Source organism: Streptomyces sp. T39, assembly GCF_008042045.1.
Lineage (GTDB): Bacteria > Actinomycetota > Actinomycetes > Streptomycetales > Streptomycetaceae > Streptomyces.
The window spans coordinates 1-82,415 of record NZ_RDBP01000019.1 but is presented as its reverse complement, the minus strand read 5'-3'; the positions used below and the strand labels follow the sequence as shown (position 1 = coordinate 82,415).

Annotated in this window: 60 protein-coding genes, 5 pseudogenes and 3 CRISPR repeat arrays; of the genes and pseudogenes, 33 read left to right on the top strand and 32 right to left on the bottom strand. The window is 69.0% G+C overall.

Translation table 11 applies throughout. The annotated features are described in order from the left end of the window. Nucleotides 1-255 (bottom strand): transposase (locus EAO77_RS19675; protein WP_147989603.1); only part of this gene is annotated, 255 nt, incomplete at its 3' end. A gap of 1,168 nt (nt 256-1,423) precedes the next feature. Next, nucleotides 1,424-2,554: a PQQ-binding-like beta-propeller repeat protein gene (locus EAO77_RS19670; protein WP_187283316.1), complete on the bottom strand. Its 1,131-nt coding sequence runs from the start codon at nt 2,552-2,554 to the stop codon at nt 1,424-1,426. A 31-nt stretch (nt 2,555-2,585) separates the two neighbouring features. Between EAO77_RS19670 and EAO77_RS19665 the strand changes: the two genes are divergently transcribed. After that, nucleotides 2,586-2,978, top strand: a complete 393-nt coding sequence (locus EAO77_RS19665; RefSeq protein ID WP_147989601.1) for an FG-GAP repeat domain-containing protein — start codon at nt 2,586-2,588, stop codon at nt 2,976-2,978. A gap of 107 nt (nt 2,979-3,085) precedes the next feature. Here EAO77_RS19665 and EAO77_RS19660 read toward each other — a convergent pair whose 3' ends face one another. The 10 genes and pseudogenes from EAO77_RS19660 to EAO77_RS19615 form a co-directional block, all read right to left on the bottom strand. Then, the gene (locus tag EAO77_RS19660; protein ID WP_147989600.1) at nt 3,086-3,487 is read right to left on the bottom strand and encodes a hypothetical protein; all 402 of its coding nucleotides are present in this window, start codon (nt 3,485-3,487) and stop codon (nt 3,086-3,088) included. A 496-nt stretch (nt 3,488-3,983) separates the two neighbouring features. After that, complete coding sequence (locus EAO77_RS19655) at nt 3,984-5,351, bottom strand: helix-turn-helix transcriptional regulator (protein ID WP_147989599.1); 1,368 nt, start codon at nt 5,349-5,351, stop codon at nt 3,984-3,986. Between the two features lie 1,216 nt (nt 5,352-6,567). Continuing rightward, entirely contained in the window at nt 6,568-9,558 is a 2,991-nt protein-coding gene (locus EAO77_RS41045; RefSeq protein ID WP_315986102.1) for an SAV_2336 N-terminal domain-related protein, read from the bottom strand. Between the two features lie 91 nt (nt 9,559-9,649). Next, on the bottom strand, nt 9,650-10,714 hold the full coding sequence (locus tag EAO77_RS19645; RefSeq protein ID WP_147989598.1) for an AAA family ATPase: 1,065 nt from the start codon (nt 10,712-10,714) through the stop codon (nt 9,650-9,652). Next, nucleotides 10,711-12,222, bottom strand: a complete 1,512-nt coding sequence (locus EAO77_RS19640) for a hypothetical protein (RefSeq protein ID WP_147989597.1) — start codon at nt 12,220-12,222, stop codon at nt 10,711-10,713. Before EAO77_RS19640 ends, EAO77_RS19645 begins: the two co-directional genes overlap by 4 nt. Nucleotides 12,223-12,225: 3 nt before the next feature. Beyond that, nucleotides 12,226-13,140 carry a trypsin-like peptidase domain-containing protein gene (locus EAO77_RS19635; RefSeq protein ID WP_147989596.1) on the bottom strand — a complete coding sequence of 305 codons (915 nt, stop codon included), beginning with the start codon at nt 13,138-13,140 and terminating at the stop codon, nt 12,226-12,228. A gap of 23 nt (nt 13,141-13,163) precedes the next feature. Then, nucleotides 13,164-13,556, bottom strand: coding sequence for a CU044_2847 family protein (locus tag EAO77_RS19630; RefSeq protein ID WP_147989595.1), 393 nt, complete (start codon nt 13,554-13,556; stop codon nt 13,164-13,166). Nucleotides 13,557-14,405: 849 nt separating this feature from the next. Further along, a complete protein-coding gene (locus tag EAO77_RS19625) occupies nt 14,406-14,786 on the bottom strand; it encodes a DUF6009 family protein (protein ID WP_147989594.1) in 381 nt (126 codons plus the stop codon). Nucleotides 14,787-14,919: 133 nt separating this feature from the next. Continuing rightward, nucleotides 14,920-15,851: pseudogene (locus tag EAO77_RS19620) on the bottom strand (phage/plasmid primase, P4 family). After that, the gene (locus EAO77_RS19615) at nt 15,848-16,888 is read right to left on the bottom strand and encodes a bifunctional DNA primase/polymerase (RefSeq protein ID WP_147989608.1); all 1,041 of its coding nucleotides are present in this window, start codon (nt 16,886-16,888) and stop codon (nt 15,848-15,850) included. Before EAO77_RS19615 ends, EAO77_RS19620 begins: the two are co-directional and overlap by 4 nt. Nucleotides 16,889-17,855: 967 nt before the next feature. Between EAO77_RS19615 and EAO77_RS19610 the strand changes: the two genes are divergently transcribed. Beyond that, nucleotides 17,856-18,968 carry a HEAT repeat domain-containing protein gene (locus EAO77_RS19610; protein WP_147989593.1) on the top strand — a complete coding sequence of 371 codons (1,113 nt, stop codon included), beginning with the start codon at nt 17,856-17,858 and terminating at the stop codon, nt 18,966-18,968. 55 nt (nt 18,969-19,023) lie between these two features. Here EAO77_RS19610 and EAO77_RS19605 read toward each other — a convergent pair whose 3' ends face one another. Further along, nucleotides 19,024-20,139, bottom strand: coding sequence for a hypothetical protein (locus EAO77_RS19605; RefSeq protein ID WP_147989592.1), 1,116 nt, complete (start codon nt 20,137-20,139; stop codon nt 19,024-19,026). A gap of 222 nt (nt 20,140-20,361) precedes the next feature. On the opposite strand from EAO77_RS19605, the gene EAO77_RS19600 reads away from it, so the two are divergent. Continuing rightward, the gene (locus tag EAO77_RS19600) at nt 20,362-21,858 is read left to right on the top strand and encodes a S1 RNA-binding domain-containing protein (protein WP_147989591.1); all 1,497 of its coding nucleotides are present in this window, start codon (nt 20,362-20,364) and stop codon (nt 21,856-21,858) included. 97 nt (nt 21,859-21,955) lie between these two features. On the opposite strand, the gene EAO77_RS19595 is transcribed toward EAO77_RS19600, so the two are convergent. From EAO77_RS19595 to EAO77_RS19570, 6 genes are all read right to left on the bottom strand, one after another. Continuing rightward, nucleotides 21,956-22,309, bottom strand: coding sequence for a DUF4352 domain-containing protein (locus tag EAO77_RS19595; protein ID WP_147989590.1), 354 nt, complete (start codon nt 22,307-22,309; stop codon nt 21,956-21,958). A gap of 696 nt (nt 22,310-23,005) precedes the next feature. Continuing rightward, the gene (locus EAO77_RS19590) at nt 23,006-23,218 is read right to left on the bottom strand and encodes a hypothetical protein (protein ID WP_147989589.1); all 213 of its coding nucleotides are present in this window, start codon (nt 23,216-23,218) and stop codon (nt 23,006-23,008) included. Between the two features lie 404 nt (nt 23,219-23,622). Further along, on the bottom strand, nt 23,623-24,477 hold the full coding sequence (locus EAO77_RS19585; RefSeq protein ID WP_187283315.1) for a WD40 repeat domain-containing protein: 855 nt from the start codon (nt 24,475-24,477) through the stop codon (nt 23,623-23,625). After that, nucleotides 24,449-25,750, bottom strand: a complete 1,302-nt coding sequence (locus EAO77_RS19580) for a serine/threonine-protein kinase (RefSeq protein ID WP_147989587.1) — start codon at nt 25,748-25,750, stop codon at nt 24,449-24,451. The genes EAO77_RS19585 and EAO77_RS19580 overlap by 29 nt, the downstream gene beginning before the upstream one ends. A 197-nt stretch (nt 25,751-25,947) precedes the next feature. Further along, complete coding sequence (locus EAO77_RS19575; RefSeq protein WP_261994037.1) at nt 25,948-26,625, bottom strand: DUF6461 domain-containing protein; 678 nt, start codon at nt 26,623-26,625, stop codon at nt 25,948-25,950. Nucleotides 26,626-26,663: 38 nt separating this feature from the next. Further along, nucleotides 26,664-26,975 carry a hypothetical protein gene (locus EAO77_RS19570; RefSeq protein WP_147989586.1) on the bottom strand — a complete coding sequence of 104 codons (312 nt, stop codon included), beginning with the start codon at nt 26,973-26,975 and terminating at the stop codon, nt 26,664-26,666. Between the two features lie 194 nt (nt 26,976-27,169). Here EAO77_RS19570 and EAO77_RS19565 point away from each other — a divergent pair, with 194 nt between their 5' ends. Both EAO77_RS19565 and EAO77_RS19560 read left to right on the top strand, forming a co-directional pair. Then, entirely contained in the window at nt 27,170-28,414 is a 1,245-nt protein-coding gene (locus EAO77_RS19565) for a ParA family protein (RefSeq protein ID WP_147989585.1), read from the top strand. After that, a complete protein-coding gene (locus tag EAO77_RS19560; protein ID WP_147989584.1) occupies nt 28,411-29,544 on the top strand; it encodes a ParB/RepB/Spo0J family partition protein in 1,134 nt (377 codons plus the stop codon). The genes EAO77_RS19565 and EAO77_RS19560 overlap by 4 nt, the downstream gene beginning before the upstream one ends. A gap of 86 nt (nt 29,545-29,630) precedes the next feature. Here EAO77_RS19560 and EAO77_RS40135 read toward each other — a convergent pair whose 3' ends face one another. Both EAO77_RS40135 and EAO77_RS40130 read right to left on the bottom strand, forming a co-directional pair. Further along, entirely contained in the window at nt 29,631-29,837 is a 207-nt protein-coding gene (locus EAO77_RS40135; RefSeq protein ID WP_261994036.1) for a hypothetical protein, read from the bottom strand. A gap of 335 nt (nt 29,838-30,172) precedes the next feature. Then, a complete protein-coding gene (locus EAO77_RS40130; protein WP_187283314.1) occupies nt 30,173-30,829 on the bottom strand; it encodes a hypothetical protein in 657 nt (218 codons plus the stop codon). Between the two features lie 226 nt (nt 30,830-31,055). Here EAO77_RS40130 and EAO77_RS19545 point away from each other — a divergent pair. After that, a pseudogene (locus tag EAO77_RS19545) lies at nt 31,056-31,477 on the top strand (hypothetical protein). 72 nt (nt 31,478-31,549) lie between these two features. Here the strand turns inward: EAO77_RS19545 and EAO77_RS19540 are convergent. After that, nucleotides 31,550-31,783 (bottom strand): annotated as a pseudogene (locus EAO77_RS19540) (fic family toxin-antitoxin system, toxin component); the annotation flags it as partial. Nucleotides 31,784-31,959: 176 nt separating this feature from the next. Here EAO77_RS19540 and EAO77_RS19535 point away from each other — a divergent pair. From EAO77_RS19535 to EAO77_RS19520, 4 genes and pseudogenes are all read left to right on the top strand, one after another. Then, nucleotides 31,960-32,205, top strand: a complete 246-nt coding sequence (locus EAO77_RS19535; protein ID WP_147989583.1) for a hypothetical protein — start codon at nt 31,960-31,962, stop codon at nt 32,203-32,205. Nucleotides 32,206-32,847: 642 nt separating this feature from the next. Further along, nucleotides 32,848-33,060, top strand: a complete 213-nt coding sequence (locus EAO77_RS41040; protein WP_315986101.1) for a hypothetical protein — start codon at nt 32,848-32,850, stop codon at nt 33,058-33,060. Beyond that, the gene (locus EAO77_RS19525) at nt 33,060-33,284 is read left to right on the top strand and encodes a helix-turn-helix domain-containing protein (RefSeq protein WP_147989582.1); all 225 of its coding nucleotides are present in this window, start codon (nt 33,060-33,062) and stop codon (nt 33,282-33,284) included. The genes EAO77_RS41040 and EAO77_RS19525 overlap by 1 nt, the downstream gene beginning before the upstream one ends. Beyond that, nucleotides 33,284-34,528: pseudogene (locus tag EAO77_RS19520) on the top strand (tyrosine-type recombinase/integrase). The gene EAO77_RS19525 and the pseudogene EAO77_RS19520 overlap by 1 nt, the downstream one beginning before the upstream one ends. A gap of 398 nt (nt 34,529-34,926) precedes the next feature. Here the strand turns inward: EAO77_RS19520 and EAO77_RS19510 are convergent. Beyond that, entirely contained in the window at nt 34,927-41,922 is a 6,996-nt protein-coding gene (locus tag EAO77_RS19510) for a polymorphic toxin-type HINT domain-containing protein (RefSeq protein ID WP_147989580.1), read from the bottom strand. A gap of 531 nt (nt 41,923-42,453) precedes the next feature. Between EAO77_RS19510 and EAO77_RS19505 the strand changes: the two genes are divergently transcribed. The 9 genes from EAO77_RS19505 (at nt 42,454) to EAO77_RS19465 (ending at nt 64,854) form a co-directional block, all read left to right on the top strand. After that, nucleotides 42,454-47,355: an FG-GAP-like repeat-containing protein gene (locus EAO77_RS19505; RefSeq protein WP_147989579.1), complete on the top strand. Its 4,902-nt coding sequence runs from the start codon at nt 42,454-42,456 to the stop codon at nt 47,353-47,355. A gap of 628 nt (nt 47,356-47,983) precedes the next feature. Next, a CRISPR array of direct repeats spans nt 47,984-51,123; the repeat unit is 29 nt; unit sequence CGGAACACCCCCGCGTCGGCGGGGAGGAC. A 456-nt stretch (nt 51,124-51,579) separates the two neighbouring features. Continuing rightward, a CRISPR array of direct repeats spans nt 51,580-51,975; the repeat unit is 29 nt. A 3,547-nt stretch (nt 51,976-55,522) separates the two neighbouring features. Next, entirely contained in the window at nt 55,523-58,246 is a 2,724-nt protein-coding gene (locus EAO77_RS19500; RefSeq protein ID WP_147989578.1) for a CRISPR-associated endonuclease Cas3'', read from the top strand. A 65-nt stretch (nt 58,247-58,311) separates the two neighbouring features. Continuing rightward, complete coding sequence (gene casA, locus EAO77_RS19495) at nt 58,312-59,916, top strand: type I-E CRISPR-associated protein Cse1/CasA (protein WP_147989577.1); 1,605 nt, start codon at nt 58,312-58,314, stop codon at nt 59,914-59,916. Between the two features lie 34 nt (nt 59,917-59,950). Then, nucleotides 59,951-60,616 carry a type I-E CRISPR-associated protein Cse2/CasB gene (gene casB, locus EAO77_RS19490; protein ID WP_147989576.1) on the top strand — a complete coding sequence of 222 codons (666 nt, stop codon included), beginning with the start codon at nt 59,951-59,953 and terminating at the stop codon, nt 60,614-60,616. 26 nt (nt 60,617-60,642) lie between these two features. Then, complete coding sequence (gene cas7e, locus EAO77_RS19485; RefSeq protein WP_147989575.1) at nt 60,643-61,818, top strand: type I-E CRISPR-associated protein Cas7/Cse4/CasC; 1,176 nt, start codon at nt 60,643-60,645, stop codon at nt 61,816-61,818. Then, nucleotides 61,815-62,639, top strand: a complete 825-nt coding sequence (cas5e, locus tag EAO77_RS19480) for a type I-E CRISPR-associated protein Cas5/CasD (protein ID WP_147989574.1) — start codon at nt 61,815-61,817, stop codon at nt 62,637-62,639. Before cas7e ends, cas5e begins: the two co-directional genes overlap by 4 nt. Next, nucleotides 62,636-63,301 carry a type I-E CRISPR-associated protein Cas6/Cse3/CasE gene (gene cas6e, locus EAO77_RS19475; protein WP_147989573.1) on the top strand — a complete coding sequence of 222 codons (666 nt, stop codon included), beginning with the start codon at nt 62,636-62,638 and terminating at the stop codon, nt 63,299-63,301. The genes cas5e and cas6e overlap by 4 nt, the downstream gene beginning before the upstream one ends. 182 nt (nt 63,302-63,483) lie before the next feature. Next, nucleotides 63,484-64,181: a CRISPR direct-repeat array (repeat unit 29 nt; unit sequence GTCCTCCCCGCCGACGCGGGGGTGCTCCG). Between the two features lie 164 nt (nt 64,182-64,345). Continuing rightward, nucleotides 64,346-64,582 (top strand): hypothetical protein, encoded by a 237-nt coding sequence (locus tag EAO77_RS19470; protein WP_147989572.1) that lies wholly within the window; start codon nt 64,346-64,348, stop codon nt 64,580-64,582. Beyond that, on the top strand, nt 64,582-64,854 hold the full coding sequence (locus tag EAO77_RS19465) for a hypothetical protein (protein ID WP_147989571.1): 273 nt from the start codon (nt 64,582-64,584) through the stop codon (nt 64,852-64,854). The genes EAO77_RS19470 and EAO77_RS19465 overlap by 1 nt, the downstream gene beginning before the upstream one ends. An 80-nt stretch (nt 64,855-64,934) precedes the next feature. On the opposite strand, the gene EAO77_RS19460 is transcribed toward EAO77_RS19465, so the two are convergent. The 3 genes from EAO77_RS19460 to EAO77_RS19450 form a co-directional block, all read right to left on the bottom strand. Further along, nucleotides 64,935-65,801: a hypothetical protein gene (locus tag EAO77_RS19460; RefSeq protein WP_147989570.1), complete on the bottom strand. Its 867-nt coding sequence runs from the start codon at nt 65,799-65,801 to the stop codon at nt 64,935-64,937. After that, nucleotides 65,798-66,613 (bottom strand): sigma-70 family RNA polymerase sigma factor, encoded by an 816-nt coding sequence (locus EAO77_RS19455; protein WP_261994034.1) that lies wholly within the window; start codon nt 66,611-66,613, stop codon nt 65,798-65,800. Before EAO77_RS19455 ends, EAO77_RS19460 begins: the two co-directional genes overlap by 4 nt. 74 nt (nt 66,614-66,687) lie before the next feature. Next, nucleotides 66,688-66,900, bottom strand: coding sequence for a hypothetical protein (locus EAO77_RS19450; RefSeq protein ID WP_147989568.1), 213 nt, complete (start codon nt 66,898-66,900; stop codon nt 66,688-66,690). A 726-nt stretch (nt 66,901-67,626) separates the two neighbouring features. On the opposite strand from EAO77_RS19450, the gene EAO77_RS19445 reads away from it, so the two are divergent. Beyond that, nucleotides 67,627-67,986 carry a hypothetical protein gene (locus EAO77_RS19445; RefSeq protein WP_147989567.1) on the top strand — a complete coding sequence of 120 codons (360 nt, stop codon included), beginning with the start codon at nt 67,627-67,629 and terminating at the stop codon, nt 67,984-67,986. Between the two features lie 49 nt (nt 67,987-68,035). Then, entirely contained in the window at nt 68,036-68,836 is an 801-nt protein-coding gene (locus EAO77_RS19440) for an inositol monophosphatase family protein (protein ID WP_147989566.1), read from the top strand. A 182-nt stretch (nt 68,837-69,018) separates the two neighbouring features. Here EAO77_RS19440 and EAO77_RS19435 read toward each other — a convergent pair whose 3' ends face one another. Continuing rightward, nucleotides 69,019-69,222: a hypothetical protein gene (locus EAO77_RS19435; RefSeq protein WP_147989565.1), complete on the bottom strand. Its 204-nt coding sequence runs from the start codon at nt 69,220-69,222 to the stop codon at nt 69,019-69,021. Nucleotides 69,223-69,495: 273 nt separating this feature from the next. Here EAO77_RS19435 and EAO77_RS19430 point away from each other — a divergent pair, with 273 nt between their 5' ends. From EAO77_RS19430 to EAO77_RS38695, 5 genes are all read left to right on the top strand, one after another. After that, a complete protein-coding gene (locus EAO77_RS19430) occupies nt 69,496-70,155 on the top strand; it encodes an HNH endonuclease family protein (RefSeq protein ID WP_147989564.1) in 660 nt (219 codons plus the stop codon). A gap of 321 nt (nt 70,156-70,476) precedes the next feature. Further along, complete coding sequence (locus tag EAO77_RS19425) at nt 70,477-70,719, top strand: hypothetical protein (protein ID WP_147989563.1); 243 nt, start codon at nt 70,477-70,479, stop codon at nt 70,717-70,719. Then, the gene (locus tag EAO77_RS19420; RefSeq protein WP_147989562.1) at nt 70,716-71,729 is read left to right on the top strand and encodes a hypothetical protein; all 1,014 of its coding nucleotides are present in this window, start codon (nt 70,716-70,718) and stop codon (nt 71,727-71,729) included. The genes EAO77_RS19425 and EAO77_RS19420 overlap by 4 nt, the downstream gene beginning before the upstream one ends. After that, entirely contained in the window at nt 71,726-72,076 is a 351-nt protein-coding gene (locus EAO77_RS19415) for a DUF6233 domain-containing protein (protein ID WP_261994033.1), read from the top strand. Before EAO77_RS19420 ends, EAO77_RS19415 begins: the two co-directional genes overlap by 4 nt. 364 nt (nt 72,077-72,440) lie before the next feature. Further along, nucleotides 72,441-72,617 carry a hypothetical protein gene (locus EAO77_RS38695; RefSeq protein WP_187283313.1) on the top strand — a complete coding sequence of 59 codons (177 nt, stop codon included), beginning with the start codon at nt 72,441-72,443 and terminating at the stop codon, nt 72,615-72,617. Between the two features lie 66 nt (nt 72,618-72,683). Here EAO77_RS38695 and EAO77_RS19410 read toward each other — a convergent pair whose 3' ends face one another. Further along, nucleotides 72,684-73,040 (bottom strand): hypothetical protein, encoded by a 357-nt coding sequence (locus tag EAO77_RS19410; RefSeq protein ID WP_147989561.1) that lies wholly within the window; start codon nt 73,038-73,040, stop codon nt 72,684-72,686. Between the two features lie 80 nt (nt 73,041-73,120). After that, nucleotides 73,121-73,375: pseudogene (locus EAO77_RS19405) on the bottom strand (transposase); the annotation flags it as partial. A 1,346-nt stretch (nt 73,376-74,721) separates the two neighbouring features. On the opposite strand from EAO77_RS19405, the gene EAO77_RS19390 reads away from it, so the two are divergent. From EAO77_RS19390 to EAO77_RS19375, 3 genes are all read left to right on the top strand, one after another. Continuing rightward, nucleotides 74,722-75,006: an EF-hand domain-containing protein gene (locus EAO77_RS19390; protein WP_187283312.1), complete on the top strand. Its 285-nt coding sequence runs from the start codon at nt 74,722-74,724 to the stop codon at nt 75,004-75,006. A 191-nt stretch (nt 75,007-75,197) separates the two neighbouring features. Then, complete coding sequence (locus tag EAO77_RS19380; RefSeq protein ID WP_147989558.1) at nt 75,198-76,064, top strand: DNA ligase; 867 nt, start codon at nt 75,198-75,200, stop codon at nt 76,062-76,064. Nucleotides 76,065-76,176: 112 nt separating this feature from the next. Then, nucleotides 76,177-76,839 carry an HNH endonuclease family protein gene (locus tag EAO77_RS19375; protein WP_147989557.1) on the top strand — a complete coding sequence of 221 codons (663 nt, stop codon included), beginning with the start codon at nt 76,177-76,179 and terminating at the stop codon, nt 76,837-76,839. A 324-nt stretch (nt 76,840-77,163) separates the two neighbouring features. Here the strand turns inward: EAO77_RS19375 and EAO77_RS19370 are convergent, their stop codons facing one another. Next, nucleotides 77,164-78,474, bottom strand: a complete 1,311-nt coding sequence (locus EAO77_RS19370) for a pentapeptide repeat-containing protein (RefSeq protein WP_147989556.1) — start codon at nt 78,472-78,474, stop codon at nt 77,164-77,166. Between the two features lie 194 nt (nt 78,475-78,668). Here EAO77_RS19370 and EAO77_RS19365 point away from each other — a divergent pair, with 194 nt between their 5' ends. Genes EAO77_RS19365 through EAO77_RS19355 form a run of 3 tightly spaced genes read left to right on the top strand, consistent with a single transcriptional unit; the run spans nt 78,669 to nt 80,262 of the window. Further along, nucleotides 78,669-78,908 carry a hypothetical protein gene (locus EAO77_RS19365; RefSeq protein ID WP_147989555.1) on the top strand — a complete coding sequence of 80 codons (240 nt, stop codon included), beginning with the start codon at nt 78,669-78,671 and terminating at the stop codon, nt 78,906-78,908. After that, entirely contained in the window at nt 78,905-79,909 is a 1,005-nt protein-coding gene (locus tag EAO77_RS19360) for a hypothetical protein (protein ID WP_147989554.1), read from the top strand. Before EAO77_RS19365 ends, EAO77_RS19360 begins: the two co-directional genes overlap by 4 nt. Then, entirely contained in the window at nt 79,906-80,262 is a 357-nt protein-coding gene (locus EAO77_RS19355; protein ID WP_261994032.1) for a DUF6233 domain-containing protein, read from the top strand. Before EAO77_RS19360 ends, EAO77_RS19355 begins: the two co-directional genes overlap by 4 nt. Nucleotides 80,263-80,312: 50 nt before the next feature. Here EAO77_RS19355 and EAO77_RS19350 read toward each other — a convergent pair whose 3' ends face one another. Further along, nucleotides 80,313-81,209 (bottom strand): pentapeptide repeat-containing protein, encoded by an 897-nt coding sequence (locus EAO77_RS19350; RefSeq protein WP_147989553.1) that lies wholly within the window; start codon nt 81,207-81,209, stop codon nt 80,313-80,315. Between EAO77_RS19350 and EAO77_RS19345 the strand changes: the two genes are divergently transcribed. Next, nucleotides 81,208-81,564 carry a hypothetical protein gene (locus EAO77_RS19345; RefSeq protein ID WP_147989552.1) on the top strand — a complete coding sequence of 119 codons (357 nt, stop codon included), beginning with the start codon at nt 81,208-81,210 and terminating at the stop codon, nt 81,562-81,564. The genes EAO77_RS19350 and EAO77_RS19345 overlap by 2 nt on opposite strands. On the opposite strand, the gene EAO77_RS19340 is transcribed toward EAO77_RS19345, so the two are convergent. Beyond that, a protein-coding gene (locus tag EAO77_RS19340) for an IS5 family transposase (RefSeq protein WP_147989551.1) occupies nt 81,554-82,374 on the bottom strand; the annotation gives its coding sequence in 2 pieces (ribosomal slippage) (nt 81,554-82,024 and nt 82,027-82,374; 819 coding nt in all). The genes EAO77_RS19345 and EAO77_RS19340 overlap by 11 nt on opposite strands. Nucleotides 82,375-82,415 lie beyond the last annotated feature (41 nt).

Here is an 82,415-nt window from a genome sequence, read left to right as displayed (position 1 = left end):
CCGGGCCCAGACCCGGTCCCGGCTCCACTGAGCGAAGCGTCGGTAGACCGTGGGCCAGGCGGGACCAAACACCGGCGGCAGCTGCCGCCAGGTGCAGCCCGACGTTGCCACGAAAATGATCGCGGCCAGGGCTTCACGGTCACCGGCCCGCCGTCGGCCACCGCCCTGTGGGCGCGTGACCACTGCGGGCGGCACCACCCGCCGGAACAGCACCCACAACTCGTCCGGCACAAGTCGCTCAACGAGATCCGTCATGCACGGCTCAACGAACGATCACGCCATAAGAAACGACGTCTAAGACCCGGCCGACCCGCCACAGACGCAGCTCGCGATCGTCCGGAGCTGACTGCTGACTTCGGTTTCGTCTCATGAGGAGGGAGACACGGCTTCACGATCAGCGGTTGCAGCAGGCGCGACTGCTCCAGGTGGCGTCCGAAACGACGGGGCCTGAGCCAACCTAGGCTGACGCGCACACCGCGGGGTGGAGCCGGGCGTCCCGGCCGCATGCCCGAACTTCGGTCCCTTCAGTCCCCGTCCGCCCGTCCGCCCTCACGTTCGCCAGGCCTCCGGGCAGGCGCTCAGCGGCCGTAGGTACTGCGGCAGAGCCGGGTGAGTTCGGCGGAGGTGACGCCGCTGGACTGTCGGCAGAGCTGGCGCATTGAGGGAGCACCGTGGGGCAGCTGCCGACGAGGCACTGCATGGTGTCGGCGGCGCTTCTCCGAGGGCGCGGCTTCCGGGCGGGGGGGCGCGGTGGCGCGGAGCCATCTGGCGGGGTGCCGGTTCGGCGGCGCGGCCGCGGCGGCTCCCGCCGACGGCCTTCGGCTTCCTCGGGGAAGCCTTCGGCCGCTGGGGGAGCGTGGTGGCGAGCGTGTGACGGCCGGGGGCCTGTGAGGGGGACGGCCACGAGGTAGGGGCGGAAGAAGAGGCAGACCCGGCGGGGTCAAGGCGGGTGGCGGATGGCGCCGTGGAGGCGGGCGCGTGGACGGCCGGTCCGCCTGTGGTGACACAGCCGGTCAGGGCGAGGCTCAGGACGAGAACGGCCGTGGGGGCAAGGCAGCGGGGAGGCATGTGGCTCACGGTGCACTGCGTGCGGCACGTGCTGGCTGTCGACGCGCCCTGCTCACCGTGACGAGGGCGGCCTTGATCGCTGAGGAGAATCTGTCCGGTGCCTGCTGCGGATCCGGGCTGACGGCGAGCCGCCTCGGCAGAACGGGGGATGCCCGCCGAGGCGGCACCACCAGCCTAGACAGCGCAGGCAGTCTGCGCCTGGGCATGCGCCCTCTATCTGCCTCCTCATCTCGCGGGGGCGGGCAGCGAGCAGGGGGCAACTCGTGGAGCCGGGGGCCCGCGCAATGGCGTGGGCCCTCCCCCGTGACGTCCCCGGTGCTCTACCTGCCGTCGTCGGCGGCCCCGAGGGCCAGGGTCATGGGCGCGTCGACCGGGTCAGGAAGTCGTTGCGGTGGAAGAAGAGGCGTCCGTCGGCGTAGATGACGGGGTCCTCGGTGTAGCTCCCGTACATGTCCTCCTCGGGCAGCGAGCGGAACGCCGAGTTGACCCGCTCGAACAGCAGACGCGCTGATCCGTCCTTCGCCGAGACCCGGTACACCTTCGTGCCGTGCAGGCCGTTCGGGCGGGTCATCACGGTCACGCCCTTGGCGTCCGCCGCCAGCGGGACCACCCCGACACTGCGGTGGTCGGTCTTCGGCGTGAACGCCCAGAGTCGCTTGCCCGTCCGCAGATCGAGGGCGTGCATCTCCCCCTTCGTGCCGACCGGGTTGTCGGTGGCGAGGTACAGGACGCCGTTCGCGGTCACCGCGCTGGCGCACGCACAGGCGGAATGCTGGCCGCAGCCGTGGATGTAGCGGTCGCTGTTGCCCTTCGTCGTGCGCAGCGTCCACTGCGCCTGGACGGAGCCGTCCGCGGCGATGGACCGCAGCGAATCCGGGTCGGAAGCGAAGTCCTGGAGGCCGGTGTCGACGGCCACGAGCAACGGATCGGAAGAGACGATCCACGCGCCCAGCCCCCGCGTCGTGTACCGCCACGTCGCCTCACCGGTCACCGCATCACGGACCCCGACCCGCTGCTCGGTCGGCAGCGGCGTGACGCCCACCCATCGCTCCGGACCGGCGCTGTGCGTGACCAGGCCCTCACCGGCGCTGCGGTGCTCCTCACCATCCCCGCCGGGTGCCGACCTGTCCCAGATCACCGTGCCCGTGGCGCGGTCAAAACCGTGGGAGCCACCGCCGTTGGCGGTGCTGGAGCGCATCCAGCCGACCGCCGCCGTCGTCTCGCTGATCGCCACGGTCAGCCCCAGGCCCAGGGATGCAGGCCCCTTGAGCGTGGTCTGCCAGGCCACCTTCCCGGCGGCCGCGTCAATCACGGCGAACTGCGAGGGCACCTTCAGCCCGGGCCTGGCGCCGTAGGAGACGGCGATCTGCCCGTCGCGTGTGGCCGTCGGCGAGGCACCGCACAGGTCACCGGGCAGCGGCACCGTCCACCTCACCGCACCCGACGCCGGGTCGTACCCCGTCACCCCGTCCCTCACCCCGGTCACATACGTCCCCTTCACGTACCACGCCCCAGGCGTGTTCTACCGGTACGAGGACGACGGCAGCGGCAAGCTCACGCCCCGGGTCAGGCTCGGTGGCGGCTGGCAGATCTTCAACTCCGTCGTCGGCGTCGGCGACATCACCGGCGACGGCAGGGGCGACCTCGTCGCCCGTGACACGGCAGGCGCCCTGTGGCGCTACGACGGAACCGGCAGCGGCACCTTCGCCGCCCGGGTGAAGCTCGGCACCGGCTGGCAGATCTTCAACACCCTCGTCGGTACCGGCGACATCACCGGCGACGGCACGTCCGACCTCGTCGCCCGTGACACCGCCGGCGTGCTGTGGCGCCACGCGGGCACCGGCCAGGGCAATTTCGCGGGCCGGGTGAAGATCGGCGGAGGCTGGCAGACGTACGCCTCCCTGTTCTGAGCCCCTCCCCCGCTCACGACACGGCCGCCCGGCAGGCATTCCCTGCCGGGCGGCCGTGCTTGCACTCGGTGCCTGCCGGGCGGCTCATCGACCGGACGCCGCGGAGATCAGATACGGCCGTGCTCCGGAACCTGCGTCTCGCACCGGTCGCACAGCACCAGATGGATCCGCCTGCTCTCCCGCTGCGAGCCCCCGTCACCGCATCGTTCGCAGACGGTCCCGCTGCGGTCGGCGAAGGCATCCGCGAGGGAGCCGAGGCGGGCGTACTCAGCACTCGTCCAGTTGCCACCCGGCTTCCACGGCCGCGGAAACGCCTGGAAAGCCAGTACCCCCCACTTCTGCTTCACGGCCAGGAGCTCGTACTCCGGGAACTCCGCCACAACCGCTCGATGGCACTCGGCCACCAGCGACCACCAGCCGGGCCCGACCTCGACGTCGCTCGAAGGATCTCGAAAATGCTGGCGCACCAAATCCAGCTCATTGCCCGAAGCCCGGGAAGTCCCGGCCATACCGCCCCCTCACACAGAAACACCTGCCGCCACGTTCATGACGTGCCGACGACATCCTCCCCCAGCGGCTGGTCCCGGCACGGCTCCGATCCACCATGATCATGCGGGGACCCACCCGCCAGGACGGCCTCCTCGCCCGCGGGTGGTGATCCTCGCCGCGAGCGCGCACGGAAACGAGGCTCCGGCACCGCCCTGCTATCGCTTTACCGGGTCTGCAGCCCCCGTGGCTCCCGCCACACGCTCTCTGCCCGGGTGCGCCACCGGACGCGACACCCGCCCGACACCGGCCGGCACCTTTTCGCCACGAGAAATTCTTTCGGTCGTATGTTCCCCGATGCGGCGGAGATGCGGCCTCCGCCACAGGCGACGGTCAAATACAAACGCATCATTGCGTTGTCCAGCAGACAGATCAGGGGGAATCAATGACGCGCGCCATGCACATCACGCCGTGCTGATCGCCGCACTTGCGGTGATCCCGCGCCTTGTGCGACATCCGCTATGTGGGGGCTTGGGTCGAGCCTGCTGGACGGGTGCTTGCTTGTCGTAGTGCCATGGTTACCGGGTCCAGTGGTGGGGGCCAGGGCTGGTCGGCGGGGTGGATGTCGTCATACGCGATGGCGGTGGGGCGTCCGGCGCCTGCGCTGATGGTCAGCCGGATCGTGGGGGACAGCCAGAGGTCCCATGGGCCGGCCCCGTTGGAGCGAAGGACGAGGCGTTCCAAGACGTGCGGGGGGACGGTGAAGCGTTCCTGGGTGGCGGGGATTCCGAACAGTGCCGGAGACCAGGTGCTCGCCTCGCCGCGGCGTGTGGTGCGCTGGCGGGGGCGGCGCAATCCGGGGTAGAGGGCGGCGTAGAACTCCTGATAGTTGGTGACGTGTCGGATGCCGGTCGGGGTGAGGTGGATGGCTTGGAGGTCTCCGAAGGTTCGCTGGGCGACCATGGACGGAGGGAGGTGTTGAAGGGTTTCGGGGCGGGCTACGAGAGGTGCGGGGACCCATGAGGCTCCTGCGCGGGGCTCCACTTCGTGGAGTGCGACCAGGACGTGCCATGTGTCGGATGGCTGGGCGCTGCGGTGGAACCCTTCGAGGAGTCCTGGGATTCGGGCTAGCTCTGCGTGGTAGACGGCTTCCCATCGCTCGGCTGCCTGTTCGGCCTTGAGTTGGCGGGTGGGTTCGGGGTCGAAGTCGGCGATGACGCGTTCGCGTTCGCGCCGGGCGGTAGTGAGGCGCAGTTCTGCGAGGACTTTGGTGAGGATGCGCCGTATGCGCTGGGCGGGCCGGCCGTAGAGGTGGGAGAGGCGTAGCACTCCTGGGTCATCGGGGCTTGGCCCTTTCCAGTGGCCGGGGCGGCTCACGTAGGTGGTGGCGAGCCGCTCGATGATGCTTTCGGTCTCCTGGCGGCGGGCGGCTACGGCGGGGATGTTGTCCATGGCGCTGTCGAGGAGGGAGGGGTGGATTCCGAGGGCTGCGACGACGTCGTCGAGGAAGCGTGGCCTGCGGGCTGGGACGATGCCCTGCTGTTCCAGTCTGCGGTAGGACTTTGGGGAGATGTGGAGTTCTGCACAGAGTTCTTGGGCGGTGCGTCCGCTGGCACGGCGCCAGTCCGCAAGGTTCCAGGTGTGCCAGTTGTCGCGCTTCATGAGGTCGATGGGGCGGATGCGCAGGTGCTTGGCGAGCAGGCGGATCCGTGCCGGGTCGGGCGTGCGGTGACCGTGCTCGTAGGCGAGGATCTGTGCTTTGGTCGCGCCGACGAGTTCTCCGAGCCGTGCGGCACTTAGCGGATGCGGGTGCCCGCCCTGGTCGGTGTGGGCTCTGCGGGCGTCGTGGAGCGCCGCCGGATCGAAGTCGGCCAGTCCACGGGCCATGTGCTGCCTCCTTGCGACACCTCAGGGGACCATTTTAGGGGCACTTCTTCTTAGGTCCAGAGGGGTACGACGCAGCGTCACAATCGTTCTGATCAGCGCTGTTATGCAATCGGGCGGCCATACGCCTGGATCGCGAAGGCTCAATACGGGAACTTGGACGTCATCGGCGCCACGGTGCAGCTACAACTTTTACGTGTGCGCGTCCAGTGCTAGAAGGTGGCCCCACCCCCTTGGTTCGCGAAAACCCTGAGCGGGGAATGGGGCCGGCTACGGGAGCTGACAGCTCCGCATACGGGCTTCCTGTGCCATCAGGGGGCCCGTTCGCCGTGTAGGGAGATTCTCGGTGTGCGGTGGCCTGTTCAGCGAGTGCCTTCGAGGTTAGCCGCTCGAGAACCTTCTTCGCGAGCTTGCGGTTCGTCGTCTGTCCCGCTCCCGTGGGCGGAGCGGGTAGCTGCCATGGCCATCACCTCCCTTCCGGGCCCGGCGAGCCCCCCTTTGGGGTTCTCCGGAGTCCGTGCGACAAGGCGACATCACAACTCTAGCGGGTGAGTCGATTCGGGCGGAGTGAAGGACTGCTCGACGCCGTTCGACTGAGGGGGTTCTGAGGGTGCAACAGAACTGGAGGATGCGACTCCGGCGCTTTGTTACCGATTGGTAGAACTTGGCGGTAGCCATAGAACTGCTGTCACACACATGTCACTTCAGCCGAAGGACCTTCACTGCCTAGACCTCTGTTCGGTAATAGAACGTCAGAAACCGTTGACAGCAACAGAAATGACCGCGTCTCGTCAAAGCCTGGATGAATGCGACGTGACGCATCCCACACTCTGAGATGCTCAAATCCGTGAACCGCCGCGCTGACGTGCAGGGCTTCTCCACGCCTTGCCTCCGATCCCCTGCCACGGCGACGCAAGAAGACACGGCCGCTGACCGCAGCGCCGACGTTGGGCGATCCTCCGCCTCCGCAGCACTCGCCCTGGCGGCGCGCCGGGCGCCCAACAGCGCACCGCACCCTCCGCAGCAGCCGCGGAACGCCCGTGCGGGCAACCCCCGGGGGCTGCCCCGCACGTACCATCCCCCCATCGTCCAGGGGCACGGAGGCGCCCAGGGCGCCAGTGCCGGATAGCGCCCCGCGGAAGCTGCCGGCGCGTCGAAGCGGCCCCTCCCGATACTGCTCGCGGCCCCGCACGGTCCGCGAGCAGTCGCAGCCCTCACGTCAGTCGTCCTCACGATTCAACCGGCGGCGCAGGCTTCTCGCGAGCGCTGCAGCGGAAGGCCAACGGTGGTCAAACGCCATGGCCACGGCGCCGAGTTCTTGCGCCCGGAAGACCTGGGCCCTGTGCTGCTCGAATCGACGCTGCGCTTCGTTGTACTGGGCCAGCCATTCTTCCTGCTGTGCTTCGTAGCCGGGCAGCCACTCGTTGGTGTCGGGGTCGAATCCTTCGGGGAAGATGTAGTTGCCCTCGTCGTCGTAGGACGCGGTCATCCCGTACAAGGTCGGATCGAACTCGACGTTCGCCGGGTCGCTGCCGAGGCTCGCGTTCGCCTGCTTGACGGAGAAGGCGAGGCGACGGCGGTCCACATCGGCGTGTAGCAGGCTCACGAAGATCTCTTCTCCGACCCGCACGATCTGCTCCGCGTCGTCCACGTGGTGCTCGGCCAGCTCGGAAATGTGGACGAGGCCCCCCATCCCATCGGGCAAGCGGACGAAGACCCCGAAGGGAACGATCTTGGTCACGATGGCCGGGAAGATCTCCCCCACGGAGTGCCTGCGGGCGAAGGCACGCCACGGGTTCTCCTCAGTCTCTTTGAGGGACAGGGTGACCCGCTCCCGTTCCCGGTCCACCTCCATGATCCGGACCGCGATTTCCTGGCCGAGTTCCACGACGTCCTCGGGCTGTTCGATGCGGGACCAGGACAGTTCGGAGATGTGGACGAGACCGTCCAGACCGCCGAGGTCGACGAATGCGCCGAAGGGGACGAGGGAGGAGACCGTGCCAGTGCGCACATCGCCCACGTGGAGGGTGCTGAGCAGGCGGGCGCGCGCTGCGCTCTCGGTTTCCTCGAGCACGGCGCGGCGGGACAGGACGATGTTTTTGCGGTCGGGGTCCAGTTCGATGATCTTGGCTTGCAGGGTCCGCCCGAGGTAGGCGCGGAAGTTGCGGACGCGCCGAGTCTCGACAAGAGATGCCGGCAGGAAGGCGCGGACGCCGATGTCGACGATGAGGCCGCCTTTGACCACCTCAGTCACAGTGCCGCTGACGGCGCGGTCCCGTTCATAGCGCTCACGCAGGGTTTGCCAGCGCCGATGCTCGACTGCCTGCCGATGCGAGACGAGGCGGCGGCCGGCAGGGTCCCGGCGCGTGAGGATCAGCACCTCGATGGTGTCGCCGACGGCAGGCTCTACTCTCGGTTGCGTCTCCGCACGGGACAGGACCGCTTCCTCATCACCCAGTCTGATCAGGAACGAATCCGTCCGGGCAGCAGCGACGGTGCCGTCGACGATGTCTCCCGGTCTGTACGGGGAGGGGCGCCGCGGCGCAAGTTCGGAGCCGYCGGACGACTGCTGGACTTGAGCCAGGACAGCTTGCTCCAGGCGCCGGGCGATGGAGCGGTGCTGTCCGCCGGCTCCGCTGAGAACGGCGACGGCAACTTCCGCGAACGGCAGGCTGCGCGGGTCGAGCGGTGACGATCCAGGGTGGTCGTCGTTGCTGACGAGCGAGGCGAGGGCACGGAAATCCAGCGTTCCGCCGAAGGTCGCCGCAACGCGACTGGAGACCTTGGCCAGAACATCCTCGAGGACCAGCAAGGACTCGCGCCGTGTCAGCTCCAAGAGAAGCTCTTCCCTCACGCCCGGGCGGAAGTCGTAGACCACGTCGTCCGGGGCCTGGCCAGAGTGCTGCTGACCCCGGCGTGCAATGAGACCTGAGATGAACAGGTGAGCAAGATCAGTGTGCTGCGACTGCGGGACGAGCTCGTGCTGGACGATGCGCATCACGGGCAGGCTCAGCGGCACGGCAGCCAGGTAGCAGGCGAGGCGGAACGCTGTGGGCGTGCTCCCCACGTGGAAGCGTGCGACGCGCTCTTCCGGGGTGGTTGCTTCTGCCCCGGTCTCTCCCTCTGAAAAGGGGCGGGGCGTGGCCCCGAGAGGTGTGGCGAGCATCGGCACCCAGTCGGTGCTGCGGCCTCCCAGGTGCTCGGCCCAGGGGGCAAGCCACGAGCCGTGCACTTCCATGACAGGCAGCCACCGGGTGCAGGGCATCTGCGTTTCGCTTGTGCCGGCGACCGATGGGGGTGGGGACGGCCTGTGGCGGGTGCGGAACTGCAGCACAGGTCTGGCGGGGTTGGTGATGCGGGCGTCGACACTCTGTGTCGGAACCGCTGTGCGGTGCCACAGCCGCCGTGGCAGCACATGCAGCACTGCGGCCGGGCGTCTCGATGTCTGGCGCGCGAGGAACGGCGGCAGGCTCGGTCCGTACCAAGCGGGCCCCACGGCGTCGGTGAGTACCAGGAGCAGGCGGGTGCCGGTCGTGTCCTTCAGGGGCCGGTGCCAGTGTGCGGAGGGCTGAGTGTCCGCCAGGCTGCTGGAAGGTTTGCGGCGGAAGCGGGTCAGGGTCGGTGTCTCGGAGTCCGTGTTCATCGCCCATTGACGGACGCCGTCGAAGGCCCCGTGGCGCTCGAGCAGTGTCCCGAGTTCGCGGGCGAGGTGGTGCCAGACAGCCATGGTGCTGCCGGTATCGATCACCAGGTCGACGCCGAAGCGGGGCTTGGTCGGGGGCCGCCACACGGGCAACAGGCAGGCTGCTTCGCCAGTTGCCTGGGCTGTTGCCTCTTCGTCGAGAACAGGTAACCCGGATGCGGGCACGAGCTGCCGCAGAGGTCGTAAGGCACGGTTGAGATACAGCGGGTCGGACAGGAAAGCGGGTCGGCTGACCTGCACTACATGCGCGGAGCCTTGCCCGAGGGAGGCATCCCGAGTGCCGTCGAAAGCATGCAGGCGCACCGTGGTGGGGTTCAAGGCACAGGGATCTGACGAGGTCGCACCGAGGTCCTCGCTGCCCGACCCCGGGCCGGTCCGACCGAGGCGTTCGTCCTGCCCGTGAGGATCCTCCTGTGTCGGGGCAGCAGGAGGCTTCAGTGGTGCGCTGCCTGTCGAGGGCGGGCCGCCGATGATGCCCGACACCCACAGAATGTCTGCGAGGTCCATGGGGTCCACGCCCGCATGCTGCCCGTCTGCGTCGTCCGTCTGCAGCAGCCCGGCGAGCGCCGCAAGCAAATGCTCGCGCGAGGAGGACGGGCTAGTCATGGCCGTCACTCAGCGAGCGCAGAAGCACGTCCTTGATGATCTTGCGGCCCGGGTCGTGGGGCCACAGTCCCCGCTCTGCCATGAGCAGCGCGTTCAGGAGCTGGTCGTTTGCCAAGACTGCCCCTTCCTCACGCTGGCGGCGCAGGAATTCGGCGATCAACTCGGTCCGTGCAGACTCGCTTTCAGTGTTCCCACCCAGGTGAGCAGCAACCATCGCCGCAAGCCGCTTCTCGTCCGGCGGCTGAACCTTGAGCCTGACACACCGGCGCAGGAAAGCGGTGGGAAACTCGCGCTCCCCGTTGCTGGTGAGGACGACTAGGGGGAACTGGGCGCAGCCGACCCTGCCGTCCTTGATCATCACCTTGCCGTCGTGATCGAAGGTCATCACCTGCCGTCTGCCGGGGCCCAGGCGGGAGAGTTCGGGGATCGTGTACTCCCCCTCTTCGAAGACGTTGAGCAGGTCATTGGGAAGATCGACATCGCATTTATCGATCTCGTCGATCAGAAGGACGCGAGGGCGACGCCACGGCAGCAGCGCTGTGCCGAGAGGGCCGAGCCTCAGGTACTTGCCGATCGCCAGATTGGCCGAGGGCCTTCTCGACCCCTTGAGACCTGCGTCATGCAGGCGGCCGATGGCGTCATAGACATACAAGCCGTCCCGCAAAGTGGATCGGCTGGTGATGGGCCAGCGCAGTACAGGCCCAAGTCCCAGTTCATGCGCCACGGCGTACGCAAGGGTGGACTTGCCCACACCGGGTTTGCCGGTAATGAGCAGCGGTCGGCGCAGATGGAGCGCCAGGTTGACCAGCTGGATGTCCTTCACATCTGCCTGGAAGGCTTCCGCCTGATGAGTGCGCCCCAGCCGACGGTTGGTGACCGCGGGAGTGTCAGCTGGAGGCGTCAGCAGCTCGCTGTCGTCGAATGATCCGAACGCTCGCCAGGCCGGCGTATCGGGGAGGTCCTCGATGCCGTCGTGCGGCGTGCGTGAGCCACGGTAAATCCACCAGTCCTCACCCGGTAACGCCGACTCCTCATTGCTGCCGTGCGGGCTGTTCATGTCACCATCCCGGTGAATCGAAGATCCTGCTTTCGGTCCACGCAGTCCGGGTCTTCCCAGAGCAGCGTGATGTGATTGCGCACGTCGCTGTCTTCAGCGCCACGCCCCTCCAGGCGGCATTGGTGGATGATGTCGGGAAGATCTGTCAGGCAGCTCGGCTCGTGCAGGCGCAGAGCCTGCAGGAGCGTCTCTGGCTCAGCAGCGGTGCGGACCCACATCACGGCGGGGATTCCGTCCGTGAACATCGCTGCGTTGACAGCGTCCTGCAGGAGAGGATCCAGCTCCTCGTAAGGCTGGCGCAGGCCGAGGCAGGCAAGGTCGGGCCTCTCCATGATCCAGGAGGAGAACTCGTGGTTCTTTCCCGGCGTCATCACCGGCCATCCGATGAGTTCGAGCACATCGCCGTCGATACCGCGCTGACTCAAGTGGCTCCAGCGCCCCTGCCAGGGCTGCCTGCTGATGAAGGTGTCGATGTACCGCTCCCGGGATCGAACGACAACCGGGTGGTGGTGGCCCAGGGCTTGGCCTGTCGGGCCAGTCGCCCACAGCTCGGCCGGGTGTCCCAGCAGCGGGGAGGGGAGCACGAACTCGACCCGAGTCGCAGGAGCGGGCACGGCATCGAGCTCGTCTGCCAGACCTTCCCACGCAGTCAGGGAGTTACTGCCGTGTGCGTTGAGTTCACTTGTCCGCAGGGACAAGGGCCGTGTGAGAGAGGAAACGCGTTTGAACACCCCGCCGGCCTGCGGCTGGCGATAGCACGTCGCATAGAGCCCGTAGCGCGCATCGGCGATATGTGGCGCGTCTTCGGGCTCGAGGCGGACCTGGATGATCAGCCGGTAGTCACCTGTGACCTGCGCCGCGCTCCCGTCCTCGAGCAGCTCCATCCGGTCAAGGAGTTCGCGGACGGACGCGCGGGAGTCGTAGTGGCGGCTGGTGGTGTCGCCAGCCAAGGACCGCAGGAAGCGTGCCAGCACGGCAGCCCCCTGGTCTCCCCACAGGTCTGCTATGCGCGCAAGGATCTCCGGCAGAGTCTCGTGCCCTTCCAGGGCGGTCAGCCCTTTGCCGGCATTGGCTGCATGGAGCCTGAGTTCGGCGGGCCGGGGCTGCGGGTTCAGGGCGCGCAGCACGCGAATCAGCGGCTCCATCTGCTGCACGGGCAACGGCTGATCGTCTACCACGGACCGGACTGCCACCTGCAGCCACGCGAATGCCCGATCGGTTCCGGCCATCACTTCCAGGGCAGCGCAGATCGCCTCAACGGCCCCGAGCGGGTCGCGCCATGCAGAGGCCGCGGTCAGCATGCTGCGGACGTGTCCCCTTGCCGAGGCCTCGTGCTGCACGGCGGCGTCGAAGTCACGACACCTCGGATCCCTCGACACCTGCTCGAGCAAATCCGTACGGAATTCCGGACGGCGCATGTCGGCGAAATCGATGAGGAAGTCGCACAGCAGCTTCTGGGCGTCCTGGCTCCACGGCTCGGCGTGCGCCGGCTCGCATACCTGCGTCATCGGCTACGCGCTTTCCCAGCCGCCGATAGCCCGGCCGATGACCTCGTGCAGCCGCTTCAGGGCCTGGTCGTAGGGATTCAGTTCTTCCATAGCGGTGTACAGGGCCCGGTACGCGCCACTCCTGTCATAGAAGCTCCCGATACGACTCACGATGCGCTGAAGGTGACCCCGACGGTCAGGGCGGTAGTCTGCGTCGAACGACTGCGGCAGCCTGAGGTGCTTGCCCATGATCTCGAGCAGGTCGAAGCGTGCTTCGGGTCCGGCCAAGACACCAAAGGCCAACAGCGCGTCCACAACCTCGGCCTGCGTCGGCTCCTGCCGGCGTACGGCAGCTGCCCTTGGCTGCACACCAAGGAACTGGGCCAGCGTCGTGACCGGGACGAACCACCCGCCCGCATCATCCTTGTAGTTGCGGCTGCCCTTGAGCACACCGCAGACCGCGCCGTCCTGGCCGAGGACCGCGGCACCGCTGTGCCCGGGCCGGACACCGTCGCCGAGAAACCGCCGAAACGGGCCCGAGACGCCCGCCACCCGCAGGAGCAGTGTCTCGGGCTGAACTTCGTCTATACCTAGGACGGACGAGGAGTAGCCCAAGCACGTTACCTCGCTGCCGATTGGTGCTTCGCTCTGCGCCAGAGGCAGCACCGGATAGTCCGACAGCGCTGGCACGTGCACGGTCGCGAGGTCGGGGAAGGGGTAGAACAGTCCTCCGTCGCTGTTCTTGGGCTCGGCACGCACGTCCCGGCTGTTTACCGGGTAGGTGCCGGAGGCATGGTGGATGACAAGATCCCTGAGCGTGCCGTCGCCGACGAGCACATGGGCGGCGGTAGTCACGGTGCCGGCACTCGTGAGAAAGCCACTGCCGCAGAACTCGTCCTCAGCGGTGATCCACACGGTGCACGCAAGCTGGTCTTCCATGGTGTCCGCTAGACCAGTACGGATCACGAAGACGCCGGAGGCTGATCACCCGACGGCTGAAGGTTCCAGGACAGGCGCACGGTCAAGGCCGCCTCACTGCCAGCCTCCGCAATGACTCCCAGGAGCTGTCCAGACTTCACTGCCAGTTTCAAACCGAACTCCACCTCGAACGAGTCCGGATTCCCGGCTTCCCCCTCGGTGATGGTCTTGGCAGCCCATCGACCCACACCCTGAACTGTGGTGCCCACCTGCTCCAGGCTCATCGTCACGGCAGAGCCAAGCTTCTCCACCGCCTTCTTCCGAAACGCGGCGTCCCCGAACTCTTCGCTCTGTTCGAACGGCACGCTGCCCACGACTTCCGCCGCAACCTTCGTACCGTCTCCGAGGTCGATCAACACCGTTTCAGCAGTAGCCATAGCTCCCCCAGTTCCCCCTCGATCTCACGGGTCGTCATCTTAGACAATGTCGAGCAAGCCCGTGGCAAAGAACACAAGTTCAGACGGAAGCTGACGATGCGGCCTGCCTCAGTCGCCCCTGAAGGCACCTCCTCTGGCACCGATCATGAACCCCACGCACAGCTGAGCATGGCCTCAGAGGACAACGCCACCGGCCACACGCTGTTCTCCGCTGTCGGTCAGACTCAGCTACGTCGCCGTGGCATACCTCGACCGCTCCATGCACAAATCGATGCGCCCATCATCGGCGTCGGCTTAGCCAGCGCTCTTGCGTCGACGAGCCACGCCGCCTTGTCCTGATGGGCGGGTGAACCAGATCCAAGAGGCGGTTCGCACGGGAGGTGACCGGCTGGCGGTTGCTCCCCCAGAGCACTCCAGCGCGCGCCTGCACCTGGGTACCCGTACGTTCACTAGTGGTGTGCCCGCTCAGACAGGACAGCGGGCCGGCAGCCCCGTGTCCCGATCGCACGTTGCGCGGGGCTGCCCCACCGTCATGCATCAGGTCCGGCGCCCCCGGGGGAAAGGGCGCCGGACCTTGTCAATCCACCTTCCCCCTGCCGACTGGCCGACACCTGGCATCTGCCTGCTGCCTGCTGCCGGCGCCGGGCGACCTCCCCTTGGTGCCGCCGCGGCTTTCAAGTGGTGACCGGGCGTTACGGGCGACCGTCATGTCGCAGACATGACGGTCGCCCCATACCAAGCTCTGACGTCCTGAACAGCGTCTGGGTCGGGCCATTCCAGGCCGCCCCGACTACGGCACGTCTCCCTCTCGGACACACGTTATGCGGGGCCGCTCGTGACCGGCCCGGTTCAGGACGGCACTATCTCGTTTCTACGTTTTCCCTGTGACCGTGGGGTCTTCTCCCCCACCCGCCGGGGCTCGATGGTCCGCGGGTCCACGGCCTCGCCCGGGGCGCCTTCTTTGTAGAGGCCGTCGGGTTCGTTGGGGCGGTCGTGCGGGAGGAGGAAGAAGGTGCGGCGCTGGAAAAGGCCGCTGTCGGGGTTGGCCTCGGCGTCCTTGTCGAGTTCGGCATAGCCGACCATGCGTCCGTCGCGGGCGTAGCGAGGCTTTCCGCCGCGGCGGGTGCTCTTGTCGAGTGCCTGGCGGACGTAGTCGAGTTCGTCGAGGTCTTCCAGCCACACCACGTTCGCTTCGTGTGCGAGCTGGCTTTCGTGCAGCAGCGAGCTCATGGACGCAGCTCCTTGTCGGTGATGTGGCGGTGCGGTTGCGCGGCCCGGCCGCCCGGGTCGGGCAGCACGGCTTGGAAGGTCTGGACACATCCATGGTAGGACGGCGGCCCGGTCCTGGGCAGAAGGCACTTGATCACGGGCGCCCACCCCCGGGGGCCTCGGAGCGGACGTCGTCCGGAAGGAGAGCGAGCGCCGGGTAGTACTTCTTGCCGCTGGACTTGAGCATCTCGGCCGGGGACGCGAGGCCGACCTCCTGGCGGATGCGGCCGGCGAAGGCGGCGGGAACGACGCGCTCGAAGGGGATGAGGCGGATGCGGCGCCAGAACGCATGCCCGCCGGTGCCGACTTCGGGCTGGTGGTTGCCGAGGAGCCACAGCTTGTGGGTCGGGGTGAAGCTGAAGTAGTCCTGCCGCATGCGGCGGGCCTTGATCTTGTCGCCGCCGGTGAGGAGCTTGACCCGGGCCTCGTCGAACTTGTCGTTGGGCTTGAGCTCGCTGCACACGAAGATGCGGCGGCCGTGGAGTTCGGTCAGTTCCGTCGAGTGCTCGGCGAAGTTGCCCTTGTCCATCAGGAAGCCGGGCGGCGCGGCGTCGGCGTAGTCGCCCATGACCTGGATCATGACGTCGAGCAGGACCGACTTGCCGTTGGCGCCCTTGCCCCAGAGGAAGGGCAGCACCTGGGCGCCGACGTCTCCGGTGATGGAGTACCCGAGCAGCAGGTGGAGGAAGTCGATCATCTCCTGGCCCTTGGCGTCGTCGCCGAAGGTGTCGTCCAGGAAGGCGTGCCAGCGCGGGGTGGGCCGACACGCTTCCAGCGGAACTGGTCCCATGAGTACCAGCCGAGGCCTTCGACGTGGCGGAACTGGTCGCTGTAGAGCTGGGCGAACAGTTTCGCGTTGCCGCGGTCGCTGAGCATGGGCGGCAGCAGCACGGGGGTGTCGACCGGGGCCGGTGTCTGGACCAGCTGCGGCGGTACCCGTGTGGGGGCGGGGGTGGCCGCCTCGATGTCCAGCATCTGCTGAGCGGCGGCAGCGGCGTCGAAGCGGCTGCTGTCGGCGCTACTCATGCGAGTCCTTGAGGGTGGAACGGGCGGCTGGCGCCTGCGGACAGGGCTGCTTCGATAATCGTCTCACTGCGGCGGGTCTGGTGGGGACGAGCATAGTGAGCGGCTTCTGCCAGCTGTTGGCGGGCTTCATCCTGGTTGAGGTGGCCTGCTCCGACGAGTCCGCCGGCAGTGTAGGCGGCCCGGTTGAGCTTCTCGGTGAAACCCGTGCCCTCGCTCAGGGCGGCGCATTCCCGGACACTGTCCACCAGCTGCTGCAACAGGCCCCCCACGGCCCCGGGCCGGGGTCTGCGAGTCCTGGGCGCCGGGCGAGGCGCAGGAAGCGGCGACGACCGTATGACGTGGCCCGTGCGGGTCAGTTCAGTGGCGAGCCAGGCCGGGAGAGGGGCGGGTGCCCGTACCGTGCCGACGGGCGTGTAGACGCCTGCGGGCGTCCGCGTGGTGGGCGCGACGATGTAGCCGCCGTGCGCCCGTACGTCCACCTGCCAGGCGAGGGCAGTGCGGGGACTGGAGCCTGCGGACGAGCGAAAGCGGGTCGCGGGCTCGGGGTTGACGTACCAGATGTGCAACCCGCCGGACGGGGTACGGACCCGCAAGGTCGACTCGTCCTCCGCAGGATTTTGCTGCCGTCGGTAGGCGGCCAGGAGTGCCAAGGTGTCAAAGCCCGAGGCGAGGCCCCCGAGATCGACCTGCTCGGGGATCCGGATGCCCGGCAGCAGGCGGTCCCGCTCCGGGACTTGGGCCGCGTGGGCGTCGACGTCCAGGACCACGAGGTGAGCCGGCCCGCAGGACACGCCGACGCCCGCGCGGGGTTCCCTGGCCCACCAGGCCTCGATCAGTGCGGCGTCGGTCGTCGCGCTGTGAAAGCCGTGGCACCACCGGCCCTGGGCGTGACAGGGGCACCGGGAAGGCTCGTGTGAACGTCCGCGGCAGCGCTCACAGTTGGCTGCCGGCGTCTTGCGTCCCGGTGCCAGTGGGTGGACCGGCCACTGACGGCCTGCCAGCCACCGCGCGACATCGGCAGGTCGCGGCGGCTGCACGACTCCCGGTGGAGCAGTGTCGACGTGGCGCTGCACTGTGGTCGGTCCGTTCCTCTGGTGCGTGCAGAATCGGTCCCTCCGTCAGACCCTGGCATTTTACCTGGTCAGCGCGGTCTGAGCCGACCTGGAGGGACTGAAGGGACTGACTTTCCCTTATAGGGGGCTGAGCCTAGCGCACGGGTTCCCGAGTCCGTGGGAGGCATGAGCACTTATTCGAAACTGAGTCCCTTCAGTCCCTCGGTCCCTCCCGGGCCCTGGCCTCCGCGCTCAAGGCATCAAGACGTCTGGCCCGCCGTGGTGCTGAGGGACCGAAGGCCTGCCAGGGGCGGGGGACTGAACGGTCCCTGTCTGGTCCCTCCCTCATTTCCGCAGGTCAGATCCCCTGTGACGGATCTCGGAGGGACTGAAGGGACCCAATTCCCTAGTTATCAGCGCACCACGATATGTATGACTAGAGGCATGCGTAGCTTTACGTACGCGCGCATACGCGCGCCCCCACGTAGCTGGATACTAGGACTTTGGGTCCCTTCAGTCCCTTCGGTCTCTGACAGATCGCTTTGACCTGCGCCTTCGTGAAGGGACTGAACGTAGGAGGGACCAAAGCACTTCAAACCCTCCTCGCGTACCCGCACTCCTCCGACCGTCCGAAGGTGTCTACGCGCGCAACGAAGAAGCTCCTGCACACGAAAGACGAACAGACGTCCGCATCCGCCCCGGCAGGCTTGCTTTTCCGTCTGTGCGGTCTGTCAGTACAGGTTGCGGTAGATGCTCCAGCCTTCGCCGCCGCAGCCGGGCGACTGCCCGGTCTGGATAGCAGCGCCCGGCGGCCAGGCTCCTGCACCCAGCCGGAGTGTGAGTGCCCCTGGGGGTGTGCCACTGGCAGGCAGCATGCTGTCCTCGTGACGACCCGAGAGGTGCATGCGCTAGCGGAGAGGAAACAGGGGCACGGCTGCCCGAGCCGCGTTCCTTGATCGAGGGCACCGACTGGGGCGAGCTGGAGCATGCCTACGGCCCGGCCGAGAACACGCCCCTGCGCCCGGTCCAGCTCCTGGACGAGGATCCGGAAGTCCAGTCATGGGCACTCACGATGCTGGGCATGTCCGTGCTGCACCAGGACTCCCTGTACAGCGCGACAGCCCCGGCCGCCCTGTACGTGGCAGGAGTCCTGGACGACACCCGGACTCTGACAGTCCACGAGAACAACTCGGTACTGGCCGACCACCCGTGGCCGCTCCGTGCCGCCTTGCTGGAGTGCCTCGGCCGAATCGCGGATTCGGCCGCCTATGGGGAGACGACCGACGAGGACGGGGGCGACGACCAAGTCGCCACCGACGCTGCCCGTACCGTCTGTGCACCGGGCCTCGACGTCGTCCTCCCCCACCTCCTTGCTCTGGAACCCGCTGTCCGCGAAGCAGCCCTCGGCGCCGTCGCCATGTTCCTCCAGTCTCCCGACCTGACCGGCCGAACCGGCACTGCGACCCGTCTCCTGAGCCGGCTCCTCGCCGAGAGCACCGACCGGCGTGAACGAGCCGCCATCGTCCTCACCATCGGCTTCTGGGGCCACCACACCACCTCTTCGCTCACCGACCCCGACCCCGCCGTGAGAGCGTGCGCCGCCCTGACACCGGCCCTCGCCGACAACCCCGACGCCACCCGGGTCATGCTCGATGCCCTAGGCGAACCCACCACCGTCGACTCCTGGTTCAGTGGACCCACCTCCATCGATCCGTGGGACGGAAGACCACTCCCGCACATCGAAGGCCGCCTCCGGCACGCTCTCCTGACCGCGGCGATCGACCGCGTCACCTCGTTCGAGGAACTCCTGCCGACTGCAACGGCCTTCGCACCGCTCTGCAGCAACCTCACTATCGCCGACGACTGGGGCCCCTTGCTCGCCGCTGCGTTCCCCAGGAAACACCACCCCGGCGCCGAGCTCACCCCGGCCCAGCACACGTACCTGAGCGCCCTCGTCGAACGCGACGTGTGCTGGCGCTGCACCCACCTCATCGCCTCATGGTTCGAGGACGTTGGCCTGCCCCCGGACCGGGAAGCCGTCAGGGCACTCCTGTCGGGCCCGTGACACCGGTGCCCCGTTGTCTCCTGAGCCAGGCCGCCGATACTCGAACCACTGCTGCTCATCCCTCGAACGTGGTCCAGGGGATCCCCAGCTGCCCCAACGGCTTCAGAACGCTGCGATGCACGGCACCTGCCCATACGGAAGTGTTCCCGTGCCACTGGTCCGTGGTCTCGGCGATCAGGCCGGGTGCCACGTGGAACCGTGTGGAGTCGTTCGGCCAGCGCCACGGCTCCCATGGGACGGGTGTAAGCGCCGTGGTCACCTTGTCCACGTGTTCGGCCGCCAGATCGGAGCGCTGGGCGACGTAGGGGGCATTCCTCATGGTCTCGAACAGGGCGAACTGGAGCAGGAAGCCGCTCATGGGCTGGTGCTCGCGGCGCGGCTCGTGGCCGTCCTGGTCGATCCACACCTCAGGGTCGCTGCGGGACGGATCGAACAGCCAGGTGAAGCCGCCCTGGCTCTCGTCCCCGAAAGCGATCAGGCCGTCGCGTGCGGCCCGCCACGAGGAGGGTGTCCGCAGTCGGTTCTGCACGCCGAGCAGCGCGGGCCGACGGCGGGCCAGCCGGCAGAACTCCGCCAGTGGCGGCGGAACGTTGCAGGCGCCCCTGGTCAGCTCGCCGAGGTCTTCGCCGGTTTCGGGTATCCAGCCCTCCACGAACTCCGTCAGCGCTTCGAGCGGGCTGGTGTGCACGCGCGCGAGCCACCCCAGATCAGCCAGCGCCTCGGGCTCAGCAGGCGGCCTGACCCTGTTGAGGAGATCCGAGGGCAGCTCCGGCTCGATGGTGAGGGCCGCGTGCGTCAGTGACCCGTCGGTGTACCGGGCCTGCCCTGCCCCCTGCCTGGCGACTCCCAGGTAGACACAGCCTTCGGGCAACCGGGTCAACAGATGGACGGGCCGCGGGTCCGGCCGCTGAGTCCAACTCGATCCAGGATCGCCCCAGGGATGCCCGAACAGGCGGAGGCCGACGTCGTCCACGAACGGGCCGTAAAGGTGCAACCGGCGGCTGCTCCACACGCCGCTCACGCCGAGGCCGTCGCGGGCATCCGCGATGATCACTGTCGCGGCATCGCCGAGCAGAACGACGGCACCGTCGGTCTCGCAACCGATGACGCCACCTCCCGCCAGGCGCGTCGCATCGGCCTCAGTGAGGAGGTCGCTCGGGCTCAAAGGCATGCACCGGACACTAACGTTGCCTGGCGAGCGCCCCGCGCTTGGCCTCGATCGGCTTCGGCTTGGAAGCTATCCCCAGTGGAGGCAGGGATGGTCCCTGGCTGGATACCGTCCACCAGGCCAATCTCCTCTGCCCCCAGGCCTCCGCCACGCCCGGCTCACCGCGCTACGACCGCAACCGCCACACCACTCCCCCACACCGCGGCCCTGCGCGAGGATGGCGTCATGCTCACCTCCGTCTACCGCGTCACCATGTACGACCCCGCCCACCGCGACGAACACGGCCGCTACAACGGTCCCCTGGCGCCGGTCACCGATCACGGCGAGCGTGAGGCGGCCTACCTGCAAGCGGTCGAGGCGTTCGCGGTGGACGCCGGCGTCGAGTGGTTGCACGTCCGGGAGCCGGCGGTCCCCTCGCTCGTCCACTTCGGCGCCGAACCGCTCGTCGAGGGCTTCGGGCTGGACGGGCTGATCCCCGGCGGTGTGCGCGGTTTCCACGACGGGGCGGTGGTCTCCCTGGCCACAGGGCTGGAGCTGGTGCGGGTCATGCTGCGGGAGCAGGGGGCCTGGTGCCGTCTGGAGATGGAGGGCGTCTTCGCGGTACATGTCGGCTGGGACCAGTACGTCTACGTCTCGACCGGCGCGCCCAGCGAGCGTGCACTGGCACGCACCCGCGAACTCGGGCTCTTTCCAGAGGCGGTGGACGCGTCGCCCCTGGTCATGGAGCTGAACGAAGGCGAGATCCAGCGGCCGGGTGACGACACGTTCTGGGCGGCGCTGGACTGGTCGGTCTCCTCGGGGTGCGCGGGTCTTCTGGAGGAGACGTATGCCGGCGGCGCCGTGCGGTGGCACAGTCTCCTCGACGCCGACCTCGGCGCCGTGCGCGCCGGTCTGGCGCCGCGGGCCCGGCTGGCGGTGTGGCCAGCCCTCTCCCCCGATGTCGGCGCAGTCGTCGCGGCCCTGCCCGACGATGGGCTGATCGAGGGCGTATGGCAGGACGCCGACGGCCGGATCCACAGCGCCGTCGTGGACGAGGAGAGCTTCGCCGAGCTGACCACCCGCCTGTCCGGTGCCATCGCCGCCTGCCTGCTGTCGATGGACGCCGATGAGCGGGTGCCGCTGTTCACCGCCGTCATGCCAGACGAGGACGGCGTCGTCCGCGCACGCTGGGGCACCGCCCCGACTCCCGACGACCGCGCCTGGGCCTTCCTCACGACGCTGCGACGCGGGCAGGTCGTGACGGGGACCGTGACCGGCATCGGGTCCTATGGCCTCACCTTCGTCGATGTCGAGGGCTTCGAGGCCTTCATCAACATCCCCGAGCTGTCGTGGCGCCGCTTCGAGCATCCCTCCGATGTCGTCTCCGTCGGCGAGCTGATCCGGGCGGAGGTCCTGGACGCCGACTTGATGCGCGGATGGCTGGTGCTGTCCCTCAAAGGCTTGCAGGACGACCCGATGTGGGAGCTGACCGGGCTCGTCGGCCGCACGGTCCGCGGCCGTGTCACCAAGCTCATCCCCTTCGGCATCTTCGTGCGCGTCGAGGACCGGCCCGACGGCTTCGAAGGGCTCGTGCACAACGATGAGTTGCTCGGTAGGCGGGCGGACGATCCCCAAGCTGGCATCGCGGTCGGCGACGAGATCCGTGTGAAGGTCCTCGCCGTGGACCCGCCCCGCCGCCGCATCACCCTCTCCGAGTGCCAGGCCGACGCGGTGGAGAGCTGACTCCGCGGCCCGACGGCCAGAGGGGGTCTTCATTACGCCGTAATGAAGCCGCGCTGCAGACCGTGCTGCCTGGGGATGCCGTGCTCCGCCGGCACGATCAGGAGACATTCCCCCGCACGTCCGCGCCGAACAGACCGTCGATGTATGTCACGTACTTCGGGGTGAAGCTGCCCTCGCCCGTGATGACGCCCGTGATGTTCTCGCCGGGCGCGAGATCCGTCGTGTCCATCTGGCTCTTGTCCTCGCCCAACTTCGCGGTGTGCCTCGACTCGTCGGTGTCGGTGATCGCGAAATAGAGCGGGTTGATGCTGATCTTCTCGTCACCGTTGTTGGTGACGGTGACCTGGACGCTGGTGAAGACACCGCCGTCGTGCAGGATGCCCGGCTTGAACGCCGTCTTGGTCGCCGCGATAGTGACACCGGTCTGCACCGCTGGCTCGGGCGGCTTCATGGCTTGGCATCCGCCGGCTTGCTGTCCGGCTTCGATTCGGCCTCGGGCGCCTCGGAGACGGCGGCGGGCTTTCCGGCCCTGTCACCCGAGTCGTCTCCCCCGCTGAACAGCACCCCCAGGAGAAGGATGAACCCGAATACCCCGCCAACGCAGATGCCGGTGGTAGCCCATCCGGAGAGGTCCTGCTTCGGCGGCCGCGGCGGCTGGTAGGGGGCAGGCCCCACGGGCCCGGGTACTGCTGAGCGGCACGGGGTAGCCGTTTCCGGGCGGAGGTGTCCGGCCCTGCGCAGGCTGCCCTGGGCCGTGTCCGAAGGGAGGCGGGGGCTGCTGAGGGTATGTCATGTGGTCTCTCAGGGGTCGGCCGCTGTCGGTGACGACACTCGGCTCGGGGTCCGGTTGATGGTGGGACACCCGATACGGCGCGATGGTTGCGTTACTGGCGGGTTCGCGGCCTCCGTGCAGGGGGACACCCCGTCCGAGCTGCCTCCCAAGCTTCATTACGCCGTAATGGCGCCGCCGCCGCGGACGGCAGAGAAGAGGTAAGCCGGCCCCGCGGTCCAGTGGAGCGCCCGTCGGTCCCGCCTGCCGAAGGCACTCCTCCAGGCGAAGCTGCTCGAGTTTCATTACGGCGTAATACGACGGCGTGCAGCCCGCCTCATTGCCGCAGTACCTCTGCACGGTGCCTGCCGGCGCCCGTCACCAGATGAGCACTCCCCCACCCCTAGCGCCCACGCGCCTCGCAGCCTCCTCGATGGTCGTCAAGCGGTCCTCGATCGCCGACCAGTGTTCCGCGACCCTCCGCACCGGTTCCGTCTCGGCGACGATCCTCTCCAGGTTCTCGCGGAACAGCGGGCACTCCCCCAGGAAGTCCGGGGCCTCGTCGACAAACTCATCAGCGCAGTGCACCACAGTGCCGACACTTCGGGTCCAAAGAGCTCCGCCCCTCCCCGACAGCAGCCAGCAGCGAACATCGTGTTCCTATCCCCACCGCCAGGCTCGTATTACGGCGTAATACGAGCCTGGCCAGCGCGCGGCCCAAGCCCGACCTATGGCTGGCCGGAGCGAGGCAGCGGGGCTTCCAGCACGGCCCCGACCCCCTAGGGCGGCAAGCCTCCACGGCTTCCTGGAGCAGTTCGGCGAAGATGCGCACGAGCTTCTCCCGCTTCGATACCGCCCAGGAGCGGCGGGGCGCCGAGGCGGATCTCATCACCCCCGACGACCTGGTGCTCACCGCGGTCGCCGACGGGCTCGGCTGCCGGCACCTTCACCGGCATCGCGGTGAGGCTTCTTGCGGACGACTGAGCCCCGGTTCGTCACGGCAGCTTCCAAAGCACGATGTGGTGGTAGTAGCCCACCGCGAGGCTGCGCCTATCGGGACTGAAATCGACGGAGGTCGGGGACGCCCCGGCGATGGCCCTGCCGAGCTGTGTCCCGCCTCCACCGCTCTCAGAGTTAAACGTCCGAAGGAGCTTGCCGGTGCGGGTGGACCATACGCCCGTCTCGCCGGACCGGTTTCCCCCCGCCAGGAGTGTCCCGTCCTGACTGAACGCCAGGGAGACGATGTCCTCGTCCGAGCTTAGGACCAGTTCGTCTGCCTTCCGGCGGCTGGCGGCCTCCCAGAGTCCGACCGTTCCGTCGCCGCCGACAGCCAGCAGCTTGCCGTCGGGGGTAGCCGCGACATCACGGGAAGCCAGGCCGGCGTAGGCACCGATCGTTGCCGTGATCGTGCCCCGTCCGACGTCCCAGAAGCGCAGGTTGCCGGAGGTCGTTACGGTGATCGCCGTGCGGCCGCGGTTGGTGAGCACGACCCCGTCGAGGTCACCCCATCCAGGGTCGGTGTGGTCCAGGGGCTGCCGGAGCGTGGCGATCCTGGCACGGGTGCGGACGTCCCACAGCGTGATCGTCCGATTCGAGGCCAGGGCGAGGGTCCCGCCGTCACCGCTGAATGCAAGCGAATACGACGAGATGGCGTTCTCCTGTTCCTTGAGGCCTCGGAGCTCGGCGGTTCTCGTGCGCCCCTGTACGTCCCACAGCATGATGGTCGCGTCCTCGTCGACGCTGGCGAGGAGTCTGCCGTCCGGGGAGAACGTCACGTCGCCGGTGGTGCCGTACTCACCGTCCACGAGCGGTGACGTGACTTCAAGGGTCGTGGCGTCGCAGAGGAGCACGGCACCTGTGCGGTCCCCGACGGCGAGCAGCCGACCGTTCCGGCTGAAGCGGACGGCGGTGAGATAGCTCGGAAACGTCGCCGAGAGGGTGTAGGCGGATGTCCGTTCGGGACCGGCTACCGGGGGACGCCGACACGGAGGGTTCCGGCGACGCGGAGGTCGGTGAAGGGGTCGGGTGCGACCCCTTCCGTGACGACGGCCCGGTGAGCTTGTCCACGACCAGCGCCGTCGCCAGGATCGCACTGGCACCACCGACCCCTCCGAGCAGCAGCGTCCGCCTGCCGGGAAGCCGGCGCCACGCGGGAGGCGGTTCGGGCGGCATCAGCAGAGTGCCGGTGACGGTCGCCTCGCCGTCCCCAATCCGGACGTCCCTAGCCCCGGGGAACCCCAGTACGCGGGCGATCTCCGTGTGCTGCGCGTCGATCAGCGCATGGACGTCGTCGGGCCACGGCCGCACGGACGGCGGGACGGGCCCCAGGAGATCCATGATCTCTCCGGGATCCGGCCGCGCTACCGGATCCTTGGCCAGACACCGCTCGACCAGTTCCCGCAGCAGTCCCGGCATGCCCGTCAGGTCGGGCTCGCCGTGCACCACGTTGTAGAGCGTCATCAGCGCCGAGTCCCCCGTGAACGGGTTGTGTCCCGTGCCAGCCCGGACCAGCACCGCCCCGAGGGAGAACACATCGCTCGCGGGTGTGAGCCGGCGCCCCTCAGCCTGCTCCGGCGACATGAAGGCGGGGGAGCCGACGACCAGACCGGTCCGGGTGATCTCCGTACCGTCACCGGAGTCGGCGGCGCGGGCGATGCCAAAGTCGATGACCCTGGGACCGTCGGCGGAGAGCAGGACGTTCGACGGTTTCAGATCCCGGTGGACCAGGCCCGCGCGATGGATCTCCGTGAGGGCCGCGACGAGTCCGGAGGCCAGCCGCAGGAGAGACGCGGTGGGCAGCGGGCCGGTCCGCTCCACGACCGTCCTCACCGTGGGCCCGGGGACGAACACCGATGCCAGCCAGGGCTGCGACGCCCCCGCGTCCGCACCGACCACGGCTGCCGTGTAGGCGCCCGAGACCCGGCGGGACGCCTCGACCTCACGACGAAAGCGCGCCCTGAACCCGCCGTCCTGCGTGAACTCCTCGTGGACCAGCTTGACCGCCACCAGCCGACCGTCCGGAGAGACGCCGAGGAGCACCCTCCCCATACCGCCCCGGCCCAGCTCCGCCACCAGCCGGAACTCACCGGCGACAAGCTGCTCCGGCTCCCTCAAAGGCTCCATCGGTCCCTCTCCGCGTCGTGACGTCAGGGCTGAAGACCTACCCCCGTGCGGAATGGTTCGATCGGCCGGGCCCTCGTGCCACACACGTGACATGCAGCCCCTCGGGAGCATTCCCCTTGCGTCCGTCACACCCGAAGCAGCGGACGTCCCGCGCGACCGCCTTCATTACGGCGTAATACGAGGGCCCTCCTGCCACGTCACCTGCACGTGGCGCTGCCGCAGACGAACGTGGTCTCCCGCAGGAGCTCCGCTGTGACGCGGACGCCTGTCAGATACCCGGCGAGTGCGAACGCCGCCGGGCCCGCCAGGGAGTCGGCGGTGTCGGAGGTTTCCGCCCAGAACTGGAAGCCGACGCCGTGCATGGGCTGCAGGAGTCCGTCCGGGGTCGTGCCCAACCGCTCGTCCGGAAACATCGGCTCGAACCACAGGCACTTCGTCGTGTCCTCGGCCCACACAAACGCGTCGAGGCCGTTGATGTTCACGAAGTGCGAGACCCATCGGGTGCCCGCGGGCGCCGGCAGGGCCCACTCCTCGCTGACCCCGAGGTATCCGTTGGGCTCGATGATCAGCGTCCAGCCGCCCACGGTCGTCATGGCGAGTAGCTGCCGGGAATCGTCTGCGGACAGAAGGTCGTACGCCGCCTCGTCCGCCTCGTCCGCGCCCGTCCGCGGGGGTTCCCGGCGGCCGTCGAGACGATGGAGGACGTCCGCGGGGGACAGCCCCCGGACCAGGGTGATGCAGTAGGCGTTAGCGAGTTCGGAGAAGTTGTGCTCGAACCACAGGTATTCGGCGGCGGTCGCCGTCATGCCCGTGATCATCTCCGACGGCACCGACAGTGGCGTCGGCGCCAGTTCCGCGAGCCCGAGCACCTTCATTACGGCGTAATAAGTGGTGCCGCCGTCGGCGGCGGGCTTCAGAACCCGGCCATGGACTTGTCGAAGAGGCCGCCCACGGCACCCTGCATGCTGCACCGGACCGAGTGTCCTGCCCTGCGGCGCAGCCCGAAGCCGAGGCAGAAGAACAAGGCGAAGATCCTTCCGAGAACCATCCCCGCGAGCGGGTTGTAGACGACGTACGCGGCGCAGGCGATGGCGCTCCAGACGAGGATCGGCAGGAGCGAGCCGCGCAGAACCGTCCACAACCCGATCTGCTCCGGGCCCGACGGCAGCGCGCGGTCGTGCCACACCGTGATGTGGTTCCTGGTCGAGCAATACTCAGCCTTCATGCAGCCATTCCATCATCAGGGCCCGGTTCCTGTGCAGGGCCTGGTGGGGGAGTGGGGGGCCGGCCGACTCGGGCCGCCGTCCATGACGTTATTACGGCGTAATGAAGAACGGCCCGTTTCCTGAAGGCGTGTCAGGACACACTTGGTAACGCGTCGATGCAGCTTTTGATGTTAGAGGTTAGTAAGGTGTCCTCATGACGTCGCCATCATCCGGGGACCGGGAAAAGGTTGTCTCCAAGCTGCCCGGCCCGCTTCAGCAAGAACTGAAGATCCGCACCGCCCAGCGGGGCATCGACATCCAGCACGCCGTCGAAGAAGGCATCAGCGCCTGGCGCGGCCTCGGAGCCAACCTCTCCGCCATCGACACCACCGGCGCCAAGTCCTTCTCCACCTGGCTGCCGTCCGGGCAGTGGGAGGGATTCCGGAGCGACTGCGCCGCCCGAGGCGTGTCCCTGGTGCAGGGACTCGCACAGTCCATCTCCCTGTGGCTGGAGACGAACCCGGCACCAGGAGTGCAGCGCCCCACGGTCGTGAAGCGGATGATCGTCTGCAACCAGAAGGGCGGCGTCGGCAAGACCGCCGTCACCGCGGGCGCGGGCCAGGCTCTCGCCGAGGACCCGGATCGTTTGCACGCGGTCGGGGTGTCCAAGCACTTCGCCAACGCGCGCGCCGGCGCTGACGACGCGACGGGGGAGGAGACCGCGCACGAGCAACTGCCCGGCCTCGGCCTGCGCGTGCTGCTCGTCGACTTCGACCCGCAGGGCCACCTTACCAAGCAGCTCGGCCACGAACTCCTTCCGCTGGACGGCGACAGCCTCACCAAGCACATGGCGGGAGACTCCAAGGGCAAGCTCAAGGACCTCGTCGTCTCCGTCGACGACGAGCGCTTCGGCGACCGGCTGCATCTTCTGCCGTCGTGCACCGACGCCTTCCTCCTGGACGTCAAGCTGTCCGGGGTACGAGCCCGTGAAGCCGCCCTCGAACGGGCTCTGATGCCGCTCGAAGAGGACTACGACGTCATCCTCATCGACTGCCCGCCAAGCCTCGGACTGAGCATGGACGCCGCCGTCTACTATGGCCGGCGCCGCGACGGCGAGGCCCCGGGGAACTCCGGTGTGCTGGTCGTCGTCCAGGCCGAGGACAGCTCGGCCGACGCCTACGGACTCCTCACCGCGCAGATCAGCGACCTCCGCGCGGACATGCACCTCGAACTCGACTACCTCGGCATCGTCGTCAACCACTACGACGCCCGCCGCGGCTTCATCGCCACCTCCTCCCTCGAGAGCTGGATGGCCATAAGGGATCCGCGCGTCGTCGGACTGATCGGGGACCTGAAGGAACAGAAGGAAGCCGTCCGGATGAAGCAGCCGCTGCTTGCCTACGCCCCGCGCTGCACCCAGGCGGTCGCCCTTCGCGCGCTGGCACGGGAGATCGTATGAGCAAGGCATCCAAGCTGGGGATGGGCGCTTCCTTCGCACAGACCCAGTCCGTCAGCGCCCGGCGTCAGGCCATCAACGCCGCGACGAACGCACCGACCGAGGGCACCCCGCCGCCGGTGACGCTCCCCGTCGCGCTCATCAGCCTGAACCCGAGCAACCCCCGTTCGGAACTGGGCGACCTGTCGCAGCTCGCGGGCAGCCTGCGCGACCACGGGCAGAAGCAGGCCATCAGCATCATGTCCCGCTTCTCCTACCTGGAGGCCAACCCCGGCCGGGAGGACCAGCTCGAAGCCGGCACGAAGTACGTCGCTATCGACGGCAACTCCCGCCTGGCGGCAGCCCGCGAGGCCGGGCTCGCCGACATCAAGGTCACCCTCAACGAGGACCTCGGCACCAATCCTGACGAGGTGCTGGAGTCGGCGCTCGTCGCCAACATCCACCGGCGCGACCTCGACCCGCTCGACGAGGCCCGCGCGCTGCAACAACTCCTCGCCGTGCACGGCACCCAGGAAGCGCTCGCCGCCCGGCTGCACCGCTCGCAGGGATGGGTCTCCCAGCGCCTCGCCCTCCTCGGCCTGACGCCGGAGCTCCAGGAGAAACTGGTCGCCGGGGAGGAGCCCGCCGAACTCCTGCGCCGGGTCGGGAACAAGAAGCCCGAGGAGCAGGAGGCGCACCTCGAACGCCTCAAGAGCGAGAAGCAGCGCAAGGCGGCCGTTCCGGCACCCGCGGCTCCCTCTGCCCAGGTGCCTACGACGAAGGCTGCGGTGGAGTCGAACGGCGGCGCGCCGGGGCCCGCGACGGGCGAGGGCGTTCATTACGGCGTAATGACGGAGCCGGCAGCGGGGGAGGGGAGCGGCGCAACACCGGTCGCGGTGGATGAGCCGGAGACGGTACAGGTCCCGGATCCCCGACCCGAGCTGGCGGCCAAGCCCCAGATCAAGATGCCGTGGAACGACGGGGGAGCGGCGATGGAGATCGCCTTCGACAAGCTGACGCGCAGCGGTCAGCGGCAGGCCGCGCTGGCCCGTTACGTCGAACTCGTCGGCGGCGCCGAGGCCTTCGCGGAAGACCTCGCCGCGGAGACCAGTGCCGAGTTCCGCCGCCGGTTGAGCGAGCTGCTGGGCAAGTAGTCCTTGAACGGCTCGGTGCCCGTCCCCCTTCCCGGGGTGCGGGCACCGAGCCGTTGGCCGCGCGGACCGTCGCCCGGGCGTCTTCGCTAGACCAAGGTCAGGAGGTGACCTGTGGGGCCGTAGTCGATCTTCCAGTCGGTGTAGATTCCGCAGAAGCCGTCCCGGGTGCACCGCAGGCCGACCGCCACCCAGCGGACCTCTCCGTCGGCGCCGAGCGAGAACGCGACCGCGGCCTCGAACTCCTCGCTCTCGCAGGGGCAGCAGGCCGCACCGGCTCGTCGTCCTCCCAGCACTCCTCGCTCCAATACTCCTCGCTGTCGGCGAGGAACGCCCGGCTCCCGCAGCTGATGCAGGCGCGTTCTGCTCCGGACGCGTTGACCATCACGGAGAACACCCGGCCGCCGCACTCGGCGCACACGCAGGCAGCGATCAGCACGTGACGGCTGTCGTCACCCCTGCGCAGAACAGTCGCGAACTCCGGGGGAACGTCTTCGCCGACCTGGTCATCAGTACGCATGGGGCGCATCGTGCCAGACGCCTCGGACAGTCGCCGGGACCAGGCCACAGGAGCCACAGGGCGCCCGGCAGCCCGGGGGAGAGGGACGACTCACGGGCTCAGAGCGGCCTTTCAGTGTGCGGCCGCGTGGTAGACGGCACGGCCGCCAGCCGAGTCCGCGGTGACCAGCACTCCCGCCTCGGCGAGGTCGCGGAGGATCTGCCGGGCGCGCTTGTCGGCCACCTGATGGCCGGCCGCCGCGAGCGCGGTCACGGCCCGCCGGGTGTCCCAGGTGCCGCCTGCGCCGTGCGCACGAACGGCCTGCTCCAGCGCCTCCTTCTGCGTCATCCGCTGCCGCGTCCACTCCTCGTGTTCGTTCTCGACACCGGTGAGCGCGGCGAAGAAGACGGGCACCAGGTCCTCGTCCATGGCGTATCCGGCGACTTTGCCGAAGCCGGGCCCCTGCGGGGTGATGGGCGGCTGGATGCTCTCCGGCCACAGCCCCTGCAGGGCGCCCCGCTGGAGGAGTCGCTTCAGCGCGGCCGAGTGACCGCGCAGACTGGTGGTCTCCTCGCCCCGCAGATCGTCCGAGGCGACGTACCCGTCACCGGCCACCGCGAGCGCGACGATCCGCCGCGCCCGGCTCGGCAGCGAGCGGTAGTACGCCTCGGCCCGCTCCCGAGTCCATGTCGCGTCCAACTCGACATGCGCGGCCTGCTCGGCGAGCAGCGCGAGCAGCTTCTCCTGGAACGCGGAGTCGGGTTGATCGACGGTGATGGTGATGCGCACAGGGGCCCCGTTACATAGGACGCGAATAAACCGTTCTTTGACGTGACGTCATCGTAGCGGCCCCAGCAGGGCGAACCGCGGCCCTTCGCCGTCAGGGGTGTGGGACGACGTCATCCGGCATGCCGCTCGGGGAAATGAAGGTGCGTCGGATCAGTGGAACGGGCAGCCTGGCGGGGTAGCTTATCTGCTGTGGGACGAGGTGTGTTGGCTCCTCGACCCTGACTCGATGGGGTCGCTGCCGGACGTGCGGGCCCGGGTGCCTCGGTGGGGGACTCGCAGGCGGTTCACGATCTTGTCGTGGAGCAGGGCTGGAATCACCAGTACTCCGAGGGGGAGTCGATGCTCGAGACGCCTCCGGCGGCCGTTTCGCTGTCCCGCCAGGCGGGAGCCGAGTGCCCGAATCTGGAGGTCTGGCCGGTCGACGGTGTGCTTGCGATCTTCCGGTTCTACTCCGACGAGGAGATCGACTTCGACGTCGACCTGCCGGAGTTGCAGGGCCAGGAGCGCCTCGACGCGTTCAGCGACGTCCTTCGTCAGATGCGGCGGCTGGGCAAGCCAGTGCTGATGGAACCCGAGGGCGGCTACGGCCATCCCGTGCTCGGCTTCGACGCTGGGGCCGACCGCGTCGTTCTCCTCGTGGAGCTGTAGGGCTGAGGTGGGGCGCGGGGCTGTGTTGGGCGGCAGGCCGGTGCTTGGTTGGAGCAGCCGTCTCGGGCCGGCTCAGACCTTCCAGGTCCTCAGCAGCATGGCGATCCGCTCCGCCGTGCACTGCGGGTCGTACAGCTCGTGCGCGAGGGCGGACAGTTGCTCCCTGTCCGGAGCCACCGGTATACCGCTCGCCTCCAGATACATCACCGCCACCGCACACGCCGCGCTGAGATTGGAGTGCTCCAGCCAGCGGAGCCGACCGAGGGTGTGGACGAGGGCGGCGGCGCGGGCGTAGACGCCCTGGTGTCGGCGTACGAGTGGAATGCCCCAGCTCGGTACGGATGAACGTCCCCAGTTCGGTGGCTCGGATCGTGACTTCGACCGCCACGCGGTGGCCGAGAGTGGGACGTGCCGCCCGAGGACGTACGTACGCCGACTCCGACGGAGGAGTTGAGCGCGAAGGTGGCCGTGGCCAACCGGAGGTGGGGACGGTGACCCCTCGCTCGGTACTGCGCTACGAGACCTGGACGCTCCAGTCCGACTGCGAGCCGGACGCGGAGGCGGTCCTGTACGCGATGCAGTGCGCCGTGGACGGAGAGACCTCGCCGACAAGCGGGGACTTCGCCGAACCGCAGGACTGGGTACTGCGGCACTGCGGCCAGAACCCGTCCCACCACACCCACCGGGAGATCATCACCCGCCCGTGGCGGACCTGGCGCCAGACGTGACCCAACCGCTCGCCCAGGCGCCGCACCGCGCTGACCCACCCGACTCCCGTCCCTGCCGGGCGCGGCCGATCGAGGCTCCCCCGCACTCGTCAGCCCCGGCAGGGACGGGTCTTCACGTGTGCGCCGCGCCCATGACTGTGAGGTTCTGGCCTCAGCCCCCGAAAGTTAGCCACGACGGCGGGTGCGCCAACCGATCACCCGTCACGTGTGTCTCGCTCAACCCCGCGCCGGCAGCATTCCAGTTATCTCCCTCGTCACGGTCCCAGCCAGGCACAACGGCCGCGTTCCGGACGACAGCTCCGCCGGGGCGTCGACGCTGCACGGTACGAGCTCGCCGTACGGCTTCTCGGGGGATCCGGCCGGTCTGCTGCTGAGTGGTCGGACAGCGGGGCTTCCGATTGACAGTCCGGCCTATACCCCTGGGCCCTGCGCGCCGAGTGGTCGGCGGCCGTCGCCAGCGGGGCGGCAGACAGGAGCAGGCGGCGGTCACCGACCGCCGGCGCGCGGCGGCCCGCGTCAGCGGGCCACCCTTGAATTAAGTGAAGAAACTCTGAACAGGCACCCCGACAGAAGGGACACGCCCCGAATGGTCACCCTGGACCTGCGCCACGTGGCACCAAGTCCCGCGCCTACTCGACCACCCTGGGCGCGCTGCGCGCCGCTCGCCGCGCCTGGCGCATTGAACAGGCCCGCGCCCACGCCGGCCTGCCCAAGCATGCCCCGGACACCACCCTCGTCGTCGGCCACTGGGCCTTCCAGGGCTCGGGCTACAGCCCCGGCGGCGCGCTCCTCGCCGCCCACGTCTGGCACCGCCGGGAACTGGAACGCCGGTTCATCGCCGAAGAGGGCTGCTGATGACCTCGCCCCCGCCCGCTGTCCTCCACCCGGAGACAGAGCCAGCGCTGGACCTGCTGACGGTGCCCCAGGTCATGGCCCGCCTCCAGCTCGGCCGCTCCGCCGTCTACGCCCTGCTCCGCAACCGCCAGCTCGCCTCCATCACGCTCCGCCGCGCCCGCCGCATCCCCACCCACGCCCTCACCGACTTCATCCACGCCCGACTCGAACAGGAAGCCGCCTGATGACCACATCCCGCGACACACCCGCCTCCCGCCGCGTGCGCGCCAACGGCGACGGAACCGTCTACCAGCGCAAGGACGGCCGCTGGGAAGCCGCCGGATACGTCCTCGCCCCCGGCAACACCCAAAAGCGCGTCCGCGTCTACGGCACCACCCGGAAGGAGGCCCTGGCCAAGCTCACCGAGAAGATCTCCGCCAGCAACCGCGGCCTCCCCGTGCCCTCCGCGCAGGGCAGCCTCGCCGCGTACCTGAACGTACTGGCTGGAGAACGTCGCCATCCACCACCTGCGCGAGAACACCCACACCCGCTACACCACCTGCGTCAGCCGCTACCTCGGCCCCGGCCTCGGCAAGAAAAAGCTCACCAAGCTCACCGCCAAGGACGTCCGCACCTGGCTCAACCAGCTCCGCACCACCTGCCAGTGCTGCGCGCGGGGTATCGACGCCCGGCGCGACCAGCCCGGCTGCTGCGCCGCCGGCCAGTGCTGCCGCAAGCTGCTCTCCCCACTGACGCTCACCTACATCCACTCCGTGCTCAAGTCCGCCCTGGAGCATGCCGTCCGCGAGGAAGAGATCCCGCGCAACGTTGCCCGCAACGTCCGCACCGGCACCGCACGGCCCCGCCGCTTCGAACCCCTCACTGCCGACGAAGCCCGACAGTTCCTCACCGCCGCGCAAGGTCACCGGCTACGCGCGCTGTTCGAACTCGCCCTCCACACCGGACTCCGCAAAGGCGAACTCCTCGGCCTGCGCTGGAAGACTTCGACCTCGACACCGGTACCGCCGCCATCCGCCGAACCCTCCAGCGCACCAACGCGGGCGGGCTCACCACGCTGCCCACCAAGACACGCGCCTCCGAGCGCCGCATCGCCCTCCCCACCCGCTGCGTCCAGTCGCTGAAGCTTCACCACGAGCAGCAGAAGCGCGAGCGGGAGGCCGTGGGCACCACGTGGCAGCGCGACGGGCACGTGTTCACCACGGTGCAGGGCAGGCCGATCGACCCGACTAACCTCACCCGCGCCTTCATCACGCTCCTCCGCACGGCCGGCCTCCGCCGCATCCGCTTCCACGACCTCCGGCACTCCACCGCCACCCTGCTCCTGGAACAGGGCGTCGAACTCGTCGTGATCAAGGAACTCCTCGGCCACGCTCACATCGGCGTCACCGCCACTGTCTACGCCTACGTACGCCTCCGCCTCCAACGGGAGGCCCTGACGACGCTCGGGAACGCCCTCGACCGCCCCTGACCGCGCACAGCAACGGCGGCGAACTTCGCCGCCGTTGCCGTCCGCTACTGCCGTCAGGTGACGCATAACGACAGATAATGGACTAGTGCCGATCTCGACTATTCACTAAAGCGAACGTCGGAACGGTCTGAGGGCACCGGACTTCAGTCCGCATCACCAGCGATGATGCGCGCCGCATCTGTTACTACCTCGCTCCACACTTGGAGCCCTTCAGCCTCGAACTCCTCCAGGAGAGCCCGGCGCACTTCGCCCATCGGCCGCCCATAGTGACTGGCCCGGACACGCTCAAGTGCTCGTTGGTACGCAGCGACATACTCGCGAACCTCCGGCATCGCTTCGTCGTAGCCATCAGCGCTCGACACATTCAGCTCGCTCTCGTTCTTTCGGTACATCGCGCATCAGAAGTTCAGTCGCTGCGCGAGGCTTAGCGAAGACATCGCCTCAGGACTGAATATGTGCTCGATTCTTCCGCTGACCTCGTCGGTTACGCGAGTTGTGATGTGGCCAGCGGCAGTTAGTCGGTCATACTCGCATCGGCATATCCTGAAGATCATGAGCGCTGGACGCTCGCCGGGCCCCGCACGCGAGGCGCCGAAGGATGCGGTAGCGTCCAGCGTCTCGCCGTCCCCCGGTGTGACGCGATAGGTGAACAGGCTCCCCGGCTTATTCAGTGATCCTCCGTGCGCGTTTGCGCGCGCTGCATCCCCACTCAGCCCGTTCGCCTGGATGTCATCCGCGTGCGTCGACGTCGTACCGTGAGCAAAGTCCAGGCTGTCATTGCAGTTGTGCACGAGGACCGGCGTCTTGCCCGCCAGCACATAGTACGTGTGGAAGTCGGCGACGGTGAGGTTGCGGACGCTGGAGGTTTGGGTCCAGGCCTGGACTGCGGTGATCTGAACGTGGGTGCCGGCGCTGGTGCGGAGCCACTGGCCGGGCTTGAGGTCTTTGGCGTCGATCCACTTTTTGAGGGTCGGCACCCAGAAGGGGTGGCCGTCTGTGGCGGTGATGGGAGCGGTGGCCGTGTCCTTGCCGCCATCGGTGTCGACGGCGATGCGGACAAGGTGCTTCTCGCCGTCGCCGACGATCGTGGCGGCGACGTTTTTGCCGGTGGTTTCGCCGGTCTTCTCGTCGGTTGCCATGACCTTGTCGCCGGGCTTGAGGTCCTTGATCGGTTTGGTGGTGCCATCGGCGAGGAGTACTTCAGTGTCGGGGGTGAAGCTGTTTCTTATGCAACTGTCGCCTCCGCCGCTGCCGTCGGACTTTTTCGCGGCGTCGGCTGCCGCGTCAGCCTTTTTCTCGGCCGCTCTTGCGGCGTCGGCTTTCTTTTCCCAGGCGGCGTAGTCCTCGATGTACTTCGCCATGGCGGCGGCTTCGTCGTCTGCCCGGCGGAGGGTGCGGGTGGCCCAGCGGACCTCCTCCTCCCAGCGGTCGTACATCTTCCAGGCGGTCTTGAGCGCCTTGACGGTGCGTTTGGCCTTGGCTGCGAAGGGCATCGTGGCGTCCAGGGCGAGGGCGCCGCAGGCCCAGACGTCACCGCCGAGGCATGCCTGGATGTCCTCGAATCCGGCGATTCCCTTGGCTACCTCGAGGGCGATCTCGAGGATGATGTCCGCCTTGGACTTCTGGCGGATCGAGTTCGCCTTCTTGACGTCGGCCTCGCTGACGGTCGTCGTCGGCGGATCAGGCGGAGGCGGAACCGTCCCGCCCGCGTTCTCCACGATCTGGTCGAAGGTCTGGCCTTCGGTCTGGACCCTGACGGTGCAGGCCTCGTCGGCGCACATCGCTCGGCCGGAGGGGTCCGCAAAGGTAATGGGGCTGTTGTTCCCGTACGCGTACGGGTTCATCGTCTGGGACTCAGCGATGTCCATTTGCGGGTCGACGGAGATGAACCGGCCCAGGGCGGGGTCGTATTCGCGGGCGTTGAGGTGGGTGAGGCCGGTGGCGTCCTTGGCGCCGCCCAGGTACCCCTTATCGTCCGGCCACATGGTGAGGGCCGTGCCGCGTTCCTCGCCGAAGGGGGTGTGCTTGCGGCGGGTGACCGTCTTCGTGGCGGCGTCGACCGCGGTGGTGGCGGTGCCGTTGCGGTCGCTCAGGAGGTACGACTTCTTGATGGTGCCGCCCTCGGCGACCTTGACCATGGCCGGGCCCGCCGGGTGCGTGTAGTACCGGGTGGTCTTGGCGATGTTGCCGTCGGCGTCGAGCTTGAGTTCGGTGCCGGGCAGGTAGAGCGTGGTACCGGTGGCCTCGCGTTCGATGAGGCGGTTGCCGCCCGCGTCGTAGACGTAGGAGGACGCGTTCGTGCCGGCGGAGACCTTCTCCAGGTGGCCTTCCAGGTCCCACTGGAGGGACTGGGTGTTGCCCTGGATGGTGCGGGTGGTGGTGTTCCCCGCCTCGTCGTAGCCGTAGAGTTCCTCGCGCTGGCCCTGGGAGCCGGTGACGGTGACCTTGTCCAGGCGGCTCTTCGTCGGGAGACCGGTAGCGTAGGTGTAGGTGCGGTGGACGTCCTTCGCCGTGTCGCCGAGAGGGTCGTGCTTGGTCTCACTGAGACGGTTGCCCGCAGCGTCGAAGCTGTAGGAGTGCCAGTAGGCGTCCGGGCCCCCGACCGCGGGCGCCGAGCCCGGACCGGAGGCTTCCGGTCTTTGTGCACAGGCGTCGCTCGCTGTCCATGCGTCGGTCATCCGACGCAGGTGGTCGTAGGCGAAGCACTGGACGTCGGTGGTGGCCGCTGTCGGGTTGTCGCCGGTCTTGTCGGTAATGCGAGTGACGTTGCCGACGGCGTCATAGTCGGTGATCACGTCGTTGAGCGTGATCGTGTCGACCGTGCCGACTTCCTGCTGGTTCGTCGTACGGGTGATCCGTCGCGTCTGCTCGTCGAACGTATTGCTGGTGATAACCGCTCTGCCGGAGGAGTCGACCTTCGTGCGGACGACGTCGCCGAGCGAGGTGTACTCGGTGGCCGCGACGAAGGCTAGGCCGTCGACCGCTATGGAGTTGACGGTGTCCAGCCCGTTGTAGCCCATGGAGACGCGTTCGGAGGGCAGGCCGCCTACCGCGGGGTGCCTCGTCGTCTGCGGAAGGCCGGTGCGCGGAGTGTAAGAGTTCGAATAGGCGTAGGTACCGGCGAGCTTGCCCTCGCTGGCGGGGATCGTGACCGTCGTCGCCGTCGGGCGGTATTCGGTGTCGTAGGCCGTGATCGCCTGGGTGTAGGCGTTGCCGTTCACGTAGCGGGTCGAGGAGGCCGGCAGGCCCAGCGCTCCGGGGACGGTGTCGTAGGTCTGCGACGTGAGCTTCGTGCCTGAGAGCGAGTCCTCGTGGGTGGCGGTGACACGACCGAGCGCGTCGTATGCCATGGCGATCGTGCGGCGCGGGCTGCGGCCGTCGGTGATCGTGAGGGCGCGATCGCCTTCGTCGTAGGTGATGTCGGACCTGCCCTTGTCGGGGTCGACCAGGGTCTTCACACGGCCGCGAACGTCGTAGGTCTGGGACCAGACGTTGCCGATCTGGTCGGTGACCTTCTCGAGCTGTCCCTTGCGCGTGTAGCTGTAGGTGATCTTGTCGTAGTCGCCCGTCGGGCCGGAGCCCTTGAACTGGCGCAGTTCGGTCTTGCGGCCCTGGGCGTCCAGGATTGCCATGGTCGGGGTGTCGCCAGCCGGCGGATCAACGGCGGTCCAGTCACCTCCGTAGGTGGTGGTGGTGCGCCAAGTCTCGACACCCTTGCTGCGGGCGATGGTGGCGGACGGCCGGCCGACGCCGTCGTAGGTGGTGACGGTCGAGGAGGGGACGGAGGTTTCGGTCGGCGGGAACATGGTGGCCACCGGGCCGCTGTCGCTGCTGTAGTAGCCGGCGTTCTCCTTCCACACCCGGCCGAGGCTGTCGTAGTGGGTGTCGGTGACGACCCTGCCGCCGTTCATGGCCGGGTTCTGAGTCTGGCGGAGGCGCAGGGCGCCGTCGTAGAAGTCGAAGGAGACGCGGTAGGTGCCGTCTTCCTTCAGACGCTTGTTGGTGATGACCACCGGGGCGTCACGGCCGACTGTGTACTCGAACTCGGCGTCGGGCGTGGTGGTGCGCGAATCGCGGTCCGGGGACCAGACCTTCTTCATCCGCCCGAGCGCGTCGTACTCCATGACGGTCTTGCGCCCGTTGGTGTCGGTCTGGACCAGGGGCAGTCCGCGGCCGGGGTCGACCTCGGTCGTCGCGGTGTGCCCGAGGATGTTCTTCGTGACCGTCTTCGTCACGACCGAGCCGGAGGCCGGGGTGTAGGTGGTCGTGGTGGTCTTGCCGTAGACATCGGTCGCCGAGGTGATGCGTCCGTAGTCGTCGAAGGTAGCCGTGCCCTGGGTGATGTACTCCGGGAGGTTCTGGTCGGTGAACCCGGACAGTGACTGGGTCTTCACCACGTTGCCGACGGCGTCGTACTCGACCTTGGCGTCGGAGACGACGTTGCCGGGGCCGTACACGATGGGAGCGTTGCACGCCGCCGTGACCGTGTGGACGCGGGTCTGCTGGGACTTGAACCACTTCGCGGTGTCGTTCAGGTAGTCGAAGCGGGTGCAGGTGTCGTCGTGCGCGTCGGAGGTGTCTCCCTTCGACCAGGTCCATTCCAGCCGGCCGCTGTCGTCGTAGCCGTGTTCGACAGCAGTCTTCCGCTCACCCCGGTCGCCGGAGAGGATCGTGCGGGACGACGTCGACTTCAGGCCCTGAAACCAGGCTTCGAGGTCGGACGCACCGGTTGCGGAGCGATCGCGCTTGGCGACCGGTCCTTGCAGGTGCGAGGTAGTGATGGTCGCGGAGTGCAGGCCGCCATCGACGCCTTCGTAGTAGCGCTGCTCCCTGACCTGGCCGACGAGCATCCGGTGGTCCTTGACAGAGCTTTCGTCGGAAGCCGTGATGGAGACCGACCGGCGTGTGCCGTCAGCCTTCAGGTCACCGTCGAGTCCCCGGTAGTACAGCGTCTCGGTGCGGCTGCGGACGTCCGGCGCGACACCCTGGACGGTGCGGACCTCGCCGTAGCCACGGTAAACGGACCAGGTACGGGCGGGCTTGTTGGTCAGCTCGCTGGCGTCGTCGTAGGCCCAGGCCGGGGTGCCGAGGTAGGTGTAATTGACCTCGCGGGTCGGTGAGGTGCCGTTCTTGTCCTCCTCCCGGACCTGGTCGACCCGGTGCTTGTGGAACCAGTCAGTGGAGTACTTCTTCTTCATCCCCGTCGGGTCGGTGGGGTCGTTGGTCTCCACGACGACAGGGAAGCAGCGCAGAGTGTTACTGTCCGGCGAGGCTGGCAGCTTCACGGCGCCCGGCGTGCTGGAGCACTCTGTGGGTGCGTACGCGACCACGGTCCGCGCGCCGGTCTCGGTGTTGATCTGGGTGACGCGCCAGCGCAGGTAGGGCGGGTTGCCGTCGGTGTCGTTGTCGACCCGGTTCGGCATCTGCTTGCCGATGAAGGTCACCGCCGGCAGGCCCAGCGGCGCGCCGTCCTTGTCGGTGCGCTGGATGCTCTTCAGCCACAGGGGGTACTCGCCGTTGACGGCGCCGTCGCCCGTGGACTGGAAGGAGTGGGCCATGGTCCAGGTGTCGACCGGTGTGGAGACGCCGTCCTTCAGAACCCGGGTGGTGATGCTCTTGAGCAGCTTGCGGGTGAAGAAGGCGGGCGAGTAGCGGTCGGTGCAGGTCTGGCCGGAGGCGCAGAGCTGGTCGGCCGGGACGTCGGGCCAGTTCCTGGCCACCTCGTAGGTGGCGGTGGACGTCAGCTTGGACTCGGCACAGTCGAACGACGTGGTGACGAGGCAGCGTTCGCCGACCGTGTACATGACCTCGGCCGGTGCGGGCGCGAACAGGTCGTCCGCGCGCAGTCCGTAGGCCACGCGCGTCAGGTATCCGGCGCGATCATAGATACGGGCCGTGGACGTGCCCGTGGTGGTGACGTTGGAGCCGTAGTAGTTGCGCTCCTTGGCATACCAGTACGTCAGCGCGTTGCCGCGGGGGTCGACGACGTAGTCGAGGTTCCAGCGGTAGGTCTGGTCGCAGACCGAAGCAGCGTAGGAGGCGGCGTGGCAGGGCTCGCCCTGGTGGTTGCCGTAGACCGGCACGTTGAGGGCCGAGTTCGTCTGGGCCTTGCCAGTAGCCCAGCCGGGCAGCTGATTGAGGCCGAAGTGGTACTTGACGCCGTCGGAGTTGGTCACGACCCAGTACTCCTTCTCCCTGTCGCCGTTCTCGGCGCCGGTGAGAAGTTCGACCTTCGAACCGTCCTGGTTGGCCGGATACCACTTCTTGTCCGCGTCGTTCAGGACAAGCGAGGTGGAAGAACCGTTGAGGGAGAGCGTGACCATGGGAGGGCCGTGGCAGAGGTCACCGGTGGGATGGGTGGTGGGGTTGTTGAACCCGCTGCCGGCCTTGCGGTCCTCCGCACAGGACACGTACGTGCGCTCGATGAAACTGGAGCCGGTGTCCCAGCCGTCACCCACCCACGAGGGCTGCTGGGACGTGGCGACAGTGCGCCCGTCGATGCTGCCCGAGTTGTAGCCGATGGACAGGGACGGCCCGGGGCCGCCGAGAGAGGCCGGGATCTCCATGGGGTACGTCCAGGAGAAGTCACCCGTCGACCCACCGGCCGACCACGAACCCGTCGGGCTCAGAGATGTGGCCGCGTACGTGCCCTTGGAGCCCGAGGCCGAAGCTGTCGCCGCCAGGACGACCGCACCGTTCGTACTGGCACCCCTCGCGCTGTGGCCGGCGGCGCTCATGTCGGCCGTGCGTGCGGCGAAGGTGCCGGTCAGGGTGCCGGCCTCGCTGTCGTTGACGCTGGGCAGCGGGACGGATCCCTGGCACTGCGGCTTCTGCGGAGTCGTAAGCACGCACGCCGGGCGCTGACTGAAGCGCAGTCGTGAACCCCAGTCGCCGCCGTAGGCGTGCACGAATGCGCTGTAGTCCAGCTCGACCGAGAGCGGATGGGTGCCCTTGCCCCCGTCGGTGCGCTGCACGGACAGCAGCACGCCCTGGATACCGGCCTTGCGGGCCCTGTCCTGGCCGTAGACGGAGACCTTCGCCGTCATCGGCGGGGCGTCGGCCGCAGGCGCGGCCGCTTCCTTGGCCACGGCCTTGTTGCCCAGCGCCAGGCGCACGGGCAGCGAACCGGCGCGAACCGACGGCCCCACGGCCGCCGCCGCGTCCCGCTTCGCCGCCGCGCCGCGTGCGGTGTGCGAGTTCCCCGTCGCCTTCGGTACCGTCGCCTCGGCCGTCCCTTGAGCGGGCCAGTGGACGTTCGGCGGTGCCTTGAGCTCCGCCTTCCCGGTCTGGTCCGGCGGCGCAGCCGGACCCTTCGCGGTCGTGCGCGCCGCGGGAACGTCCGTGACCTTCTGCAGCTCGGCCAGCCCCCGTGTCTCCGCCGCCTGCGCGGGCACCGGGGACAGCGACGCCCCTGAGGCCAGTAGCGCCAACGCAAGCGCGGAAAGTCCGGAACGCCATGTCAAGGATGTATGTCTAAAAAGTCTTCGCGCATGCCGAAACGGCACGTGAGCCCCCACCCCTAAAAATTCGAACGATCACGTGAACACGTGCAATGTACGCACGGCTGTCAAGGGCAACAAGAGGTGTCTTGATGACGACCTGACAGAATCGGCTCTTCGGTGGGCAAAATAACGCAACCCGCAGGTCAGGAACGCGACAGCGCGTCAAGTCGGTCCGCTAGCGGGTGCCTTGTGACGGTAGCTGCTGCTAGAAAGCACATTGAACGATTCCGTTCACGTCCTGGGAGACATGGCCGAGGGGGGTCTTCCTTTGCCGCAGCCGAAAGAGCTGGGCGGGCAACTCCGGGGACGGGACAAAACAATAGGAACTGAGGCGAATCTCTCTTCATGCGAAAGTTCTCTTTGAGGCACGGCGAGTCCAGGGGGGGTACGCGGCGAGCCGTATCGGCCGTCATCGTCACAGCGATGTCGGCCGGTCTTCTCTCTGTCGCGCAGCCGGGGGTCACAGCAGAGGCCAGGTCGACCGAAAACGTGGTCTCCTCCCAGAGCGAGGGCGATGCCGCGATGACGGCGAAGGCCCTTGAGGAGGCCAAGCGGACGGGTAAGCCCGTCGAGCTGGTGTCGCGGCGCACGGAGACCGACGAGGTCTTCATCAACCCGGACGGCACCGCCCGGGTCGACCGCTCGATCCTCCCAGTCCGCGTCCGGCAGGGCAGCAAGCTCGTTGACATCGACCCGGATCTGACGGCGGGCGCCGACGGGCGTCTGACACCCAAAGCATCGGCGATGGCCGCGTCGTTCTCCGGCGGCGACGACAGCGTCTTCGCAACCATGCTCAGCGAAGGCCGGGCCGTCACGCTCACGTGGCCCCACGGCGCACTGCCCAAACCCAGCGTGAATGGCCGGACCGCCACGTATGCCGAGGTGCTGCCGGGCGTCGACCTCACCGCCACCGCCAATGACGTCTCCTTCTCCCACGCTCTCGTCGTCAAGACTCCGGAGGCGGCCGAGAACCCGGCCGTCCGGTCCATCGAGTTCGGGCTGCAGACGAAGGGATTGCAGGTCACTCAGAGCGAGGCGGGTGAGATCCTGGCCAAGACACCCTCAGACAACGTGCTCTTCACAGCGCCGCAGCCGCACATGTGGGACTCCGCTGGCTCGGACACTGCCACAGCGACCGACCCGAAGACGCCCAAGGCCGCCAGTTCGGCCGGCATCCCCTTGCTGCACGACACCCTCGAGGGCGCAACTGACGGCAGCAACCGGGCCAAGCTCGACGTGGAGCTCGAGGACGCCAAGCTCACGCTCAGGCCGGACATCAAGATGCTCGACGACCCCGACACGGTCTACCCCGTCGTGATCGACCCCAAATGGGCGCCCGATGCCTGGAAGAACGCCTGGTCGGTCGCGTACAAGCACTCCGCCTACCCGGACACCGGCAATACCGTCTACTACAACGGCGGCACCCTCTCGGACGAGGCGCGCATCGGCGTCTCCATCGACGGCAGCAACGGCGGAACCGTCCGCGCGAACACCTACTTTCGCATCCCAGTCGGGAACCTCGCGGGCAAAGACGTGATCGACTCGACGCTGCGCATCAAGCAGACACACGCCGGGTCCTGGTCCTGTAAATCGGGTGACGTCCAGGTCAAGTCGATCGGCAGCGCTCTGCCCAAGAACATCACCTATAACAGCCAGCCAGCGTGGGGCGCCCTCGTGGACTCTTCCGGCGAGTCCTACGGCGGCCGCAACTGCCCTTCCGACTCAGCCGGCCTCGTCGAATTCAGCGTCACGAGCGCGATCAAGGACGCTGTCGAGGACAAGTGGGGCAGCTGGTCCTTCGTCCTCACGTCGAAGTCAAACACCGTCGACGTCTCGTGGCGAAAATTCGACCCGAACTCCGCGCGCGTTTCGACGAAGTACAACACGCTCCCGAGCAAGCCGCGGCTCACCATCGATCCCTCGATACCATGCGCCGGCGGCATCATCGGGATCACCGACCATGTCACCCTGAACGCGTCCAGGTTCCACGACGACGAGGACGCCGACCTGGACGTCGAGTTCAGGTACGGGGCGTCCGGTCAGCCGACCACGACGGCCAGCGTGAACGCGAGCAGCGGCGGCACCGCCCAACTGCGTATCCCCGGAACCACACTGAAGGTCGCACAGTACTGGTACGAGGCGGTCGTCAAGGACGGCGTCGGCAACAGCCCGCGGGCAGGCCGCTGCTACTTCACCTACGACCCCAACGGCCCGAAGAGGCCACCCAAGGTCAGCTCGGCCGAATGGCCGGAAGGCGTGGGCAAGGGCTGCACGGACGAGCTGCCCGCAGGCACTCCCTGCGCCAAGCCCGCACGGACCAGCGGCACATTCACCTTCACGACAAACCCAGCACCAGGCGAAACCAACGACATCGCCGAATACGTTTGGTGGACCGACGACGACACCAGGGAAAAGTGGGCCAAGCCCGCCGCAACAGGCGGATCCGTCAGCGTCAGCGTCAAGCCAATGGGCAACGGACCGCAGTACCTGTACGTACGCAGCGAGGACGCGGCAAACAACCGCTCCAGTGTCAAGACCTACCTGTTCGTTCCCTCGCGCTCGAGCGAGCGTGACAAGCTGGGCGACCTGAACGGCGACACCCTGGTCGACCTGGTCACCCTCGATCCGGGTTCGGGCACGCTGTGGTCCTACCCGAGCCGTGGTGACGGCACCTTCGGCACCGGTCAGGCGGCTAAGGACGAGTCGTTCGCCTCGGCCACCATCTCCGTTGGCGGCAGCTGGGACGACGACCACTACGAAGATGTCATCTCCCTCCAGCCATCGGCCGACGACTCCAGCACCTACGAGCTGTGGGCCCACCTAGGAGACGGCGGAGGCAAACTCCAAACCGGGGACACAGCCCGACAGGACCTGAAAATACTCGACTACAACTGCTACAACCCCGGCAGCCCCGACTGCGACAACCACTGGGCCAAGGGCGCCGACATCGTCTCCATCCCTAGCCTCAGCGACGACGACGGTCCGGTCGACAGCCCCGTCGACGGCCCGGATGACCAGCTTACGGCGGACGACTTCCCCGACCTGCTGGTAAAAGAAGGCGCCAACCTCTGGCTCTACCTCGGCTCCCGCTACGGCGGACTCCTGGACAACTTCAGCCGCCCCATCGCTTTGGGCAACGCCGACTGGCAAGACATGACCGTCATGACCCCGGGTGACCTCAACCAGGACGGGCTCCCGGAGATCTGGGCCCGCGACAAGCTCAAGGGCTCCATCCACCAGTACACCAGCAAGCGCACGACCACGCCCGGCCAGGGCCACGTCCTCGCTGACCTCACCGTTTACAGCGATCCCGCGGTCCGCCAGACTTCGATCGCCACCGGATTCACGGCCGCCGACGTCCCCCATCTGTCCACCACCGGCGACTTCGAAAACGACGGCTTCGCCGACCTCTGGTCCCGCGACGGCGCCGGCCGCACCGTCGAATACCCCGGCCAGGCACCCGTCAACGGCCAGTCCTTCAAGACCGCCCGCCACATCGCCACCACCGGCTATGACTGGGCCGACTGCAAGTCCTTCGCCCCGGCGACCGGTACCGCGCCCGTCCCGGTCTGCGGACCCATCCTCGGCAAGTACGAAGCCCTCGGCGGAGCCGCCGCCTTCGGCAAGCCCACCTCCGGTGTGACCACCGTCAGCGACGGCGGACGATACGTCAACTTTGCCCAGCCCGGCACTACGGCCACCGACCGCACCATCTCCTGGAGCAGGACCACCGGCGCCTGGGCCGTCAGCAACAGCCTGTTCGACAAGTGGAACAGCGCCGGGCGGGAGACCGGCTACCTCGGGTATCCGACATCGGACCCGCTGTACACGAACGTAGACGGAGGCAACTACATCACCTTCAGCAAGACGGGCAAGCCCAGCGCCATCTACGGAAAGCCGGGTCTGGGTCCCTTCGCCGTACGGGGTGCCGTCTACCGCAAGTACGTCGCCCTCGGCGGCGTGCGTGAGTTCGGCTACCCGACAGGCGACGAGACCCCGCTCGCGGGCAATGCGGGTCACTACCAGGACTTCCGGCACCTGGTCGGCAGCGGCAGCAACGTCTCGTTCTACTGGGACAGCGTCAATGTCACGGGTGCCTGGCCGGTCGTCGGGTCGATCCGCAGCCACTGGCTGAGCGCCGGCGGCCACACCAGCAGCCTCGGATTCCCGAAATCTCCCGAATACGAGGTGCTGGGCGGCAGGCGCTCGGACTTCCAGAACGGATACGTCCGCTGGAACCGGGAGAGCAGCCACGTCGCGGGCCACGCGTGGGCAGACCGGACGATGCACCTGCGGACCGACCTCGGCGGCGACTACGACGCGGACGGCCGGACGGACATCCTCACCGCCTACGACTACGAGAAGGCGACCACCGGCCTCTTCGTGGCAAAGGCGGGCACCGAGGGCGGGCAAAATCCGCCCCAGGAATACTGGAGCGACGAACCCGGAGACTTCGACTACACGCGCACCAAGTGGGGCACGGGCGACTTCGACGGTGACGGACGAACCGACGTCGTGGGCTTCTACGACTATGGCACCGTAGGCGTCGGAGCATGGTCCTTCCTCACCCAACCCGCCGGACCTCCAGTACGCCGCAAGAGCGTCGTCATTCCGACTGGCTGGGACTGGTCCCGAAGTACTGTGCTGACCGGCGATGCCAACGGCGACGGGCGTGACGACCTTGTCCTCGTCTACAACAAGGGCAACGGCGTCACAGGCGTTTACCGGTCACTCGCGCGGGCGGACGGCTCCTTCGAGAACCCCGTCCTCTCGTACGAGTCGCCCGCCGGATACTGGTGGTCAGAGAACGTCCGTTACACCATGGGCGACACCAGTGGTGACGGACGCGACGACATCATTGCCCTCTACGGCTTCGCCACCGGAGCGGCAGGTCTCTACACCTTCACCGCGAAGGCGGACGGCTCCGTGGACGCCCCGAAGCAGTCGTGGAACGCCCCGGCCGGCACATGGGAACGCGAGCGGGTGAAGCTGGCCGCCGCGGATCTCAATAAGGACGGCCGCGCCGACCTCGCCCTGACATACGGGCACGCCGACGGCGCGTTCGACCTCAGGGTCTTCCACGCCCGCACCGACGGCGGCTTCGACGGCTTCGTCACCCCCTGGTCGCGCCCCGCCGGCCACTGGGTGGCGGCGAACACCGGCAACCTCGTGCCCGGAGACGTGAACGGAGACGGACGGGCGGACATCACCGTGTCGTACAACTACGGAACCGGCGAGACCAAGGTCTTCACCTTCCACGGCAACGAGTCCGGAACCGTCGACTCACCCATCCCCTCCTGGTACGCACGCCCCGGAACCTGGTGACTTACCGACAACTACCGTAGTAGCGACGGCCGCACCCATGTAGGGGAAGCTGTTGGTCAACTTGGCCCTTGCTTCGCCCCGCCGAGCGTCAGCTCGGCGGGGCGAAGTGCTGCGAGGTGGCTGGTGTGGCGCTTCACCCACCAGTACCAGCACGGATAGCGAGCTCACCGGTCCGTCTCCGCACATTCGACGCCGGACGTTAATGATCAAGCTAGGCGCGAACCCGTACACTGGAGCACCCTCGCGACGGCGGGCAGGACTGCGCGGGCCATTGGAAACAATCGTTTCCAATCCGCCGCCCGGCGGAGCAATCCCGCTCACGGCCGCCCTGCGGGCTCCCACGAAGCACCCCCCGTCGGCGGGGAGGACAGCCGCGCGCAGCGGCGCAGGCCAGCGTCGTCGGAGCACCCCCGCGGCGGCGGAGAGGACGCCCGGGCGTGCCCCTGCTTGTCCAGCCAGACCAGAGCACCCCCGCGGCGGCGGGGAGGACTCCCGGGTGACGGAGACCGAGTTCTCGGTGAGCGGAGCACCCCCGCGTCGGCGGGGAGGACCAGAAGGCCAGACGCGCGCCCCGCAGCCGCATCGGAGCACCCCCGCGTCGGCGCACGTGCCGAAGCCGCGCTGGAGGACGGAGCACCCCCGCGTCGGCGGGGAGGACTCCAGCACCGGAAAGCTCCGGGTCGTCGACCACGGAGCACCCCCGCGTCGGCGGGGAGGACTGCACGGCCATCGCGTACCCGTCCTTGATGGCCGGAGCACCCCCGCGTCGGCGGGGAGGACCAGCGCATCCGTATTCGTGACGCGCACGAACACGGAGCACCCCCGCGTCGGCGGGGAGGACTTGGCGAAGCTGATGCACCGGCTGGACGAGGGCGGAACACCCCCGCGTCGGCGGGGAGGACCCCGACGGAGGGGTCTGCACCTTCCCTGACTGCGGAACACCCCCGCGTCGGCGGGGAGGACCCGGTGAAAATCGGCATGACGTGTTCGGTGACCGGAACACCCCCGCGTCGGCGGGGAGGACACGAGCACGGGGTCGGCCCGGTCGCAGAACAGCGGAACACCCCCGCGTCGGCGGGGAGGACCTGCCCACACCGGTCAGCCCATCCGCGTTGATCGGAACACCCCCGCGTCGGCGGGGAGGACACGTCGAACGATCCGCAGGACCTGCGGGCCGACGGAACACCCCCGCGTCGGCGGGGAGGACCCGAGCGGGACGGCCGTCCCGCCGGTGTGCCGCGGAACACCCCCGCGTCGGCGGGGAGGACTCGGCGCGGTCTTCGTCGCCCATTTCGGCGAGCGGAACACCCCCGCGTCGGCGGGGAGGACTCGGCGACAGCGTGGATGCCGGTCTTGGAGTTCGGAACACCCCCGCGTCGGCGGGGAGGACATGAGATTCGTCAGGCCGGTTGATCCGGTCTGCGGAACACCCCCGCGTCGGCGGGGAGGACGTCATCGCGGGCTGGTCGCAGCCGGCGTCGGCCGGAACACCCCCGCGTCGGCGGGGAGGACAGGTTCCACCGCTTGCCCATCGTCGCCCCGCGCGGAACACCCCCGCGTCGGCGGGGAGGACGAGGCCGGGACGGGAGTCCCCTCCCAGTGGACCGGAACACCCCCGCGTCGGCGGGGAGGACTGCGCAGCGGACAGCTTCGCGGCGACCCAGGCCGGAGCACCCCCGCGTCGGCGGGGAGGACGGTGAGGGCCGGCTGGGAATCGGTTCCCGTGGCGGAGCACCCCCGCGTCGGCGGGGAGGACCCCATCCAGGCCCCCAGAGCGGCCAGCGCCCGCGGAGCACCCCCGCGTCGGCGGGGAGGACGGCGCGAACCAGCAGTTCAACATCCCGCCCAACGGAGCACCCCCGCGTCGGCGGGGAGGACGCGAGGAAGTAGCGGGCGCTGAAGGGCTGGGTCGGAACACCCCCGCGTCGGCGGGGAGGACGAGCCCCAGGTGGTTAGCGAGCCGCCGGTGAGCGGAACACCCCCGCGTCGGCGGGGAGGACATGACCTCGATGTCCAGGGGCATGTAGCCGTGCGGAACACCCCCGCGTCGGCGGGGAGGACGAGCTGACCGAACGACAGGTTCGCCACCTCGACGGAACACCCCCGCGTCGGCGGGGAAGACAACAGCGGCAGCTCGCCCGTCACCAACCAGAACGGAACACCCCCGCGTCGGCGGGGAGGACGGCATAAGCCATGCTTATTTAGACGCTCAACACGGAACACCCCCGCGTCGGCGGGGAGGACGTCCCGCGCGACGGCGGCAGCGGGCGCCGGCACGGAACACCCCCGCGTCGGCGGGGAGGACCTGCTACCGAACGGGCAGGTGCAACTCGCCGACGGAACACCCCCGCGTCGGCGGGGAGGACGAGCCCCAGCGAACGAAGGCGAAGGTGTCCGCAGGAACACTCCCGCGTCGGCGGGGAGGACCCTCTGCGCAGTTCATGACCCTCACCGACCGGCGGAACACCCCCGCGTCGGCGGGGAGGACGACACCGTCTTTCTCACCGCGTGGGAGACCATCGGAACACCCCCGCGTCGGCGGGGAGGACAATCGCGCGAACTGATCCTCCTGCTCGCCTGGCGGAACACCCCTGCGTCGGCGGGGAGGACGCGCCATTGAGGACTGCCTGACAGGAGCCGGGCGGAACACCCCCGCGTCGGCGGGGAGGACCACCGCCCTACGGCTGGAGCGCGCGCTGAAGGCGGAACACCCCCGCGTCGGCGGGGAGGACACCGTCATCATGCTCTCCCGGGCGTCGTTGGTCGGAACACCCCCGCGTCGGCGGGGAGGACCCCTTCTGGGCGCGTGCGAGGTCGGCGAGGAACGGAACACCCCCGCGTCGGCGGGGAGGACTCGGGCCTGGCGTGCGCGCGAATCCAGCTGGACGGAACACCCCCGCGTCGGCGGGGAGGACAGGACATCGAGTACGGGGCCGTGTCCCCTTTACGGAACACCCCCGCGTCGGCGGGGAGGACGGCCGGTCGGCCTACGACGGGGACGGCGTCTCCGGAACACCCCCGCGTCGGCGGGGAGGGCCTCCCTCCGGAGGCGATCACCGCCCTGCCCGGCGGAACACCCCCGCGTCGGCGGGGATGACGGCGTCTGCGGCCGGCTCGTCGGGTCGTCAACCGGAACACCCCCGCGTCGGCGGGGATGACTCGCCGCTCTTGTCGTTGAGGGCGTTGATCTCCGGAACACCCCCGCGTCGGCGGGGATGACGACGTCGTTCATCGACATCCCGTTCTTGTCTGCGGAACACCCCCGCGTCGGCGGGGATGACATCTGCTGGGCGACCGGCTCCGCGCGCAGGAGCGGAACACCCCCGCGTCGGCGGGGAGGACGGGCGGTCTCGCTCTGGTCGGTCATCAGGTGCCGGAACACCCCCGCGTCGGCGGGGAGGACGAGTCCCCACGGAGCAGGCCCTGCACCGCGTACGGAACACCCCCGCGTCGGCGGGGAGGACCCGGTCGGGGCGAGGCGGCCCTCCTCAGCGATCGGAGCACCCCTGCGACGGCGGGGAGGACCGATGGCAACGAAGTCGTGCTGCATGAGCCTCCGGAGCACCCCCGCGTCGGCGGGGAGGAGCGAGAAGCCCCCGGACCAGAAGGACCGGGGGCGGAGCACCCCCGCGTCGGCGGGGAGGACGCGAGAAGCCCCCGGACCAGAAGGACCGGGGGCGGAGCACCCCCGCGTCGGCGGGGAGGACCCGCCAGCACACCACACCCCACTCCAGAAGGACGGAGCACCCCCGCGACTGCGGGAAGGCCGCCGAGGTCGTCGTTTTCGACAACCTAATGGACGGAGCACCCCCCGCGGCGGCGGGGAGGGCCCCGTCCGTGGGCAACCTATGGCCAAGTTAAACGGAGTACCCCCGCGTCGGCGGGGAGGACAGAAGGCCCCCGCTGGTTATGTCGGCGGGGGCCGGAACACCCCCGCGATGGCGGGGAGGACTGATCGCTGTCGACAAGGGAGGCGACCAGGACCGGAACACCCTCGCGACTGCGGGAAGGCCCCCGAGGTCGTCGTTTTCGACAACCTAATGGACGGAGCACCCCCGCGTCGGCGGGGAGGGCGCTTGTTGTCCGCGGACAACAGACTCTGCGTCGGAGCAGTCCTGCGCTGGCGGGAGGACCAGCTGGGTCCCTGCGCCCCGGGGCACCGCGTCGGAGCATCCTTCGGCAGATGTGAGGACCGTACGCCGCTGGCCACGACTGGTACGGCGAGCGGAGCACCCCCGCGTCGGCGGGGAGGACCAAGAGTTCACGCACAACATCAACCCCGGTGGCGGATCACCCCCGCGTCGGCGGGGAGGACGTGGTGCGCGACACGCTGGTGGACGGGATGGTCGGATCACCCCCGCGTCGGCGGGGAGGACGTGATGAGGATGCCAGCACCCCAGCTACCGACCGGAGCACCCCCGCGTCGGCGGGGAGGACGCCGCCTACGACGCCGAAGCTATCGTCCTCACCGGAACACCCCCGCATCGGCGGGGAGGACGCCGGCCGGGAGGTGCGGGCGTGGGCTGCGCACGGAGCACCCCCGCGTCGGCGGGGAGGACACCGATACCCGCCCCGGGGCGCGATCCCACGACGGAACGCCCCCGCTTCGGCGGGGAGGACACCACCCCGGCACCCGCGAGGTGATCACCGGACGGAACTCCCCGCGTCGGCGGGGAGGACCGAACGATCCGCTCGTACTCGCTCACGGGGATCGGATCACCCCCGCGACGGCAGGGAGGACAAGACGCCGAAGAAGAGCGCCAGGACGACGTTCGGAGCACCCCCGCGTCGGCGGGGAGGACGAGAACGTGCCGAGCTTCTCGGCTCGGGCCAGCGGAGCACCCCCGCGTCGGCGGGGAGGACAAGAAGGTGTCGGGGTCGGGCTTGCAGACGGCCGGAACACCCCCGCGTCGGCGGGGAGGACATCGCCCACCCGGCGGTGTCTGCGCTGACTGCCGGAACACCCCCGCGTCGGCGGGGAGGACCCCCGTGATCGGGTCCGGATCGAACCTCTCCGCGGAACACCCCCGCGTCGGCGGGGAGGACAGCGGCACGGGGTCGTTCACCCCGCCCATCAGCGGAACACCCCTGCGTCGGCGGGGAGGACTGCCGGATCGACGGCCCGTCCTCGCCGCGGTACGGAACACCCCCGCGTCGGCGGGAGGATGCCGGGTCGAGGGTGGCGAAGTGCTCGGCGAGCGGAACACCCCCGCGTCGGCGGGGAGGACTTCATGCGGCCCGCGATCGAGATGACCGAGATCGGAACACCCCCGCGTCGGCGGGGAGGACCTCGCGAACGCAATGTCACCGCTCGGCCGGGACCGGAACACCCCCGCGTCGGCGGGGAGGACGAGGGCCGGTCCAGTCCGGACGCGAGGGCTACCGGAACACCCCCGCGTCGGCGGGGAGGACGTCGGCTCGGGGGGAGAGACGGGCGACAAGGGCGGAACACCCCCGCGTCGGCGGGGAGGACGATCGTCTGCATGTCGAGCATGAAGGCGAGCGCGGAATACCCCCGCGTCGGCGGGGAGGACACTACCGCGAGTGGACGAGCCCCAAGGACTACGGAACACCCCCGCGTCGGCGGGGAGGACGAGGCCGGGACGGGAGTCCCCTCCCAGTGGACCGGAACACCCCCGCGTCGGCGGGGAGGACGTCGCCCAGGCCGGCGAGACCACCCGCGAAAACGGAACACCCCCGCGTCGGCGGGGAGGACGGTGTGTCGGTCGGCATGGCCACTGCCGGCGCCGGAACACCCCCGCGTCGGCGGGGAGGACACGCTCGCCCGGGCCGAGCGCTGCCGTCAGCGCGGAGCACCCCCGCGTCGGCGGGGAGGACTCCCCGCACAGGATCGCCCCGCCCTCCAACAGCGGAGCACCCCCGCGTCGGCGGGGAGGACGAGACGGGCGTTGAGCCGGCGTCTGAGCGGAGCACCCCCGCGTCGGCGGGGAGGACCTCCAGGCCCCCGGGGGCGCGGAGGTCGAGCACGGAGCACCCCCGCGTCGGCGGGGAGGACGACTGCTCGGCCAGTCAGTACCACAACAAGCACGGAGCACCCCCGCGTCGGCGGGGAGGACGTGTCGCGCTTGGCGGCAGCCGCTTCGAGCAGCGGAGCACCCCTGCGGCGGCGGGGAGGAGGCGCCGAGATACACATCCCCGTCGCCCCGGTTCGGAACACCCCCGCGATGGCGGGAAGGACATCAGATGGTCTAACGGATCCGGCCCCAGCTGGCGGAGCACTCCCGTGACGGCGTGGGGGAGGGCGTGCTTGTTGTCCGCGGACAACAAACTCTGCAACGGAGCAGCCCTGCGCTGGCGGGAGGACCAGCTGGGACCTGCAAACCCGGCACTCTGCCGGAGCATCCTCCGGCAGATGTGAGGACCGTACGCTGCCGGCCACGACTGGTACGGCGAGCGGAGCACCCCCGCTCCGGGGGGAGGACCCGTTCGGGTCCGGGGCTTCCTCACACCCGGAGCACCCCCGCGTCGGCGGGGAGGACAACATCAGATCGCCGGGCCGGGCATCCTCACGCGGAGCACCCCCGCGTCGGCGGGGAGGACGTGGCGAGGTTCTTCGCGAAGTCGGCGTCGAGCGGAGCACCCCCGCGATGGCGGCGAGGACCACAGCGCGACCAGGTTGGGCAGCCCGTCGGCACGGAGCACCCCCGCGTCGGCGGGGAGGACCTGAAGAGCACAACTGTGTTCCCTGAGATGTCCGGAACACCCCCGCGACGGCGGGGAGGACCATGACGATGCCGCCGCCGTTGGCAACCCAGGCGGAACACCCCCGCGTCGGCGGGGAGGACGGTCTGGCCGGGACGAACAACATCGTGGAGATCGGAACACCCCCGCGTCGGCGGGGAGGACTCCGCGCCGGGGGAGAGACGGGCGACAAGGGCGGAGCACCCCCGCGTCGGCGGGGAGGACGCCGTCTGAGACCTGATGATGGATCTGATCGGCGGAACACCCCCGCGTCGGCGGGGAGGACCCGCCGTGGTTCAGCGCGGCCCAGCCCCCGAACGGGGCAACCCCGCGTCGGCGGGGAGGACAAGAACCGGGCTATGTCGCCGATGCCGAACTGCGGAGCACCCCCGCGTCGGCGGGGATGACTAGCCGACCGCCCGGGCGCCGCGCCAACTCCGCGGAACACCCCCGCGTCGACGGGGAGAACTCTCGCGCTCGCGCCCGATGTCCTCGTTGGTCGGAACACCCCCGCGTCGGCGGGGAGGACCCGGCGACCTTGAAGGTCAGCGACGCGGAGAGCGGAACACCCCTGCGTTGGCGGGGAGGACTGGTTGAGCCCGCGGTCCACGGCCTGGTCGGCCGGAACACCCCCGCGGCGGCGGGGAGGACCAGGACCAGGGCGCGAGGCCCGCACGGGAGAGCGGAGCACCCCCGCGTCGGCGGGGAGGACGTCTGGGGCACCGCCCGCGACCAGGTCGACGGCGGAGCACCCCCCGCGGTGGCGGGGAGGACGCGCGGGCAGGTCTCCGTCCTGTTCCATGATCGGAGCATCCTCACGTTGGCGGATGGGGCGTGCACGCCACGCCGGCCCGGCCTCTAGATCGTCGGACCACCCCGCGGGGAGGATGGCCAGTCGGTGAGCTGGTCCGCGCTGAAGGCCGCACTCGTGGGTTTCCACGTCGTGGCGCTGACGCTCCGAAGACTGAGCTCGGGGTCCGGCCCGAGTTCGTGTCCTGGGTTGGAAGTGTGGCCATGACGAAAGAGGTGACGGACCCATAAGGGTCCGTCACCCGTGGCTCAGAAGAGCCAGCTGACGAGTTCGTTGATCAGGGAACGGAATACCGCGCTGACCACCACGCGGGAGACCTCGAGAAGGACCTCGCGTCGCAGGACGAACTTCCGCAGGAATCGGGACACTGTTTCTCCAAAGCGCCTTCAGGCCGAGGGCACATCCCTCGAGAGGGTCGTGCGTTCATCTCGGTCTGCCGGCGGCTGGAGAGCCAATGGGATTCCGCGTACCTCCGGGGAGGCGTGCAGCTGTAAGTACTGTATCGGAAAGGTAAGTTGATGCACTGGCGGTTGGGTGAGTTCCCTTCTGCGGGTCTTCAAGCGGACGAGACAGGGTGACGCCTTGTTACAGGACAAAGTTCTTCCTGTCGGATTCGTCTGAAGCCACCTCCACTGACCTGTGACGAGGAGCGCCATGCCCTTGGACTCCCGCCTCTGGGGCAAGGCCGCCGGGCTGCATAGGGACGCTCGCGGAGCAGACCGTACGCATCCCTTGGTTTGTCATCTGCTGGACACTGCGGCCGTTGCTGAGGTCGTCTGGGATGAGCTGCTGACCGCGCACCAGCGGAGCATGGTGGTGGAAGCGCTGCAGGTGCCGGACGGGCAGGCGCGGGTCCTTGCGGCCTTCTGGGCGGGGCTGCACGACATCGGGAAGATCAGCGTGCCGTTCCAGATGCACGAGGGCGGGCCGAAGCGTGAGGGGAAGCTGCGAGCTGAGGAGTTGTCTGCTGAGCCTGGGTACGGGTTCGGCGCTGCCGCGGCGCGGGACAGGCAGTCGCACGAAGCGGCGGCGCACTGGTGGCTGGTGGGGGTCTTCAAAGAGGCCGGCTATCCGTCGTCGAAGCGACGTCCGCAGACCCAGCTCAGTCATGCGGTGGCGCAGTTGCTCGGCGGGCACGGTGGTCGTTTCCACCCGGTGCTTCACGAGAAGGACTCGCAGTGCCCCGTGGCGCGTCACCCCGGTTTGGGCGCGGGGAGCTGGGAGGAGCAGCGGCGGATCCACTTCGACGAGGTGCGCAGAGTGCTGGGGGCGACGGCGGTCCCGCCTGGGCGGATGTCGCCGGGAGCGGCTGTGGTTCTGGCGGGGTTGGTGAGTTTGTCGGACTGGCTGGCCAGTTATCCGGAGGGCATCCGCAGCCGTCTCAGAGAAGATGGCTGGGCGGGTACTCCGGATGATCTGGACGCGTACTGGCAGGTCGCCCGCGCCGCGGCTCCTCGCCTGCTGCAGCAGACGGACCTGCTGGGGACGGGCTTCGCCCGACCGCCGGGCTTCACTCCGGGCGTGGGCAAGATCGGCCTTGGGGCGAGCATGGCGCGCGAGGTGCCCGACATGGTGGCCGAACACGGGCCGGGCATGGTGGTCGTGACGGCTCCGTCATCGGAGGACCGCACGAAAGCGGCCCTTCGGGCAGCGGCCGTCCTCGGGCATGCGGCGAAGGCGCGGGGGCTCTTCTATGCCCTGCCAACCGGTTCAGCCGCTGACAGCCACATGGCACAGGTGCACGCGTTTGCCGAGCAGGCGCTCACGGGCCCGTGGCGGTCACTGCTGCTCCACAGCTCTTCCCGAATGAAGCCGGCAGAAGCCACGAAGTCCTGGGCGCACGCCAATGCGCCCGACGACATCGGTGCGGAGCCTGGTGAGGAGTGGGCCCCGGCAGCGAACAGCTGGCTCAACTCTCATCATCGCGCGCTCCTGGCCGCGCTCGGCACGGGAACGGTGGACGAGCTGCTGCAGGCTGTCATGCCCGTGAAGTTCAATGTGATGAGGCTCTTTGCCTTTTCCGGCAAGGTCGTCGTGGTGGACGAAGCCCACGCCCGCGGTGCGTGGGGGCAGCGGCTGATGCTCCGGTTCCTGGAGTGGGCCGCCGCGTTGAGGATCCCCGTGGTCCTGGCAGCAACGGCTGCGGACACGTCGGTGGACGCGATGCTGGCGGCCTACCGCCGAGGCGCAGGCGGCGGCAACGAGCCAGTGATGCAGCCTCGCCGGTCGCCAGGGTGGTCATTCGTGGACGCACACTCCGGAGGCAGACATCTGCCCCGGCAGCCCGCCGCCCCCTCTCGTGCCGGCACGCTCAGCATCAAGGTCGTCGACGGATCGCCGGATGGAGAGATCCGGGCAGCGCTTGCACCGATGGTCGCAGCAGGCAGCGGAAGGGCGGTTGTCTACCGACCGACGCCTGCGGAAGCGATTCGCACCTTCCAGCAGCTCACACAGGATTCACGCGGTCTCGATGTGACCCTGGTCCATGAACAGATGCGCAACAAGGACCGGTGGCAGCGTCTAGCAGCCTGCCGGAGCGCCTTCGCCCGGGATGGGGGAGTCCCTGGCCCCTCCGTTCTGGTGACGACGCCGATGTTGCAACATGCCCGGCCCCTGCATTTCGACCTCGTCATATCCGGACCGGCACCGCTCGCGGATCTGCTGGCCCGTGCAGCGCAGAGCACCGGTGATCTGCCGAGGCTGTTGGTGCTCCGAGCGGACAACGCGTCGGAACGAGACGATGCGGCGCTGCTGCAGCGCACCGACCTGCTCCTGGGGGCCGGCAGGAGCGTTGCCCTGCCCGAAGAACTGCCTTCGCTGCTGGATGCGGTGTATGCCGACGAGATGGCCGACTCGCTGGCGCGGCCGGCGGCGAACGAACTCCAGCAGCTCGACAACCAGCGCATGGCTCGTGAACGCAGAGCCAGCGGCACTGCGCGCTGGCTGGCGGTGCCTGGGCCAGGGGAGCTCGATGGCGACCTCGGCCTGCTGAGCCGCGACCACCCCGGCGTGGATCCCGAGCTGCTCTCCTCCGTGCTGGGCGAGGAGATGGTGCATGTGGTCTGCCTGTACTCCGTGTGCGACCGGCAGCGGAACTGGACGTATCTCCTGGAAGCTGGGGCTCCGGAAAAGAAGCTTGAGCGCAAAAACAAGAAGAGACCGTCGCCGGGCCAGCTCGTCCCCTACCTGATCCCGGTACCGAAGCGACTCACCGAGGGCGTTCAGGGCGATGCCAACCCCACCTGGCGCGGTATGGCGGCCCTCAACAATGTCCTGCGACTGAATCTGCGACAGGAAGACGGTCAGTGGGTGTACACCAGCCCGAAGCATCGGTTCTGCATGACCGAACATGGCCTGACGATCGACCAGTTGCCGTAAACGCCCAGTCCGCCCGTGTACGCCCGTCTAGCATTCGGTGGACGTTCGACCATGGGGGGAGGGGCGTGTCAACGCCTGCGTTCAATCTGATCGATGAGCCATGGATCCCGGTTGCGTGGCTGGAGGGGAAGTCAGGGCCACCGAGAGTGGGCTTAAGGAGCCTGTTCCTGCAGGCCCAGGACATTCGCACGCTGCTGATTCCGGAGGCTCCGGCTCACTCGGCGCTGCTGCGCGTGCTGTACGCGCTCACCGCCCGGATCACCGCTTTGGACGAGGCCGGTCCCGGAAGCTGGGGTGATCGGCGGGAGGAAGTCCTCGAGCAGGGCTTTCCTGAGCGAAGCATTGAACTTCCCGCCGGCCGCAGGGCCGGCATCGCCGGCTACTTCGACCAGTGGACCCACCGCTTCGACCTGTTCGATCGCGATCGCCCCTGGCTCCAGGACCCTCGCCTCCCCGACCAGTGCGACAGGAACCAGACTGCCGGGGTCCACAAGCTGGTCATGAGCCGGGCAGCGGGCAACAACCAGTCCTGGTTCGGGCACTGGAGCCATGACAAACATGTGCTCCCCGACCTTTCGCAGACAGCGCTGTCGCTGCTGACCTGGCACTACTGGGGAGCCCCCGGCGCCCTCTCGAGGCGCGCAGTCGAGGAGGTGAGCCACCACTATGCGAAGGCATCACCACTGCGGGCCGCACTGTCGTACCACCCGGAGTGCGACAACCTCTTCCTGACGCTGCTGGCGGGCCTGACCCCACCGGACGGCGACGTCAGCCGGCAGGTCGACCTGTGCCCGTGGGAGCGCGACGACCTCCCCGACCCGCTCAAACCGATGCCCGAACCACAGGGCCCCTGCTCACGACTCACCGCCTGCTCGCAGCACGCCCTGTACCTCGTCCCCGCCCCGGACGGCCGGCACACCGCCGACGCATACATCACCTGGGCTTACAACGCCGAGCGGATCCGGCCGGAAGACGACTACCTCATCTGGGACATCGGCAAGGACGGAGAGACCTTCCCCCGGCTTGCACGCTCCTCCCGATCCCTCTGGCGGGACGTTGACGCCCTACTGCTCAAACAGCTGGACGACGCAAGCCCCATCCAGCCGAAGGTGATGGACCACGCCTTCGACGTCAGCGAGTACCTACGAGTACGGGCGCTCGGCTTCGAACAGGACACCAGTCAAGCGGCCAACTACCAGCTCGTCGACTCCACCACCCCGGTACTGCTCTCCCGAGTCGAGGAAGAGGCGATGAGCACCGACCTGCCCGTTCGCCAGCTCCGTGAACTTGGCGAGCTCTTCGGGAGCCGGCTGGAGCAGGCCACGAAGGAAGCCTGGCTGACGTACACGGATGACAAGAAGAACGACCCCGGAGCCTGGCTGGACGCGGTAGCGGCACGCTACTGGCCGTCGGCGGAGGACGAGTTCTGGTCCAGGTTCCGGAAGCTGCCCCGCTCAAGCGGTGCTGCGGACTGCGAATTCGACGTCGAAGCCGCATGCAGGGCTTTCGGGCGGCACGCACTCAATGCCTACGAGTCGGTGACCGACTCCGTGACACGTACAACACGGGGCGCGAAGGCCGTCACCAAGGCAAAGGCGCTCATCCTCGCCGCCCTGGCCGACCCGTACAAGGCGATGGCGAAGGCCAGGACGAACAGATCGGCCAAGTAGCCGTGACCATCGCCCACCAACTTGAGGACAGGCAGTGACCACCCACGCCGCGGAACCGAACAAGCGCCACAAGACGCGCACCACGTACGCCACCTTCGTGCGGGATGTCGAGCACCTGTGCCGTGAGGACCCCGGAGCCCGCGCGGCCCTGCGCTCGGGCCTGCGCCGCGATCTGGACCACCCGCGCGCCCGCCCCATGCACCGACTGCTGACCCCGCTCCTGCCAGAACAGTGCGATGACCGAACAGCGCAGGCCCACTACACCGTGGCCTCGCTCATTGCAGCCCAGCCCCGGCACACCTTCGCGCCCGAACCCAACGACGACGAAGCCACTGCCGCGGAGCAGGATGAGCAGCTACTCGAGAACGGCGGAGAACCGGCCGAGGCGGCCGCCTCCGCGGAGATCCCCCCGTACGGGACCTCCTTCGGTGCCACTCTTGGCCAAGCCGTCATCGCGAAGGGCGCTTCCATGCGCAAGAGCGCCGCAGAAAGCCGCATCAACCTCCTGACACGGCAGAGCCTGCGCGGCATCCATCTCCACCTCCCCGCAGCGGTCAATCAGGTGCGCACCACCGACGCCACCATCGACTGGGGACAACTGCTGGCAGACCTCATCAACTGGCCGTACCAGTCAGGGCGCATCAGCCGCCGCTGGCTGCAGGACTTCTACCGGATCACCGCCTCAGCCGACAAGGGCTGACCCCCTTAACCCACAGGAGTTCCCTGATGGCCCGCAAGCCACGCTTCATCGACATCCACGTCATCCAGTCCATCCCCTACGCGAACCTGAACCGGGACGACACCAACTCGGTGAAGACCATGCTCTACGGCGATGCCCTGCGCACCCGCATCTCCAGCCAGTCCTGGAAGCGTGCGATCCGCGAGCATCTCCAGGACGCCCTCGAAGACAACACGCTGCGCACCCGCCGCATCGGCGAGCGGGTCGCCGAAGCACTCCGCCACCGCGGCTGGGATGACGCGTTGGCCGACCGTGCCGGTGCGCATGTCGCGGCCGGGAGCAGCATCAAATGGGAGGTGGCCAAAGGGAAAGACAAGCAGCACATCACCAACAAGGTCCTGACCAACGCCCTCATCTACCTCCCCGAAGACGCCATCGAGGAACTGGCTGACATCGCCGAAGCCCACAAGGAGGCGATCACGACCGACTTCACCGGCAAAGAAAAGAAGAAGCCCGAAAGTGCACTGAAAGGGAAGATCGACAACATTATCATCAAAAGGAACGGCGTCATCAACCTTTTCGGCCGCATGCTCGCCGAGGTCGACCAGGCCAATGTCGACGGCGCCGTCCAGGTCGCACACGCCTTCACCACACACACCACTGAGGTCGAACTCGACTACTTCGCAGCCGTCGACGACGTCACCGCAGCGAAGGGCGACGAAACCGGCAGCGGCCACATGGGCACCGCCGAGTTCAGCACCGGCACCCTGTACCGGTTCGCCACAATCGACCTCCACGAACTCGCCAAGAACCTGAGCGACGACAACGACATCGCCGCCAGCGCCGCACGCGAGCTCGCCGGCCAGTTCCTGCGCTCCTTCATCGAGTCACTGCCCCAGGCCAAGAAGAACTCCACCGCCCCGCACTCGATCCCCCACCTGGTCCACGTCGCAGTCCGCTCCGACCGGCCCCTGTCCTTCGCCGCAGCCTTCGAGGAGCCCGTACGATCCGCTCAACAGGGCGGCTACGCCACGCGCTCCGTGGCAAGCATCGACGCCTACTCCAAGGCCGCAAACATCCTCCTCGGCCCGGACCGCCTCCTGCACACCGCACACGCTTCCCTCCACTTCGACAAACTCGAGCACCTCGGACAGCGCCACTCGTCCTTCGACGCTCTCGTCACCGCCGCCGTCGACGCTGCCCTGGCCCAGGCGCCGCAATGACCGAGAACCAACCCCGCGGACTGCTCTTGCGCCTGGCCGGCCCCCTGCAGTCCTGGGGCACGCACAGCAAATACCTCTGGCGTGACACAGCCAGATTCCCCACCCGATCCGGCGTCGTCGGCATGCTCGCCGCGGCTCTCGGGCGGGAGCGCGGAGCACCCCTCGACGACCTCGCCTCGCTGTCGATGACAGTACGAGTCGACCGCCCCGGCGTTGTCCTGTCCGACTTCCACACCGTAGGCGGCGGGCTGCCCGCAGACGAGCAAGTGATCACCGTGGACGGAAAGCGCAGGCCCGAAGGAAAAGGCACGCTGGTGTCCAAACGCCAGTACCTCGCTGACGCGGCTTTCACCCTCGCGCTCACCTCCGACAACGCAGAGCTGCTTCACCTATGCGCTGGCGCCCTACGGGACCCGTACTGGCCCCTGTTTCTAGGCCGTCGGTCCTGCCCGCCCGAGGGTCCTGTTCTCTTGGGAAACGTAGAAAATCCTCTGCACCACCTGGTACGGCTGCCGCTCGCAACAAAAGGCCCGCGCCATGGTCTGCAGCCGACCGACTTCTACAGCGACAAGCCCCTCGGTCAGCTGCCTGTTGACCCTGACGCTCCAGACCGTGGTGACGGTGATCACCACAGTGGTGAAGTCACCGACGAGCCGCTGTCGTTCGAGCCGCTGGAACGCCGATATCGACCCCGACCGCTCTACAGGCGCGCCGTGACCCTCCCCGACGCCCCACACGCAGGATTTGGCACCAGCTATCTGGAAAATCTCCAAAAATATATCGAAATACATTTCGCCACGTCAGAGAGGAGTGCACGGTGACCTTGTTGCTGACCCGCATCGTGCCCTCGCCCAGTTCACGCGAAGCCCGCCGAGACCTCGGCGGCAACGATAATGGAATCCGATTGCACAAACGCATGCTGCAAATGTTCCCCGACGGCGTCCAAGGCCCAGCCCGTTTCACATTCGGAATCTTGTTCCGCGCCGAGGAGACCCCACGGGGACCGCAAATCCTGCTGCAGAGCCACATGCAACCCAATCCCTCGCGCCTGCCAGACGGCTACGGCAGCATCGAAACGCGATCGCTTGACACCTTGCTGTCACACCTGCAAAAGGGAATGGTCGTAAACTACCGATGCGTGGCCAACCCGGTTCGCAAACCACGAGCTACCACCCGGCAAGCTGACAGTCTCCCGCCAATCGTCGCCTTGAGCGGAAACGCCGCCATTGAATGGTGGGAACGTCAGTCCAACGCAAGCGGGTTGGAACCGCTGAACATCAACGCGCACCCGCTCGCCATGGTACGCGGCCGTCGAGGCTCCGAAGGCGCTGCGGCAGAGCAGCGAATCCAACATGCACGCACACAATTCGACGGAACAGCCAGAATCCTCGACGCCGAAATGCTTCGCGAAAAGCTCGCCAAAGGAATCGGACGGGGAAAGGCTTACGGATGCGGACTGCTCAGTATCGCTCCCGCTCGATGAGCTCACCGGCGGGCGCGCGGGAAACTCCGAGGAAGAGTCCTCCCCGCCAACGCAGGGGTGCTCCGCGAAGCGCACGGCTATAGCTCGCCCTCAGAGAATCCTCCCCGCCGCCGTAGCGGGGGCGCCTCGCATGGGGACGCCCTGCCGTCCGTGAAGGAGCGGAGCACCCCCGCGTCGGCGGGGTCCTCCCCGCCGACGCGGGGGTGCTCCGGCCCTCGGCTACACGCGCCTCATCACGTACACGTCCTCCCCGTCGACGCGGGGGTGCTCCGCACGCCATGGCGGCCGGGCTGACGGCGAAGGTGTCCTCCCCGCCGACGCGGGGGTGCTCCGCCGACCGGGCTCCCGTGTTCATCCGTGCGCCGGTCCTCCCCGCCGACGCGGGGGTGCTCCGCCACCTGGAGCGGCTCGCCACCAACTCATCGTGTCCTCCCCGCCGACGCGGGGGTGCTCCGGCGGTCGAGTCGGTCGGGCAGCTGGTCGTCGCGGTCCTCCCCGCCGACGCGGGGGTGCTCCGGCGGACGCCCCGTGGAACCTCATCCAGTCGATGTCCTCCCCGCCGACGCGTGGGTGCTCCGTAGATCAGGTCACCGGGCTTGGCCTTCGTGATGTCCTCCCCGCCGACGCGGGGTGCCGGCGGCACGGGCTGACGGCGTGGTCATCGAGGCGTCCTCCCCGCCGACGCGGGGGTGCTCCGGTCTACGGAGGTGGGGCGCTCACCCTGTCCCGGTCCTCCCCGCCGACGCGGGGGTGCTCCGGAGACGCTCGGCGAGGTCGACACCGCGCTCGCGTCCTCCCCGCCGACGCGGGGGTGCTCCGAACGGTGGTGGCGCCGCGGTGACGCCCTGGCCGTCCTCCCTGCCGACGCGGGGGTTCTCCACCGGGCACCACCAGTCCTGGCGACCGCGGTCGTCCTGCCTGCTGTGTCAGGACGACCACGACGAGTTCCTTCTGCTGCCGCTCGAGTGTCTGACTGCGCTTCTGGCGGTGCTGTCCGGGGTTACCGTGGTGACACGAGCTCAGTGCCTGTTTGGGGAGGACTCGATGAGTGACCAGCCGGCCCCTGCCGACACCGCCGCCCGGCAGCAGTTGACACCTGCTGCCGCCGAAGGCGTGCGCGCGTACGCGGCCCGGACCCGCGAGAGCGCCGACCAGCTCGCCGCTGTCCTGGAGGACATCGCCGCCAACGGCCTGCCCGCGGCAGAGGACTGCATACCGTGGGAAGAGCTGCGTGAGCAGCATCTCGCCCGGCTCGCCGCCCAGCGCCCGGCCGTCGCCTGATGCCCGCACCGCCCGGCCGGCGCCGGGCCCGGATCGCGTTCTCCGACTCCGCCGCCAAGCAGTTGGACGCCATCACCAGCGAAGCCGAACTGCACGCCCTGGACCGCTCCCTGGTCGTCCTGTCCGTGGACCCCGACGCCGGCGAACCGCTCCCGGGCGACAGCACCGGTCCCCAGCTGCGCCAGTACACCGACGACGTCGAACACGTCCGGCTCGTGTACTGGGTCACCGCGCTGCGCACCGTGGTCGTGGTCGCGTTCATCGAGGTGTAGCAGCCGGCCGCTGCCTCCGGCAGCGGCCCTCTCTGCCCGGCCAGCCCCGGCACGTCACCGTCGCCGGGGGACTGCCGTTTCTAGCGGGCCGCCGTATCGCGGATGCCCGTGGACAGGGCATGCGGCTCGGGTTCGTCTGTGGGTGCCGGCTGCTGGGCTGCGGGTGTGGGATGCGGGGTGCGCGAGGGGGTGCGGGCCGGGAGGCTGGGTCGCCGCGTGTCGGGCTGTTTGGTGGCGGCGTCCAGGAGGTGGGCGACGCGGGCAGAGAAGTCCGGGCCGGGCAGGGGCATCTCCCAGTCGGGCTGACGGAGGTATCCGGACGCGACAGCGGTGGGGATGTATTCCATGAGTTCGACGAGCACGGCGGAGTAGGTGCGTGTGGTGTGCTTCGCGAGGTGCTGCAGTACACGGAGCATGGTGGTGGTGGAGGCCTTGGTGACCTGCTGATTGGCTGGATGCCAGGTCTGGGCCGGCTCCGACGACGGGTCGGGACCCGGCGGTGCCTCGGTGCGAGCGTCGTCGGTGTGCCGGTGCCACCACGCGGCCAGATGCGCCTCTCCCTGGGAGAGGTGGTGCAGGTAGAGGCAGTAGGCGGCCGCACTCTGCCCGGCGCCCCAGGCGTACTGCCACCAGTAGCGGGCCCCGTCGTCAGTGTCCGTGAGCTGGAGGACGCAGGCGAGGATCATGGCGCTGCGGGGCTCGGGGACCTGCTCGGTGACGAAGTCCGCGACGTCGTTCGCGGGCGCGTGGGTCACCAGCGTCTCGCACAGGGCCCGCAGGTCCTTCGCAGCGGCGGAGGACACGGGTGTCGTCGTCCCCGACATGGCGATGGGAACGCCAGGGCCTTGGTCGGGGTACGTGGCTTTGGCGGGCGGCACGATGTCCCGGGGTACGGAGCGGTCCCGGACCAGCAGGGCCCGGGAGAGGATCTCTTCGATGCGTGTCATGCGGTTGTCCCTTCGGTCTCGGTCGACGGGCAGATGACGCTCTCCAGAAAGTGGGTGGCGTGCCGCTCGCTGGACAGGACGACGGCCAGCGGCACACCGAGCAGCGCGGACACCTCCTCGGGGAGGAAGGCGTAGGAGCGGCGCATGATCATGACGTCGAGCTGCTGTTCGGGGAGCCAGCTCATGGCCTTGAAGAGCTGGAGGCTCTCCGCCATCTGATGGGCCTGGTCCGCTTCGGTGTCCAGCTGCTGCAGCGCGATCGTGTCGAAGGCCGCGGCCCCGAACTCGGGCCGGCCGTCGATGTGCGGCGTACGGGACATGACGGTGGCGCGCAGCGCCTGCCAGGCGAACCGCCGGATGTCGGGGCTGGCCAGCGCGTCGTTCCAGCTCAGCCACAGGATGTCGAACGTGTTGGAGATGGCGGTGTCCCGCTGGTCGTCGTCGAGGAAGACCTGCGCATACAGCCGGTACATGTTCTCCACCGTCTCCCGAAACGCCCAATGGTCGAGCGGAGGGGACTGGGACGTGGTCACCGACGCCCTGTCGGTCGACTGCTCCACCCAGTCCGAGGACTTCCTGGCCTCCAGCGCAGCCTGGCGCCACAGCCGGTACAGGGGCCAGCTGGGCACCTCCAGTGGCTGCGACAGACTGAAGATGATCTCCCACCGTGGGTAGTGCCCGATCCCGCGCAGGAGCTCCGAGATCTTCGACTTCGCCAGCGGCACCATCACGCTGAGGTGGCTCATGGTCAGCCCGCTGCCGAGGTAGGCCGACCGCAGAGGCTCCAGCCATGCCCGGTGAACGCTGCCCACGCCGTCCACGATCGGCCCGAGCTTGCGGCCAGGCCGCACAGGAGCCGGCTGCGCCGGCGGCTCCAGGGGAGTCGTCACAGTGCGCTGCCCTCCTCGCCGGAGGTGCCGTCCCCGCGGCCGTTTGCCGCGCCCCGGGACGGGCGGCGGGTCCCGCGCGGGATCTGCTGCACGACCAGGACGACGAGAGGGGCCAGCGCCGCGATCGTGGCAGTCTGTCCCGCGGCGGCCATCGCGATGCTCCCTGCAAGCGCCGCGAGCGCGATGATCAGTATCTGATTGAGGGTCATGTGCAGCTCCATAGGTATCGGTTCCCATCCGAAGCCCCACGGTTCACGGGTGCCGAATCCGCTCTCCGGGGGAAGGGCAACCAGCTTGGAGCACACCGGAGTTGTAACGCCACGTGATCATGAATTCACGGAACAATGGCAGTCGCAGACCGAGCCCAAAGCGCACAAAGATGACCGTTCCGGGACGCAGGACGCCCGACCAGTCCGTCAGCCGGGTAGAAGTTCCCAGTTGGCCTTGCAATCCCACGGGAGACCCACGTCAATGGATGCAGGACACCTCCAGGTGTCGGCCTTCCCATCCGGAAGGGCTCTGTCCCGTGCCGAGAACAACAGGGACAGAGCATCACCGCTCCCGCCTGACCAGGCTTAGAGGTCAGGCGGGAGCGGCTCAAGCCCCCACGCGCGAGGACCTCGAAGACCGTAGCGGAGAGCACCGACACCCGGAGCCGCTCACCGAGCGACACCGAACGTCGGCCAGATATCGCTCCGCCAGACCAGCACCGCATGCCGGAACCTGACGGGCACCACACGCCGGGACGGACCCGCCGGCATCGACGCCATCAGCCCCCAGCCGGCACCTGGACCACTCAGCCCCGGACACACCGCACGCGGAACGTCACGTCCGCCCGCCGTCGCGGAACCTCTCACCAGGTGAAAGCACTTACCCGTTCGGGTAGTGCAAGCCGGGCGCTACTGCCACGCCAGACACGGCCGGTATCCACATCCATGATCACGAACCTCGTGCGCGGGCTCACCGCGCTCACTCTCGCCCCGCTGACCACCGCCACACCGGCCCAAGCCATGGAGACCGTGCCGCTCGCCCACGCCGTCGAGCTGCTGCCCGTCGTCCCCGAGGACCGCACCGGCTACATCCGCACCTCGTTCAAGCACTGGAACTCGGGCGACGATGCCGACGACGGCTGCAACACCCGCCAGGAGGTGCTCCTCGCCGAGGCCGCGGTGGCGCCTGAGGTCGAGCCCGGCTGCCCAGTCAGCGGCGGATCGTGTACGAGCTGCCACGACAACCAGACGGTGAGCGTCGCCGGTTCCTCCGATATCGACCACATTGTGCCGCTAGTGCTCTGACCAGGAAGGTTCGCCGGGGCGGTGACCTCGCCTCGATAGTCTGCACGGCGTGATCAACTCATATGCGAGTTCCGACGATGCTGCCGTCGCAATAGCCGGGGCGCGGGCCGGCGCGGACGTGGTCCGCACCATGTACGGCCAGCGGCTCACCCGCATCGACAAGGGGGGCGGGGACTTTGCCACCGCCGCTGATGTGGAGGCCGAGAAGACGATCCTTGACGTCATTCGTGCCGCACGGCCCGATGACGCGGTGCTCGGCGAGGAAGGCGGGCAGCAGGGCGCCGCCGACGCTGTGCGCCAGTGGTTGGTGGATCCCCTGTGCGGCACGCTGAACTACGCCGTCGGGAGCATGCTGGTGGCCGTCAATGTGGCGCTGCGCGATGGGGCGGCGGCGGTGGCCGACCCGTTCAGCGGCGAGGTCTTCTTCACCGACGGGGAGACCGCCTGGGTGCGGCGTGACGGGACCGACGACGTCGTGCTGATGCCCTCGCCCGCTACCCGATTGGTGGACGTCAACCTGGTTCCGCCGTTCCCGAGTGCGCCCGGATACCGGGCCGTGGATCTGCTGACCCACCCTGAATTCGTCGAACGTTTCCGGCCGCGGGTCGTGTCCACGACCCTGGCGCTGACCTGGGTCGCTGCTGGCAAGCGCGCCGCGTATGTCACCGACGGCGGGGACCTCTCCAGGAGCGTTCACTTCGCGGCCGGTATCGCTGTGTGTCGGGCTGCTGGCTGCGTTGTCACCGGGATCGACGGTGCCCCGATTGGTGAGGCGGGTCACGGGCTTGTGGTCGCCGCCGACGATGAGACCCACAGGCTGCTGATGTCGATGATGCACAGTCGAAGCTAGTGCTCCGCAAGGGGTACGCGGGAACACGCCCCGGACGTTGGCGCCGACGACTACGTCCTGTCCCAGCCGGGGGTTCACGGAGCAGGGGATCGCACCTACGCCTGCATGCGGCGCTCGGCCTCTCCATGCGGCGGGTGCTGTCGACCCCTGCAGTGTCGGACGTGACGCCGCAGGAGAGTTCTTCAGTCCGTGGCGATCTGGATGACGGCGATCACAAGGCCGACAACCCCGGCAATTTCGGCAAGGATGGTGAGGGCGGAGCGCGTCGGATCCTTTGCCTGCTCGTGGTCGATCCAGGCGCCGATCGCATAGCCGAAGCCGCTGAACATCAGCAGGATCGCCAGCATTTTGGCGATGTCGTCGCCGCTCAACGACGCCAGCCGCATCGTCTTCCCCTAAAGAAGTAGGCCTCACGTGGTGAGCCTCGTCCGGAACGGTTCAGTGGTTACCACGTCTGCTCAAGTAGCCGCGGTTCCTGGAGCAGAGGCCGAAGGAAGCCATGGAAGAGCGACCGTCGCCCTGCGACGGACTCAGCTCAAGGCCTCGCTGAGCGGTGCGTCTTCGTGGAACGTTTCACCAGGTGAAAGCACTCACCCGCTCGGGTAGAGGGTGCGCCGAGCGCTTCCGTCACGGCGGACACGGCCGGTATCCACGTCCTCATGATCACGAACCTCGTGCGCGGGCTCACCGCGCTCACTCTCGCCCTCGCCCCGCTGACCACCGCCGCACCGGCCCAGGCCCTGGAGACCGTGCCGCTCGCCGACGCTGTCGAGCTGCTGCCCGTGGTCGTAGAGGAGCGCACCGGCTACACCCGCACCTCGTTCAAGCACTGGAACTCGGGCGACGACGCCGGCGACGGCTGCAACACTCGCGCCGAGGTGCTCATCGCCGAGGCAACCGTGGCGCCGGAGGTCGGCCCTGGCTGCGCCATTAGCGGCGGATCGTGGACCAGCTACTACGACGGACAGACGGTCACCGTGGCCGGTTCCCTCGACATCGACCACATGGTGCCGCTGGCCGAGGCGTGGGACTCGGGGGCCAGCTCGTGGACGCCCGCGCGCCGGGAGGCGTACGCGAACGACCAGGGCGCCGCGACTTCGTTGGTTGCGGTGACGGCCCGGTCGAACCGTGCGAAGGCGGATCGGGACCCGGCGGAGTGGCTGCCGCCGGCCGCCGATGTCCACTGCCGGTACATCGGTGAGTGGGTGGGGACGAAGCTGCGCTGGGGATTGGCGATCGATGAGGCCGAGCTGGCGACGCTGGAGGTCTACGGCGAGACGTGCGAGACGACGGTGGTGAACTACACCGCCGCGCCGTAGACCGGTGTCCGGGTGCCGGCCCGGGCGCGTGTCAGGTGCGCCCGGGCGGCGGACGCGGGGCGGGGCCCCTTGCAGTGTCGAAGCCGTCCGGGGCCCCGCCGCGGCGCGCAGAGCCCGCCGCCGCCGCGGCGCGCAGAGCCCGCCAGGCCCTGACCGCGCCGCCGGGTCCAACGAGGCAGGCGCGGCGAGAACACCGCCCGGCTCCCGTGGTGCACCAGGGCCGGGCAATGGGGGAGGAGGCACCTGCGCCGAATGCAGGGCCGGGGCCGCGGCCGGGATCCGGAGTGGCCGAAAAAATCGAACAAGTGTTTTACTCGGGGTATGGCGCAGACCCGTTACCCGCACGAGCTGATCGAGACCCAGCAGGATCTGGACCGGGCGTACGCACGCCTTGCCAGGCCCGCGGGGCCGGGCGGCAGCACAGCTTTGCGGCGGCGGGTCATCCGCCTGTCGGCCCAGGTTCTGGCCCACCCGTACTGGTCCAGCTCGGCCGGCGCGGGCGCCAGCCTCGGCGAGCTGCGCGCGCAGGCCCGCGCAGACTCGGCAGGAGGCGGATCGCCATGACGGGGCTCCACTGCAGCCCCGTGCTGCTGCACGTCAGGTGCCCCCGCGATATCGACCCCGCCGTGTACCGGCAGGTGGTCGAGATGGCCCAGGACGTCACCCCGGTGGTTCAGGTCCTGCCGCCCGCCGCGCTGATCGCCGACGTCACCGGCAGCCTGCGCTATTACCGGCGCGGCCCCGCAGAGGTCGCGCGGATGCTGCGCACCCGGGTCCTCGCCCGGTGCGGCGTCCCGCTGCTCGTGGGCGTCGGCCCGTCCTGGTCTGTCGCGGCCATGGCCTCCCGCGCGGCCGCCACCGACGCCGCCGAGGACGGGGGCGTGCTCGGCGTCGACCCGCACGAGGTGACCGCCTGGCTGCACCCGCAGCCCGTCCGCGCGCTGGACGGGATCGGCCCGGCGCAGGAGCGCACCCTGACCTCCTACGGCGTCCACACCATCGGCCTGCTCGCCCACCTCCCCGAAGCCACCGTCCAGCGCCTCGTCGGCGGCCGCGCCGGCCGCCAACTGCGCGAGCGCGCCCGCGGCATCGACCACCGCACCGTCGTCGCCACCGACCTGCCCCGCAGCACCAGCGCACAGCGCTGCCTGCCGGCCGACACCCTCGCACCTGAGCTGCTGCGCTCCGTGGTGCTGTCGCTCGCCGTCGAGCTGGGGGAGCGGCTGCGCGGCCGCGCGCAGGCGGCCCGCGGGCTCACTCTCACCGTGGTCTTCGCGGGCGGCAGCCAGGTCGAGCGCAGCCGCCGCCTGCCGCTCGGCGCCTCGGCACACACCGACGACCTGCGCGACCTCGTCTACGACCTGCTCTCCTCCCTCGGCCTCCAGCGCGCCCGGGTACGCGGCCTGGCGCTGCGGTGCGACGACCTCGTCAACGCCGCCCACGTCGCCGAGCAGCTCTCCTTCGAGCCGGAGCGCGCGCACCGGCTGACCGCCGAGAAGGCCGTCGACCAGCTCAACAAGCGGTTCGGGCCCCGCACCGTCGGACCCGCCGCCACCTACCGGCACGCCGGATGACCAAGGACCGGAACGTGCGGGACCTGCCCCCGGACACTGACCGGCTCCGCGTCCTGGAGCTATGGCTCCAGCTTTCCCTCCAGCGCGTCCGGGACCGCATCGCCGACCTGGAGCGCCAGGAGGCCGAGCACCGCCGCGGCCTCGCAGCCGTGCCGCCGGTGCCGGACTGGGTGGTCGAGACCGGTATCGGCGCCGACCGGCCCCGCCCCTACCTCCATGTCGGCGGCCGCCACATGGCCGGCAAACGCGTGCACGCCGTCACCCGCGAGGTCGCGGCCCGGGCCGCGACCGATGGTGTCGAGGCGTGTTCGCACTGCGGCGCCGCCGCGGCCCTTGGCATCACCTGAGCAGCGGGCAGCGAGCCTTCCGCTACAACGAGTTGTCCAGGCGTCGGCAGAAGCGGATCCGCCAGTCCCGCACCCGCCGGCTGCCCAGCACATGTGCAGTTGTCGCGGGCGGACGCCCGGCCTCACAGCCTGCGGAAGCCGTGCCCGTTGCTGCCTGAGGACCGGTTCCGGCCGCGGTCCGCCACCGCCCCGTCGCCGGTGCCGCGAGAGAACTCCCAGGGGATGAAGGGCCGGCTGCTGGCAATCGACTCTCTACCTCCACAGTGAGGAGGGTTGCGGGGCTTGGTGCCCGGTCCTCCAACGTGCTCCCACCGCCCCGGGCCGGTCCGGGTGGGACGACTTTTTTCTACCTGTGGAGGACCCCATGACCTTTGACCCGGCGATGCTTTTCGCTCTGCCGCTGATCCTCGCGCTCGGCGTGATCTGCCTGACCGTGGTGTGCGTCGTCGCGCTCCTGCGGGCACGTCGCACGGACACCGTCTCCGTGGTGCGCGCGCTGCCCGACCTCGCGGCCGTCTTCCTGCGCCGGCGCCGCCGATGACGAGCACCAGGAGCACGAGAAAGCGACCGCAGCCCGCTGCCAACTGCACCCGGCGCCCGGGGGCGATCAGCCCTGGAGACCGAGCGGCAAGTGCCGCGCCTCGCGCCGGATCCGGACGGCGATCCGCTGCGCCGCCCGCGCGCGGCGCAGGGCGGGACCGGTGAGGTGGCAGGGGAGGGGCGCCGGCCGGCCGCGCTGGTCCAGGAGCCAATCCGCCTTGTGCGGCAGGGGCCGCTGCCAGACGGCGTCGTAGGCGGTGAGCCAGGAGACCGTCCCGCCGGAGGGCGGGCAGCAGATGTCCGCGAGCACGGTGGCCAGCAGGCGGTGCAGGGCGTCGGGATCCTGGCCGCCGAGGAGAGTCTCGTAGAGGTCACCGAGCTTGCGGCCGATGAACTGAGCTGCGGGGACGCGGCGGTGCAACATCGCTCCTCCTGAAGGGAGTCGTGGGCCCCGCGTCCTGAGGACAGGGTACGGCCGTGCGCCGACAGCGTTCCCCCCGGCCGCCGGGCCCAGACCCGGTCCCGGCTCCACTGAGCGAAGCGTCGGTAGACCGTGGGCCAGGCGGGACCAAACACCGGCGGCAGCTGCCGCCAGGTGCAGCCCGACGTTGCCACGAAAATGATCGCGGCCAGGGCTTCACGGTCACCGGCCCGCCGTCGGCCACCGCCCTGTGGGCGCGTGACCACTGCGGGCGGCACCACCCGCCGGAACAGCACCCACAACTCGTCCGGCACAAGTCGCTCAACGAGATCCGTCATGCACGGCTCAACGAACGATCACGCCATAAGAAACGACGTCTAAGGGCTGTCCCGTTAATCCCTGGCTGCGTAGGCGTGGGGCTGGCAGGATGTCGGCCATGACCACGATCCGAAGGGCCGATGCCGCGTAGGCGGCCCGGCGACCTGCGCGCCCAGCACCATGGTCCTCGCATCTGGGAGGACCCGCCGCCGACTCGGATCCACGGGCTCTCCGCCCGTACCAGCCTGGCAATACACCGAGTAGAGCGCCTCTCGGGCGACTACTACGTCTTCCCTGGTTCAACTGCCCGCGCACTGCGGCGATATCAAGCGTTCCTGCAGCCGCCGGGGCGGCGGCCTTTGTATCCCCAGGATGCCCACTGCTCATGCCGCGGATGCTCATTCGACGACGTGCGTCACGCCCGTGACGTGCTCGAAGAAGTTTTGCAAGAGCTGCCCTTCCGGTCCCGCGCCGAGCTGAAACACCGGGTGGCCTCCCTGGACGCCACATACCTCGACCGCACTCTGCCTGATCCCTTCGCCGATCGTCGGCAGTGGCGTGCTGACCTCTGGTGGCATCGCCGTCTCACGGCAGGCGGAGAGGCGATGTGAGCTTCGTGGCCCTGATGACGCTCTTTGAAATCGGCCACCCCCTGCTCAGGGGTGGCCCCACACCTGCTCGCGATTCCCCAGTCTGGAGTGAGATCAACTCCGTGGGGCAGGGGGCCGGTTTGTTCCTCGGCCGATGATCAGGGCTGGTTCGCGATCCGCCGGCCGAGCTGTTCAGCGCAGCGTGCTCCGCGGTGGCTTGGTGCAGGCGGCCGGATGGGTCGAGCCCGCCGAGACCTACGAGAAGGAGGTCGGCCGACGGCGATCGGTGACCGTGGTGCTCTACCGGCTCGGAGATGTCCGCGACCTGCGGGACATGCCCGGCGTTGACTGGGAGGCCGCCCGGGGCGTGGGCAAGGGCAAGCCGTCCCCGCTGCGCGAGTACGCGCGGCTCGCGCCCACCCGCGCCGCCGCGGTGACGGGCTTCTGCCAGCCTGGAGCCCTACGAGAGCTGGTACTGCCTCATGGAGGCGTACGCCGCGTGGCTCGGCTCGCCCCGCTGGCTGCGTCTCGGGGGCGGTCACCGTGCGGCCGGTGACGCGCTCGCGGCCCGGGACGTCCTGGTGCGCATGTCCAAAGGCCGTGGGTTCGAGTTTTCCGAAGGAGGCTCAGCGCTGAACCGACGGGTGAGGCATCCCTGACGCTACTCCGGCGGGCTCGGGTTCGGGCGAGCCTGCCGAACACCGGTGTGCGCTGATTTTACTCTCCACGGAGAGTAATGAACCGGATGCAGAGAGGCATCAGCGATGAGTGGCAGCGTGGACATCAGCCAGGAGAAGATGCAGGCCGCCTTCGAGGCGATCGACGCCGACGGCGACGGGCTCATCGGCCCAAGGGAGTACTACCACTTCCTGCAAAAGCACGGCGGTACCAGCATGGAAGCGATCGAGGCAGCGCATGAGGACTTCCTCGGCGCGGACCAGAACTGGGACAACTACATCCAATTCTCGGAATTCGCGGACGCAGTGAGCCGGTGGTGCCGGAACAAGAACAGCAACGATCCCGACGTGCGCCTGGTAGAGGCGGTCTTCCAGCGGTTCTGAGTGCGGCCTCGGGGAACATTGGCACAGCGATTAACGCCAAGCCGGTGATCATGGCCCGGGTGTGAGCGTGCTCACGCGGTTCTCGTACGCACGGCGTGCCTTGCGCTGGGCCGGGATCGCGGGGAGGCCCTGGTCGCCGTCGAGCGGCTGGCAGGGGTGCAGCCGGGCCCGCGCGGGGTGAGGGTGATCGCATGGACGCCGTCGTGTCGCTCGCCCTGGCCCGGGCCGTGCCGCAGCTCCCGCGCGGAGAAGGCTGGTGGTACGAGCCGAAAATGGACGGCCACCGGGTCGCGATGATCCGCACCGAGGAGTCCGTGATCCTCCAGGCGCGGTCCGGGCGGATCGTCACGTCCGTGTGGATGGACCTGGCGCTGGCCGGGATGCGGCTCCCGCCTGGGACCGTGCTGGACGGTGAGGCGGTGATCTGGCGGGACGGCCGACTCGACTTCGCCGCGGTGCAGGCCCGCGCCAACTCCTCCGTGCCTCGGGCGCGGGCGCTTGCCGAGCACCTGCCGGCGTCGTACCCCGTCTGGGACGTCCGTGTGCACCCTGAGCTGGGCAACGTCCGATCACGGCCGTATATGGAGAGGCGCGGCCTGCTGCTGGATCTCGTCGGTGATCTCGGGCCCCCGATCCAGGCGCTCCCGGCCACGGACGACTACGAGACCGCTCTCGTCTGGTACGACGCCCTCCAGGCCCAAGGCGTCGAGGGCATCGTGGCCAAGCGGGCCAGCAGCCCCTATCGGGGTGGATCCCGTGACTGGCAGAAGATCCGTCACGCGGAGGTCGAGGACCTGGTGGTCGTCGGCTACACCGGCGCCCGGTCCCGGCCGCGGGCGCTCGCCGTCCGCCGCCCGGACGGCCAGGTCGCCCTCTCGCAGCGCCTGACCGGCCCGCTCGCGGCCGCGGCCGCGCACTACCTCCAGCCGGCTGGCGCCGGGCGCCGGGGGCGCACCCACGACGGCCAGACCTACACCGGCACCCCGGCCGAGTTCCTCGTCGAGGCGCTGACCGGGACCACGAGGCACGCCGTGGTGACCATCACCCGCGTCCGGTAGGCCGCAGCGGGTGAAGCGGGGACGTTTCAGCAGGTGAACGTGGTCTCCCGTCCGGGTGACGAAACACGCCGGGGACGGCACGCGGTCGGCCCGGGCCGGTATCAACACGGGCGTGATCAAGAACTTGCTGCGCGGCTGCACCGCGCTCGCCCTGACCCTTGTCCCGCTCGTCGCAACGGCCGCCCCGGTCCACGCGCTGGAGGCCGTGCCCCTCGCGGCCGCGGTCGAGCTGCTGCCCGTCGCGGTCGAGGACCGTACCGGCTACACCCGCTCCTCGTTCCGGCACTGGAACGGCGGCGACGACGCCGGCGACGGCTGCAACACGCGTCAGGAGGTCCTCCTGGCCGAGGCCGTGGTCGCGCCGGAGGTCGGCCCGAACTGCACGATCACCGGTGGCTCGTGGCTGTCGTACTACGACGGGCAGACGGTGACGGCCGCGGGCTCCCTGGACATCGACCACGTCGTGCCGCTAGCCGAGAGCTGGGACTCGGGGGCCAGTGCCTGGACTGCGCAGCGCCGGGAGGCGTACGCGAACGACCAGGGTGCGCACACCTCGCTCGTCGCGGTGACCGCGCGGTCGAACAGGTCGAAGGCGGACAAGGACCCGGCCGAGTGGATGCCGCCGGCCGGGGACCAGCACTGCCGGTACGTCGGCGAGTGGGTCGGCACGAAGCTCCGCTGGGGCCTGTCGGTCGACCAGGCGGAGCAGGAGACCCTCGCGGTGTTCGCCGAGGCGTGCGAGACCACGATCGTCACCTACTCCACGGCGCCGTAGGCCGGTGCCCGGGTGCCGACCGGGCGCGCGTCAGGTCGCATCCGGGCGGCACCGCGGGGGCGGGGCCCCTGACAGGTGTCGAAGCTGGGCGGGGCCCCGCCGCGGCACGGAGGGCCACGCCAGGCCCTGACCACACCGCCCGGTCCAACGAGCTGGCCACGGCCGGGACACGGCCGCCTAGGGCGGCGTCGGCGCGGCAGTGCGAGCACGCCTCCACGCCGTCCGTGACGGCCTGGGCAGCGACTCACCGACCAGGCGGATGGCAGCGAGTTGGTCTGGCCGTGAGAAGCGACGGGGAACCCGGCGTTGCATCCACCAGCGCTTTCACGGGGTGGGCAAGAGGAGCCCTGCGGGGGGCGAGCTAGGCAGACCGTGCGGGGCTGCCCCCGACACCCTGCTGAGGTCGACCGTGCCGCCGGAGAACGTCGCCCCGCTGAAGTTGACCGTGTTGTTGGAGAACGTCGCCCCGCCGAAGTCGACCGCGCCGCCGGAGAACACCGCCCTGCCGAAGTCGACCGCGCCGCCGGAGAACACCGCCCTGCCGAAGTCGACCGCGCCGCCGGAGAACGCCGCCGTGATGAAGTCGACCCTGGCGCCGGAGAACTTTGCCCCGACGAAGCTGACCCTGCCGCCGGAGGAAACCACCCCTGAAAACCTGACCGTGCCGCCGGAGAACACCGCCGCGGCGAAGTCGACCCTAGCGCCGGAGAACTTCGCCGAGGAGAAGTCGACCCTGGCGCCGGAGAACTTCGCCCCGCCGAAGTCGACCCAGCGGCCGGAGAACTTCGCCACGTCGAAGTCGACCCAGCCGCCGGAGAACTTAGCCCCGCCGAAGTCGACCCTGGCGCCGGAGAACTTAGCCCCGCCGAAGTCAACCCTGGCGCCGGAGAACACCGCCCCGGAGAAGCTGACCGTGCCGCCGGAGAACACCGCCCCGGAGAAGCTGACCGTGCCGCCGGAGAACTTCGCCCCGGAGAAGTCGCCGCCGTCGAAGACGACGCCGGTGAAGTCGAGGTGGAGTTCGCCCCATGAGTGCTGGTGGTCGGTGGGGAGGCGGAGGTGGTCGCGGATGAGGCGGATGACGGTGTGCCGGACTTCTCGGAGGGAGAGGTAGGCGTGTTGGGCCTCGGTGTCGTTGGGGAGCAGGTCGGCCTGGGGGGTGTAGGGGAGGCGGAGGTAGGCGCACAGGACGTCGACGCAGGTCTGGCGGAGTTCGCGGGTGGGTGCGTCGTCGGCGAGGCCGGCGAGGGCGTGGACGCCGCCGAGGCGGACGGCGGCGGATTCGTCGCCGAGTTGGGAGACCGCGGCGGTGAAGCGTTCGGTGTGCAGGCGGGTGGCGTCGCGCAGGGCGCCGTCCTCGTCGACGCGCTGGCGGCGGTAGGCCACGACCAGGGCGACGAGGGCACCGGCGCCGGCCACGACACCGAACGACAGCTTCACCAGGTCGAACAGCGTTTTGGAGTCGATCTCTGATTGCGTCTTCAGCTTCTTCGCGCCGAGGAGGTCCCAGCCGGTGTTGAACACGAACCCGGCGACCAGGAGGGCGGCGGTGAAGGCTAACGCCAGGACGACGCCGACGTTCCACAGGCGTAGGCCCCGCCGACCGGCCTGGCGGCGGGCTATCTGAAGTCTCATGCCCGACATGATGCAGCCCGCACACCGTCCGGTTGCGGCTGTTCGTGGGCGCTCCCCCGGGATTGCAGACGTTCCTGTCTCAGCATCCGGGGGACGGTCAGACCGTGCGCTGGACGAGGGTCACTCGCCGATCTTGACGGGAACGATTGTGTTCGGAGTGGCAGCCAAAATCGAACAGGTGTTTTACTCGGGGTATGGCGCACACCCGGTTTCCGCACGACCTGATCGAGACCCAGCAGGACCTGGTCCGGGCCTACGCACGGCTCGCCCGGTCCGCCCCGGGCGGATCGACGGAACTGCGCCGACGGGTCATCCGCCTGTCGTCCCGGGTGGCGGCCCACCCGTACTGGTCGAGTCCGGCCGGGGCGGGCGGCAGCCTCGGCGAGCTGCGCGCCCCGGCCCGCGAGGGACGGGCAGGAGGCGGATCGCCGTGACGGAGCTCCACCGCAACCGGGCGCTGCTGCACGTCAGGTGGCCCCGCGAGGTCGACCCCGGCCGGTGCCAGCAGGTGATCGACCTGGCCCAGGACGTGACCCCGGTCGTCCAGGTCCTGCCGCCCACCGCGCTCATCGCCGACGTCACCGGCAGCCTGCGCTACCACAACCGCGGCCCCGGCGAGGTGGCGCGGATGCTGCGCACCCGGGTCCTCGCGCACGCCGGCGTCCCGCTGCTGGTGGGCGTCGGCCCGTCGTGGTCCGTCGCTGCCATGGCGTCGCGCGCGGCCGCCGCCGAGAACGGGGGCGTGCTCGTCGTCGCCCCGCACGAGGTGACCGGCTGGCTGCACCCCCTTCCGGTCGGCCGCCTCGACGGGATCGGCCCGGCGCAGGAGCACACCCTGACCTCCTACGGCATCCACACCATCGGACTGCTCGCCCACCTGCCCGAGGCAACGGTGCAGCGCGTCGTCGGCGGCCGCGCCGGCCGGGAGCTGCGCGAGCGGGCCAGAGGCGTCGACCACCGCAAGGTCGTCGCCACCGACCTGCCCCGCAGCACCAGCGCGCAGCGCCGCCTGCCCACCGACACCCTCGCGCCCGAGCTGCTGCGCTCGGTCCTACTGTCGCTCGCCGTCGAGCTGGGCGAGCGGGTCCGCGGCCGCCGCCAGGCCGCCCGCGGTCTCACCCTCACCGTGACGTTCGCGGGCGGCAACCAGATCCAGCGCAGCCGCCGCCTGCCGCTCGGCGCCTCGGCACACACCGACGACCTGCGCGACCTCGGCTACGACCTGCTCGCCTCCCTTGGCCTCCAGCGCGCCCGGGTGCGGGGCCTGGCCCTGCGGTGCGACGACCTGGTCGATGCTTCCGCCGTCGCCGAGCAGCTCTCCTTCGAGCCGGAGCGCGCGCACCGGCTGAGCGCCGAGAAGGCAGTCGACCAGCTCAACAAGCGGTTCGGGCCCCGCACCGCCGGGCCGGCCGCGACCTACCGGCACGCCGGATGACGAAGGGCCAGGCCGTGACGGATCTGCCGCCGGACGTCGACCGGCTCCGCGTACTGGAGATGTGGCTCCAGCTCTCCCTCCAGCGGGTCACCGACCGCATCGCCGCCCTGGAGCGCCGGGAGGCCGAGCGACGCCGCGGCGTCGCGGCCGCCCCGCCGGTGCCGGACTGGATGATCGAGACCGGCATCGGCGCCGACCGGCCGCGCCTGTACGTCCACATCGGCGGCTGCCACATGGCCGGCAGACGAGTGCGCGGCATCACGCGGGCCGAGCCTGCGGGCGCTGTGGCGGAGGGTGTGGAGGCCTGCACACACTGCCGGGCCGACTCGGCACTGGGCATCCTCGACGGCTGACGGCGAAGCAGCCAGCGCGCGACGGCAGCGTGCATACGCCCCTGGTGGATCTATGAAGTCGGGGCCCACGCAGAGGGAAGCGTCACCGCCGCCGGTACAGGACTGCCGACGGCGGCGAGAAGGTCGCTTGGAGCCGCCCCCCTCGCGCTGCGGAAGGACAGCTCGCCACCGGCGAAGGTCGCGTCGTGGAAGAGCATCTCGCTGCCGTCGAACGTCGCGCCAAGGAAGGACACCGTGCCATCAGTGAATGCAGCGCCGCTGAAAGACACCGCACCGCTGGCAAACATCGCGCCACCGAAGAACACTCTGCCGCCGGAGAACGTCGCCTGAGTGAAGGACACCGCGGCGCCAGCGAACGTCCCCCGCCCGAAGAGCACTCTGCCGCCGGAGAACGTCGCACGGGCGAAGGACACCTCGCCATCGGAGAACGTCGCATCCTGAAAGGACACCGAACCGCTGGCGAACGTCGCGCCACCGAAGAACACCTCGGCGCCGGAGAACGTCGCGCCATGGAAGGACACCGTGCCATCGGTGAATGCAGCGCCGCTGAAAGACACCTCACCGCTGGCAAACATCGCGCCACCGAAGTCCATGTGGCCGTCGATGGTGATGCCGGTGAGGTCGAGGTCGCAGCCTTGCCAGGAGCGGTGGGTTCCTTCGGGGCGGCGGTAGTGGTCGCCGATGAGGCGCAGGATCGTGTGCCGGACCTCGCGGAGGGCGAGGAAGCGGTGGTGGCCTTCCAGATCGGCAGGGCCGGGGTCGGGGGTGTAGGGGAGCCGGAGGTAGGCGCACAGGACGTCGATGCACGTCTGGCGCAGGCTGACGTCCGGGGCGTCGTCGGCGAGGCCCGCCAGGGCGTGGACGCCGCCGAGGCGGACGGCTGGGGAGTCCGAGCCGAAGACGTCGTTTCTTATGGCTGTCCGAGCGGCATGAGAGCCTCCTGGCATGAGCTACGACCTTGCTGTCTGGGAAGGCGAGAGGCCGGCGGATGACAAGACCGCCGGCGAGGTCTTCGACGACCTGTACGACCGGTACATCGGCAGCGAGGGAAAAGAGCCTCCGTCCGAACGCATCGCGGCCTACGTGGCTGCGCTGCTTGAGCGGTGGTGCGATCTGACCGAGGACGAGGAGGACACCTCGCCCTGGTCAACCGGGCCGTTGATCAGCGAAGCCAGCGGTCCGCTGATCTACTTTCCCATGCGGTGGAGCATGGCCGAGGAGGCATCAACCTACGCGGCGGCCGTCGCGGAGTCCATGGGGCTGGTCTGCTTCGACGTGCAGCAGAACCGGCTCAGGCCGTGAGAAGGCTGGCCAAGCGGCGATAGCCGATGAGAGTCGCGGCTATACCGACGAAGGCGAGGAAGTGCTCGGCCTTCCGTTCGTAGCGGCGGTGGAGGCGTCGGCAACCGGCCAGCCAGGACACAGTTCGCTCAACCACCCACCGATGTCGGCCCAGCCGTTGCGAGGACTCGACACCCTTGCGGGCAATGCGATGGCGGATCCCCCGTCGGCGCAGCCATCGCCGCAGGTGGTCGTAGTCGTAGCCTTTGTCCGCGTGCAGCTTCGCCGGCTTCCGGCGCCGGGGCCCACGGCGGGACCGGATCGGTGGGATGCCACGCACGAGCGGCTCCAGGCCCTGGCTGTCGTGCATGTTCGCGCCGGAGATCCCCAGGGACAGCGGCAGCCCGTTCCGGTCGCAGATCAGGTGGATCTTCGATCCGAGTTTGCCGCGGTCGGTCGGATTCGGTCCCGTCAAAGGCCCCCTTTTGCCGCCCGCAGGCTAACGGAGTCGATCGCGCACCGCGACCAGTCCAGTTCACCCCGCGCTCCGAGTTCGTCGAGGATCACGCGGTAGAGCCGGGCCCAGACCCGGTCCCGGCTCCACTGAGCGAAGCGTCGGTAGACCGTGGGCCAGGCGGGACCAAACACCGGCGGCAGCTGCCGCCAGGTGCAGCCCGACGTTGCCACGAAAATGATCGCGGCCAGGGCTTCACGGTCACCGGCCCGCCGTCGGCCACCGCCCTGTGGGCGCGTGACCACTGCGGGCGGCACCACCCGCCGGAACAGCACCCACAACTCGTCCGGCACAAGTCGCTCAACGAGATCCGTCATGCACGGCTCAACGAACGATCACGCCATAAGAAACGACGTCT

What these genes read in the sequence shown, in the direction of transcription:
- EAO77_RS19660 (WP_147989600.1), bottom strand. Translation starts at nt 3,487, where the DNA reads ATGGCCGGGACTTCCCGGGCTTCGGGCAATGAGCTGGATTTGGTGCGC.
- EAO77_RS19655 (WP_147989599.1), bottom strand. Translation starts at nt 5,351, where the DNA reads ATGGCCCGTGGACTGGCCGACTTCGATCCGGCGGCGCTCCACGACGCC.
- EAO77_RS19645 (WP_147989598.1), bottom strand. Translation starts at nt 10,714, where the DNA reads ATGAACAGCCCGCACGGCAGCAATGAGGAGTCGGCGTTACCGGGTGAG.
- EAO77_RS19640 (WP_147989597.1), bottom strand. Translation starts at nt 12,222, where the DNA reads ATGACGCAGGTATGCGAGCCGGCGCACGCCGAGCCGTGGAGCCAGGAC.
- EAO77_RS19635 (WP_147989596.1), bottom strand. Translation starts at nt 13,140, where the DNA reads ATGGAAGACCAGCTTGCGTGCACCGTGTGGATCACCGCTGAGGACGAG.
- EAO77_RS19630 (WP_147989595.1), bottom strand. Translation starts at nt 13,556, where the DNA reads ATGGCTACTGCTGAAACGGTGTTGATCGACCTCGGAGACGGTACGAAG.
- EAO77_RS19625 (WP_147989594.1), bottom strand. Translation starts at nt 14,786, where the DNA reads ATGAGCTCGCTGCTGCACGAAAGCCAGCTCGCACACGAAGCGAACGTG.
- EAO77_RS19605 (WP_147989592.1), bottom strand. Translation starts at nt 20,139, where the DNA reads ATGCCTTTGAGCCCGAGCGACCTCCTCACTGAGGCCGATGCGACGCGC.
- EAO77_RS19600 (WP_147989591.1), top strand. Translation starts at nt 20,362, where the DNA reads ATGCTCACCTCCGTCTACCGCGTCACCATGTACGACCCCGCCCACCGC.
- EAO77_RS19595 (WP_147989590.1), bottom strand. Translation starts at nt 22,309, where the DNA reads ATGAAGCCGCCCGAGCCAGCGGTGCAGACCGGTGTCACTATCGCGGCG.
- EAO77_RS19580 (WP_147989587.1), bottom strand. Translation starts at nt 25,750, where the DNA reads ATGGAGCCTTTGAGGGAGCCGGAGCAGCTTGTCGCCGGTGAGTTCCGG.
- EAO77_RS19575 (WP_261994037.1), bottom strand. Translation starts at nt 26,625, where the DNA reads ATGAAGGTGCTCGGGCTCGCGGAACTGGCGCCGACGCCACTGTCGGTG.
- EAO77_RS19570 (WP_147989586.1), bottom strand. Translation starts at nt 26,975, where the DNA reads ATGAAGGCTGAGTATTGCTCGACCAGGAACCACATCACGGTGTGGCAC.
- EAO77_RS19565 (WP_147989585.1), top strand. Translation starts at nt 27,170, where the DNA reads ATGACGTCGCCATCATCCGGGGACCGGGAAAAGGTTGTCTCCAAGCTG.
- EAO77_RS19560 (WP_147989584.1), top strand. Translation starts at nt 28,411, where the DNA reads ATGAGCAAGGCATCCAAGCTGGGGATGGGCGCTTCCTTCGCACAGACC.
- EAO77_RS19525 (WP_147989582.1), top strand. Translation starts at nt 33,060, where the DNA reads ATGACCTCGCCCCCGCCCGCTGTCCTCCACCCGGAGACAGAGCCAGCG.
- EAO77_RS19505 (WP_147989579.1), top strand. Translation starts at nt 42,454, where the DNA reads ATGTCGGCCGGTCTTCTCTCTGTCGCGCAGCCGGGGGTCACAGCAGAG.
- EAO77_RS19500 (WP_147989578.1), top strand. Translation starts at nt 55,523, where the DNA reads ATGCCCTTGGACTCCCGCCTCTGGGGCAAGGCCGCCGGGCTGCATAGG.
- cas7e (WP_147989575.1), top strand. Translation starts at nt 60,643, where the DNA reads ATGGCCCGCAAGCCACGCTTCATCGACATCCACGTCATCCAGTCCATC.
- cas5e (WP_147989574.1), top strand. Translation starts at nt 61,815, where the DNA reads ATGACCGAGAACCAACCCCGCGGACTGCTCTTGCGCCTGGCCGGCCCC.
- EAO77_RS19470 (WP_147989572.1), top strand. Translation starts at nt 64,346, where the DNA reads ATGAGTGACCAGCCGGCCCCTGCCGACACCGCCGCCCGGCAGCAGTTG.
- EAO77_RS19465 (WP_147989571.1), top strand. Translation starts at nt 64,582, where the DNA reads ATGCCCGCACCGCCCGGCCGGCGCCGGGCCCGGATCGCGTTCTCCGAC.
- EAO77_RS19460 (WP_147989570.1), bottom strand. Translation starts at nt 65,801, where the DNA reads ATGACACGCATCGAAGAGATCCTCTCCCGGGCCCTGCTGGTCCGGGAC.
- EAO77_RS19450 (WP_147989568.1), bottom strand. Translation starts at nt 66,900, where the DNA reads ATGACCCTCAATCAGATACTGATCATCGCGCTCGCGGCGCTTGCAGGG.
- EAO77_RS19445 (WP_147989567.1), top strand. Translation starts at nt 67,627, where the DNA reads ATGATCACGAACCTCGTGCGCGGGCTCACCGCGCTCACTCTCGCCCCG.
- EAO77_RS19435 (WP_147989565.1), bottom strand. Translation starts at nt 69,222, where the DNA reads ATGCGGCTGGCGTCGTTGAGCGGCGACGACATCGCCAAAATGCTGGCG.
- EAO77_RS19430 (WP_147989564.1), top strand. Translation starts at nt 69,496, where the DNA reads ATGATCACGAACCTCGTGCGCGGGCTCACCGCGCTCACTCTCGCCCTC.
- EAO77_RS19425 (WP_147989563.1), top strand. Translation starts at nt 70,477, where the DNA reads ATGGCGCAGACCCGTTACCCGCACGAGCTGATCGAGACCCAGCAGGAT.
- EAO77_RS19420 (WP_147989562.1), top strand. Translation starts at nt 70,716, where the DNA reads ATGACGGGGCTCCACTGCAGCCCCGTGCTGCTGCACGTCAGGTGCCCC.
- EAO77_RS19415 (WP_261994033.1), top strand. Translation starts at nt 71,726, where the DNA reads ATGACCAAGGACCGGAACGTGCGGGACCTGCCCCCGGACACTGACCGG.
- EAO77_RS38695 (WP_187283313.1), top strand. Translation starts at nt 72,441, where the DNA reads ATGACCTTTGACCCGGCGATGCTTTTCGCTCTGCCGCTGATCCTCGCG.
- EAO77_RS19410 (WP_147989561.1), bottom strand. Translation starts at nt 73,040, where the DNA reads ATGTTGCACCGCCGCGTCCCCGCAGCTCAGTTCATCGGCCGCAAGCTC.
- EAO77_RS19380 (WP_147989558.1), top strand. Translation starts at nt 75,198, where the DNA reads ATGGACGCCGTCGTGTCGCTCGCCCTGGCCCGGGCCGTGCCGCAGCTC.
- EAO77_RS19370 (WP_147989556.1), bottom strand. Translation starts at nt 78,474, where the DNA reads ATGAGACTTCAGATAGCCCGCCGCCAGGCCGGTCGGCGGGGCCTACGC.
- EAO77_RS19365 (WP_147989555.1), top strand. Translation starts at nt 78,669, where the DNA reads ATGGCGCACACCCGGTTTCCGCACGACCTGATCGAGACCCAGCAGGAC.
- EAO77_RS19355 (WP_261994032.1), top strand. Translation starts at nt 79,906, where the DNA reads ATGACGAAGGGCCAGGCCGTGACGGATCTGCCGCCGGACGTCGACCGG.
- EAO77_RS19345 (WP_147989552.1), top strand. Translation starts at nt 81,208, where the DNA reads ATGAGCTACGACCTTGCTGTCTGGGAAGGCGAGAGGCCGGCGGATGAC.
- EAO77_RS19350 (WP_147989553.1), bottom strand. Translation starts at nt 81,209, where the DNA reads ATGCCAGGAGGCTCTCATGCCGCTCGGACAGCCATAAGAAACGACGTC.